At 60.2% G+C, this 111,148-nt stretch carries 111 protein-coding genes, 1 tRNA gene and 4 pseudogenes (2 of these 116 only partly in view); 48 read left to right on the top strand and 68 right to left on the bottom strand.

The genetic code is table 11. The annotated features are described in order from the left end of the window. The 7 genes in view from A7J50_RS17345 to A7J50_RS17315 are tightly spaced (at most 16 nt apart) and all read left to right on the top strand, a layout consistent with a single transcriptional unit that may run on beyond the window. Nucleotides 1-956: the 3' portion of a FliI/YscN family ATPase gene (locus A7J50_RS17345; RefSeq protein WP_064452918.1), read on the top strand. The gene continues 367 nt to the left of window position 1, outside the view; the window shows 956 of its 1,323 coding nt (coding positions 368-1,323); the start codon falls outside the window, past its left edge; it ends in the stop codon at nt 954-956. Nucleotides 957-972: 16 nt separating this feature from the next. After that, entirely contained in the window at nt 973-1,419 is a 447-nt protein-coding gene (locus tag A7J50_RS17340) for a hypothetical protein (protein ID WP_064452917.1), read from the top strand. Further along, the gene (sctQ, locus tag A7J50_RS17335; RefSeq protein WP_064452916.1) at nt 1,416-2,417 is read left to right on the top strand and encodes a type III secretion system cytoplasmic ring protein SctQ; all 1,002 of its coding nucleotides are present in this window, start codon (nt 1,416-1,418) and stop codon (nt 2,415-2,417) included. The genes A7J50_RS17340 and sctQ overlap by 4 nt, the downstream gene beginning before the upstream one ends. Continuing rightward, complete coding sequence (gene sctR / locus A7J50_RS17330) at nt 2,414-3,067, top strand: type III secretion system export apparatus subunit SctR (RefSeq protein WP_017137580.1); 654 nt, start codon at nt 2,414-2,416, stop codon at nt 3,065-3,067. Before sctQ ends, sctR begins: the two co-directional genes overlap by 4 nt. A 10-nt stretch (nt 3,068-3,077) precedes the next feature. After that, nucleotides 3,078-3,347 carry a type III secretion system export apparatus subunit SctS gene (sctS, locus tag A7J50_RS17325; RefSeq protein ID WP_003208314.1) on the top strand — a complete coding sequence of 90 codons (270 nt, stop codon included), beginning with the start codon at nt 3,078-3,080 and terminating at the stop codon, nt 3,345-3,347. 6 nt (nt 3,348-3,353) lie between these two features. Beyond that, the gene (gene sctT / locus A7J50_RS17320) at nt 3,354-4,166 is read left to right on the top strand and encodes a type III secretion system export apparatus subunit SctT (protein ID WP_064452915.1); all 813 of its coding nucleotides are present in this window, start codon (nt 3,354-3,356) and stop codon (nt 4,164-4,166) included. 3 nt (nt 4,167-4,169) lie between these two features. Next, nucleotides 4,170-5,216 (top strand): EscU/YscU/HrcU family type III secretion system export apparatus switch protein, encoded by a 1,047-nt coding sequence (locus A7J50_RS17315; protein ID WP_064452914.1) that lies wholly within the window; start codon nt 4,170-4,172, stop codon nt 5,214-5,216. A gap of 82 nt (nt 5,217-5,298) precedes the next feature. On the opposite strand, the gene A7J50_RS17310 is transcribed toward A7J50_RS17315, so the two are convergent. Continuing rightward, nucleotides 5,299-8,115: an ATP-binding protein gene (locus A7J50_RS17310; RefSeq protein WP_064454960.1), complete on the bottom strand. Its 2,817-nt coding sequence runs from the start codon at nt 8,113-8,115 to the stop codon at nt 5,299-5,301. Between the two features lie 535 nt (nt 8,116-8,650). Here A7J50_RS17310 and A7J50_RS17305 point away from each other — a divergent pair. Beyond that, nucleotides 8,651-10,015 (top strand): MFS transporter, encoded by a 1,365-nt coding sequence (locus A7J50_RS17305; protein ID WP_064452913.1) that lies wholly within the window; start codon nt 8,651-8,653, stop codon nt 10,013-10,015. A gap of 70 nt (nt 10,016-10,085) precedes the next feature. Then, on the top strand, nt 10,086-11,213 hold the full coding sequence (locus A7J50_RS17300; RefSeq protein WP_064452912.1) for an MFS transporter: 1,128 nt from the start codon (nt 10,086-10,088) through the stop codon (nt 11,211-11,213). A 15-nt stretch (nt 11,214-11,228) separates the two neighbouring features. On the opposite strand, the gene A7J50_RS17295 is transcribed toward A7J50_RS17300, so the two are convergent. Further along, on the bottom strand, nt 11,229-11,750 hold the full coding sequence (locus tag A7J50_RS17295; protein ID WP_064452911.1) for a DUF3087 domain-containing protein: 522 nt from the start codon (nt 11,748-11,750) through the stop codon (nt 11,229-11,231). 126 nt (nt 11,751-11,876) lie between these two features. Here A7J50_RS17295 and A7J50_RS31670 point away from each other — a divergent pair, with 126 nt between their 5' ends. Together A7J50_RS31670 and A7J50_RS17290 are read left to right on the top strand one after the other, a co-directional pair. Next, complete coding sequence (locus A7J50_RS31670) at nt 11,877-12,053, top strand: hypothetical protein (RefSeq protein WP_167353705.1); 177 nt, start codon at nt 11,877-11,879, stop codon at nt 12,051-12,053. A gap of 14 nt (nt 12,054-12,067) precedes the next feature. Beyond that, nucleotides 12,068-12,268, top strand: a complete 201-nt coding sequence (locus tag A7J50_RS17290) for a DUF6021 family protein (RefSeq protein WP_064452910.1) — start codon at nt 12,068-12,070, stop codon at nt 12,266-12,268. 43 nt (nt 12,269-12,311) lie between these two features. Here A7J50_RS17290 and A7J50_RS17285 read toward each other — a convergent pair whose 3' ends face one another. Continuing rightward, nucleotides 12,312-12,548: a DUF6555 family protein gene (locus A7J50_RS17285; protein ID WP_064452909.1), complete on the bottom strand. Its 237-nt coding sequence runs from the start codon at nt 12,546-12,548 to the stop codon at nt 12,312-12,314. 120 nt (nt 12,549-12,668) lie between these two features. On the opposite strand from A7J50_RS17285, the gene A7J50_RS17280 reads away from it, so the two are divergent. Next, nucleotides 12,669-13,502 (top strand): arylamine N-acetyltransferase family protein, encoded by an 834-nt coding sequence (locus A7J50_RS17280; protein WP_064452908.1) that lies wholly within the window; start codon nt 12,669-12,671, stop codon nt 13,500-13,502. Between the two features lie 106 nt (nt 13,503-13,608). Here the strand turns inward: A7J50_RS17280 and A7J50_RS17275 are convergent, their stop codons facing one another. The 23 genes from A7J50_RS17275 to A7J50_RS17165 all read right to left on the bottom strand — a co-directional run bounded on the left by A7J50_RS17275 (nt 13,609) and on the right by A7J50_RS17165 (nt 41,694). After that, nucleotides 13,609-15,204, bottom strand: a complete 1,596-nt coding sequence (locus A7J50_RS17275) for a gamma-glutamyltransferase family protein (protein ID WP_064452907.1) — start codon at nt 15,202-15,204, stop codon at nt 13,609-13,611. A gap of 245 nt (nt 15,205-15,449) precedes the next feature. Continuing rightward, the gene (gene nuoN / locus A7J50_RS17270; protein ID WP_053256846.1) at nt 15,450-16,913 is read right to left on the bottom strand and encodes an NADH-quinone oxidoreductase subunit NuoN; all 1,464 of its coding nucleotides are present in this window, start codon (nt 16,911-16,913) and stop codon (nt 15,450-15,452) included. A 7-nt stretch (nt 16,914-16,920) separates the two neighbouring features. After that, complete coding sequence (nuoM, locus tag A7J50_RS17265; protein WP_064452906.1) at nt 16,921-18,453, bottom strand: NADH-quinone oxidoreductase subunit M; 1,533 nt, start codon at nt 18,451-18,453, stop codon at nt 16,921-16,923. A gap of 40 nt (nt 18,454-18,493) precedes the next feature. After that, the gene (gene nuoL, locus A7J50_RS17260) at nt 18,494-20,347 is read right to left on the bottom strand and encodes an NADH-quinone oxidoreductase subunit L (RefSeq protein ID WP_064452905.1); all 1,854 of its coding nucleotides are present in this window, start codon (nt 20,345-20,347) and stop codon (nt 18,494-18,496) included. Beyond that, nucleotides 20,344-20,652: an NADH-quinone oxidoreductase subunit NuoK gene (gene nuoK, locus A7J50_RS17255; protein ID WP_003174727.1), complete on the bottom strand. Its 309-nt coding sequence runs from the start codon at nt 20,650-20,652 to the stop codon at nt 20,344-20,346. Before nuoK ends, nuoL begins: the two co-directional genes overlap by 4 nt. 2 nt (nt 20,653-20,654) lie before the next feature. Beyond that, nucleotides 20,655-21,158, bottom strand: a complete 504-nt coding sequence (gene nuoJ, locus A7J50_RS17250) for an NADH-quinone oxidoreductase subunit J (RefSeq protein ID WP_003174726.1) — start codon at nt 21,156-21,158, stop codon at nt 20,655-20,657. A 9-nt stretch (nt 21,159-21,167) separates the two neighbouring features. Continuing rightward, entirely contained in the window at nt 21,168-21,716 is a 549-nt protein-coding gene (gene nuoI / locus A7J50_RS17245) for an NADH-quinone oxidoreductase subunit NuoI (protein WP_003174725.1), read from the bottom strand. A gap of 11 nt (nt 21,717-21,727) precedes the next feature. Beyond that, nucleotides 21,728-22,735: an NADH-quinone oxidoreductase subunit NuoH gene (gene nuoH / locus A7J50_RS17240; RefSeq protein WP_053256843.1), complete on the bottom strand. Its 1,008-nt coding sequence runs from the start codon at nt 22,733-22,735 to the stop codon at nt 21,728-21,730. Beyond that, nucleotides 22,732-25,446, bottom strand: a complete 2,715-nt coding sequence (gene nuoG / locus A7J50_RS17235; RefSeq protein ID WP_064452904.1) for an NADH-quinone oxidoreductase subunit NuoG — start codon at nt 25,444-25,446, stop codon at nt 22,732-22,734. Before nuoG ends, nuoH begins: the two co-directional genes overlap by 4 nt. Before the next feature lie 135 nt (nt 25,447-25,581). Continuing rightward, nucleotides 25,582-26,937, bottom strand: a complete 1,356-nt coding sequence (gene nuoF / locus A7J50_RS17230) for an NADH-quinone oxidoreductase subunit NuoF (protein WP_064452903.1) — start codon at nt 26,935-26,937, stop codon at nt 25,582-25,584. After that, nucleotides 26,934-27,431, bottom strand: coding sequence for an NADH-quinone oxidoreductase subunit NuoE (gene nuoE, locus A7J50_RS17225; protein WP_003174721.1), 498 nt, complete (start codon nt 27,429-27,431; stop codon nt 26,934-26,936). Before nuoE ends, nuoF begins: the two co-directional genes overlap by 4 nt. A 2-nt stretch (nt 27,432-27,433) precedes the next feature. Beyond that, nucleotides 27,434-29,218 (bottom strand): NADH-quinone oxidoreductase subunit C/D, encoded by a 1,785-nt coding sequence (gene nuoC, locus A7J50_RS17220; RefSeq protein ID WP_064452902.1) that lies wholly within the window; start codon nt 29,216-29,218, stop codon nt 27,434-27,436. A 72-nt stretch (nt 29,219-29,290) separates the two neighbouring features. Then, complete coding sequence (locus A7J50_RS17215) at nt 29,291-29,965, bottom strand: NuoB/complex I 20 kDa subunit family protein (RefSeq protein WP_012724951.1); 675 nt, start codon at nt 29,963-29,965, stop codon at nt 29,291-29,293. Nucleotides 29,966-29,975: 10 nt separating this feature from the next. Continuing rightward, nucleotides 29,976-30,389, bottom strand: coding sequence for an NADH-quinone oxidoreductase subunit A (locus A7J50_RS17210; RefSeq protein ID WP_003219575.1), 414 nt, complete (start codon nt 30,387-30,389; stop codon nt 29,976-29,978). A gap of 656 nt (nt 30,390-31,045) precedes the next feature. Continuing rightward, complete coding sequence (gene aceA, locus A7J50_RS17205; RefSeq protein WP_064452901.1) at nt 31,046-32,371, bottom strand: isocitrate lyase; 1,326 nt, start codon at nt 32,369-32,371, stop codon at nt 31,046-31,048. Between the two features lie 502 nt (nt 32,372-32,873). After that, nucleotides 32,874-33,611, bottom strand: coding sequence for a secretin N-terminal domain-containing protein (locus A7J50_RS17200; protein ID WP_064452900.1), 738 nt, complete (start codon nt 33,609-33,611; stop codon nt 32,874-32,876). A 214-nt stretch (nt 33,612-33,825) separates the two neighbouring features. After that, nucleotides 33,826-34,248 (bottom strand): GNAT family N-acetyltransferase, encoded by a 423-nt coding sequence (locus A7J50_RS17195; protein WP_053256837.1) that lies wholly within the window; start codon nt 34,246-34,248, stop codon nt 33,826-33,828. Further along, nucleotides 34,241-35,407, bottom strand: coding sequence for a cupin domain-containing protein (locus A7J50_RS17190; protein ID WP_064452899.1), 1,167 nt, complete (start codon nt 35,405-35,407; stop codon nt 34,241-34,243). Before A7J50_RS17190 ends, A7J50_RS17195 begins: the two co-directional genes overlap by 8 nt. 85 nt (nt 35,408-35,492) lie before the next feature. After that, nucleotides 35,493-36,863, bottom strand: a complete 1,371-nt coding sequence (gene purB / locus A7J50_RS17185) for an adenylosuccinate lyase (protein WP_064452898.1) — start codon at nt 36,861-36,863, stop codon at nt 35,493-35,495. A gap of 125 nt (nt 36,864-36,988) precedes the next feature. After that, nucleotides 36,989-37,612, bottom strand: a complete 624-nt coding sequence (hflD, locus tag A7J50_RS17180) for a high frequency lysogenization protein HflD (protein WP_016969254.1) — start codon at nt 37,610-37,612, stop codon at nt 36,989-36,991. Continuing rightward, entirely contained in the window at nt 37,609-38,733 is a 1,125-nt protein-coding gene (gene mnmA, locus A7J50_RS17175) for a tRNA 2-thiouridine(34) synthase MnmA (RefSeq protein ID WP_064452897.1), read from the bottom strand. The genes hflD and mnmA overlap by 4 nt, the downstream gene beginning before the upstream one ends. Before the next feature lie 59 nt (nt 38,734-38,792). After that, a complete protein-coding gene (locus A7J50_RS17170) occupies nt 38,793-39,239 on the bottom strand; it encodes an NUDIX hydrolase (protein ID WP_053256833.1) in 447 nt (148 codons plus the stop codon). Between the two features lie 229 nt (nt 39,240-39,468). Further along, nucleotides 39,469-41,694, bottom strand: coding sequence for an NADP-dependent isocitrate dehydrogenase (locus A7J50_RS17165; protein ID WP_064452896.1), 2,226 nt, complete (start codon nt 41,692-41,694; stop codon nt 39,469-39,471). Nucleotides 41,695-42,187: 493 nt separating this feature from the next. On the opposite strand from A7J50_RS17165, the gene icd reads away from it, so the two are divergent. Beyond that, the gene (gene icd / locus A7J50_RS17155) at nt 42,188-43,444 is read left to right on the top strand and encodes an NADP-dependent isocitrate dehydrogenase (protein WP_064452894.1); all 1,257 of its coding nucleotides are present in this window, start codon (nt 42,188-42,190) and stop codon (nt 43,442-43,444) included. 83 nt (nt 43,445-43,527) lie between these two features. On the opposite strand, the gene cspD is transcribed toward icd, so the two are convergent. Beyond that, entirely contained in the window at nt 43,528-43,809 is a 282-nt protein-coding gene (gene cspD, locus A7J50_RS17150) for a cold shock domain-containing protein CspD (RefSeq protein ID WP_064452893.1), read from the bottom strand. Between the two features lie 223 nt (nt 43,810-44,032). Between cspD and clpS the strand changes: the two genes are divergently transcribed. After that, entirely contained in the window at nt 44,033-44,401 is a 369-nt protein-coding gene (clpS, locus tag A7J50_RS17145; RefSeq protein ID WP_053256829.1) for an ATP-dependent Clp protease adapter ClpS, read from the top strand. 29 nt (nt 44,402-44,430) lie between these two features. Continuing rightward, nucleotides 44,431-46,701 carry an ATP-dependent Clp protease ATP-binding subunit ClpA gene (clpA, locus tag A7J50_RS17140; RefSeq protein WP_064452892.1) on the top strand — a complete coding sequence of 757 codons (2,271 nt, stop codon included), beginning with the start codon at nt 44,431-44,433 and terminating at the stop codon, nt 46,699-46,701. 238 nt (nt 46,702-46,939) lie between these two features. Here the strand turns inward: clpA and infA are convergent, their stop codons facing one another. The 3 genes from infA to aat all read right to left on the bottom strand — a co-directional run bounded on the left by infA (nt 46,940) and on the right by aat (nt 48,703). Beyond that, a complete protein-coding gene (gene infA / locus A7J50_RS17135; RefSeq protein ID WP_002553999.1) occupies nt 46,940-47,158 on the bottom strand; it encodes a translation initiation factor IF-1 in 219 nt (72 codons plus the stop codon). Between the two features lie 100 nt (nt 47,159-47,258). After that, nucleotides 47,259-47,966: an arginyltransferase gene (locus A7J50_RS17130; RefSeq protein ID WP_053256827.1), complete on the bottom strand. Its 708-nt coding sequence runs from the start codon at nt 47,964-47,966 to the stop codon at nt 47,259-47,261. A 56-nt stretch (nt 47,967-48,022) separates the two neighbouring features. Then, the gene (gene aat, locus A7J50_RS17125) at nt 48,023-48,703 is read right to left on the bottom strand and encodes a leucyl/phenylalanyl-tRNA--protein transferase (RefSeq protein ID WP_064452891.1); all 681 of its coding nucleotides are present in this window, start codon (nt 48,701-48,703) and stop codon (nt 48,023-48,025) included. A 498-nt stretch (nt 48,704-49,201) separates the two neighbouring features. Here aat and A7J50_RS17120 point away from each other — a divergent pair, with 498 nt between their 5' ends. The 6 genes from A7J50_RS17120 to cysG are packed head-to-tail and all read left to right on the top strand — an operon-like array spanning nt 49,202 to nt 56,701. After that, nucleotides 49,202-51,607, top strand: a complete 2,406-nt coding sequence (locus A7J50_RS17120) for a DNA translocase FtsK (RefSeq protein WP_064452890.1) — start codon at nt 49,202-49,204, stop codon at nt 51,605-51,607. Between the two features lie 54 nt (nt 51,608-51,661). After that, entirely contained in the window at nt 51,662-52,285 is a 624-nt protein-coding gene (gene lolA / locus A7J50_RS17115; protein WP_064452889.1) for an outer membrane lipoprotein chaperone LolA, read from the top strand. 27 nt (nt 52,286-52,312) lie between these two features. Beyond that, nucleotides 52,313-53,635, top strand: coding sequence for a replication-associated recombination protein A (locus A7J50_RS17110; RefSeq protein ID WP_064452888.1), 1,323 nt, complete (start codon nt 52,313-52,315; stop codon nt 53,633-53,635). Beyond that, complete coding sequence (gene crcB, locus A7J50_RS17105; protein WP_024076158.1) at nt 53,635-54,009, top strand: fluoride efflux transporter CrcB; 375 nt, start codon at nt 53,635-53,637, stop codon at nt 54,007-54,009. The genes A7J50_RS17110 and crcB overlap by 1 nt, the downstream gene beginning before the upstream one ends. Nucleotides 54,010-54,025: 16 nt before the next feature. Beyond that, nucleotides 54,026-55,306, top strand: a complete 1,281-nt coding sequence (gene serS / locus A7J50_RS17100; RefSeq protein ID WP_064452887.1) for a serine--tRNA ligase — start codon at nt 54,026-54,028, stop codon at nt 55,304-55,306. Continuing rightward, nucleotides 55,307-56,701: a siroheme synthase CysG gene (gene cysG / locus A7J50_RS17095; RefSeq protein ID WP_064452886.1), complete on the top strand. Its 1,395-nt coding sequence runs from the start codon at nt 55,307-55,309 to the stop codon at nt 56,699-56,701. Between the two features lie 113 nt (nt 56,702-56,814). Here cysG and A7J50_RS17090 read toward each other — a convergent pair whose 3' ends face one another. The 6 genes from A7J50_RS17090 to tusD form a co-directional block, all read right to left on the bottom strand. Next, on the bottom strand, nt 56,815-57,810 hold the full coding sequence (locus tag A7J50_RS17090; RefSeq protein ID WP_064452885.1) for a glutathione S-transferase family protein: 996 nt from the start codon (nt 57,808-57,810) through the stop codon (nt 56,815-56,817). Nucleotides 57,811-57,898: 88 nt separating this feature from the next. After that, nucleotides 57,899-58,900 (bottom strand): glycosyl transferase family protein, encoded by a 1,002-nt coding sequence (locus tag A7J50_RS17085; RefSeq protein WP_064452884.1) that lies wholly within the window; start codon nt 58,898-58,900, stop codon nt 57,899-57,901. Further along, on the bottom strand, nt 58,897-59,232 hold the full coding sequence (locus A7J50_RS17080; protein ID WP_064452883.1) for a TusE/DsrC/DsvC family sulfur relay protein: 336 nt from the start codon (nt 59,230-59,232) through the stop codon (nt 58,897-58,899). Before A7J50_RS17080 ends, A7J50_RS17085 begins: the two co-directional genes overlap by 4 nt. Then, nucleotides 59,229-59,507 (bottom strand): sulfurtransferase complex subunit TusB, encoded by a 279-nt coding sequence (gene tusB / locus A7J50_RS17075; protein ID WP_064452882.1) that lies wholly within the window; start codon nt 59,505-59,507, stop codon nt 59,229-59,231. Before tusB ends, A7J50_RS17080 begins: the two co-directional genes overlap by 4 nt. After that, on the bottom strand, nt 59,507-59,857 hold the full coding sequence (gene tusC, locus A7J50_RS17070) for a sulfurtransferase complex subunit TusC (protein ID WP_064452881.1): 351 nt from the start codon (nt 59,855-59,857) through the stop codon (nt 59,507-59,509). Before tusC ends, tusB begins: the two co-directional genes overlap by 1 nt. A 1-nt stretch (nt 59,858) precedes the next feature. After that, entirely contained in the window at nt 59,859-60,251 is a 393-nt protein-coding gene (gene tusD, locus A7J50_RS17065; RefSeq protein WP_053256815.1) for a sulfurtransferase complex subunit TusD, read from the bottom strand. Between the two features lie 158 nt (nt 60,252-60,409). Here tusD and A7J50_RS17060 point away from each other — a divergent pair, with 158 nt between their 5' ends. Then, nucleotides 60,410-61,591 carry a CaiB/BaiF CoA transferase family protein gene (locus A7J50_RS17060; protein ID WP_064452880.1) on the top strand — a complete coding sequence of 394 codons (1,182 nt, stop codon included), beginning with the start codon at nt 60,410-60,412 and terminating at the stop codon, nt 61,589-61,591. 110 nt (nt 61,592-61,701) lie between these two features. Here the strand turns inward: A7J50_RS17060 and A7J50_RS17055 are convergent, their stop codons facing one another. Further along, nucleotides 61,702-62,196, bottom strand: coding sequence for a SprT family zinc-dependent metalloprotease (locus tag A7J50_RS17055; RefSeq protein ID WP_064454959.1), 495 nt, complete (start codon nt 62,194-62,196; stop codon nt 61,702-61,704). Between the two features lie 128 nt (nt 62,197-62,324). Next, a complete protein-coding gene (locus tag A7J50_RS17050; protein ID WP_064452879.1) occupies nt 62,325-62,927 on the bottom strand; it encodes a Yip1 family protein in 603 nt (200 codons plus the stop codon). Between the two features lie 274 nt (nt 62,928-63,201). On the opposite strand from A7J50_RS17050, the gene ttcA reads away from it, so the two are divergent. Beyond that, nucleotides 63,202-64,026 carry a tRNA 2-thiocytidine(32) synthetase TtcA gene (gene ttcA / locus A7J50_RS17045; protein WP_064452878.1) on the top strand — a complete coding sequence of 275 codons (825 nt, stop codon included), beginning with the start codon at nt 63,202-63,204 and terminating at the stop codon, nt 64,024-64,026. 67 nt (nt 64,027-64,093) lie between these two features. Further along, complete coding sequence (locus tag A7J50_RS17040) at nt 64,094-64,765, top strand: DNA-3-methyladenine glycosylase I (RefSeq protein WP_064452877.1); 672 nt, start codon at nt 64,094-64,096, stop codon at nt 64,763-64,765. Between the two features lie 89 nt (nt 64,766-64,854). Here the strand turns inward: A7J50_RS17040 and A7J50_RS17035 are convergent, their stop codons facing one another. The 3 genes from A7J50_RS17035 to arsC are packed head-to-tail and all read right to left on the bottom strand — an operon-like array spanning nt 64,855 to nt 66,219. Then, complete coding sequence (locus A7J50_RS17035) at nt 64,855-65,271, bottom strand: DUF2069 domain-containing protein (protein WP_064452876.1); 417 nt, start codon at nt 65,269-65,271, stop codon at nt 64,855-64,857. Further along, nucleotides 65,255-65,869 carry an NAD(P)H:quinone oxidoreductase gene (wrbA, locus tag A7J50_RS17030; protein WP_064452875.1) on the bottom strand — a complete coding sequence of 205 codons (615 nt, stop codon included), beginning with the start codon at nt 65,867-65,869 and terminating at the stop codon, nt 65,255-65,257. The genes A7J50_RS17035 and wrbA overlap by 17 nt, the downstream gene beginning before the upstream one ends. Continuing rightward, nucleotides 65,866-66,219: an arsenate reductase (glutaredoxin) gene (gene arsC / locus A7J50_RS17025; protein ID WP_064452874.1), complete on the bottom strand. Its 354-nt coding sequence runs from the start codon at nt 66,217-66,219 to the stop codon at nt 65,866-65,868. Before arsC ends, wrbA begins: the two co-directional genes overlap by 4 nt. A gap of 115 nt (nt 66,220-66,334) precedes the next feature. Here arsC and A7J50_RS17020 point away from each other — a divergent pair, with 115 nt between their 5' ends. Beyond that, nucleotides 66,335-66,796: a TlpA disulfide reductase family protein gene (locus A7J50_RS17020; RefSeq protein WP_053256807.1), complete on the top strand. Its 462-nt coding sequence runs from the start codon at nt 66,335-66,337 to the stop codon at nt 66,794-66,796. Nucleotides 66,797-66,936: 140 nt separating this feature from the next. Here the strand turns inward: A7J50_RS17020 and A7J50_RS17015 are convergent, their stop codons facing one another. The 4 genes from A7J50_RS17015 to A7J50_RS17000 form a co-directional block, all read right to left on the bottom strand. Further along, on the bottom strand, nt 66,937-67,341 hold the full coding sequence (locus A7J50_RS17015; RefSeq protein ID WP_064452873.1) for an META domain-containing protein: 405 nt from the start codon (nt 67,339-67,341) through the stop codon (nt 66,937-66,939). After that, nucleotides 67,338-67,778: a hypothetical protein gene (locus tag A7J50_RS17010; RefSeq protein ID WP_064452872.1), complete on the bottom strand. Its 441-nt coding sequence runs from the start codon at nt 67,776-67,778 to the stop codon at nt 67,338-67,340. The genes A7J50_RS17015 and A7J50_RS17010 overlap by 4 nt, the downstream gene beginning before the upstream one ends. A 71-nt stretch (nt 67,779-67,849) precedes the next feature. Further along, the gene (locus A7J50_RS17005; protein ID WP_064452871.1) at nt 67,850-68,839 is read right to left on the bottom strand and encodes a 2-hydroxyacid dehydrogenase; all 990 of its coding nucleotides are present in this window, start codon (nt 68,837-68,839) and stop codon (nt 67,850-67,852) included. Between the two features lie 51 nt (nt 68,840-68,890). Beyond that, nucleotides 68,891-71,644: a response regulator gene (locus A7J50_RS17000; RefSeq protein WP_064454958.1), complete on the bottom strand. Its 2,754-nt coding sequence runs from the start codon at nt 71,642-71,644 to the stop codon at nt 68,891-68,893. A gap of 205 nt (nt 71,645-71,849) precedes the next feature. Here A7J50_RS17000 and A7J50_RS16995 point away from each other — a divergent pair, with 205 nt between their 5' ends. Beyond that, nucleotides 71,850-72,578 carry a response regulator transcription factor gene (locus A7J50_RS16995; protein ID WP_064452870.1) on the top strand — a complete coding sequence of 243 codons (729 nt, stop codon included), beginning with the start codon at nt 71,850-71,852 and terminating at the stop codon, nt 72,576-72,578. Next, the gene (locus A7J50_RS16990; protein WP_064452869.1) at nt 72,565-73,923 is read left to right on the top strand and encodes a sensor histidine kinase; all 1,359 of its coding nucleotides are present in this window, start codon (nt 72,565-72,567) and stop codon (nt 73,921-73,923) included. The genes A7J50_RS16995 and A7J50_RS16990 overlap by 14 nt, the downstream gene beginning before the upstream one ends. Here the strand turns inward: A7J50_RS16990 and A7J50_RS16985 are convergent. Beyond that, nucleotides 73,920-74,441 carry a DUF2062 domain-containing protein gene (locus tag A7J50_RS16985; protein ID WP_053256801.1) on the bottom strand — a complete coding sequence of 174 codons (522 nt, stop codon included), beginning with the start codon at nt 74,439-74,441 and terminating at the stop codon, nt 73,920-73,922. The genes A7J50_RS16990 and A7J50_RS16985 overlap by 4 nt on opposite strands. Nucleotides 74,442-74,576: 135 nt before the next feature. Here A7J50_RS16985 and A7J50_RS16980 point away from each other — a divergent pair, with 135 nt between their 5' ends. The 8 genes from A7J50_RS16980 (at nt 74,577) to murB (ending at nt 81,432) form a co-directional block, all read left to right on the top strand. Then, complete coding sequence (locus A7J50_RS16980) at nt 74,577-76,802, top strand: DNA internalization-related competence protein ComEC/Rec2 (RefSeq protein ID WP_064452868.1); 2,226 nt, start codon at nt 74,577-74,579, stop codon at nt 76,800-76,802. A 109-nt stretch (nt 76,803-76,911) separates the two neighbouring features. Next, on the top strand, nt 76,912-77,547 hold the full coding sequence (locus tag A7J50_RS16975; protein WP_064452867.1) for a MotA/TolQ/ExbB proton channel family protein: 636 nt from the start codon (nt 76,912-76,914) through the stop codon (nt 77,545-77,547). Continuing rightward, nucleotides 77,544-77,972: an ExbD/TolR family protein gene (locus A7J50_RS16970; protein ID WP_064452866.1), complete on the top strand. Its 429-nt coding sequence runs from the start codon at nt 77,544-77,546 to the stop codon at nt 77,970-77,972. The genes A7J50_RS16975 and A7J50_RS16970 overlap by 4 nt, the downstream gene beginning before the upstream one ends. Beyond that, nucleotides 77,972-78,982, top strand: a complete 1,011-nt coding sequence (lpxK, locus tag A7J50_RS16965; protein WP_064452865.1) for a tetraacyldisaccharide 4'-kinase — start codon at nt 77,972-77,974, stop codon at nt 78,980-78,982. Before A7J50_RS16970 ends, lpxK begins: the two co-directional genes overlap by 1 nt. Nucleotides 78,983-79,005: 23 nt before the next feature. Next, nucleotides 79,006-79,191: a Trm112 family protein gene (locus tag A7J50_RS16960; protein ID WP_003174668.1), complete on the top strand. Its 186-nt coding sequence runs from the start codon at nt 79,006-79,008 to the stop codon at nt 79,189-79,191. After that, nucleotides 79,188-79,952, top strand: a complete 765-nt coding sequence (gene kdsB / locus A7J50_RS16955) for a 3-deoxy-manno-octulosonate cytidylyltransferase (RefSeq protein ID WP_064452864.1) — start codon at nt 79,188-79,190, stop codon at nt 79,950-79,952. Before A7J50_RS16960 ends, kdsB begins: the two co-directional genes overlap by 4 nt. Next, nucleotides 79,952-80,416 carry a low molecular weight protein-tyrosine-phosphatase gene (locus tag A7J50_RS16950; protein WP_064452863.1) on the top strand — a complete coding sequence of 155 codons (465 nt, stop codon included), beginning with the start codon at nt 79,952-79,954 and terminating at the stop codon, nt 80,414-80,416. The genes kdsB and A7J50_RS16950 overlap by 1 nt, the downstream gene beginning before the upstream one ends. Next, nucleotides 80,413-81,432, top strand: coding sequence for a UDP-N-acetylmuramate dehydrogenase (murB, locus tag A7J50_RS16945; protein WP_064452862.1), 1,020 nt, complete (start codon nt 80,413-80,415; stop codon nt 81,430-81,432). Before A7J50_RS16950 ends, murB begins: the two co-directional genes overlap by 4 nt. Nucleotides 81,433-81,494: 62 nt before the next feature. Here murB and A7J50_RS16940 read toward each other — a convergent pair whose 3' ends face one another. Beyond that, nucleotides 81,495-82,166 (bottom strand): Bax inhibitor-1/YccA family protein, encoded by a 672-nt coding sequence (locus A7J50_RS16940; RefSeq protein WP_064452861.1) that lies wholly within the window; start codon nt 82,164-82,166, stop codon nt 81,495-81,497. A 152-nt stretch (nt 82,167-82,318) separates the two neighbouring features. On the opposite strand from A7J50_RS16940, the gene A7J50_RS16935 reads away from it, so the two are divergent. Then, a tRNA-Ser gene (locus A7J50_RS16935) sits at nt 82,319-82,409 on the top strand. Nucleotides 82,410-82,525: 116 nt separating this feature from the next. Here A7J50_RS16935 and A7J50_RS16930 read toward each other — a convergent pair. Continuing rightward, a pseudogene (locus A7J50_RS16930) lies at nt 82,526-83,380 on the bottom strand (tyrosine-type recombinase/integrase); the annotation flags it as partial. Further along, on the bottom strand, nt 83,286-83,579 hold the full coding sequence (locus A7J50_RS31405) for a hypothetical protein (protein ID WP_156526287.1): 294 nt from the start codon (nt 83,577-83,579) through the stop codon (nt 83,286-83,288). The pseudogene A7J50_RS16930 and the gene A7J50_RS31405, both read right to left, overlap by 95 nt. 188 nt (nt 83,580-83,767) lie before the next feature. On the opposite strand from A7J50_RS31405, the gene A7J50_RS16925 reads away from it, so the two are divergent. Continuing rightward, nucleotides 83,768-84,295 carry a hypothetical protein gene (locus A7J50_RS16925; protein ID WP_420492098.1) on the top strand — a complete coding sequence of 176 codons (528 nt, stop codon included), beginning with the start codon at nt 83,768-83,770 and terminating at the stop codon, nt 84,293-84,295. A 91-nt stretch (nt 84,296-84,386) separates the two neighbouring features. On the opposite strand, the pseudogene A7J50_RS16920 reads toward A7J50_RS16925, so the two are convergent. The 3 genes and pseudogenes from A7J50_RS16920 to A7J50_RS31970 form a co-directional block, all read right to left on the bottom strand. Beyond that, nucleotides 84,387-84,614, bottom strand: a pseudogene (locus A7J50_RS16920) (helix-turn-helix transcriptional regulator); the annotation flags it as partial. Nucleotides 84,615-85,061: 447 nt separating this feature from the next. After that, nucleotides 85,062-85,538: a hemerythrin domain-containing protein gene (locus tag A7J50_RS16910; protein ID WP_064452857.1), complete on the bottom strand. Its 477-nt coding sequence runs from the start codon at nt 85,536-85,538 to the stop codon at nt 85,062-85,064. Nucleotides 85,539-85,892: 354 nt separating this feature from the next. After that, nucleotides 85,893-86,324: a hypothetical protein gene (locus tag A7J50_RS31970; RefSeq protein ID WP_082895912.1), complete on the bottom strand. Its 432-nt coding sequence runs from the start codon at nt 86,322-86,324 to the stop codon at nt 85,893-85,895. A gap of 492 nt (nt 86,325-86,816) precedes the next feature. On the opposite strand from A7J50_RS31970, the gene A7J50_RS16900 reads away from it, so the two are divergent. Continuing rightward, on the top strand, nt 86,817-87,836 hold the full coding sequence (locus tag A7J50_RS16900; protein WP_064452855.1) for an alpha/beta hydrolase: 1,020 nt from the start codon (nt 86,817-86,819) through the stop codon (nt 87,834-87,836). Between the two features lie 131 nt (nt 87,837-87,967). On the opposite strand, the gene A7J50_RS16895 is transcribed toward A7J50_RS16900, so the two are convergent. Both A7J50_RS16895 and A7J50_RS16890 read right to left on the bottom strand, forming a co-directional pair. Continuing rightward, entirely contained in the window at nt 87,968-88,309 is a 342-nt protein-coding gene (locus tag A7J50_RS16895; protein WP_064452854.1) for a hypothetical protein, read from the bottom strand. A gap of 64 nt (nt 88,310-88,373) precedes the next feature. Continuing rightward, nucleotides 88,374-89,033: pseudogene (locus A7J50_RS16890) on the bottom strand (LexA family protein). An 87-nt stretch (nt 89,034-89,120) separates the two neighbouring features. On the opposite strand from A7J50_RS16890, the gene A7J50_RS16885 reads away from it, so the two are divergent. The 9 genes and pseudogenes from A7J50_RS16885 (at nt 89,121) to A7J50_RS16855 (ending at nt 92,992) form a co-directional block, all read left to right on the top strand. Then, the gene (locus A7J50_RS16885) at nt 89,121-89,333 is read left to right on the top strand and encodes a transcriptional regulator (protein ID WP_064452853.1); all 213 of its coding nucleotides are present in this window, start codon (nt 89,121-89,123) and stop codon (nt 89,331-89,333) included. A gap of 226 nt (nt 89,334-89,559) precedes the next feature. Next, nucleotides 89,560-90,117, top strand: coding sequence for a hypothetical protein (locus A7J50_RS16880; protein WP_064454957.1), 558 nt, complete (start codon nt 89,560-89,562; stop codon nt 90,115-90,117). 162 nt (nt 90,118-90,279) lie between these two features. After that, entirely contained in the window at nt 90,280-90,513 is a 234-nt protein-coding gene (locus A7J50_RS16875) for a hypothetical protein (RefSeq protein WP_064452852.1), read from the top strand. 132 nt (nt 90,514-90,645) lie between these two features. Further along, complete coding sequence (locus A7J50_RS16870; protein WP_064452851.1) at nt 90,646-90,843, top strand: hypothetical protein; 198 nt, start codon at nt 90,646-90,648, stop codon at nt 90,841-90,843. Between the two features lie 84 nt (nt 90,844-90,927). Further along, on the top strand, nt 90,928-91,074 hold the full coding sequence (locus A7J50_RS30800) for a Com family DNA-binding transcriptional regulator (RefSeq protein WP_082895911.1): 147 nt from the start codon (nt 90,928-90,930) through the stop codon (nt 91,072-91,074). Then, complete coding sequence (locus A7J50_RS16865; RefSeq protein ID WP_064452850.1) at nt 91,071-91,430, top strand: hypothetical protein; 360 nt, start codon at nt 91,071-91,073, stop codon at nt 91,428-91,430. Before A7J50_RS30800 ends, A7J50_RS16865 begins: the two co-directional genes overlap by 4 nt. Nucleotides 91,431-91,489: 59 nt before the next feature. Then, a complete protein-coding gene (locus A7J50_RS16860) occupies nt 91,490-91,837 on the top strand; it encodes a hypothetical protein (RefSeq protein ID WP_064452849.1) in 348 nt (115 codons plus the stop codon). A gap of 359 nt (nt 91,838-92,196) precedes the next feature. After that, a pseudogene (locus tag A7J50_RS31960) lies at nt 92,197-92,412 on the top strand (hypothetical protein); the annotation flags it as partial. A 121-nt stretch (nt 92,413-92,533) separates the two neighbouring features. Further along, nucleotides 92,534-92,992 (top strand): Hsp20 family protein, encoded by a 459-nt coding sequence (locus A7J50_RS16855; protein WP_064452848.1) that lies wholly within the window; start codon nt 92,534-92,536, stop codon nt 92,990-92,992. A gap of 158 nt (nt 92,993-93,150) precedes the next feature. Here A7J50_RS16855 and A7J50_RS16850 read toward each other — a convergent pair whose 3' ends face one another. Then, entirely contained in the window at nt 93,151-93,711 is a 561-nt protein-coding gene (locus A7J50_RS16850; protein ID WP_064452847.1) for a fasciclin domain-containing protein, read from the bottom strand. Between the two features lie 191 nt (nt 93,712-93,902). Next, the gene (locus tag A7J50_RS16845) at nt 93,903-94,427 is read right to left on the bottom strand and encodes a GNAT family N-acetyltransferase (protein ID WP_064452846.1); all 525 of its coding nucleotides are present in this window, start codon (nt 94,425-94,427) and stop codon (nt 93,903-93,905) included. Between the two features lie 991 nt (nt 94,428-95,418). Between A7J50_RS16845 and A7J50_RS30795 the strand changes: the two genes are divergently transcribed. Then, nucleotides 95,419-95,724, top strand: a complete 306-nt coding sequence (locus A7J50_RS30795; RefSeq protein ID WP_082895910.1) for a putative quinol monooxygenase — start codon at nt 95,419-95,421, stop codon at nt 95,722-95,724. An 8-nt stretch (nt 95,725-95,732) separates the two neighbouring features. On the opposite strand, the gene A7J50_RS16835 is transcribed toward A7J50_RS30795, so the two are convergent. The 12 genes in view from A7J50_RS16835 to A7J50_RS16780 are tightly spaced (at most 59 nt apart) and all read right to left on the bottom strand, a layout consistent with a single transcriptional unit that may run on beyond the window. Then, on the bottom strand, nt 95,733-96,782 hold the full coding sequence (locus A7J50_RS16835; RefSeq protein ID WP_064452844.1) for a hypothetical protein: 1,050 nt from the start codon (nt 96,780-96,782) through the stop codon (nt 95,733-95,735). A gap of 11 nt (nt 96,783-96,793) precedes the next feature. Further along, nucleotides 96,794-98,602, bottom strand: a complete 1,809-nt coding sequence (locus A7J50_RS16830) for a hypothetical protein (RefSeq protein WP_064452843.1) — start codon at nt 98,600-98,602, stop codon at nt 96,794-96,796. Nucleotides 98,603-98,605: 3 nt separating this feature from the next. Beyond that, nucleotides 98,606-99,892: a hypothetical protein gene (locus tag A7J50_RS16825; protein ID WP_064452842.1), complete on the bottom strand. Its 1,287-nt coding sequence runs from the start codon at nt 99,890-99,892 to the stop codon at nt 98,606-98,608. 19 nt (nt 99,893-99,911) lie between these two features. Beyond that, a complete protein-coding gene (locus A7J50_RS16820) occupies nt 99,912-100,835 on the bottom strand; it encodes a hypothetical protein (RefSeq protein WP_064452841.1) in 924 nt (307 codons plus the stop codon). A gap of 59 nt (nt 100,836-100,894) precedes the next feature. Next, nucleotides 100,895-103,258: a hypothetical protein gene (locus tag A7J50_RS16815; protein ID WP_064452840.1), complete on the bottom strand. Its 2,364-nt coding sequence runs from the start codon at nt 103,256-103,258 to the stop codon at nt 100,895-100,897. Nucleotides 103,259-103,268: 10 nt separating this feature from the next. Beyond that, a complete protein-coding gene (locus tag A7J50_RS16810) occupies nt 103,269-104,408 on the bottom strand; it encodes a hypothetical protein (RefSeq protein ID WP_064452839.1) in 1,140 nt (379 codons plus the stop codon). After that, nucleotides 104,387-105,823 carry an alkaline phosphatase family protein gene (locus tag A7J50_RS16805; RefSeq protein WP_064452838.1) on the bottom strand — a complete coding sequence of 479 codons (1,437 nt, stop codon included), beginning with the start codon at nt 105,821-105,823 and terminating at the stop codon, nt 104,387-104,389. Before A7J50_RS16805 ends, A7J50_RS16810 begins: the two co-directional genes overlap by 22 nt. After that, nucleotides 105,813-107,033, bottom strand: a complete 1,221-nt coding sequence (gene eboE, locus A7J50_RS16800; RefSeq protein WP_064452837.1) for a metabolite traffic protein EboE — start codon at nt 107,031-107,033, stop codon at nt 105,813-105,815. Before eboE ends, A7J50_RS16805 begins: the two co-directional genes overlap by 11 nt. Next, the gene (locus A7J50_RS16795; protein WP_064452836.1) at nt 107,030-107,914 is read right to left on the bottom strand and encodes a TatD family hydrolase; all 885 of its coding nucleotides are present in this window, start codon (nt 107,912-107,914) and stop codon (nt 107,030-107,032) included. Before A7J50_RS16795 ends, eboE begins: the two co-directional genes overlap by 4 nt. Before the next feature lie 32 nt (nt 107,915-107,946). Next, nucleotides 107,947-108,630, bottom strand: coding sequence for an EboA domain-containing protein (locus tag A7J50_RS16790; protein ID WP_064452835.1), 684 nt, complete (start codon nt 108,628-108,630; stop codon nt 107,947-107,949). Beyond that, nucleotides 108,627-109,496, bottom strand: coding sequence for a UbiA family prenyltransferase (locus A7J50_RS16785; protein WP_064452834.1), 870 nt, complete (start codon nt 109,494-109,496; stop codon nt 108,627-108,629). Before A7J50_RS16785 ends, A7J50_RS16790 begins: the two co-directional genes overlap by 4 nt. Nucleotides 109,497-109,501: 5 nt before the next feature. After that, on the bottom strand, nt 109,502-111,148 hold the 3' portion of the coding sequence (locus A7J50_RS16780) for a 3-dehydroquinate synthase (protein WP_064452833.1). Its footprint extends 219 nt past the window's final position; 1,647 of the gene's 1,866 nt are visible here — the last part of the coding sequence; its start codon lies off the right edge, out of view; its stop codon occupies nt 109,502-109,504.

The raw sequence follows: 111,148 nt of genomic DNA, 5'->3' as shown, positions 1-111,148 counted from the left end.
TGGCCTTGCAACATTACCCGTTGCACGCTGAACCACCGGCACCGTTTTCCCGGCAATTGATCGTGCGCTCCATGGCCCTGGGCATTCGTTCCATCGACGGCTTGCTGACCCTGGCCCAGGGCCAGCGCATGGGCATCTTCGGTGAGCCAGGCGTGGGCAAGTCGTCGTTGCTCGCCAGCATCATCCGCAACAGCGAAGCCGATGTGATCGTGATTGGCTTGATCGGCGAACGGGGCAGGGAAGTGCGCGAACTGCTCGACGTGCAACTGGATGCCCCGGCGCGTGCGCGCACGGTAGCGGTGGTTGCCACCTCTGATCGCCCGGCGGCCGAGCGCGTGCGGGCTGCGTTTGTCGCTACCGCCCTGGCTGAATATCACCGCGACCAGGGCCGCAACGTGTTGCTGTTGATGGACAGCCTGACGCGTTTTGCCCGCGCCCAGCGCGAAATTGGCTTGGCCGTGGGCGAACCACCGACCCGTCGCGGGTACCCGCCGTCGTTTTTCTCGATCTTGCCGCGTCTGCTGGAACGCGCCGGCCCCGGCCCCACCGGCAGCATCACCGCGTTGTACACCGTGCTCACCGAAGGTGACGCCGCGAGTGATCCGGTGGCCGAGGAAGCCCGCTCGATCCTCGACGGGCACATCGCCCTCAGTGCCGAACTGGCCCAGCGTAACTACTTCCCGGCAGTCGACGTATTGCGCAGCCGTAGTCGCTTGATGGAGCAAGTCGCCGGTGAGGAACACAAGCGCCTGGCCCTGCGCATTCGTGAGCTGATGGCGCGCTACGGCGAGATCGAAATGCTGATCCGCGTGGGCGAGTACGCCGCCGGCAGCGATCCGTTGGCCGACGAAGCCATCGCTCGCCACGCCGCTATCGAAGCCTTCTTGCGCCAGAACGCGGATGAACCCAGCAACCTGGAACACACCTTGATCCGCATGCGCCAGGTATTGGCATGACACAGGAGCGAACCCCATGAAAACCGACCAACTGCGCACCCTGCAAACCTTGCGGGTACTGCGTGAACAACGGGCCGCCAGCCAGTTGGCTGCCCAGCAGCAGCGCTGCGAGCACACCCATGGCGTATTGACCGACGCCAAGGAGCAATTGCGCCGGCACCGTGAAGCCATCGCCGAGGAAGCCCGCCAGGTGTATGCGTCCCTCACCGAAGGCTTGTCGGTGGCCAGTTGGCAGGCGGCCCAGGATCGTTTGCGCGGTCTGTCGGATGACCAGCAGCAGCTGGAAAACGACGTGACCCACGTGTCCACTACCTTGCAAAGCCAGGAGCGCGAGCGTGACCTGTTTCGCCAGGAACGCCTGAGCCGCCAGCGCCAATCCGATGCCTGGCAAAGCCTGCTCGACGGCCGTGAAAGCGATGAACGCCGTATCGGCGAGCTGCGTGACGAAGGCGTTGGCACATGATTGCAGCCCTTGCCGTTCCATTGACGCCGTGGCTGACGCACTACGACCCGGCCTTGCTCGCACTGCATAACCAACTGCACCGGCGCCGTCGGGCCTGGCAGGGCCGATGCGCCGGGCAAGACCTGCGGGTGAGCTGGGCCGCAGCCGCAGCCACTTTCAATAGCCCGTGCGAGGTGCCGCTCTTGCTCGGCCGCGCCCCGGTGCGCCTGCGCCTCTCGGCCGCTGCATTGGAGCAGGTGCTGGTGCCGCTGGCGCTGCAGTTCGATGTGCAGTTGCTGCCCTCGTTGCCGCGCGCGTTGTTACTGGAATTGGCGGTACTCGACTTGATCGAGCGCCTCGAGCCGCTGTTGGGTCATTCGGTGCAGCTGCTGGAGGCCACCGACGTGCCGCGAGATTACGCCGTGCACCTTTCGCTTGAGCTGACCTTTGGCAATCAGCCGGCCATGAGCGCGCACCTCGATCTGAGCGAAGGCGCCGCCGTGCTCATCGCACAGTTGCTCGACCACTATGGCCAGCTTGAACCGGACCCGTTGCCCGCCCTGCGCCAGACCCTGGCGCTGGTCGCCGGGCGGCAGTCGCTGACCCTGGGTGAACTGCGCAGTTTGCGCCCCGGCGATGTGTTGATGCTTGAACAAGGCTCGGGCTTGTTGCTCGACCTGGACGGGCGCCTGCAGGCCCGCTGCCAATACCAGGGTGAAGCCTTGCGTGTGCAGGAAGAATTGAAAGCCCCCTTTTTGGACATGGAGAACACGATGACTGAGGTTGATGCTGCTGTGGCCCTGGATGACCTTCCGCTCAAGCTGGTGTGCCAGGTCGGCAGCCTGGAACTGACCCTGGCGCAATTGCGTGAGCTGGGGGCGGGCAGCCTGTTGCAGCTCAATACGCCCGACGTCGACAGCGTCGACCTGATGGTTAACGGGCGCCGCGTCGGCCAGGGGCAACTGGTGAAAATCGGTGACGGCCTGGGTGTGCGGCTGCTGAGTTTTGCCACTCCATGACCGGTTATCAGCCGAATCTGATCGAGATTATCCTGGTCGTTGCGACGATCGGGTTGATCCCGTTGGCGGTGGTGACGCTCACCGGTTTCATGAAGATCTCGGTGGTGTTGTTCCTGATCCGCAACGCCCTCGGGGTACAGCAGACCCCGCCAAACCTGGTGTTGTACGGCATCGCGCTGATTCTGTCGGTGTACGTGACCACGCCCTTGATCGGCGATATGTACCGGCAGGTGGAGGGGCGCGATCTCAACATCGAACATGTGGAGCAACTCAAGGACTTGGGCGATGCGCTGCGCCCGCCGTTGCAGGCGCACCTGAAGCGCTTCGCGAATGAGTCCGAGCGTGGCTTTTTTGTGCAGGCCACGGAAACCATCTGGTCGCCCGAGGCCCGTGCCGACCTGCGCGATGACGACCTGGTGGTGCTGATCCCGGCGTTTGTCAGTTCGGAACTCACGCGCGCCTTCGAGATCGGTTTTTTGCTGTACATCCCGTTTTTGGTGGTCGACTTGCTGGTGTCCAACGTGCTGATGGCCATGGGCATGTCGATGGTCTCGCCGAATTTGATTTCGATCCCGTTGAAGATTTTTTTATTCGTGTCGCTGAGTGGCTGGTCGCGCTTGATGCACGGTTTGATTTTGAGCTACGGCTGAGGCACGACCCATGGGCCAGGATGTTTTCCTGTCATTGATGAAACAGGCGCTGATGACCGTGCTGATGCTCTCGGCACCGGCGCTGGGGGTGGCGATTATCGTGGGGTTGAGCGTGGGGCTGTTCCAGGCGCTGACGCAGATCCAGGACCAGACACTGCCGCAGGTGGTGAAGCTGGTGGCGGTCCTTTTGACCATCGTGTTCCTCGGCCCGGTCCTGGCCGGGCAAGTCGCGGAGTTGGGGAGCCAGGTGCTCGACAACTTCCCGCTGTGGACGCGCTGACCGCTCATGGATGCCAGCCTTACCGCGCAGTTCCTGGAAGTCGCCTACCCGGTGATCAGCGCCGCCTCGCTCGCCGCCTGCCGGGCCATGGGCGTGGTGGTGATCACCCCGGCATTCAATCGCCTGGGCCTCACCGGGATGATTCGTGGCTGTGTGGCCGTGGCCATTTCCATCCCGATGTTCTTCCCGGTGTTCGAAGCACTGACCGCCATGCCCGAACATGGCAGCGTGTTCATCGCCGGGTTGCTGATCAAGGAGTTTTTGATCGGCATTCTGATCGGCCTGTTGTTCGGCATTCCGTTCTGGGCGGCAGAGGTGGCGGGGGAGTTGATCGACCTGCAGCGCGGCTCGACCATGGCGCAATTGGTGGACCCGCTTTCAACCGGGGAATCGAGTGTGATGTCGACCTTGTTGACGGTGATGCTGATCACGCTGTTTTTCATGTCCGGCGGTTTTATCCTGATGGTCGACGGTTATTACCACAGCTATCAGTTGTGGCCGGTGACGGCGTTTACCCCGGTATTTGCCAGCTCGGCGCTGCTGGCGGTGCTGTCGATCCTCGACCAGATCATGCGCGTCGGCGTGCTGATGGTTTCCCCGTTGCTGATCTCGCTGCTGATTACCGACTTGATGCTCGCCTACCTGTCGCGGATGGCGCCGAACCTGCACATTTTCGATTTGTCGCTGCCGGTGAAGAACCTGTTTTTCTCGATCCTGATGGTGATCTATATCGGCTTCCTGATCCCCTTGATGCTCGACCAGTTGGCGGAGTTTCGCGGCACCGTTGAACTGCTCAAAACCCTGGCAGGCATGGAGTAGCCCATGGCCGATACCAGCGAAGAGAAATCCCAGCCGGCCACGGACAAAAAGCTCAACGACGCCCGCAAGAAAGGCCAGGTCGCCAAGAGCCAGGACCTGGTGTCGGGCATGGTCATTCTGTTCTGCACCTTGTGCATCTCCATCCTCGCGCCCCGGGCCATGGCGCAGGTCACGGCGCTGATTGACCTGACCGCGCGCATTTATATCGAACCGTTCGCCACCGTGTGGCCCCGGGTGCTCGACCATGCCGAACAATTGATCATCGGGATCACGCTGCCGGTGATGGCGGTGACCACCGGCGTAGTGATCCTGACCAACCTCATCACCATGCGCGGCTTTGTGTTCTCGGTGGACCCGATCAAGCCCGAGTTCAAGCGCATCAACCCGGCGGAGGGCATGAAGAAGATCTTCGCCCTGCGCAACCTGGTGGAGTTCATCAAGGGGCTGGTCAAGGTGCATGTATTGGCGATCGCGTTTTACGTGGTCGGCAAGCACGCGTTGCAGGCGCTGATGGAGTCGTCACGCTGTGGTGCCGAGTGCATGGAATCGACGTTTTTCCTGGTGCTCAAACCGCTGGTGTTCACGGTGCTGTGCGCGTTTCTCACGGTGGGCGCCGTGGACGTGCTGATGCAGCGCTGGTTGTTCGGGCGCGACATGAAGATGACCCGCAGCGAAACCAAGCGCGAGCGTAAAGACATCGACGGCGACCCGCTGATCAAGAGCGAACGGCGCCGCCAGCGCAATGAGATGCAGGCGCTGGCCACCAAGCTGGGCCTGGGCCGGGCGTCGATGATGATTGGCACCACCGATGGTTGGGTGATTGGCGTGCGCTATGTACGCGGGGAAACGCCGGTGCCGGTGATTGTGTGTCGCGCATCACCGGAAGAGGCCTTGTTGATGTTGCAGGAAGCGTACGATCTGGGGATTCCCCATGCGCCGGACAAATCCCTGGCGGCGGCTATCGCCAAAAAAACCGTGCCCGGCGACCCCGTGCCGGATGCGTCGTTCCAGGCCGTGGCCGATTGGCTTGTGGCTGCGCGCCTGATCTGACCCAACCTAAATCAACCTGTGGAAGGGCTGTTGTGGTGAGCGGGCTTGCCCCGCTCACCACAGTTAGTCCAAGTTCAGATACCTAGCGGTGCTGGAAGCGGGGCAGCGAGGCCACGCGCAATTTGGGCTCCTGCAGGCGTGCCAGGTCGGTTGCAATCTGCGCGCGCCAGAAGTGCGCGCCCGCCAACTGTGCATCCACCCAGGCCTGGCGCAGCATGACCTTGGCCTTGTCCTCTGAACCGTAGTCGCCCTGGCGGAGGATCAGTTGCGCCTTGATCCGCAGCATCTGCGGCACAAACCAACGCTCATGGCGGCCGACAGCCAATTGCAGGGTGTCTTCCAGCACTTCCAGGGCGAGTTTCTCCAGGCCCAGCCGCGCCAGGCCCAGGGCGTATTCACATCGCAGCAGGCTGTAGAGCTGGGTGTCGCCCTGGCCTTGCAAATGGTGCAGTGCCTCGCCCAGTTGCGGCACGCCTTCTTCCGGCGAGCCTTGGCGGATCAGCAGGATGCTTTCGAAGCACCGTCGAAATTGCCGCCAGATATGCAGGTCCTGGCGGGTGGTGCTGTCTTGCAGCAGGCCAAGGTAGTAGTGCATTTTTGGCAGGTTGGAGGTGAGCAGTGCCAGTGGAATTGCGCCCAGGCACAGGGTGTACCAAAGGGTTGCCGGGTGGTCGAGTGAGACCGCTTCGTCGACGCAGGCGCCGATCAGGCGCAGTGCCGGGTCGACATCGCCTTCCAGCAATTGCACCTTGGCCTTGAGGCAACGGGCGGCGATGCGCTGGTCAAAATGCACGTCGATGATGTGCGAGCGCGGCGCCGACGGTGAGCCGAGCGCTTCGTCGATATTCTGTCGCGCGCCCTGCAGATCGCCCATATGAAACAGCGCCACGGCGCGCATGCGTTTGCCGAGCAATTGCTGGTTGCCGCTGCTGTTCAAGGCAATATAACGCTCGGCCAGTTCCAGGGCTTCGGCATATTGGTTGCAACCACAGCGGTCGGTCCACAGGCCCCACAAGGCGCGCATTTTGTGTTCGGCATCGCCGAGGTCGCGGGCGTCTTCACAAACTTGGCGCCAGGCTTCGCGCATCTCCCCACCGGTGCCGTAAGTCAGCATCAGCACACTGGCCAGGGCAGTGTGCAGCAGCATGCGCTGGCGCAGCGGCAAGGGGGAGATGGCGTTGCTCGCCAGGCCTTTGGCGACCCAGGTGCGGCATTCGCTGACCAGCGACAGGCGCAGCCACAGCGGCACGCTGACCAGGGTCAGTTCGATCGCGAGGGGCAGGTCGCCGTTGGGTGAATAGGCCCAGTCCAGTGCCGAGCGGATGGTGCTGTTCTCGGGGCCGTAGAGGGCAACCCAGGTTTCCGGCGACAGGCCATCCAGGGTCTGCCCGGCTTCCTGCAACATGCCGAGGGCATACCGTGCGTGACGCAAGCTGGTGGCATTGACTTCGCCATGTTCGGCCAGTTTTTCCAGGGCATAGGCGCGGGTGGTTTCCAGCAGGCGATAGCGCTTGAGCAACTGCGCTTCACCGGTGATCAGCAATGACTTGTCCATCAGGCTTTCGAGCAACGGCAGGGCGTTGCGTGGGTCCAGGCTGCTGCTGGCCGTCATGGCCTTGACCGCATCCAGCGTGAAGGAGCCTGTAAATACGGCCAGTTGGCGCAACATCGCCTGCTCGTCGCCAGTGAGCATCGAGTAGGTCCAGTCCAGTGTGGCGCTGAGGGACCGGTGACGGGCGAGGGCGGTGCGCCGGCCGGTCATTTGCAGCCGAAAGCTGCCGTCGAGCAGGCCGACCAGATCCTGAATACCAAAGGTGCGTACCCGTGCGGCGGCGATCTCGATCGCCAGCGCATTGCTGTCGAGTTTGCGACAGATGGCGCTGACCGCCGACACATCGGCGTCGTTGAACTCAAAGTCGGGGTCGAGGGCGCGCACGCGTTCTACAAACAGGCGCACGCCGGACCAGGCCAAGGCTTCGCTGGCGGACAGGTTGGCCTGTTCGTCGGGCACTTGCAGCGGCGCCAGGTCGTGCACCCGTTCGCCCTCGGCGCGCAACGGTTCGCGGCTGGTGGTCAGCACGTAGCATTGCGGGGCACTGCGCAGCAAGGTTTCCACGGCGTCGGCGGTGGCCGGCAACACGTGTTCGCAGTTATCCAACACCAGCAGCAAGCGGCGTTCGGCCAGGGTTGCGGTGATGCTGTGCAGCGGGTCATCGCTGATCGTCTGGATGCCCAGGGCGCTGGCGAGCATGCCGGCCACCCATTGCCCGCTGGTGGCGGGCGCCAGGTCGACGAAGCAGGTGTCCAGCTTGAACGCACTGGCCAACTGGTGGGCCACCGCCATGGCGACGGTGGTCTTGCCGATGCCGCCGGGGCCGGTGAGGGTGACGAAACGCTGGCTGAGCACCTGGTCGGCAAGGCTGGCGATCAACGTGTCGCGGCCTATCACTTCGCAGGGCGGCCGCGGCAGCGTGGATTCCTCTGCCCGGGCATAGGGTACCGGCAGGGTTTCTTCACTGCAGGTTTGCACGGTAACTGGCGCCACAAAGCGATAGCCTCGGCCCGGCACGGTGACGATATAGCTGAAGTTGCCGTCGTCGCCCAGTGCCCGGCGCAGGGCGACGATCTGCGCGCGCAGGTTGCATTCCTCTACGACCACCTTGGGCCACGCGAAGGCGATCAGTTCGGCTTTTTCCAGTAATTCGCCGGCGCGGGTCACCAGCGCAATCAACAGGTACAGCGCGCGGCTACCCAGCGTCACGGGTTCGCCGTTGCGCAGCAACACGTGCTGCCTTGCCAGTAACAGAAAGGGGCCAAAGCCGAGGACACTCTCGGCGGGTGCCAGGGTCGGGTGGTCTGCGTCCGTACAGGACACTGCGTGGTTCTTGCTCGAGCTCATCAATTCGTCCTTTTTATAGTCGGGCTTGTGATTGGCGATCAGGCCATTCGCCCTCTTTGGGGTACAGATGTGCAGCAGCAGTCTTGGAAAGTTGATGTCGATCAAAAAGTCGGAAAGGCCGCCCTCCTTTGGGGCGTGGTCGTTGTTATGTGGGTGTCACGCGTCCTGTTTCAGAGGATGAGACTGTCTCAAACCTGAAACATTTTATTACCGGAAATAGGCATAAAGCAGAATGTATGCCAGTTGGCATGTAACAAAGATGACAACAACCGCATGAAATTTATGGTGATTTTTAGGGTCGTCGGCAACGTTGCGATGGCTTCGTTCGGAAACACGAATATTTCTAATTGTGTCGTTCGGGATGCCGACTAAAACGGTGTTGGTTTGGCGGTAATTGACCGGCATTGATTGTTGAGTTGAGGGTCAGTGAACACTCTCGTTGAACATGAAAATTCCGACAGCCAGGCAATTGGCCACTGAAAAAAATCCCCGCTGCCCGTAATCTAGGGGCCTTTGTCACCTGTGCGGATTGTTCATGTCCTCTGTTGCCGATGGGTTGCCCCTCAACAAACGCCTGCCCGCCGTGATCGCCATCTCCCTGGGGATCGGCATGGCGACCCTCGATACGGCCATCGTCAACACGGCGTTGCCGACCTTGGCCGAAGGTATCGGCACCGACTCGGCCTCAGTGATCTGGGTGGTCAACGCCTATCAGTTGGCGATTATTGCCACGGTGCTCCCGTTCGCGTCGTTGAGTGATGTGCTGGGACACCGCCGCGTGTATCTCGGCGGGTTGCTGCTGTTTATTGTCTCGTCGCTGTTTTGCGGGCTGGCCGGGTCGCTGTTGACCCTGACGGCCGCGCGGGTCGCGCAAGGGCTTGGCGCGGCGGCGGTCATGAGCGTGAACACGGCGTTGCTGCGGCATATCTACCCCTCAAAAATGCTCGGGCGCGGCTTGGGCTATAACTCGTTGGTCGTGGGGTTGGCGTTCACCCTCGGGCCCACTGCCGCGTCGGCGATTCTGTCGGTGGCGACCTGGCACTGGTTGTACCTGATCAACGTGCCATTGGGTTTGTTGGCGTTGGGCCTGGGTCTGCGTTCATTGCCGACGCTGCCCATGACCGGGCATGCATTCGACCGCCTCGCCGCGTTGCTGTGTGCCGGGTTGTTTGCCCTGTTGGTGCTCGGGCTGGGTACGGCAGTGCACGGTGCCCAAGGCGCGTTGACCCTCGGCCTGATCGCCGTGGCGCTGGTATGCGGCGCCTGGTTGTTGCGTCGGCAGGCTGGACACCCGGCGCCGATGCTGGCCCTGGACCTGTTCAAGCGGCCGGTGTTTGCGCTGTCTTCCCTCACGGCCATCTGTGCGTTCAGCGCCCAGGGCCTGGCGTTTGTGTCGTTACCGTTCCTGTTGCAGGCAGTCCTTGGCCATAGCCAGGTGGAAACCGGTTTTCTGATGACGCCCTGGCCCGCCGTGGTTGCGGTCATGGCATTGGTGGCGGGGCGGCTGGCGGATCGGGTGTCTTTGGGCGTGTTGTGCGGTATTGGCCTGTTGATGCTCAGCGTGGGCATGGCGGCGCTGGCGACTTTGGGTAATGAGGCGTCAGCCTTTGACATCGGCTGGCGCATGGCCCTGTGCGGCGCCGGTTTCGGCTTCTTCCAATCGCCCAACCTCAAGGCGTTGATGACCAGCGCACCGCTCGCGCGCAGCGGCGGGGCCAGTGGCATCGTGGCGATTTCACGCCTGTTGGGGCAAACGCTGGGTGCGTCGTTAGTGGCGTTTTGTTTCCATCTGTCACTGACCAGCGGCCCGAAATATGCGTTATGGCTGGGTTGCGTGTTTGCGCTGGTGGGCAGTGTGGCCAGCGGTCTGCGTTTGCTGCCCTATGGGAAAAAAGCGTAACAGGTCGTTGTAAAAGCAGCGTCGGCAACGCTAACGTGGCGGCCTGAATGTTTCGGGATATTTCAGATTTATGTCCAGCCTGGCCCAACGCACTGCTGATAGCACGTCCCGACGCGCCGCACTGACCCTTGCGTTATGCCTGCCCAGTGACGTGTTGCTGTACCTGCTGCTGCCCATGGAGTCCCAGGCCTTTGGCATCACGTTGGCCCAGGCCGGGGTGTTGCTGGCGGCCAACCGCCTGGTGCGGATTTTCGGCTACCGACATGTCTTGAATTTCTATGCGCGTAACGGCGATCGCCTGACCTGCATGATCGCCGCCGGCGCGGCGACGGTGTGCGCCTTGGGCAACTCGATGTTGTCGGGTTTTGCCGCATTGTTGGGGTTGCGGCTGATCTGGGGCCTGTGTTTCGCCGCGTTGAACCTGTCGACGCAAGTGTTGGCGACTTCGGAGCCTGCGGGCGCAGCGCGCAGGGCAGGTCGCTCACGGGCGGTGATTGCCCTGGGGCCGATGCTGGCGCTGCCGCTGGGCGGCTGGTTGACCTTATGGGCCGGGCCGCGTCCGATCTTCCTGATTCTCGCAGGCTGTTGCCTGGTGGGCGTGTGGGCGGCGCGCGGTTTGCCCACCAGCGGGCATGATTTGCACAGCACGGGGCGCCGCTTCAAGTGGCCGGACAGCGTAGCGACCTGGTCATTTATCGAAGGCGTGGCGCTGGACGGGCTGTTTATCTTTGGCCTGTCGATCCAGGCCCAGAAGATGCTCGGCGGCGACGCGGTGCTGATCGCCGGTGGCTTGATGGCCCTGCGCTATGCCTCGGAAATGCTCCTGAGCCCACTGGGTGGCCGGGCGGCGCAACGCTTTGGCGCCACCTCGATGCTGCTGCTGTTCTCGTTTTTGAGTGCCTTGGCCCTGACCGCGTTCGGCAGTTATTGGGTGATCGTCGGCGCGGCGGCAGTGCTGGTGTTACGCGCGTTGCAACTGCCGCTGGTCACCACCTTGGTGGCCGAGCGCAACCCGGGCTCGATGCGCGTTTCGGCCCTGGCGTCCAACGCGGTGTGGCGCGATGTCGGCGCTGGCCTCGGGCCGCTGATGGCGGGCCTGTTGCTGCCGGTGACGTCGGCGCCCTGGGTGTTTGGCCTGGCGGGTGCAGCGATTGCGGTGAGCGCGGTGTTCTGCTGGCGGGCAAAGGTCAGCGCTTGACTGAGGCGTGTGCGCTCAAGCGCTTTTAAAACGGTCCATCCATGCCGGGTCGAAGCGGGTTTGCTCGGTGTCGATCCCCAGCGCCTGCATCTTTGCCTTGTGTGCGTCGATTTCACCGACCAGTTGCGCCTGGGCGCTGGAATTGGCATCCAGCTCATGCATCTGTGTTAGCCCCAAGTGGTAGAACCGCAGCACCTTGATCGCCGTCGGATCGTTGGCTTGCACGCGTTCAGTGACCTTGTGCATCACATTGGTCACGCTCATCAGGCTGCGTTTGAGCCGCCAGCCATATACCGCGGGTGCGAGCCATGGCTGGGTCCAGAACGGGCCGCGGACCAGCGCGAGCGTGATCAATACCCCGGCAAACACGCCGCCGACATTGAAGCGAAAGTTATCACCGCCGGGTTCGCCGAACAGCATCACTGCCAGGCTCGACAACAGCATCGCCAGGGCGATGAACAGCACGGCCACGATAATCGTGCTGCGTCGCGTTTGTTGGCGGTAGGTAACAGGGTCGCAGGGTTTGAGCTCGAACATCCGGGTCAGGTCTCAAGAAGAAGCGGGGTGGCATCTTCGCATGCTTTGGGCAAACAAGTTGAACGATGGCGCCTGGCGCTTTCTCTAATTCCAGGTAGGCCACCAACCCCCGTGAGGTGAACCACCATGCCCGACTACAAACAACCACCACCTGGCACGCCCAACCCTGACCGCACACCCGGCGAGGAGGAGCGCGACAACGATGCGTTGCGCCCCAACGACCCGGCGGAGCGTCAGGACGATGATGAGGAGCAGGTTGAGCAAGACCTGGAAAACCTGCATGACAAAGCGCGCCCGCTTTAACTAAGGAGGTTGTCGTGACTAATCCCCCAAAAGGCCCGCGATCCGGCGAGCACGCCAGCGGCAAGGATGAACTGGGCTTCGACCCGGATTCCCCCGACGTGGCCGACCCTCAGGTTGACCCGATTGGCCCGGCTATCGCGCCCTTGGACAAGGGCAAGAAAGAACCGGCCGAAAAAAAGCCGCCCTACGATCCGTTGGGCGACTTGAAGAAGTAAAGCCAGCCCCGCTGTTGCGGGGCGGGTGCTTGCGTGGACGTATTTACTTGGGTGCAACCCAGATGACGTCGGTAATGCCGAACTTCTCCGCCCAGGGGCGGGTGGTTTTTTTCACCTGTTCGTGACCCACGCGCCCAATGCGGCTGACATGCGCGATGTCGGCGTCGACCGCCGCCCAATGCCAGGCCTCGGCGTTATTCATTACCTCGGCGCGCACTACAAAGGACTTCGGTTGACCGTGCAGCTGATACTGGATGGTGTAGATTTTTGCGGTACTCATGTTGCCTCCCTGTCTTGTTATAGATGGATAGGCAAGCGTTCAAAAAGGTTCACTCAAAATGACAAGTCGCACACTGTCGCGGCATAGTGACGGCTTCGCCCTGCGCTAAAGGATCGCGCCATGCCCCGTCTGACTCACAGCCAGCTCTATCTGCAACGCCTGGGCTATGACTCGCCGCCACCGCCCACACTGCAAACCTTGCAGGCGCTGCAATTGCGCCATGTGTGTACCTTCGCGTTCGAGAGCCTGTCGACGTTGCTGCGCTCCCCGGTGCCGATTGATTTGCCCAGCATCGAGCAAAAAGTGCTGCTGGAGGGGCGCGGCGGGTATTGCTTCGAGCTGAACCACCTGTTTCTGGCGCTGCTGCAGGACTTGGGCTTTGACGCGCGAGGCCTGACCGGCTGGGTCGTGATGGGCGGGCCGCCTGAGGCGCGCACCGGGCGTACCCATCGCCTGAGCCTGGTGACACTGGATGGCGTGCGTTACGTGACCGATGTGGGCTTTGGCGGCATGGTGCCGAGCAGCCCGTTGCAGTTGGACACTGAAGCGGTCCAGGCCACTGCTCATGAACCTTATCGCCTGACGTTCAACGGCGCCGACTACACCCTGTGGACCCAAGTGGGCGAGGAGTGGCGTGGTTTGTATGTGTTCGACCTGCAAGTGCAGGCGGACATGGACTACCTCATCGGCAACTGGTACGTGTCGACGCACCCGGCGTCAGTCTTTGTCGGGCAGTTGAAGGCCGCGCGCCTGGCACCGGGCAAACGGCATACGTTGAACAATTCCAACTATGCGCTTCACAGTCTCGACCAGCCGAGCGAGAAGCGCGCCATCGAGAGTGCCGAGGAGCTGATGACATTGCTGCATGAAACCTTCGGCATTCGCCTGCCGGCCCATCCGCAGCTGCGCGAGACGCTTGATGGCTTGGTGCTCGCAAACTCACAGGCGTCTTGAGATAGAACCTTCGCTGAACCGTTTTACCTCCAGGTCGATGCACACAACCCAGTGACCTGAGCGCTGTTTTTTGACAGCGCTCAGGTATGCACAGCAGTGAAGCGATCTAATACGCCGCAATCAATCCATCTTTGCGCGGATCGGTGCCCCCCACATAGCCATGCCGGGTGCGCTGGATGATCTGAGCGCCGCCAAATGCGAACACGCCGCTGGGGTCTTCGAAGTCGATGAGGTGGCCTTTGGCACGCAGGGCCTGCGCCAGCAGTTGATCGAACTCACGCTCCACGGATACCTGCAGGCCGGCTTCGATCCTCCAGCGGGGTGCATTGGCGGCGGCTTGCGGGTTCTGTTTGTAGCGCAGGATGCGCAGCATCATTTGCAAGTGCCCTTGTGCCTGCATCGGCCCACCCATCAAGCCAAACGCCATCAGCGGCGTGCCATCGGCATTCATGACGAAGCCAGGGATGATTGTGTGAAACGGCCGCTTGCCCGGTGCAACGGCATTCACATGGCCCGGCTCAAGGGTGAAGGCTGCGCCGCGGTTTTGCAGGCTGATACCGGTGCCTGGCACCACAACGCCCGAGCCGAACCCCATGTAGTTGGACTGTATGAACGACACCATCATGCCGTTTTCGTCTGCCGTCGATAAACACACCGTACCGCCCGCTTTGGGTGAGCCGTGGCCGGGGTTGGCGGCGTGTTCGCTGACTCGCGATGCACGTTCCGCCAAATAGGTCGGGTCGAGTAATTGCGCAGGCTTGACCTGCATATGCTCGCTGTCGGTGACGTAATGCTGGAGGTCGGCCAACGCCAATTTCATTGCCTCCAATACCGGGTGCAGCGTCTCGACGCTGTCCACCGGATGCTTGCCGACACCCAGCGCGTCGAGCAGGGTCAGCCCCGCCAAGGTGGCGATGCCTTGTCCGTTGGGCGGCAATTCATGCACCACTGCGCCGGCGTAAGGCACCGACAGGGTTTCAACCCATTCGACGCGGTGAGTCGCCAGATCCTCCAGGCTCATGACACTGCCATTGGCGCGGGCATGGGCAATGATGGCGTGGGCCAGTTCGCCACGGTAAAACGATTCGCCCTGGGTGTCGGCGATGCTCTTCAGGGTGTTTGCATGATCCTTGAGCCGGACTTTCTCACCAGCTGCAGGTACTTTGCCGCCGGGTAAAAAGCACTCGGCAAAACCCGGCTGGTCCTTCAGTTGCTCGGCACCCAGGCGCCACAATTCGCTGATGATGGGTGTGACCTGATAACCGTCCTGCGCATAGGCAATCGCCGGTTCGGCCAGGGTGGCAAAGGGCAATTTACCGTAGCGTTCGGACAACGCGACCCAGGCTGACACCGCACCCGGTACGGTCACCGAGCCCCAGCCGCGCTGCGGCATTGCGGCGTGGCCAGCGAAATGCTCGGGCGTCCAGCCTGCCGGCGAGCGGCCGGAGGCGTTCAGGCCCTGCAGCTGTTGCCCGTCCCAGACGATGGCGAACGCGTCGCTGCCAATGCCGCAACCGGTGGGTTCAACCACGGTCAGCACCATGGCGGCGGCGATGGCTGCGTCGATGGCATTGCCGCCTTTGCGCAGCATCTCCAGGCCCGCCTGAGCGGCCAGGGGCTGTGAACAAGCGACCATGTTGTTGCCCATCACAGGCGAGCGCGCGGACCCGTAGGGTTGGCTGTAATCCAGATCATCAAACATGCATGGCCCTCTTTCGGCAGTGGTCAGTTGTTGCGGTCCGGGGTGTCACGTCAACCGTCCCCCAGCAGGTTGAAACACAGGATAGTTGCTCACCGCTGGCCCGGCTGGCAGCAACGCAATCGGAGCGCTCTGCGAGCTGATTTGCGCTCGATCAGTGCCACCGGCTCGCTGACTCAATACGGTGTTGCAGAATGCAAAACGGCGCCCGAAGGCGCCGTTTTGTTGACTAACGTCCCGCTAGGCGATCAAACGCCCAGCACCGCGTGCTGCACCAGGGTGAGCAACGGTTGTGGGTACACACCCAGGAAGAACGCGAGCAGGGCGATTGCCAGCAGCATCACGCCACCGGCTTTCTGTTCCCAGTGCAGCTCGGCGTCCACACGGCGCAGGTTTGGCTCGATCAGGTACAGGGTGACCATCACGCGCAGGTAGTAGAACACGCCGATGGCGCTGCCCAGTACCAGGGAGGCAACCAACCACCACTCGTGCGCTTCAACGCCGGTAGCGACGATGTAGAACTTGCCGATAAAGCCCGCGGTCAGCGGGATGCCGGCCAGGGACAGCATCATCACGGTGAGTACGGCGGTCAGGTACGGACGGCGCCAGAACAGGCCGCGGTATTCGTACAGGGCGTCGGCGTCACGGCCTTTGTACGGCGAGGACATCAGCGTGATGACGCCGAATGCGCCGAGGCTGGTGATGACGTAGGTGACCAGGTACACGCCAATCGCTTCCACGGCCAGGCCTTTGCTCGCCACCAGGGCGATCAGCAGGTAGCCGAAGTGGGCGATGGAGGAGTAACCGAGCAGACGCTTGAGGTTGTTCTGGGTCAGGGCCAGCAGGTTACCGAACAGGATCGAGGCAATCGCGATCACGGTCAGCACGTTGCTCAGCACACCGGTGTTGGCGGCAGGGGAGATCTGGAACAGACGCACCATCACCGCAAACACTGCAACCTTCGACGCCGTGGCCAGGAACGCAGCCACTGGCGCCGGGGCGCCTTCGTACACGTCCGGGGTCCACAGGTGGAATGGCACCAGGGACAGCTTGAACGCCAGGCCGATCAACATCATGGCCAGGCCCAACTGGGCGATTGGCGCAGGCATGCTGGTAGTCGCCAGGGCGTGGCCGATACCGGTGAAGCTCAGGCTGCCGGCTTCTGCGTAGAGCAGGGCCATACCGAACAACAGGAACGCGGAACCGGCGGCCGACAGCACCATGTACTTGATGCCGGCTTCCAGGGAGCGCTTGTTGAAGAAGGCGTAGGCCACCAGGCCGTAAGTCGGGATCGACAGCAGTTCCAGGCCGATGAACAAGCCCGCCAGGTGCTGCGCGCTGACCAGCACGATGCCACCGGCCGCAGCCAGCAGGATCAGCAGGTACAGCTCTTCCTTGTTGCCCGGGTAGCCGGTGCCGCCTTCGCCGAGGTAGGCATGCGCGAGGGTCACGCAGGCCAGGGTAGCGACGAGGATCAACGCGATATACAGCAGCGCGAAGTCATCGATCATCATCAGCGGGGTCACGGCCAGTGGCGCGACTTTAAGGGCCGGGATGATCGACAGCAGGGCCAGGTTCAAACCGGCGCAGGACAGCAGGAACGTTTGCGAGTGATTGCGGCGCCAGGCGATCGCCAGCATCACCACCACAATGGTGAGGCTGGTGATCAGCAGCGGCGCAAGCGCGATAAAGTGTTGGATCGTGAATTCCATAGCGCTCTTACCGTGCCGAAGCGAGTTGAGTGAAGGCGGTGCTGAACCACTGCTGCACGCCATGCATCGTCGCGGCAGAAGTGTCCAGGAACGGTTGCGGGTATACGCCGATGTAGATCAGCAGCACCGCAAGGCCGAGCACCATGATCAGTTCGCGAGCATCCATCCCTTGCAGGACGGTGTCGGACTTGGCCGGGCCGAAATAGGCGCGGTGGATCATGATCAGCGAGTAAACCGAACCGAACACCAGGCCGGAAGTAGCAATGGCGCTGATCCACGGTGTGTGCACGAACGAACCCATCAGGATCAGGAACTCGCCGATGAAGTTGCCGGTGCCCGGCAAGCCCAGCGATGCGGCGGCGAAGAACAGGCTGATCGCCGGCAGGTAAGCGATACGCGACCACACGCCACCCATTTCACGCATGTCGCGGGTGTGCAGACGCTCGTACAACTGGCCACTGAGGATAAACAGCGCGGCGGCCGAAACACCGTGGGCCAACATCTGGATCACTGCGCCTTGCAACGCCAGCTGGCTGCCGGAGTAGATGCCGATCAGTACGAAACCCATGTGGGAAACGGACGAGAAGGCGATCAGACGCTTGATGTCGGTTTGGGCGAAGGCCAGGAACGCGCCGTAGAAGATCCCGATCAGACCCAGGGTCATGGCGATCGGCGCAAACTCGGCCGAGGCATTCGGGAACAGCGGCAGGGCGAAACGCAGCAGGCCGTAGGCCGCAGTTTTCAGCAGGATACCGGCCAGGTCCACAGAACCTGCGGTCGGCGCCTGGGCGTGAGCATCAGGCAGCCAGGAGTGGAACGGCACCACCGGCAGCTTCACCGCGAACGCGATGAAGAAGCCCAGCATCAGGATGTACTCGGTGGTCAGGGACATCTTGGTTTTCAACAGGTCGGCGTAGTTGAACGTGATCACGCCCGTGCTGTTGAAGTTGACCAGTACCAGACCCAGGATCGCCACCAACATGATCAGGCCGGAAGCCTGGGTGAAGATGAAGAACTTGGTCGCCGCGTAGATCCGGGTTTTCTTGCCATCCGAAGAACTGTGACCCCAGAGCGCGATGAGGAAGTACATCGGCACCAGCATCATTTCCCAGAAGAAGAAGAACATGAACAGGTCGAGGGCGAGGAACACGCCGACAACGCCGCCCAGGATCCACATCAGGTTCAGGTGGAAGAAGCCCACGTGACGCTGAATTTCTTTCCAGGAGCAGAGTACCGAGAGGATACCCAGCAGGCCGGTCAGCAGGATCATCAACAGCGACAGGCCGTCGAGGGCCAGGTGCACGTTGATGCCGAAGCGCTGGATCCACACGTGCTTGAACTCAAGCGCGAAGGTGGGATCGGCACCCGGTGCCGGAGCAAATGAATAGTCGCCATGGGCCCACAGCCAGAGGCCGAGCGCGAGTTCCAGGGACATGGTCAGCAACGCAATCCAGCGGGGGAGGGTGGCGCCGAAGCGTTCACCCATCCAGCAGAGCAGGCCGCCGATAAAGGGGATCAGGATTAGCCAGGGCAGAATCATGACGGGCTCGTTTCCTTTCGCAAGTTCGCAAAGTTCATAGTCATACCGCCACCACCACGATGGCGCCGATCACCAGCACGGCACCCACGGCCATGGAAGCTGCATACCAACGCAATTGGCCAGTCTCGCTGCGGCTCAGGGCGGTGTGACCGGCCTTGGCGGCACGCGGGATCAAACCGATGGTCTGGTCGAGCGGGTCTCTGCGCAGTACATGGCTGATCGCAAGGTAAGGCTTGACGAACAGTTTGTCGTAGATCCAGTCGAAGCCCCAGGCGGCGAACCACCAGGCCGAAAGGAAGCGGCCGATGCCACTGTTGGCGACGGCGGTGACGAAGCGACGCTTGCCGAGGAACAGCAGGGCCGCCAGCAGGATACCGGCGATGGCGATGGCGCCGGAGGCGATCTCCAGGCTGTGCTTGGCAGCGCCGCCGGCATGGCCAGCGCTTTCAGGCAATACACCGGCCAGTGGCGGGGTGATCATGGCGCCGATGAAGGTCGACAGGATGATCAGCACCGACAGTGGCAGCCAGTGGGAGATGCCGTGGCCTGCGTGTGCTTCGGTCTTGGCTTCACCGTGGAAGGTGATGAAGATCAGGCGGAAGGTGTACAGCGAGGTCATGAACGCACCCACCAGGCCTGCGTACAGCAGGTTCTGGTTACCGCTGGCAAAGGCTTCCCAGAGGATTTCGTCTTTGGAGTAGAAACCGGCGGTCACCAACGGCAGGGCGGCCAGCGCGGCACCCCCGACGATGAAGCTGGCGTAGGCCAACGGCAGTTTCTTCCACAGGCCGCCCATCTTGAAGATGTTCTGCTCGTGGTGGCAGGCAACGATGACTGCACCCGAAGCAAGGAACAGCAGGGCCTTGAAGAAGGCGTGGGTCATCAGGTGGAAGATCGCCGCGTCCCAGGCGCCGACGCCCAGGGCCAGGAACATGTAGCCGATCTGGCTCATGGTCGAGTAGGCGAGGATACGCTTGATGTCGGTCTGCACCAGCGCGGCGAAGCCGGCCAGTACCAGGGTCACGCCGCCAACCAGGCCCACCAAGTGCAGGATTTCCGGTGCCAGGGTGAACAGGCCGTGGGTACGGGCGATCAGGTAGACACCGGCGGTCACCATGGTGGCGGCGTGGATCAGTGCCGAAACCGGAGTCGGACCGGCCATCGCATCCGCCAGCCAGGTTTGCAGCGGCAACTGTGCGGATTTACCGACAGCGCCACCCAGCAGCATCAGGGTCGCCAGGGTGATCCAAAAGTCACCGACCTGGAACTTCTGCGGTGCCAGCACCAGCAGTTCCTGGATGTTCAACGTGCCCACCTGTTGGAACAGGATGAACAGGCCGATAGCCATGAACACGTCGCCGATGCGGGTGACGATAAAGGCCTTGAGTGCCGCGTTACCGTTGTTGCGGTTGCTGTAGTAGAAACCGATCAACAGGTACGAGCACAGGCCCACGCCTTCCCAGCCGAAGTACAGGAACAACAGGTTATCGCCCAGCACCAGGAACAGCATGCTGGCGATAAACAGGTTGGTGTAGGCGAAGAAGCGCGAGTAACCGGCTTCACCGCGCATGTACCAGGACGCGAACAGGTGGATCAGGAAGCCTACACCCACGACCACGCCAAGCATGGTGATCGACAGGCCGTCGACGTAGAGGGCGAAGTTGGGCTTGAAGCCCTCCACCGACATCCACTGCCACAGCACCAGGGTGTAGTGGCCGCCTTCCGGCGGCGCCACGTTGAACTGCCAGATGACGTAGGCGGCGACAATCGCCGACAGGCCGATGGAACCCACACCCACCAGGGCAGAAAGGTTTTCCGACCAGCGTCCACGGGAGAACGACAGCAGCAGGAAACCGATCAGGGGAAATACGAAAGTCAGAAAGATCATGTTCATCCGCGCATCTCACTGGCAGCGTCGATATCAAGCGTGTGGAAGCGACGATACAGTTGCAGCAGGATCGCCAGGCCAATACTGGCCTCGGCGGCTGCCAGGCTGATCACCAGGATGAACATGACTTGTCCATCCGGCTGGCCCCAACGTGCACCCGCAACGATGAACGCCAGTGCTGCGGCGTTCATCATGATTTCCAGGCTCATCAACACGAACAGAATGTTACGGCGGACCATCAGGCCGACCAGGCCAAGGCAGAACAGGATGCCGGCGACCGCCAGACCATGCTCCAAAGGGATAGCAGGCATCGTCATTGCTCCTTGGCTTCGTTGCGGCCCAAGTGGAAGGCGGTGATGGCTGCCGCGAGCAGCAGCATCGAAGCCAGTTCAACCACCAGCAGGTACGGGCCGAACAGGCTGATGCCCACGGCCTTCGCGTCTACGGTGGTGTGGCCGATGGCCTGGCCGCTCTGGTGAGCGAACAGCACATACAGCAGTTCACCCAGCAGCAGGGCTGCCAGGACAACCGGGCCAAGCCAGATGCCGGGTTTGAGCCAGACACGTTCCTGGGCGACCGAAGCCGGCCCCAGGTTGAGCATCATCACCACAAACACGAACAGCACCATGATGGCGCCAGCGTAGGCAATCACTTCCAGGACACCGGCGAACGGTGCGCCGAGGCTGAAGAAGGTCATGGCCACGGCGATCAGCGAAATGATCAGGTAGAGCAGGGCGTGCACGGGGTTGGTGTTGGTGATCACGCGAAGCGTGGACACCACTGCAATACCCGACGCGAAATAGAAAGCGAATTCCATCTTTCTTCCTTAAGGCAGCAAGCTCTTCACGTTGATCGGCTCGGCTTCGTTTTGTGCGGCGCCTTTCGGCTTACCGGCAACGGCCATACCTGCAACACGATAGAAGTTGTAATCAGGGTTTTTACCGGGACCAGAGATCAACAGATCTTCTTTCTCGTACACCAGGTCCTGACGTTTGAACTCGGCCATCTCGAAATCCGGTGTCAGCTGGATCGCGGTGGTCGGGCAAGCTTCCTCGCAGAGGCCGCAGAAAATGCAGCGCGAGAAGTTGATGCGGAAGAAGTCCGGGTACCAGCGACCGTCTTCGGTTTCAGCTTTCTGCAGGGAGATGCAACCCACCGGGCACGCCACGGCGCACAGGTTGCAGGCTACACAACGCTCTTCGCCATCGGGGTCGCGGGTCAGCACGATACGGCCGCGATAGCGCGGCGGCAGGTACACCGCTTCTTCCGGGTATTGCAGGGTGTCGCGTTTGCGGAAGCCGTGACCGAACACCATCACCAGGCTTCGCAACTGGGTACCAGTACCCTTAACGATGTCGCCAATATATTTGAACATGGGTCAAATCCTCACTGAACCGCGCCGGCTGGCGTGTTCAACAACACAACAGCAGCCGTCACCAGCAAATTGATCAGGGTCAGCGGCAGGCAGAATCTCCAGCTGAAATCCATCACCTGGTCATAGCGTGGGCGCGGGATAGAAGCGCGCAGCAGGATGAACAGCATGATGAAGAACGCCGTCTTCAAGAAAAACCAGAAGAACGCCAGTTGCGGCAGGATGTTGAACGGACCGTGCCAGCCGCCGAAGAACAGCGTGACCAGCAGGGCCGAGATCAAGATGATGCCGATGTATTCGCCAACGAAGAACATGCCCCATTTCATGCCGGCGTATTCAATATGGTAACCGTCGGCCAGTTCCTGTTCCGCTTCCGGCTGGTCGAACGGGTGACGGTGAGTCACGGCGACGCCAGCGATGAAGAAGGTGCAGAAGCCGAAGAACTGCGGAATGATGAACCACAGGTTCTGCGCCTGGTACTCGACGATGTCGCGCATGTTGAACGAGCCGACCTGCACCACGATGCCCATCAGCGCGAGGCCCATGAACACTTCGTAGGACACGGTCTGGGCCGAAGCCCGCAAGCTGCCCAGCAGGGCGAACTTGTTGTTACTCGACCAACCCGCGAACAGCACCGCGTAGACCGACAGACCGGCCATGGCGAAGAAGAACAGCAAGCCGATGTTCAGGTCCGCCACGCCCCAGGTCGGGGTGATCGGGATGACGGCGAAGGCAATCAGCAAGGCGCTCATGGCCACGACCGGTGCCAGGGTGAAGATCACCTTGTCGGCAAACGGCGGGGTCCAGTCTTCCTTGAAGAACATTTTCAGCATGTCGGCAGCGATTTGGAACATACCGAACGGGCCAACGCGGTTCGGACCGTAACGGTCCTGCCACCAGCCCAGCAGGCGACGTTCGACGAAGCTGAGCAGGGCGCCCGCGACGACCACGGCCAACAGGATCACGATGGCCTTGACGACCGAGATGATCACGTCGATCACTTCAGGGGTGAACCAGGTCATTGCGCTGCCTCCTGCAGACCGTCAACGGTTTGGCCAAAGATCGCAGGCGGGATACCGGCGAGGCCTTTCGGCAGTGCAACCAGGCCGGCACCCAACTCGTCGTTGATGCGCAGCGGCAGACGCAGGGTCTTGCCACCGACGTTCAAGTTGAGCAGGGCACCGTCGTTGACGCCCAGGCGGTCGGCTTCGGACTTGGCTACGGACACGTAGGCGGCCGGAATGCGCTCTTGTACCGGCGCGGCTTTGGAAGAGGTTTCTTCGCTGCCGAACAGGTGGAAGAACGGCACAACCTGCCAGGTGCCCTGGGCCGGGTTGAACGGGCGCGGTACGGCGGCGAACCAGTTCAGCGAATCACCGGTGCTTTCGATCAGGCGGGTGCCCGGGTCGCCAGCGCGGATATGACCACCGACTTCGTCCTGGAACTTGTTCCAGGCCTGCGGCGAGTTCCAGCCCGGCGACCAGGCAAATGGCACCTGTTGACGCGGCTCGACCGAACCCGAGTAACCTTCCATGGAGAAGGCGAACGCGGTGTCGTTGTCCTGCGGCGTACGCGGTTCGTGCACGCTGATATCAGCACGCATGGCGGTACGGCCGGAGTAACGCAGCGGTTCACGGGCCAGTTTCATGCCCTTGATGCGGAACGCGGCGGACGGTGCAGCGTCGACGATGCGCGCCAGTTGCGGGGCGCTTGCGGCAGCGGCTGCGGTAACGTGGTCGAGCTGGGTCCAGTCGAGCGGCTGGTTCAGCAGGGTCGAGCGCAGGGCATGCAGCCAGCGCCAGCCTTCGTGAACCAGGATGCTGGCGTCCATGTACTTCGGATCGAACACCTGGAAGAAGCGCTGGGCGCGGCCTTCCTGGCTGACCAGGGTACCGTCGCCTTCGGCGAAGGTGGCGGCTGGCAGCACCAGGTCGGCACGCTCGCTGGTCGCGGTCTTCTGGTGGTCGGCAACGATCAGCACTTTGGCGGCGTCCAGCGCGGCGTCGACCTTGGCCGAATCCGTGCGGGTGTACAGGTCGTTTTCCAGTACCACGATGGCGTCGGCTTTGCCGTCAGTGACGGCTTGCAGCGCGGCGTCCAGTGACTCGCCACCGAGCATGGCCAGGCCAAGGCTGTTGGCTTCCGGCACGACCAGGCTGATGGAACCGTTCTTGTCGCGCAGCTTCAGGGCTTTAGCGATGTTGGCAGCAGCTTCGATCAGCGCTTTGGAACCCAACGAGGTGCCAGCAATGATCAGCGGGCGCTTGGCCGCCAGCAGGGCGTCGGCGATGCGCTGGGCCAGTTCAACAGCTTCAGTGTCCAGGCCTTCGACGGCAGGTGCGCTGGCGTCCAGGGCGTGGGCCACGGCGAAACCGATGCGCGCCAGGTCGTCAGGCGCTGCGTGGACGCACTCTTCGGCGATGTCGTCGAGCTTGGTCTCAGCCAGGCTTGCGATAAACAGCGGGTTCAGCGCGTGCTGGCCGATGTTTTTCACCGCGGCGTCGAGCCAGGGCTGTACGCGCATAGCCTCGGCCATGTCTTCGGCTTTGCCTTTGACCGACTGGCGCAGGGACAATGCGATACGCGCGGCGGTCTGGGTCAGGTCTTCACCGAGGACAAAGATCGCGTCGTGGTCTTCGATGTCGCGCATGTTCGGCACCGGCAGCGGGCTGTCGTTCAGCACCTGCAGGACCAGGCGAATGCGCTCCAGCTCAGCGGCTTCGATACCGGAGTAGAAGTGCTCGGCGCCGACCAGTTCGCGCAACGCGAAGTTGCTTTCGAGGCTGGCGCGTGGCGAACCGATACCAACGATATTGCGGCCGCGCAACAGATCGGCGGCTTTATCCAGTGCTTCGTCGGTGCTCAGCTTGGCGCCATCGGCCAACAGCGGCTGGCGTGGGCGGTCTTCGCGGTTGACGTAGCCATAGCCGAAACGGCCACGGTCGCACAGGAAGTACTGGTTGACCGAACCGTTGAAGCGGTTTTCGATCCGACGCAATTCGCCGTAGCGCTCGCCCGGGGAAATATTGCAACCGCTGGAGCAGCCATGGCAGATGCTCGGCGCGAACTGCATGTCCCACTTACGGTTGTAGCGCTCGGAGTGCGTCTTGTCGGTGAACACACCGGTCGGGCAGACCTCGGTGAGGTTGCCGGAGAACTCGCTTTCGAGCACGCCGTCTTCAACGCGACCGAAGTACACGTTGTCGTGGGCGCCGAATACGCCCAGGTCGGTGCCGCCGGCGTAGTCTTTATAGAAACGCACGCAACGGTAGCAGGCGATGCAGCGGTTCATTTCGTGGGAAATGAACGGGCCGAGGTCCTGGTTCTGGTGGGTACGCTTGGTGAAGCGATAACGGCGCTCGTTGTGGCCGGTCATCACCGTCATGTCTTGCAGGTGGCAGTGACCGCCTTCCTCACAGACCGGGCAGTCGTGGGGGTGGTTGGTCATCAGCCATTCGACAACGCTGGCGCGGAACGCCTTGGATTCTTCATCTTCGATGGAGATCCAGGTGTTGTCGGTGGCGGGTGTCATGCAGGACATGACGATACGACCACGGGTGTCGTTCTCGTCGGTGTACTGCTTGACCGCACACTGGCGACAGGCACCGACGCTACCAAGGGCTGGGTGCCAGCAGAAATAAGGGATGTCGAGGCCTAGTGAGAGACATGCCTGTAACAGGTTGTCTGCCCCATCGACTTCGAGCGCTTTGCCGTCTACGTGGATAGTGGCCATGGTTCAAAGTTCTTCGTTGGCCCGTTGTCAGCGGGCGTGGCTAATGGAATCTTGTTATTCATGTGCATCTACACAGCCATAAAGGCGTCAGCACATGAGCAGTTGAAGGGCACGGACCCTTCGCCTGGTTAAGCGTTACGCGCCGACTACGATCGGCCTCGCCAGAGGCGGAACGGCGGCGCTGGTAGGCGCGATGCCGGCTTCGAACTCCGAGCGGAAGTATTTGATTGCGCTGCCCAATGGCTCCACGGCGCCCGGTGCGTGAGCACAGAAGGTCTTGCCTGGGCCGAGGAAACCGACCAGACCCAGCAGCGTCTCGATGTCGCCTGGCTGGCCTTCGCCTTTCTCGATGGCCATCAAGAGCTTCACGCTCCAAGGCAAACCGTCACGGCACGGGGTGCAGAAACCGCAGGATTCGCGGGAGAAGAACTGCTCCATGTTGCGCAGCAACGACACCATGTTCACGGTGTTGTCCACGGCCATCGCCAAGCCAGTACCCATACGGGTGCCGACCTTGCCGATGCCGCCGGCATACATTTGCGCGTCGAGGTGCTCGGGCAGCAGGAAGCCGGTGCCGGCGCCGCCTGGCTGCCAGGCCTTGAGGGTGTAGCCATCGCGCATGCCGCCGGCGTAGTCCTCGAACAGCTCGCGTGCAGTTACGCCAAATGGCAGTTCCCACAGGCCAGGGTTCTTGACCTTGCCGGAGAAGCCCATGAGCTTGGTGCCCATGTCTTCGCTGCCTTCGCGGGCCAACGATTTGTACCACTCCACGCCGTCGCCGATGATTGCCGGCACGTTGCACAGGGTCTCGACGTTGTTCACGCATGTCGGCTTGCCCCACACGCCCACGGCGGCAGGGAAGGGCGGTTTGGAGCGCGGGTTGGCGCGGCGGCCTTCGAGGGAGTTGATCAGTGCGGTTTCTTCACCGCAGATGTAACGCCCGGCGCCGGTGTGCACGAACAGTTCGAAGTCAAAGCCCGAACCGAGGATGTTCTTGCCCAGCAGGCCGGCTGCCTTGGCTTCTTCCACTGCACGGGTGAGGTGCTTGGCGGCGGTGGTGTATTCGCCACGCAGGAAGATGTAGCCACGGTAGGTTTTCAGCGCGCGGGCACTGATCAGCATGCCTTCGATCAGCAGATGGGGCAGTTGCTCCATCAACATGCGGTCTTTCCAGGTGTTCGGCTCCATTTCATCCGCGTTGCACAGCAGGTAGCGGATGTTGATGGATTCGTCTTTGGGCATCAGGCCCCACTTAACACCCGTGGGGAAGCCTGCACCGCCGCGACCTTTAAGGCCGGCGTCTTTCACGGTCTGGACGATATCGTCCTGGGCCATGTCGGCGAAGGCTTTGCGCGCAGCCGCGTAACCGTTCTTGGCCTGGTACTCGTCGAGCCATACCGCCTCGCCGTCGTCACGCAGGCGCCAGGTCAGCGGGTGAGTCTCGGCCGAACGCTTGATCAGGTTGGCCGGGCCGAAAGAAGTCAGGGTCATGGGTAGCCCTCGAGCAATTGGGTGACGCCAGCAGGCTGCACGTCACCGAATGTGTCGTCGTCGATCATCAACGCCGGCGCCTTGTCGCAGTTACCCAGGCAGCACACCGGCAGCAGCGTAAAGCGGCCGTCCGGCGTGGTCTGACCCAGGCCGATGCCCAGCTTGTTCTGAATCTCACTGACCACGGACTCGTGGCCACCGATGTAGCAGACCATGCTGTCGCACACGCGAATGATGTGGCGACCTACCGGCTGGCGGAAGATCTGGCTGTAGAACGTGGCCACGCCTTCAACGTCGCTGGCAGGGATGCCGAGGATTTCGCCGATGGCGTAGAGGGCGCCGTCCGGCACCCAGCCACGTTCCTTCTGGACGATCTTCAAGGCTTCGATAGACGCCGCACGCGGGTCTTCGTAGTGATGCAGCTCGTGCTCGATGGCCGAGCGCTCGGTTTCACTCAAGGTGAAACGGTCTGTCTGGATAAGCGTGCTATTCATGCTTAGCGGTCCACGTCGGCCATAACGAAATCGATACTACCCAGGTACGCAATCAAGTCCGCGACCATTTCACCTTTGATCACCGAAGGGATCTGCTGCAGGTGCGGGAAGCTTGGAGTACGAATCCGGGTGCGGTAGCTCATGGTGCCGCCATCGCTCGTCAGGTAATAACTGTTGATACCCTTGGTCGCTTCGATCATCTGGAAGGATTCGTTGGCCGGCATGACCGGGCCCCACGAAACCTGCAGGAAGTGCGTGATCAGGGTTTCGATGTGTTGCAGCGTGCGCTCTTTCGGCGGCGGCGTGGTCAGCGGGTGATCCGCCTTGTACGGGCCGGCCGGCATGTTGCGCATGCACTGCTCGATGATCTTCAGGCTCTGGCGCATTTCTTCGACGCGCACGATGCAACGGTCGTAGGCATCGCCATTGGCCGCCAACGGCACTTCGAATTCGAAGTTCTCGTAGCCGGAGTACGGGCGCGCTTTACGCAGGTCGAAATCGCAACCGGTGGAACGCAGGCCAGCACCGGTGACGCCCCATTCCAGGGCTTCTTTGGTGTTGTACGCCGCGACGCCGATGGTCCGGCCCTTGAGGATGCTGTTGTCCAGGGCGGCTTTCTGGTATTCGTCCAGACGCTTGGGCATCCAGTCGATGAACTCTTTTACCAGGCGTTCCCAGCCATTTGGCAGGTCGTGCGCGACACCGCCGATGCGGTACCAGGCCGGGTGCAGACGGAAACCGGTGATGGCTTCGATGACCTTGTAGGCGCGCTGACGGTCGGTGAACGTGAAGAACACCGGGGTCATGGCACCGACGTCCTGGATGTAAGTCCCCAGGAACAGCAGGTGGCTGGTGATCCGGAAGAACTCGGCCATCATGATGCGGATGGTGTCGACGCGGTCCGGTACCTTGATACCGGCCAGCTTCTCGACCGAGAGCACGTACGGCAGGTTGTTCATCACGCCGCCGAGGTAGTCGATACGGTCGGTGTACGGGATGAAACTGTGCCAGGACTGGCGCTCGGCCATCTTCTCGGCACCACGGTGGTGGTAGCCGACGTCAGGCACGCAGTCGACGATTTCTTCGCCGTCCAGTTGCAGGATGATGCGGAAGGCACCGTGAGCCGAAGGGTGGTTCGGGCCCAGGTTGAGGAACATGTAGTCCTCGTTGGTGCCGGAGCGCTTCATGCCCCAGTCTTCCGGACGGAAGCGTGCAGCCTCTTCTTCAAGCTGTTGCTTGGCGAGCGTCAGGCTGAACGGATCGAATTCGGTGGCGCGCGCAGGGTAGTCCTTGCGCAGCGGGTGACCTTCCCAGGTTGGCGGCATCATGATGCGCGTCAGGTGCGGGTGGCCGGGGAAGTCGATACCGAACATGTCCCAGACTTCACGCTCGTACCAGCTGGCGTTCGGCCAGATACCGGTCACGGTCGGCACGCTCAGGTCGCTTTCGGAGAGGGCGACCTTGATCATCACGTCGCTGTTACGTTCGATCGACAACAGGTGATAGAACACGGTGAAATCGGCGCCGCTCGGCAGCCCCTGGCGCTTGGTGCGCAGCCGCTCGTCCACGCCATGCAGGTCATAAAGCATGACGTACGGCTTGGGCAGGTTGCGCAGGAACGTCAGGACTTCGACGAGCTTGGCACGCGCCACCCACAGCACCGGCATACCGGTACGTGTGGCCTGGGCGGTGAAGGCGTCAGGGCCAAAACGGTTATTGAGTTCGACGACCACATCCTGGTCGTCTGCCTTATAAGGCGGGATGTACAGAGCACTGCCTGTAGTCATGGTTTTTTATCGCTTTCGGTCAACGTAAAGAATGAAGCCAGGTTTTCGTTCTATAAAAGAAGCGGTGCTGGATCAGACTTCGTCGGGGCTGCGCAGGTTGGTGACTGCGATTCGCTGTTCGCGGCGCTGTTCCTTTTGCGAAGGCATCTCGGCGCGGTAAACGCCTTGATCGCCGACAACCCAGGAAAGTGGACGACGCTCCTTGCCAATCGATTCCTGCAACAGCATCAAGCCTTGCAGAAATGCTTCAGGGCGGGGCGGGCAGCCAGGCACGTAGACGTCCACGGGCAGGAACTTGTCCACCCCTTGAACGACGGAGTAGATGTCGTACATGCCACCGGAGTTGGCGCACGAACCCATGGAGATAACCCACTTTGGCTCGAGCATTTGCTCGTAGAGACGCTGAATGATCGGCGCCATCTTGATAAAGCAGGTTCCGGCGATAACCATGAAATCCGCCTGACGCGGTGATGCCCGGATAACTTCGGCGCCAAAGCGCGCGATGTCGTGGGGCGCCGTGAAGGCGGTGGTCATTTCCACGTAGCAGCAGGACAGACCGAAGTTGTACGGCCACAGGGAGTTCTTACGTCCCCAGTTGACCGCGCCACTCAGCACGTCTTCCAGCTTGCCCATGTAGATGTTTTTGTGGACTTGATCTTCTAACGGATCGGAAACGGTTTCCCGTTCGCCGATTGGGTACTGATCGTTAGGAGCATCCGGGTCGATCCTGGTGAGATTGTATTGCATCGCCAAAGCCTCATTGTTTCAGCTTCGCTTGCCGCTTACGACGAGCTTCCGGAGCCCAGTCAAGGGCGCCCACTCGAAATAGGTAGACAAGGCCTGCCAACAGAATTGCTATGAAAACGAGGGCTTCGACGAATCCGGTCCAGCCGCTTTCGCGGACGGACACAGACCAGGCAAAGAGAAAGAGGGCTTCGATATCGAAGATCACGAACAGCATCGCGACCAGATAGAATTTGGCTGAGAGCCGCAAGCGGGCGCCACCTGTAGGTAGCATGCCGGACTCGAACGGTTCGTTTTTGCTGCGGCCCCAGGCTTTTGACCCGAGGAGGCTGGAGACACCAAGCATGAAGGCACAAAGGCCGACAACACCGAGGAGGAAAATGGCAAAGCCCCAGTTGTGGGCCATGAGTCCTGTCGCTTCGGTCATGCTGGAAATCCTTAACAGAGAGCAAAGGTCTCTGAGCTCGAAAAAGTAACGATGCAGTGACGATATGTCGCACTGCAATCAATCGCGGTGATTTTATGGCTAAACACCGGGCAAGTAAAATTCCGATAGCGAAATTATTCGATGGAATAAGCACATAGTGCACCTTTGTGGGGCTGCAGCCCTTGCGGGGCGGGCATTAGCGGGCTTTTTATCAAATATGTTTTGTTTAAGCTGTAAAGAAGTTTTCATGCGCTAAATGATAATGACTATTGTTTGGGTGGGTTTTAAGTGGGTGCGTGTGGTGCAGCGGGGGAAGTTGCTGTTACTTGCTAGATTGCCGCTAGTTGCTGGCGTGGATTTTTTAACCGATTTTATCCAGGCAAATACCGCTCTGGATCAATGTTTTGCGCAAAACCTACAGGTTCAGCCCATTTCCTGTGGGAGCCGGGCTTGCCCGCGATAGCGGTGTGTCAACCATTGAAAGGGTGCTGACTGACCGCTATCGCAGGCAAGCCAGCTCCCACATTTGATACGTGTGCTGCCAGAGGGCTTTTCCCTGGACCAAAAAAAACGCCCCGAACCAGTCGGGGCGTGATTGTTGTGCGGCATTGCGGTTAGGTCTTCCGTGATGCCGCAATGGCCGTGTACTCAGTTGATCAGTGGAACTGTTCTTCTTCGGTCGAACCGGTCAGCGCGGTCACGGACGAACTGCCGCCCTGGATCACGGTGGTCATGTCGTCGAAGTAGCCGGTGCCCACTTCCTGCTGGTGCGCCACAAAGGTGTAGCCTTTGGAGGCGTCAGCGAACTCCTGCTCTTGCAGCTTCACGTAGGCCGTCATGTCGTTGCGGGCGTAGTCGTGCGCCAGGTTGAACATGCTGTGCCACATGTTGTGAATGCCGGCCAGGGTGATGAACTGGTGCTTGTAGCCCATAGCGGACAGTTCGCGCTGGAATTTGGCGATGGTCGCGTCGTCCAGGTTCTTCTTCCAGTTGAAAGAAGGCGAGCAGTTGTAGGACAGCAGTTGGTCCGGGTATTCCTTCTTGATCGCTTCGGCGAAGCGACGCGCTTCGTCCAGGTCCGGCTTGGCGGTTTCGCACCAGATCAGGTCGGCGTACGGCGCGTAGGCCAGGCCGCGAGCGATGGCCTGGTCGAGGCCGGCGCGTACTTTATAGAAGCCTTCCTGAGTACGCTCGCCGGTTACGAATGGCTTGTCGTACGGGTCGCAATCGGAAGTCAGCAGGTCAGCAGCGTTGGCGTCGGTACGTGCCAGGATGATGGTCGGAGTGCCAGCCACGTCAGCGGCCAAGCGCGCAGCGGTCAGCTTCTGTACGGCTTCCTGGGTAGGCACCAGTACCTTGCCGCCCATGTGCCCGCACTTCTTCACCGAAGCCAGTTGGTCTTCGAAGTGAACGCCCGCGGCGCCAGCCTCGATCATGCTTTTCATCAGCTCGTAGGCGTTCAGCACGCCGCCGAAACCGGCTTCAGCATCCGCCACGATCGGTGCGAAGTAGTCGATGTAGCCTTCGTCGCCCGGGCCTTTACCGGCTTTCCACTGGATCTGGTCGGCACGACGGAACGAGTTGTTGATGCGCTTGACCACGGTTGGCACCGAGTCCACCGGGTACAGCGACTGGTCGGGGTACATGGATTCAGCGGAGTTGTTGTCCGCTGCCACTTGCCAGCCGGACAGGTAGATCGCCTGGATACCGGCTTTCACCTGCTGGACTGCCTGGCCGCCGGTCAGGGCGCCCATGCAGTTGACGAAATCTTTGTCAGGACGGAAGGAAGGCTTGGCACCTTGGGTTACCAGGTTCCACAGCTTCTCGGCGCCGAGTTTTGCAAAGGTGTGCTCAGGTTGAACCGAGCCACGCAGGCGGACGACGTCAGCAGCGGAATAAGCGCGGGTCACGCCTTTCCAGCGTGGGTTTTCAGCCCAGTCTTTTTCAAGGGCTGCAATTTGCTGTTCGCGTGTCAGTGCCATGGGAAAAACCTCGTCGCGTCTTCGTGTGGAAAAACAGTGTGGAAAAATCCGTTTTACAGCCCTGCATTCAATGCACAGGCGTGGCGCTCGCTGACCAGAAGCTTAGGCGGTCAAGTCAGGTTCGGCGGGGAAGGCGACGGGATGAACGAGTAGCGAGAGGGGAGTTGAGCAGGTAAGGGCGAACTGCGAACGGTCTTCGGGCGTCGTGGGCCTTGGTACGATCCATCAGTGTGTAGCCGGGTTACCTGGTTAGCTTCCGTCCCTCGGGACAACTTCGTTCCAGTCGCAACCTCGTCAAACACACCTTGTGGGCGGTACAGACACGAATCGGCTCAGATGGGTAGCTTAGAGCGACGATCCGAAGGCCCTTGCCAGGGCCCCTGATTAGCGGGAGCGAGGCCATCATGCCCATGCTTTTTTGGATCGTCAAACGTTTTGTAGTGCTTTTTTTATAGCACTACATCTTTAGTCTAATACGACTTGCCAGTCAGTTTTTGGTGCTTCAGTTCAGGGTGTCGACCTTGACCCGCAAAGTCAGGTCATCACGCCCCTGAGTAGAGTAGCTGCGGGTTGTAGAAGATTTGTCGGCCTGAGTCTCACGATTGATGCCTGCCAGCGAGATCCATTCACCCAGGCGCCCGCTGACACTTGTGTCGGTACTCTGTACGTTCACTACATCGGGACGTTCCTGGCTCATGCGGTCACGGTTGGTACTGATTGCCAGGTGTACGGTCTCGCCGGTTACGCTGGCAGTGACGTAAAAGCCTTGGGTGACGTTGCGATACTGGGTCTGGTTTTGCGGGCGCCCATAGGCGTCTGGCTGGGTGGTCGTCAGTGGCACGCTTTGGCCCACCTGGATCAGTGCGGGCACCCCTTCGCTGGCCTGGATCTGCTGGATGCCACCGTCGCGGCTGGCGGTGCCGTAGCTGATGATGCGCGTCTGGCTGTCGCCTGTGTTCTGCTGATTGTTTTCGTTGGTGTCGACGGTGATCAGCAGGCGCTTGGCGGGTGTGTCCAGTTGGGCGAGCAATGCACGCAAGTCCTGGATCTTGCCAGGGTCGGCTTTGACAATCAGCTGGTTGCCGTAGGCGCTGACGGTGCCGTCCTTGCCGATGAAATTCTGCGCCACCGGCAGTAAATCGGCGCTGGTGCGATTGCTCAGGTTGACGACTTCGGTGTCAGCCATTGCTGAGACGCTGGCGGTCAGGAGGAGGGCGGTGAGCAGGGTGCGTAGGGACATGTCCGTTATCTCTGCGAGTCATTTAGGCTTGATAGTGCCAGTTTGTCGGCCTGGTGGGTCGCAAGTTGAATCGTAGACGGCAAAATGCCCTGGCATGGCAGGGCATTTTTGGGTGTTGCTGATGGCGCTATCGCAGGCAAGCCAGCTCCCACAGGGGAATGCATTCCAAATGTGGGAGCTGGCTTGCCTGCGATAAGGGCGACTCGGTCTCGAATTAGCCCTCGCGCACCATATCGACATGCGGAATTCCGACTTCTAGGAATTCATCGCTGACAATCTTGAAGCCCAGTCGCTCATAAAACGGCGCCGCATACACCTGCGCGCTGAGGAACTGCTTGGTCTGGCCACGTTGCTCGGCCATGCCAATCACGGCTTCCATCAGCTTGTCGCCGACTTTCAGCCCGCGCCAGTCCTTAAGCACCGATACGCGGCCGATTTCGCCGCTGGGCAGCAGGCGCGCGGTGCCAATCGGAAAGTCACCTTCAAACGCGAGAAAATGCACGGCGTCAGCGTCGTCTGCGTCCCACTCGAGCTCGGGTGGAACCGATTGTTCAGCGATAAATACCGCTTCACGAATGCGCCGAATCTCAGCGATATCCTTTTGCCAGTCCGCGACACTTACGTGAATCTTATTCATCGGCAAATCCCAGGCTTCCTTGCTTGACCAATTCGCACAGCAGGTCGCGACCGTCTTCGTCTGCGAGCCATGTGCCGAGATTTTCGCTGTGCAGGGCGTCGGCCGAGCAAATCAGTTTCAACAGCTCGCGCAGTTTGCCGGGCAGGTAACGGCTCTGGCCGCTGGCGAACAGCAACACGTCGTCGTCCACTTCCGACCACGCCATGCGGGCGCTTGGGTTGCGGACCAAAATCGCGCCGTCTTCCAGGCTGCTGATAAAGTCTTCTTCGACCAACTCTTCGCCTGCCACCATTTCCGGGTAGCGCGGCTCGGTCATGAACTGGCCGAACCAGGTCAGCAGCATGCGCTCGTCACTCATGTGCTCGGCCAGCAGGCCTTTCAGGCGGTCAAGTGCATCGCCTTGAATCTGGTGCGGGTCGCTGACCGGTTGGGCGTCGGCGTCGGTGTAACGCTCTTCGTCCGTCAGGTATTGGCTGAGGAAGTCGGTGAAGTGGGTCAATACTTCAGCGGCGCTCGGTGCGCGGAAGCCGACCGAGTAGGTCATGCAGTCATCTTCAGCGATGCCGAAGTGCGCGAGGCGCGGCGGCAGGTAGAGCATGTCGCCGGGTTCCAGCACCCATTCTTCACTTTGCTCGAATTCGGCGAGGATGCGCAGGTCGGCGTGCTGCAGCAACGGGCTCTCGGAGTTGCACATCTGGCCGATTTTCCAGTTGCGCTTGCCTTGGGCCTGCAACAGGAACACGTCGTAGTTATCGAAGTGCGGGCCGACGCTGCCGCCAGGTGCGGCAAAGCTGATCATCACGTCGTCGATGCGCCAGCTTGGCAGGAAGCGGAAGTGCTCCAGCAGCTCGGCCACTTCCGGCACGAACTGGTCGACAGCCTGCACCAGCAGCGTCCACTCACGCTCAGGCAGGGTGCTGAAGGCGTCTTCGGCGAAGGGGCCGCGACGCAGTTCCCATGGGCGCTCGCCGTGCTCGATCACCAGGCGCGATTCGACTTCTTCTTCCAGGGCCAAGCCGGCCAGTTCGTCGGCATCGATCGGGCTTTCGAAATCAGGGATGGCCTGACGAATCAGCAACGGTTTTTTCTGCCAGTAGTCGCGCAGGAATTCGCGTGCCGTGATGCCGCCCAGAAGTTGAAGAGGAATATCAGGATTCATGTGTAACCTATTGAAAAAAAGCACTTTTAAGACAGGAATAAAAACGCCCGGCGCGGCCGGGCGTCTCAAGAGGGCTTGCGCTAAATCAGATGCGCTTGGCTTGCGCCACCGCGTTGCCGATGTAGTTGGCCGGGGTGAGCAATTTCAGCTCGGCCTTGGCGGCGGCAGGCATATCCAGGCCGTCGATGAAAGTTTGCAGCGCGTCGGAGGTGATGCCCTTGCCGCGCGTCAATTCTTTCAGCTTTTCGTAAGGGTTTTCGATGTTGTAGCGGCGCATCACGGTCTGGATCGGTTCGGCCAATACTTCCCAGCACGCATCCAGGTCGGCGGCGATTTTCTGCGCGTTGAGTTCCAGTTTGCTGATGCCTTTGAGGCTGGCTTCGTACGCGATCACGCTGTGGGCGAAGCCTACGCCGAGGTTGCGCAGTACGGTGGAGTCGGTCAGGTCGCGCTGCCAGCGGGAAATCGGCAACTTGCTGGCCAAGTGCTGGAACAGTGCGTTGGCGATACCGAGGTTGCCTTCGGAGTTTTCGAAGTCGATCGGGTTGACCTTGTGCGGCATGGTCGAGGAACCGATTTCACCGGCAATGGTGCGCTGCTTGAAATAGCCCAGGGAAATGTAGCCCCAGATATCGCGATCGAAGTCGATCAGGATGGTGTTGAAGCGCGCAATGGCGTCGAACAGCTCGGCGATGTAGTCGTGCGGTTCGATCTGAGTGGTGTACGGGTTGAAACCCAGGCCCAGTTCGTCTTCGATGAAGGCGCGGGCGTTTTCTTCCCAGTCGATTTCGGGGTAGGCCGACAGGTGCGCGTTGTAGTTACCTACGGCACCGTTGATCTTGCCCAGCAGCGGCACGGCGGCGACTTGGGCGATCTGGCGCTCCAGGCGGTACACCACGTTCGCCAGCTCTTTACCCAGGGTGGTCGGCGACGCCGGCTGACCGTGGGTGCGCGACAGCATTGGCACGTCGGCGAAACGGATGGCCAGTTCGCGGATAGCGTTGGCGGTCTGGCGCATCAGCGGCAGCATTACGTCATCACGGCCTTCGCGCAGCATCAGGGCGTGGGACAGGTTGTTGATGTCCTCGCTGGTGCAGGCAAAGTGGATGAACTCGCTGACCTGGGCCAGTTCCGGCAGCTTGGCCGCTTGCTCTTTGAGCAGGTACTCAATGGCTTTGACGTCGTGGTTGGTGGTGCGCTCGATCTCTTTCACACGCTCGGCGTGCTCCAGGGAGAAGTTTTCCGCCAGGGTGTTCAGTACAGCGTTGGCTTCGGCGGAAAACGCCGGCACTTCGCTGATGGCGGGGTGAGCGGCCAGGCGCTGGAGCCAGCGCACTTCAACCAGGACACGAGCACGGATCAAACCGTATTCGCTGAAAATAGGGCGCAGGGCCTGGGTTTTGCCGGCGTAGCGGCCGTCAACAGGGGAAACCGCAGTGAGCGAAGAGAGCTGCATGGGGTGTTCTCGGACAGTCGGGCAACGAAATGGGGCGCGTATCATACATGAAAAAATCCGCCGGTCCGTTGCCAACTGACCGGCGTATTACGCGTAACGGCTTGAAAATGGCCTGTCGGTGCGACTTATTCGTTGCGCATCAACGGGTAAAGCTCTTTGAGCAATTTGCGACGACTGATCACCAGTTGCCAACGATGGCCGCCCAATTGCCGCCACAACCGTGCCGAGCGAATACCGGCCAGGAGCAGGGCGCGGATTTTCGACGCGTTATTGGGTTGCTGCAGGTTGCGCATGTCACCGTGGACCTGGATTCGCTGGCGCAAGGTGCTCAAGGTGTCCTGGTACAGCGCGCCGCAGGCGGCGATCACGTTTTCGTGGGCCGGGCCGAAGTGTTCCACCTGGGACTGAATCTGCGGCAGGCGTTTGCCGATGGTTTCGAGCATGTCCTCGCGTTTGGCCAGTTGGCGCTCAAGGCCGAGCATGGACAGCGCATAGCGCAATGGCTCGCGCTGCAAGGTGCTCGGGTCACGCTCCAGGGCGCCGATCAGCGCGCGATAACCTTCGCGCAGCGCCAAATCGTCACCGCCATAGACTTCCAGGGTGTCCTTGGGGTCGCGGATCAGCAAGCTGCCGAGCATGCAGGTCAGGCCGGCTTCGGTGACCTGGCCGGTCTTGGCGATCTTGTCGACCAGTACGGCAGCGAGGAAAACCCCGCCGAGTGCCGTCAATTGCTCCTGGGTCGGGCTCATGCCGGGTTGCTCCAGGGCTCGGCGACTTCAATCACGCCACCGCCCAGGCAAATTTCGCCGTCATAGAACACCACGGACTGGCCAGGAGTGACCGCGCGTTGCGGGTCATCAAAGGTGGCGCGATAGCCGGTGGCGGTTTTTTCCAGGGTGCAGGGCTGATCACTCTGGCGATAGCGCACTTTGGCGGTCAGGCGGCGCGGAGTGCTCAAGTCGACAGGGTTGACCCAGTAGATCTCCGAAGCGAGCAGGGCGCCGGAGAACAGCAGTGGGTGTTCATTGCCCTGGCCGACGATCAGTACGTTGTGCTCCAGATCCTTGATCAGCACGTACCACGGCTCTTCGCCGGCGTCTTTCAAACCGCCGATACCCAGGCCCTGGCGCTGGCCGATGGTGTGGTACATCAGGCCATGGTGAAGGCCGATGACTTCACCTTCGGTGGTTTTGATCTCGCCCGGTTGCGCCGGCAGGTACTGCTTGAGAAAGTCGCTGAAACGGCGCTCACCGATAAAGCAGATCCCGGTGGAATCCTTTTTCTTGGCGGTGGCCAGGCCGTGTTTCTCGGCAATCTTGCGCACCTCGGGCTTTTCCAGCTCGCCTACCGGGAACAGGGTCTTGGCGATCTGTTCGCCGCCGACGGCATGCAGGAAGTAGCTCTGGTCCTTGTTCGGGTCCAGGCCTTTAAGCAGTTCGGTGTGACCCTCGATGTCGCGACGGCGCACATAGTGGCCAGTGGCGATCAGGTCGGCGCCGAGGATCATGGCGTAGTCGAGGAACGCCTTGAACTTGATTTCGCGGTTACACAGGATGTCCGGGTTCGGCGTGCGGCCTGCCTTGTATTCGGCCAGGAAGTGCTCGAACACGTTGTCCCAGTACTCCGCGGCGAAGTTGGCGGTGTGCAGCTTGATGCCGATCTTGTCGCACACGGCCTGGGCGTCCGCCAGGTCGTCCATGGCGGTGCAGTATTCCGTTCCATCGTCTTCTTCCCAGTTCTTCATGAACAGGCCTTCCACCTCATAACCCTGCTCCATGAGCAGAACGGCGGAAACGGAAGAATCCACGCCGCCGGACATGCCGACGATGACGCGCTTCTTTTGTGTGTCAGAAGGGGCTGGATCACGCATAGGGTTTCAACGGGTGTCTTGAAAAAGGACGCGATTCTATCAGGCCCAAGCCCTCAAGGCTAAAGAGAAGGGCGGATCAATTCGAGACTGTGGCGCTGGCCGGCCAAATAATCATCGATACAGCGGATGATCAGTTCGCTGCGCCAGTCGTCGCGCACGGCCATCAGCTCGTCACGGGTGAGCCAGCGGGCGCGGATGATGCCGTCGTCCAGTTGATACTCCGGATGGTGTTTGAGGGCCTTGGCGGTGAAGCACACGCGCTGGTAGGTCACGCCGTTGCTGGGGGCGGTGTACAGGTAAATCCCGACAATGCCGGTGGCTTCGACGTCCCAGCCGGTTTCTTCGAGGGTCTCGCGCACGGCGGCTTCGGTCAGGGTTTCGTTCGGGTCCAGGTGGCCGGCGGGCTGGTTGAGCACGGCGCGGCCGCCCTTGAGTTCTTCGACCATCAGGAAGCGGCCGTTGTCTTCGACGAGGGTGGCGACGGTGATGTGGGGTTGCCAGGTCATTCAAAACCTCGATTCATGGTGCGGTGCGGTCTTTGGGCAGGATTGCAGTCAGTGTGGGAGCGGGCTTGCTCGCGAATGCAATGGGTCAGATATGCATCGGGCGACTGGCACACCGCATTCGCGAGCAAGCCCGCTCCCACATTTTGATCCGGTTTCTTCAGCAAAAAGCGCAGTGGGCACAAACAGAAACCCCGGCACGGGGCCGGGGCTTCTTTGCATCCTTACAACCTTACTTCAACTTGGCAATGGCCGCGTTGAGGGTGTTGCTTGGGCGCATGGCGTTGCTGGTCAGCTCCGGGTTCGGTGCGTAGTAGCCACCGATGTCCACTGGCTTGCCCTGTACGGCGTTCAGCTCGGCAACGATGGTCGCCTCGTGTTCGCTCAGGGTTTTAGCCAGCTCGCCGAACTGCGCTTGCAGTGCCGTGTCTTCGGTCTGGGCGGCCAGGGCTTGAGCCCAGTACAGCGCCAGGTAGAAGTGGCTGCCGCGGTTGTCGATGTTGCCGACTTTGCGCGATGGCGACTTGTTGTTGTCGAGGAACTGGCCGGTGGCCTGGTCCAGGGTCTTGGACAGCACCAGGGCTTTCGGGTTGTTGTAAGTCACACCCAAATGCTCAAGGGAAGCGGCCAGGGCCAGGAACTCGCCCAGGGAATCCCAGCGCAGGAAGTTCTCTTCAACCAGCTGTTGCACGTGCTTGGGAGCCGAACCGCCGGCGCCGGTTTCGAACAGGCCACCGCCGTTCATCAGCGGTACGATCGACAGCATCTTGGCGCTGGTGCCCAGTTCCATGATCGGGAACAGGTCGGTCAGGTAGTCGCGCAGTACGTTGCCGGTCACCGAGATGGTGTCCTGGCCCTTGCGGGTACGCTCCAGGGTGAACTTCATCGCGTCGACCGGCGACATGATGCGGATGTCCAGGCCTTCGGTGTTGTGGTCTTTCAGGTAAGCCTGAACTTTCTCAACCACGACGCCGTCGTGAGCGCGCTGTGGGTCCAGCCAGAAAATCGCTGGGGTGTTGCTGGCGCGGGCACGGTTGACGGCCAGTTTGACCCAGTCCTGGATCGGTGCGTCTTTGGTCTGGCACATGCGGAAGATGTCGCCGGCTTCAACAGCCTGTTCCATCAGCAGGGTGCCCTTGCTGTCGGTGACGCGCACGACGCCGTCAGCCTTGATCTGGAAGGTCTTGTCGTGGGAGCCGTACTCTTCGGCTTTCTTCGCCATCAGGCCAACGTTTGGCACGCTGCCCATGGTGGTTGGGTCGAAAGCGCCATGCGCCTTGCAGTCTTCAATGACGGCTTGGTAGATGGTGGCGTAGCAGCGATCCGGGATCACCGCCTTGGTGTCGTGCAACTGGCCGTCGGTGCCCCACATTTTGCCGGAGTCACGGATCATTGCCGGCATCGAGGCGTCGACGATCACGTCGCTCGGCACGTGCAGGTTGGTGATGCCTTTGTCGGAGTTGACCATCGCCAGGGAAGGACGAGCGGCGTAGACCGCCTGAATGTCAGCTTCGATCTGTGCTTGCTGGTCGGCAGGCAGTGCCTTGATGCGAGCGTAAAGGTCGCCGATGCCGTTGTTCAGGTTGAAGCCGATCTGCTCCAGCACGACAGCGTGCTTGGCCAGGGCATCTTTATAGAACTCGGCAACGATCTGGCCGAACATGATCGGGTCGGAGACCTTCATCATGGTGGCTTTCAGGTGGACCGACAGCAGCACGCCTTGTTTCTTGGCGTCTTCGATTTCAGCGGCGATGAAGCTGCGCAGGGCTTTCTTGCTCAGCACGGCCGTGTCGATGATCTCGCCGGCTTGTACCGAGGTCTTTTCTTTCAGTACGGTCGCGGTGCCGTCTTTGGCGATCAGCTCGATCTTCACAGCGTCAGCGGCTTCGATCTGTACGGCTTTTTCGCTGCCGTAGAAGTCGCCGTTGCTCATGTGAGCGATGTGCGATTTGGAGTCCGCAGCCCAGGCGCCCATTTTGTGCGGGTGCTTGCGGGCGTAGTTCTTGACCGACAGCGGTGCGCGGCGGTCGGAGTTGCCTTCGCGCAGGACCGGGTTCACGGCGCTGCCCTTGACCTTGTCGTAACGTGCACGGGTTTCTTTTTCCGCGTCGGTGGTTACGGTTTCCGGGTAGTCCGGCAGGGCGTAGCCCTGGGCCTGCAGTTCCTTGATCGCAGCTTGCAGCTGCGGGGTCGAGGCGCTGATGTTAGGCAGCTTGATGATGTTGGCTTCAGGTGTAACGGCCAGGTCGCCCAGTTCGGCGAGGTGGTCCGGGACAGCCTGGGTACCCAGTTGCTCGGGGAAGCTTGCGAGGATGCGCGCGGCCAGGGAGATGTCGCGGGTTTCCACGGCAATATCAGCGGAAGCGGTGAAGGCCTCTACGATAGGCAGCAGTGAATAGGTGGCGAGGGCTGGTGCTTCGTCGGTGAAGGTGTAGATGATCTTCGAGCGGGTGGGCATATTCGGATTAACTCTCTTCTTTGCTGAAAGCGTGCGCAGAAACTCGAGATGCGCCGGGTGGAGCGCGTTCGTTCAAAGTCATCCATGAGCGAAATGTCGAGGTTTCTTCGCGGTGATGTTGGGTTGCATCAGTCGAGCGTCAAGCGGGTGGACTATTGTAATAGTCCTGCTTTCTGGCTGAGGGCTACTGTCTAGAGCGGTCAGCTGTCGTGACTCTTGGGTCAGCGGCGGCATTATACATAGGTCGCTATGCTTACGCCGAGCCTTCATACAAAAGGTGAGTCGTCCATTGGTCTAAAGGTCGCAGGGCTCGGACTGCGACCAAAGTCGCACGATGTGCTCAAGATTGGCGATTTTGCCTTTGCTTTCAAGCTTGTAGACGACCAAATATGCTGTTTTCGATGCAAATGAGCCTGGCGCGAGGTTTCGGTCGCCATTTATCTGGAGTAGGCTCGAACGCAGCCAGATGTTCAATCCATAGATGGAGTTCAGCATGGGATACAAGAAGATTCAGGTTCCGGCAGTCGGCGACAAAATCACCGTCAATGCAGACCATTCTCTCAATGTTCCTGACCAACCGATCATCCCTTATATAGAAGGCGACGGTATTGGCGTCGACATCAGCCCTGTGATGATCAAGGTGGTCGATGCAGCTGTTGAAAAGGCTTACGGCGGCAAGCGCAAAATCTCGTGGATGGAGGTTTATGCGGGCGAGAAGGCGACTCAAGTTTACGACCAGGACACCTGGCTCCCCCAGGAAACCCTGGATGCGGTCAAGGATTACGTGGTTTCCATCAAGGGCCCGCTGACCACACCGGTTGGCGGCGGCATTCGTTCGTTGAACGTGGCCCTGCGTCAACAGCTCGACCTGTATGTGTGTCTGCGCCCGGTGCGTTGGTTCGAAGGCGTGCCCAGCCCGGTCAAGAAGCCTGGCGATGTCGATATGACCATCTTTCGCGAGAACTCCGAGGATATTTACGCCGGTATCGAGTGGAAGGCCGGTTCGCCGGAAGCGATCAAGGTGATCAAGTTCCTGAAAGAAGAGATGGGCGTCACCAAGATTCGCTTCGATCAGGACTGCGGCATCGGCATCAAGCCAGTGTCCCTGGAAGGTACCAAGCGCCTGGTGCGCAAAGCCCTGCAGTATGTCGTGGATAACGACCGCGACTCGCTGACGATCGTGCACAAAGGCAACATCATGAAGTTCACCGAAGGTGCCTTCAAGGAGTGGGCCTACGAAGTGGCGGCTGAAGAGTTCGGTGCGACACTGCTCGACGGTGGCCCGTGGATGCAGTTCAAAAATCCGAAAACCGGCAAGAATGTGGTGGTCAAGGACGCTATTGCCGATGCGATGCTCCAGCAGATCCTGTTGCGTCCGGCCGAATACGATGTGATCGCGACCCTCAACCTGAACGGTGACTACCTCTCCGATGCCTTGGCGGCGGAAGTGGGCGGTATCGGTATTGCCCCGGGGGCCAACCTGTCGGATACCGTGGCAATGTTCGAAGCCACCCATGGCACCGCACCGAAATACGCAGGCAAAGACCAGGTAAACCCCGGTTCATTGATTCTGTCGGCAGAAATGATGCTGCGGCACATGGGGTGGACGGAGGCGGCTGACTTGATCATCAAGGGCACCAATGGTGCTATTTCGGCCAAGACCGTGACCTATGACTTCGAGCGCCTGATGGAGGGCGCCAAGCTGGTGTCGTCTTCGGGCTTTGGTGATGCGCTGATTTCGCACATGTAAACAGCAGGCAAGAAAAAACCGGCCGTCTCAAGTGGATTGAGGTGGCCGGTTTTTTTATTGCAACCTGCAGGCTCAGTGGCGGATCAGGCCATTACTGTCTTTTCTTTGTGAGCCGCTGGGATTGCGGGGTTTTCGTGTACTTCGGTTTTTACTGCCTCGATCTTCACTGCGTGCAGTCCTTTCGGTCCCTGAATGGTTTCAAAGCTCACCGCTTGACCTGCTTTCAGTGTCTTGTAGCCGTCCATGGTAATTGCCGAGTAATGCGCAAAAAGATCTTCTTCGGGTTTTCCTTCCGCGTTAACGAACCCGAACCCTTTGGCATTATTGAACCATTTGACCTTGCCATTGATCTTGACGCCAGACATACCATATCCCTCTGCACCAGACTCCATCACTGGAGTATCATCCAGTTTATCCGTCCTAACCCGAATAAATAAGGTTGACTGCGCGGACCTTTTTTACCCACTGTGGGTTCTATTGGTTGTAACACCGATTCGCCGATAGTCAAGGCGACCGTATAGTCAGAGTTGAAATTCCGGCAGGTCGCCCCCATCACCGTATTTGAACCACTGACGAACCTTTCTTTCCATGCATGCAATCAGCCAGATTCGACTAACATTCAATCAGGATCGCCCGGATCAGGAACACGATGACGACGGTTCTGCAGGCATTGCTGTTCAGGAGGCTAAGCCTGCTCTACAGGCGCCGCCGATGTACAAGGTGGTTTTGTTCAATGATGACTACACACCGATGGATTTCGTGGTCGAAGTGCTCGAGGTGTTTTTTAACCTGAACCGCGAGTTGGCGACCAAGGTAATGCTGGCCGTTCACACAGAAGGACGGGCAGTATGTGGAGTGTTTACCCGCGACATCGCCGAGACAAAGGCCATGCAGGTCAACCAGTACGCCAGGGAAAGCCAGCATCCGCTACTCTGTGAAATCGAGAAGGACGGTTAACGCCGACCACTTGGGTATGAGGTGAAGCTATGTTAAACCGCGAGCTCGAAGTCACTCTCAATCTTGCCTTCAAGGAGGCTCGTTCGAAGCGTCATGAATTCATGACCGTCGAACACCTGCTGCTGGCACTTTTGGATAACGAAGCTGCCGCCACCGTTCTGCGTGCGTGCGGCGCCAACCTCGACAAACTCAAGCATGACCTGCAGGAGTTTATCGACTCCACCACGCCACTGATCCCCGTGCATGACGAGGACCGTGAGACCCAGCCGACGCTGGGCTTTCAGCGGGTATTGCAGCGTGCTGTGTTCCACGTACAGAGCTCCGGTAAGCGTGAAGTCACGGGTGCCAACGTGCTTGTGGCGATTTTCAGCGAACAGGAAAGCCAGGCAGTGTTCCTGCTGAAACAGCAGAGCGTTGCCCGTATTGATGTCGTCAACTACATCGCCCACGGTATCTCCAAGGTGCCTGGGCACGGCGATCATTCCGAGGGTGAGCAGGATATGCAGGACGACGAGGGCGGTGAGTCTTCTTCTTCGGGCAATCCACTGGATGCCTATGCCAGTAACCTCAATGAACTGGCGCGCCAGGGGCGGATCGATCCGCTGGTGGGGCGTGAGCTTGAGGTTGAGCGTGTAGCGCAGATCCTCGCGCGTCGTCGCAAGAACAATCCGTTGCTGGTGGGTGAGGCTGGCGTGGGTAAAACCGCGATCGCCGAAGGCCTGGCCAAGCGCATTGTTGATAACCAGGTGCCTGACTTGCTGGCCAACAGCGTCGTCTACTCCCTTGATCTCGGCGCGTTGCTCGCCGGGACCAAGTACCGTGGCGATTTCGAGAAGCGCTTCAAGGCGCTGCTCGGCGAGCTGAAAAAACGCCCGCAAGCGATCCTGTTTATCGATGAGATCCACACCATCATTGGTGCCGGTGCGGCATCCGGTGGGGTGATGGACGCCTCCAACCTGCTCAAGCCATTGTTGTCGTCGGGTGATATCCGCTGCATTGGTTCGACCACGTTCCAGGAGTTTCGCGGGATCTTCGAAAAAGACCGCGCCCTGGCGCGTCGCTTCCAGAAAGTCGACGTGTCCGAGCCTTCGGTTGAAGACACCATCAGCATCCTGCGCGGGCTCAAGGGGCGTTTTGAAGCGCACCATGGCATCGAGTACACCGATGAGGCGTTGCGAGCGGCTGCTGAGCTGGCGTCGCGCTACATCAATGATCGCCACATGCCGGACAAGGCGATCGACGTGATCGACGAAGCAGGGGCCTACCAGCGCCTGCAGCCGGTCGAGAAACGCGTGAAACGCATCGACGTGCCTCAAGTCGAGGATATCGTGGCGAAGATCGCGCGGATTCCGCCAAAACACGTCAACAGTTCCGACAAAGAGCTGCTGCGTAATCTAGAGCGCGACCTCAAGCTGACCGTGTTCGGTCAGGATGCGGCCATCGACGCGCTGTCCACAGCGATCAAGTTGTCGCGTGCGGGCCTCAAGTCGCCGGACAAGCCGGTCGGTTCGTTCCTGTTTGCAGGCCCTACCGGCGTCGGCAAGACCGAAGCGGCGCGGCAGTTGGCCAAGGCCATGGGTATCGAGCTGGTGCGCTTCGACATGTCCGAATACATGGAGCGCCACACCGTGTCGCGCCTGATCGGTGCGCCTCCAGGTTATGTGGGTTTCGATCAGGGCGGTCTGTTGACCGAGGCGATCACCAAGCAGCCGCATTGTGTATTGCTGCTCGATGAAATCGAGAAGGCCCACCCGGAAGTCTTCAACCTGCTGCTGCAGGTCATGGACCACGGGACCCTGACCGACAACAACGGGCGCAAGGCGGACTTCCGCAATGTCATCGTGATCATGACCACCAACGCGGGTGCTGAAACCGCTGCGCGAGCCTCTATCGGCTTTACGCATCAGGATCACTCCTCTGATGCGATGGAAGTGATCAAGAAGAGCTTCACGCCGGAGTTCCGCAACCGTCTGGACACCATTATCCAGTTTGGTCGCCTCAGCCATGAGGTCATCAAAAGCGTGGTGGACAAGTTCCTTACCGAGCTTCAAGCGCAGTTGGAAGACAAGCGCGTGCAGCTGGACGTGACAGACGCGGCGCGCAATTGGCTGGCACAGGGTGGCTACGATTCGGCAATGGGCGCTCGCCCAATGGCGCGTCTGATCCAGGACAAGATCAAGCGGCCACTGGCCGAAGAGATCCTGTTTGGCGAGCTTTCCGATCATGGCGGTGTGGTACACATCGACTTGAAGGATGGCGAGTTGACCTTCGAGTTCGAAACCACGGCCGAAATGGCCTGATAGCTGACTGCAACACAGCAAAAAGGCGCCGAAAGGCGCCTTTTTGCTGTCTGTTCCAACCACTGAAAATCAAATGTGGGAGGGGCTTGCTCCCGATGACGGTGGGTCAGTCGCTGAATATATTGACTGGCCTGCCGCTATCGGGAGCAAGTCTCCCCTCCCACAGGGTTTGCAGTGTCAGGCAAATAGCTCGCACACAAAAACGCCCGGCATAACCGGGCGTCTTGTATTGACTTGATTAACGGGCGCGGTAAGTGATGCGCCCTTTGCTCAAGTCATAGGGCGTCAGCTCGACGCGCACTTTGTCACCGGTAAGAATACGAATGTAATTCTTGCGCATCTTGCCGGAGATATGCGCGGTTACGACGTGCCCATTTTCCAACTCCACACGAAACATGGTGTTGGGCAGGGTGTCGACGACAGTGCCTTCCATTTCGAAGCTGTCTTCTTTCGACATGCAGTAAAGCCCTCGGTATCCAGTGAATGGCCCGGTGCAACTGCGCCAGGCAAAAGCGGCGTGCATTGTGCCCGAAAAAGGGTGTTCAAGCCAAGGGGTTCTAGTTAAGCGTTACCCATCTTTGATTAATCAGTAGCTCAATGGGCCGATATTGGGTCTTGTAGTTCATCTTTTTGCAGTTCTTGATCCAGTATCCGAGGTACACCGCTTCCAGTTCCAGGCGCAGGGCTTCACCGATTTGCCAGAGAATGGCGAAGCGCCCGAGACTGCGACGTTCTTCCATGGGTTCATAGAAGGTGTACACCGCCGACAGGCCGTTGGGCAGCAGGTCGGTTACGGCGACCGCCAGCAGGCGCCCGTCCAGGCGGAACTCGTAGAAGCGGCAGAAGGGCAAGTCGCGCACCAGAAATGTCGAAAACTGATCGCGGCTGGGCGGAAACATGTCGCCGTCGGCATGACGCTGCTCGATGTAGCGTTGGTAAAGATCGAAATATTCTTCGCTGAAGTGCGGTTTGGTGGCGGTGACTGTCAGGTCGGCATTGCGCTTGAGGATGCGTTTCTGGTTGCGGTCCGGCAAAAACTGCGCGACCGGGATGCGTGCCGGTACGCAGGCATTGCAGTTCTGGCAATGCGGACGGTACAGGTGATCACCGCTGCGCCGAAAACCCATCTCTGAAAGGTCGGCATACACATGCACATCCATGGGCTGGCTGGGGTCGAGGAACAGCGTGGTGGCCTGCTCGTCGGGCAGATAGCTGCAGGAGTGGGCTTGAGTGGCATAAAACTTCAAGCGCGCCAGCTCGGTCATGATCAACCCTCGGGATAAGCTTTGAAATAAGTGTAAGCCAGGTGCAAGGAAGTCGCCTAGGAAACCCACGGTCCAGAGCTGCTTTGGTCCAAATGGTTGCGCAGGAACTCAGCGAAATCACTGCGCGGTATGGCGCGGGCGCCAAGACTGTGCAAGTGATCATTGGGCATTTGGCAGTCGATCAGCACAAAGCCCCAGGCCTGTAGCTGACGGGTCAGTGTGGCAAAGCCGAACTTGGAGGCATTGTCGGCGCGGCTGAACATGGATTCGCCAAAAAATAATTGGCCCATCGCCAGGCCGTAAAGGCCGCCGACCAACTGCCCTTCATCCCAAACTTCCACCGAGTGCGCGTAGCCGCGCTGGTGCAGCTCCAGGTAGGCGTTCTGGATGCCCTCGGTGATCCACGTGCCGTCCGCATAGCTGCGCGGCGCGGCGCACGCCTGGATGACGGCGGCGAAGTCCTGGTCGAATGTCACGGTATACCGCTGCTGGCGCAATAATTTGCCGAGGCTGCGCGAAACATGCAATTCGTCGGGGAATATCACCGTGCGCGGGTCTGGAGACCACCAGAGAATGGGCTGGCCTTCAGAGAACCACGGAAAGCAGCCATGGCGATAGGCCTGGACCAGTCGTTCGGCCGACAGGTCGCCACCGGCGGCCAGTAAGCCATTGGGTTCGCGCATGGCCTTGGCCAGTGGCGGAAAAGTCAGGGAATCGCGTTGCAACCAGGTCAGCATGGCATCCAGGCTTACGGAAGGGGAGGGGAGTGGCAGGTGAGTCGCCTGCCGCAAGAGTGCTGATTATTGTCGACACAGCGCTGTGGGGCCAGCCCGAATAGGGCATTGAACGGGATTAGCGTGAGCGGGTGTTTCTGCAACTCTACGCCTGAGGCGCGGTCGTAATCGGGTCTGTGCCGTGGAGGCCAATGGCCAAGCTTGCCTGGTTTGCTAAATACAGCTCATAAGCCTTTGTCAGCAAAGGCAATGCATGCTCAAATTGAACAGGCTGTGACGCTTCAATTGTCTAGGCTGCCGGGTGAAGGGCAAGTACGTGGCATCGCCGACGCAAACCCGTACAATGTGGCCATTATGGCGTGATCGTCATTTCATCGATCCATCATCCGGTGTTAAAAAGTAGATTCAACGACGCTCGTTCATTTTTCAGCTGCTCGGATTGGGCAGTATTTGCAGTCATTCAACAGATGGACGCGCTAAAGGCGCAGGAAAAGACCCGTTTTGAAGAAATCCACCGCAACACCTAAAGCAGCAGTCGTGCCGGCCTGGCGTCAGCACCTGCACTACCGACTCAAGGAAGGTGCGCTGATCGCCATTGGCGCCCTGTGCCTGTTCCTGATGATGGCCTTGCTCACCTATGGCAAGGACGATCCGGGCTGGAGCCACAACAGCAAGATCGAAGACGTGCAGAACTTCGGCGGCCCCGCCGGTTCCTACAGCGCCGATATTCTGTTTATGGTGCTGGGCTACTTTGCCTACATCTTCCCGCTGCTGCTGGCGATCAAGACCTGGCAGATCTTCCGCCAGCGTCACGAGCCGTGGCAGTGGAGCGGCTGGCTGTTCTCCTGGCGCCTGATCGGCCTGGTGTTCCTGGTGCTCTCCGGCGCGGCGCTGGCGCATATTCATTTCCACGCACCCACCGGCCTGCCGGCGGGCGCGGGCGGGGCGCTGGGCGAAAGCCTTGGCGACCTGGCGCGCAAGACCCTGAATATCCAGGGCAGCACCTTGATGTTTATCGCGCTGTTCCTGTTTGGTCTTACCGTGTTCACCGACTTGTCGTGGTTCAAGGTGATGGACGTGACCGGCAAGATCACGCTCGACCTGCTCGAGCTGTTTCAGGGCGCCGCCAACCGCTGGTGGTCGGCCCGGGTTGATCGCAAACGCATGGTTGCGCAACTGCGCGAGGTCGATACCCGTGTCAACGAAGTGGTGGCCCCGAGCACACCGGACCGGCGTGAGCAAGCCAAGGTCAAGGAGCGCCTGATCGAACGCGAACAGGCCCTGAGCAAGCACATGTCGGATCGCGAGAAGCAGGTACCGCCAGTGATTACGCCAGCGCCGGCCAAGGCGCCCGAGCCCAGTGCACGCGTGCAGAAAGAGAAGCAGGCGCCGTTGTTTGTCGACAGCGCCGTCGAAGGCACCTTGCCGCCGATCTCGATTCTCGACCCGGCCGAAAAGAAACAGCTCAACTATTCCCCGGAGTCGCTGGCGGCCGTAGGCCATCTGCTGGAAATCAAACTCAAGGAATTCGGCGTCGAAGTCACCGTGGATTCGATCCACCCAGGCCCGGTCATTACCCGTTACGAGATCCAGCCGGCCGCTGGCGTCAAGGTCAGCCGTATTTCCAACCTGGCGAAAGACCTGGCACGTTCCCTGGCCGTAACCAGTGTGCGGGTGGTGGAAGTGATTCCCGGCAAGACCACCGTCGGTATCGAGATTCCCAACGAAGACCGCCAGATCGTGCGCTTCTCCGAGGTGCTGTCGACCCCGGAATACGACAACTTCAAATCGCCGGTCACCTTGGCCCTGGGCCATGACATCGGCGGCAAGCCGGTGATTACTGACCTGGCGAAAATGCCGCACTTGCTGGTTGCCGGTACGACGGGTTCCGGTAAGTCGGTGGGTGTGAACGCGATGATCCTGTCGATCCTGTTCAAGTCCGGCCCCGATGACGCCAAGCTGATCATGATCGACCCGAAGATGTTGGAGTTGTCGATCTACGAAGGCATTCCGCACCTGTTGTGCCCGGTCGTGACCGACATGAAGGACGCCGCCAACGCGCTGCGCTGGAGCGTCGCCGAGATGGAGCGCCGCTACAAGCTCATGGCGAAGATGGGCGTGCGTAACCTGTCGGGCTTCAACGCCAAGGTCAAGGAAGCCCAGGACGCCGGCACACCGCTGACTGACCCTTTGTACAAGCGCGAAAGCATTCACGACGAAGCGCCGCTGCTGACCAAGCTGCCGACCATCGTGGTGGTGGTCGATGAGTTTGCCGACATGATGATGATCGTCGGCAAGAAGGTTGAAGAACTGATTGCACGTATCGCCCAGAAGGCGCGGGCCGCCGGTATTCACTTGATTCTCGCTACCCAGCGACCGTCGGTGGATGTCATCACGGGTCTGATCAAGGCCAACATCCCGACGCGGATGGCGTTCCAGGTCTCCAGCAAGATCGACTCGCGTACCATCATCGACCAGGGCGGCGCCGAGCAATTGCTCGGTCACGGTGACATGCTTTACATGCCGCCGGGCACCAGCCTGCCGATTCGTGTCCATGGCGCCTTTGTGTCCGATGACGAAGTGCACCGCGTGGTGGAAGCCTGGAAGCTGCGCGGCGCACCGGAATACAACGACGAGATCCTCGCGGGCGTTGAAGAAGCCGGCAGCGGCTTCGACGGCGGCAGCGGTGGCGACGATGATGCCGAAACCGACGCGCTGTACGACGAAGCCGTGGCGTTCGTGCTCGAAAGTCGTCGTGCTTCTATCTCCGCAGTGCAGCGCAAACTGAAAATCGGCTACAACCGCGCCGCCCGCATGATCGAATCCATGGAAAATGCCGGCGTCGTGACTGCTATGAACACCAACGGCTCGCGTGAAGTCATCGCCCCAGGGCAGATGCGCGACTGATCACATGCCGCGTGGCAGCACGCGGCTCGCCCTAACGACTCAATGAGGACTCCCATGCGTCTTATCCGCATGCTGTTGTTGCCGGCACTGGCCCTGACTGCTGTTTCGGCCCACGCCGATCCGGCCTCCGTGGCCAGCCTGAAGAACCTGTTGGACAAATCCCAAACCCTCACCGCGCGCTTCTCTCAGTTGACCCTGGATGCCGGTGGCACCCAGCTGCAGCAAACCGAAGGTGAAATGGCCGTGCAGCGCCCAGGGCTGTTCTATTGGCATACCGAAGGGAAGTCCGAGCAGACCATCGTTTCCGACGGCCAGAAAGTCACGCTGTGGGACCCGGACCTGGAGCAGGCGACCATCAAGAAGCTGGACCCGCGCCTGAACCAGACCCCGGCGCTACTGCTCTCGGGCGACGTGTCGAAAATCAACGACAGCTTCGAGATCACCTCCAAGCAAACCAGCAACGTTATCGAGTTCACCCTCAAGCCGAAATCCAAGGACACGCTGTTTGACAGCCTGAACCTGTCGTTCGGCAACGGCGTGATCAACAACATGCGCCTGATCGACAGTGTCGGCCAACGCACCGATATCCTGTTCTCCGGGGTCAAGGCCAACCAGCCGGTGCCGGCATCCAAGTTCAAGTTCGACATCCCCAAGGGTGCCGATGTGATCCAGGAATAACCTGCCCAGAGGTTTCAAACGCTGCCCATGGACCTGTTTCGAAGTGACCCGATTGCTCAGCCCCTGGCCGCACGCTTGCGTTCGACCAACCTGGATGAGTACGTCGGGCAAGAACACCTGCTCGCTCGCGGCAAGCCTTTGCGCGAAGCCCTGGAGCAGGGGGCGCTGCACTCGATGATTTTCTGGGGGCCGCCGGGTGTGGGTAAAACCACCCTGGCACGGCTGCTGGCGAAAGTCTCGGACGCACACTTCGAAACGGTTTCCGCGGTACTGGCCGGGGTCAAGGAGATCCGCCAGGCGGTGGAAGTCGCCAAGCAGCAGGCCGGTCAATATGGCAAGCGCACCATCCTGTTCGTTGATGAAGTGCACCGCTTCAACAAGTCCCAGCAGGATGCGTTTTTGCCGTATGTCGAAGACGGCACGCTGATCTTTATTGGCGCGACCACCGAAAACCCTTCGTTTGAACTCAATAACGCCTTGCTCTCACGGGCGCGCGTCTATGTGCTCAAGAGCCTGGACGAAGCGGCGATGCAAAAGCTGTTGCACCGCGCCTTGGCCGAAGACAAGGGCTTGGGCAAGCGCCAGCTCAGTCTCAGTGACGAAGGCTTCAAGATTCTGCTGAGCGCCGCCGATGGCGACGGCCGCCGTTTTCTGAACCTGTTGGAGAATGCCTCCGACCTGGCCGAGGACGGCAGCGAGATCGGCGTCGATCTTCTGCAAAGTTTGCTCGGCGACACCCGCCGCCGTTTCGACAAGGGCGGCGAAGCCTTTTACGATCAGATCTCGGCGCTGCACAAGTCTGTGCGCGGTTCCAACCCCGACGGCGCGCTGTACTGGTTTGCGCGGATGATCGACGGTGGCTGCGACCCGCTTTACCTGGCGCGCCGCGTGGTGCGCATGGCCAGCGAAGACATTGGCAACGCCGACCCGCGCGCGCTGAGCCTGTGCCTGGCGGCCTGGGAGGTGCAGGAGCGCCTTGGCAGCCCGGAAGGCGAGTTGGCCGTTGCACAGGCCATTACGTATCTGGCCTGCGCGCCAAAAAGCAACGCGGTGTACATGGGCTTCAAATCAGCCCTGCGCGCTGCCGCCGAACACGGCTCGCTCGAAGTACCGCTGCACCTGCGTAACGCCCCGACCAAACTGATGAAACAGCTGGGCTACGGCGACGAATACCGTTATGCCCATGATGAGCCGGACGCCTATGCCGCCGGCGAAGATTACTTCCCCGATGAGCTTGAGCCGCAGCCGTTCTACCAGCCGGTGCCTCGTGGCCTGGAGCTGAAGATCGGTGAAAAGCTCAATCACCTCGCCCAACTCGATCGCCTCAGCCCCAAACAGCGGAGAAAGTAGTGCTCAAGACGATTCTTGCCGTGTCCGTAGCCGGCATCGCTGGTACATTATTGCGTTTCGCCACCGGTACTTGGGTCAACGCCAACTGGCCGAAGCATTTTTATGCGGCGACCCTGGCGGTCAACCTGGTGGGCTGCTTGATCATCGGGCTGTTGTACGGGTGGTTCCTGTTGCGCCCGGAAGTGCCGATTGAAATTCGGGCCGGCTTGATTGTCGGCTTTGTAGGCGGTCTGACGACCTTTTCATCCTTTTCACTGGATACGCTGCGCCTGCTGGAAAGCGGGCAGGCCCTGGTAGCCTTCGGTTACCTGGGCATCAGCGTGTTCGGCGGGCTGCTCGCCACCTGGGCTGGCCTGTCCTTGACCAAACTTTGATAAACGAGAGACCGACATGCTCGATTCCAAACTGTTACGTAGCAACCTTCAGGACGTAGCGGACCGCCTGGCATCCCGTGGCTTTGCCTTGGATGTTGCGCGCATCGAAGCGCTGGAAGAACAGCGCAAGACCGTCCAGACCCGCACCGAAGCACTGCAGGCTGAGCGTAATGCGCGTTCCAAATCCATCGGTCAGGCCAAGCAGCGCGGCGAAGACATTGCGCCGTTGATGGCGGACGTCGAGCGCATGGGCACCGAGCTGTCCGACGGCAAAGTCGAGCTGGAAGGCATTCAGAGCGAGCTGGACTCGATCCTGCTGGGCATTCCCAACCTGCCGCACGAGTCGGTACCGGTTGGCGAAGACGAAGACGGTAACGTCGAAGTGCGCCGCTGGGGCACGCCAAAAACGTTTGATTTCGAGATCAAGGATCACGTCGCCCTGGGCGAATTGACCGGTGGCCTGGATTTCGAAACCGCCGCCAAGATGTCCGGCGCGCGCTTTGCCTTGCTGCGCGGTCCGATTGCACGCATGCACCGTGCCCTGGCGCAGTTCATGATCAACCTGCACACCGGCGAACACGGCTACGAAGAAGCCTACACCCCGTACCTGGTGCAGGCGCCGGCGTTGATGGGCACCAGCCAGTTGCCGAAATTCGAAGAAGACCTGTTCAAGATCAGCCGTGATGGCGAAGCCGATCTGTACCTGATCCCGACGGCCGAAGTGTCGCTGACCAACATCGTGGCCGGCGAGATCCTCGACGCCAAGCAGCTGCCGATCAAGTTCGTCGCCCACAGCCCATGCTTCCGCAGTGAAGCCGGCGCGTCGGGGCGCGACACCCGCGGCATGATCCGCCAGCACCAGTTCGACAAGGTCGAGATGGTGCAAGTGGTTGAGCCATCGACCTCCATGGAAGCCCTGGAAGGCCTGACCGCCAACGCCGAGCGCGTCCTGCAACTGCTTGAGCTGCCTTACCGCGTGTTGGCGCTGTGCACCGGCGACATGGGCTTCAGCGCCGTGAAGACCTACGACCTTGAAGTGTGGGTGCCGAGCCAGGACAAATACCGCGAAATTTCGTCGTGCTCCAACTGCGGTGATTTCCAGGCCCGTCGCATGCAAGCGCGTTTCCGTAACCCGGAAACCGGCAAGCCGGAACTGGTGCACACCCTCAACGGTTCGGGCCTGGCGGTAGGCCGCACGCTGGTAGCCGTGCTGGAAAACTACCAGCAGGCTGACGGTTCGATCCGTGTACCTGAGGTGCTCAAGCCTTACATGGCGGGCGTTGAGGTCATCGGCTAAATGGAATTTCTGCCGCTGTTTCATAACCTGCGCGGCAGTCGTGTGTTGGTCGTCGGTGGCGGGGAGATTGCGTTGCGCAAATCCCGGCTGCTGGCCGACGCCGGTGCGTTGCTGCGGGTGGTTGCTCCCCAGATCGAAGACCAGTTGCGTGAACTGGTACTGGGCAGTGGCGGGGAACTGATTTTACGCGGTTATCAGGAGCCCGACCTTGAGGGTTGCACCCTGATTATCGCCGCGACCGACGACGAGCCGCTGAACGCGCAAGTGTCCAGTGATGCCAAGCGTCGCTGCGTGCCGGTCAATGTGGTGGACGCGCCAGCCTTGTGCAGCGTGATCTTCCCGGCAATTGTCGACCGTTCGCCCTTGGTGATTGCCGTGTCCAGCGGCGGCGATGCGCCGGTGCTGGCGCGCTTGATCCGGGCCAAGCTGGAAACCTGGATTCCTTCCACTTACGGCCAGTTGGCCGGGTTGGCGGCGCGTTTTCGTGCCCAGGTCAAAGGTTTGTACCCGGACGTTCAGCAGCGTCGTGCGTTTTGGGAAGAGGTTTTCCAAGGCCCGATCGCCGACCGTCAGTTGGCCGGGCAGGGCGCTGAAGCTGAGCGCTTGTTGATCGAGAAGGTTAACGGCGCGCCACCGTACGCGCCCGGCGAAGTCTATTTGGTGGGCGCAGGCCCGGGTGATCCGGACCTGCTGACCTTCCGCGCCCTGCGCCTGATGCAGCAAGCCGACGTGGTGCTGTATGACCGTTTGGTTGCTCCGGCGATTCTTGAACTGTGCCGCCGGGATGCCGAGCGTATTTACGTCGGCAAGCGTCGCGCCGACCATGCCGTGCCGCAAGACCAGATCAACCAGCAATTGGTGGATCTGGCCAAGCAAGGCAAGCGTGTGCTGCGTCTAAAAGGTGGCGATCCGTTCATCTTTGGCCGTGGTGGCGAAGAGATCGAGGAATTGGCGGCCCATGGCATTCCGTTCCAGGTAGTGCCGGGAATCACTGCCGCCAGTGGTTGCGCGGCCTATGCCGGGATTCCGCTGACGCACCGTGACTATGCCCAGTCGGTACGTTTTATCACCGGGCATTTGAAGAACGGGACGTCAGACCTGCCTTGGCGGGATCTGGTGGGGCCGTCGCAGACCTTGGTGTTCTACATGGGTTTGATTGGCTTGCCGATCATCTGCGAACAACTGATCAAGCACGGTCGCGCAGCGGATACCCCGGCGGCGTTGATCCAGCAGGGCACCACGTCCAATCAGCGCGTGTTTACCGGCACCCTGGCGGACTTGCCGCGCATGGTGGCGGAGCATGAAGTGCATGCGCCGACCTTGGTCATCGTCGGTGAAGTGGTGGTGTTGCGCGAGAAACTGAAGTGGTTTGAAGGGGCGCAATCCCAGGTTTGAGCCTTAACCGCATTGCGGGCAAGCCCCCTCCCACATTGGCCTGTGTGCACAGATCCAAATGTGGGAGGGGGCTTGCCCCCGATGAGGCCTTCAAACATAGCCAATGATTCGGATCAGCCCTGGACGCCTTTGCCACTTAGCCGCTTCCTGTCATGCCCGGCATCAAAGGTTTGTAACGGCCCCTTCGGCACAATCCCCGTCGGATTGATCGTCGGGTGGCTCGCATAGTAATGCCCCTTGATGTGCGAAAAATCCACCGTCTCGGCCACGCCTGGCCACTGATAAATCTCCCTCAGCCAATTCGACAAGTTCGGATAATCGGCAATCCGCCGCAGGTTGCATTTGAAGTGGCTGTAATACACCGCATCAAAACGAATCAGCGTGGTGAACAGCCGCACATCGGCTTCGGTCAGGTATTCACCGGCCAGGTAACGGTGCGCGTCCAAGTGCCGCTCCAGGTGATCCAGCTCGGCAAACACATCATCAAACGCGCTTTCATAGGCCTTTTGCGAGGTGGCGAAGCCTGCGCGGTATACGCCATTGTTCACGGCGGCGTAGATGCGTTCGTTCAGCGCGTCGATGCTCGGGCGTAGCGCCTCGGGGTAGAAGTCCAGCGTGTTGCCGGTCAGTTCGTTGAAGGCGCTGTTAAACATGCGGATGATCTCCGCGGATTCATTGCTCACGATGCGCTTGAGCTTTTTGTCCCACAGCACCGGTACGGTGACGCGGCCGGTGTAGTTGGCGGTGTCAGCGGTGTAGCGCTGGTGCATGAATTGGAAGTCGTCGAGTTTGTCGCCGCTGGAGCCATGGGCCTTGTCGAAGGTCCAGCCGTTTTCCAGCATCAGCCAACTGACGACGGAAACGTCGATCAAGCTTTCCAGGCCCTTGAGCTTGCGCAGGATCAAGGTGCGGTGGGCCCACGGGCAGGCGAGGGAAACATACAGATGATAGCGACCGGCCTGCGCCTGGAAGCCGCCCTCGCCACTGGGGCCAGGCTCGCCGTCGGCTGTCACCCAGTTACGCCGTTGCGCCTGCTCGCGCTGGAAAGCGCCGTCTGCACTACTTTCGTACCACTGGTCTTTCCAATGTCCTTCGATCAGCAAACCCATGACTGGCTCCTTGGCTAATAAGCGTTGGAGCCCAGTCTAAAGGGATGAGTTCGAACTAAAAGCACAAAGACTGCGGGCAAATGATCGATTAAATCGATTTGTCCCGCGCGTCCCAGTATTGCTGGGCCAGTTCGAAGGCTTGCACCCGTGGGTGGCCGAGGCCGCGCAAGGCCAGGGCCATGGTGGCGATCAGGGCCAGTTGCGGATAGCTGTCCTCGACATCGCCGCGCCACAGCGCTTTCAACTGCTCGGGTTCCAGGGTCGCGGGTTTGACGTGGCGCTGAGCGGAGAGGGCGGGCCACTCTTCGTCCCAGCTTTCGCCGCCGGTGGTGCCGTACAGGTGGCTCAGGGTGTCGGGGTTGATCTCGACCTCGCCGCCGTCACCCTTGACCACAATCACGTTGTCGCCGAGCAGGCCGCTGGCGTCACGGTGCACGCCCTGGTAACCGGGGTGGAAAATACTTTGCAGGCCGCAGCGTGCATTCAGCGGGTTGAGCAGGCGCGCCAGGGAATGGATCGGCGAGCGCAGGCCCAGGGTGTTACGCAGATCAATCATGCGTTGCAGTTGCGGCGCCCAGTCACCCAGCGGGATAAACGCCAGGTTGCCGTGTTCGAACGCGCTTTCAACCTGCTGCCAATTGCGGCACAACGGGATGTGTAGGCCTTCCAGCAATTGCTCGGTGTACAACCGGCCAGCGGTGTGAGCGCCGCCGCCGTGCATCAGGATGCGCACGCCGTTCTGCGCCAGGCATTTGGCCGCCAGCAAATACCACGGCAGGTGGCGTTTTTTCCCGGCGTAGGTGGGCCAATCGATATCCACGTTCAGCGCCGGCGCATTCAGGCGTTCGCGTACCGCTTCGGTGAATCCGGCGAGTTCTTCCGGGCTTTCTTCCTTGTGCCGTAGCAACATCAGGAAGGCGCCGAGCTGGGTGTCTTCGACTTCTTCGTCGAGCAGCATGCCCATGGCCTCACGGGCTTCTTCGCGGGTGAGGTTGCGCGCGCCGCGCTTGCCTTTGCCCAGGATGCGCACGAACTGCGCAAACGGGTGTTCGGCAGGGGTTTCAAGGGTCAGCGGGGCAAAGTCGGTCATAAGCAATTCGTCGGCCTGGGCAGGCCCGCCAGCTTGGCGGCGAGTTTGGCGGGAGTGCCGTTGAACAGTTTGTTGAGGTGCAGGCTGTTGCCCTTTTCCGGGCCCAGCTTCAAGGCGGTGTACTTGATCAGCGGGCGCGTGGCGGGGGACAACTGGAATTCGGCGTAGAAGCCACGCAGCAGTTCGAGGATTTCCCAATGGTCCGCGGTCAACTCCAGGGGTTCGGCGGCGGCAAGGGCGTTGGCCACGTCGGTGGACCATTGACTCAGGTCGACGAGATAGCCGTCCTTGTCCAGTTCGAGGGTGCGCGAACCTACGGTCAGGGTGTTCATAGCCAGGTGTTGACCTTGTCGTAGTCGATCGACAACTGCACGAAACCTGGATAGTCCACGCTGTCGGCCCAGTCTGGCAGGGGCAGGTTGCGCGCCTGCATGTCTTCGGCCAGCACAAAGACCTTCACACCCTTGGTCTGCAGGGCCGGATTGTGCAGCCCGTAGGCGCCATCGCCGCACAGCAGGATCGCGTCCTCGGGGCCGCAAACGCGCAGGCAACTGGCGAGGCGGCTATCGGTAAACGGGGAGTGGGACACCACATGTAAAGTCGACATCAGAGGGTAATCACCTGGTCGTAACGGTCAATCAGTTGGGAAATCTGTTCGCTGCCCAGCGCTTGAGCACTGGCGGGGGGCGCGAGCCCGCGCTCGGCCAGGCTGTGGCTGCAGGCGAATACGTCATCGATACCGAACAGGCCCAACGCCTGCAAGTTGGCGCCGAGGTCTTTTTGCTGCACGGCCTTGGCGTCCTGGTGTGGCGCCAGCTGAAACACCCCGTCATCCATAAACAGCAGGCCGATCGGCAGATCAAATGCACCGCCGGCCAGCACGATATCCAGGGCTTCGCGCGCGCTCGGCCCCGACCACGGTGCCTGGCGGCTGATCACCAATAAGGATTTGGACATGTCATGGCCCTCCAAAGCAGATCAGGCGGTCAGCGGCCTGGGCGGCGTCATGCAGCTGCCCAAGGCCCGACAGCGCCCACGGCGCGTCGAGGTTCACTGCGCTGCGTTGATAGCGCGTGGCTTCTTCCTTATTCAACACGCCACGGCGCAAGGCAGCGGCGATGCACACCACGCCGTCGAGCTGGTGCGCGCTGACGAACTCGCGCCATTGCCGGGCGATATCTTGCTCATCCTGGGGCGCAACGATGTTAGTGGAGGCGCTGTACACCCCGTCCTGATAAAAAAACAGCCGCACAATTTCGTGCCCGCCGGCAAGCGCTGCCTGTGCGAACAGCAAGGCGCGGCGCGAGGAGGGCGCATGGGCGGCGGAAAACAAAGCAATCGCAAACTTCATGGAACACTCTGCAAGCAAACGTAAGCCAATCATAAAGCCGCCGCCGCGAAAAAGCCCGCCGTGATCAAAACGGTCACTCGCGGTGATTGTTCTGACGATTGCCGCCAGGCTCAAGGCTGCCTACGCTGTGGGCATTCGAAACCCCAAATGGAGTCTCCATGTCAGGTCCCTTGGCATCGCTCAAAGTGCTGGATTTTTCCACCTTGCTGCCGGGCCCGTTCGCGTCCTTGATGCTGGCGGACATGGGCGCTGAGGTATTGCGCATCGAATCGCCCACGCGCATGGACCTGTTGCGGGTCTTGCCACCCCATGACCACGGCACCTCGGCGAGCCATGCCTACCTCAATCGCAATAAGCGCAGTCTGGCGCTGGATCTCAAGCAGGTCGAGGCGCTGGAGATCGTGCGCGAACTGGTCAAAGACTACGACATCGTCCTTGAGCAATTCCGGCCTGGGGTGATGGAGCGTCTGGGCTTGGGTTATGAGGCGTTGAAGGCGATCAACCCCAAGCTGATTTATGTTTCGATCACCGGCTATGGCCAGACCGGCCCTTACAAAGACCGTGCCGGGCACGATATCAACTACCTGGCGCTGGCCGGCGTGGCCAGTTACACCGGCCGCCAAGACAGCGGGCCGTTGCCGCTTGGCGTGCAATTGGCGGATGTGGGCGGTGGTTCGCTGCATGCGGTGGTCGGTTTGCTCGCAGCGGTGATTGCCCGGCAACAGAGCGGTGTCGGCCAATACCTGGATGTGAGCATGACCGATTGCTCGTTCAGCTTGAACGCGATGGCCGGCGCTGGGTATCTGGCCTGTGGCGTGGAGCCGGGTTGGGAGACGCATGTGCTGAACGGCGGCAGTTTCTACGATTATTACCGGTCCCGCGATGGGCGCTGGATGTCGGTCGGCAGCCTGGAGCCTGCGTTTATGCAGGCATTGTGCGCGGCATTGGGGCGGCCGGAGTTGGCGGCACAAGGCTTGTCTCCCCAGCCGGAACAGCAAAAAGCACTGAAGCGGGCATTGCAGGTCGAGTTTGAGAAACGCAGCTTTGACGAGTTGTGCGAGCTGTTTGCCGGGGTGGATGCGTGTGTGGAACCGGTACTGACGTTGAGTGAGGCTGTGGAGCATCCGCAGTTGAAGGCGCGGCAATTGGTCAGCCAGGTGCCACGCGGTGATGGCTCGACCCAGGCGCAAATCGCCTGTCCGTTGAAGTTTTCCGAGGGGTTGCCGCAGCCTCGGCATATTGGGGCGGCTGTGGGGGCGCACAGTGATGAAGTGCTCGCCGAGTTAGGCTTCAGTGCTCAGAGGATAGACGCCTTGCGGCGGGCCAAGGTGGTTGGGTAGTGCCTGCACGGATGCTATCGCAGGCAAGCCAGCTCCCACATTTGATAGGCGGCGCGGTCAAAGTGTGGGCGCTGGCTTGCCTGCGATGGGGCAATCACTGACACCACCCCTCACTCCACCCGAGTTTCCCCGGTGTACACCAAGGTATGCCGGCACCGCCGGCACAAATAACGCCGCCCCTGATTCACCAACCCATGCCGCTGGGCCGAGAACGGGAAGTCGCTGTCGGCACACGGGCAGCGGTATATATAGCGGGTCACTTGTCGACGCTTGATTGCATAGGTGTGGCAGCGATCCGGCGGCAGCTCGTAAACCCCGCGCATGATCAATTGCCATTCCTCGCCATGGGGCTGGATGCGCTCGCCAAACAATTGATGGGCAATCAGGTGCGCCACTTCATGGGCCACGGTCTGTTTAAGGAAGTGCTGGCTGTTTTCGCGGTACAACTGTGGGTTGAAGCGCAGCAGGTTCTCGTGCAAATGCGCGACACCGGCTTTCTGGCCCCGCAGCTTGAGGCTGACCTGGGGGCGTTTGAAGCTTCGTTTGAAAAAGGATTCGGCTTGCAGGAAACAATCTTCGACGCGGGTATTGAGTTGCTCGGGCATGCTGTACATATCTCCAGAGACGTCCAGTATGCCGCAAAACCAGGTGTTTCCGAATCTGTCAGGCGCCGAATGGTCATGCATAACGCACAAAGCCACCTTGCGGTGGCCTTGCCCAGGTTTTTATCAGCCTAATTGGTATAGATCGGGCCCACGCCCAAGCCCCAGACGATCACGGTAAACGCCATGATCGCCACCAGCACCACCAGGCCCACGGCCAGCACCGAGCTGGAAAACAGGAAGCCCTCGTCCGGGTCGATGCTCATAAAGGTCGGCAGCCCGACATACAGCAGGTACACCGTGTAGCAAATCGCCGCCGTACCCACGACCATTCCCAGCCACATGTGCGGGTAAAGCGCCGCCAGCCCGCCGATAAACAGCGGTGTCGCAGTGTACGTGGCAAACGCTACACACCGCGCCATGCTGGGGCTGGCGTCATAGGTACGGGCCATCCAGTGAATGAACGCGCCCATCACCGCCACGCCGCCGAGCATGGCCGCATACGACATGATGGTCATCCACAGCGCGCTTTCCTGAGTCAGCATGACCGGGGACCGGCTGCCAATCACCCAGCCGACGCGGGTGGTGCCGATGAAGGCGGAGACGGCGGGGATCGCCGCGAGAATCAAGGTGTGAGTGAGGTACATGTGGCCGATACTTTCTTCCTTATCGCCACGAATTTCCCGCCATTCCTGGTCGGGATGGGTAAACAGCCCCACGACGTGATGGATCATGCCAGTCACTCCTGTCGTTGTTACCATCGCCCCCCATCGGAGCGCCCACGGGCCAAATGGCCTCAAAGGTCCTGGATAGTTGTGCGACCTCAAGTCGCAGTATAGGAAGTCATGACCGGAAAAACTGTAGGGCTTTAGAGTAAATTGCGCTGTAAACACTAGCCCTAATCGCGGCGAGGTCTGTCAAACCCCCTCGATCAGAAATGGATCTTGGGCGTCCTTACCGCTAAAATACCGCGCTTTTCGTCACACACCTCTCGCGGATCCAAGCGCCATGGGCACTCTTACGGTCAACCAGAACAAACTGCAAAAACGCCTGCGTCGCCTGGCCGGTGAAGCGGTTGCCGATTTCAACATGATCGAGGAGGGCGACAAGGTCATGGTCTGCCTCTCCGGCGGCAAAGACAGCTACACCCTGCTTGACGTGCTGCTGCACCTGCAGAAGGTCGCACCGATCAAGTTCGAGATCGTCGCCGTCAACATGGACCAGAAACAGCCGGGCTTCCCCGAACACGTATTGCCGGCCTACTTGAAAGCGCTGGGCGTCGAGTACCACATCGTCGAGAAAGACACCTATTCGGTGGTCAAGGAACTGATCCCGGAAGGCAAAACCACCTGTTCGCTGTGCTCGCGCCTGCGCCGTGGCACGCTCTACACCTTTGCCGATGAAATCGGCGCGACCAAGATGGCCCTCGGTCATCACCGCGATGACATCGTCGAGACATTCTTCCTCAATATGTTCTTCAACGGCTCCCTCAAGGCCATGCCGCCCAAGCTGCGCGCCGATGATGGGCGCAACGTGGTGATCCGCCCGCTGGCGTATTGCAACGAGAAGGACATCCAGGCTTACTCCGACTTCAAGCAATTCCCGATCATCCCGTGCAACCTGTGTGGCTCCCAGGAAAACCTGCAACGCCAGGTGGTCAAGGAAATGCTCATGGACTGGGAGCGCAAGACTCCCGGGCGCACCGAAAGCATCTTCCGCAGCCTGCAGAATGTGCAGCCGTCGCAATTGGCCGACCGCAACCTGTTCGACTTCACCAGCCTGAAAATTGATGAGACCGCCGCTTCGCGCTTCGTCAATGTTGTGAACCTCTGACACGTTTCAACGCTCTGAAAGACGGCGCTTGCGGGCGCCGTTTTCAATTCAATTGCCAGGAGAGGGCATGCGCGATTACAAGTGGCTGCACGAATATTGTCTGAACCGCTTCGGTTCGGCGGCCGAGTTGGAAGCCCATCTGCCTGTACCCAAGACCCCGGCGCAATTGCGCAAGATCAGTGATGACCGTTACCTGTCGACCCTGGCGTTGCGGGTGTTTCGCGCCGGGCTCAAGCACAGTGTGGTGGACGGTAAATGGCCGGCGTTCGAGCAAGTGTTCTTCGGTTTCGACCCGGAAAAAGTCGTGCTGATGGGCGCTGAGCACCTGGAGCGCTTGATGCAGGACACCCGCATCATCCGTCACCTGGGCAAGCTCAAAAGTGTGCCACGCAATGCGCAGATGATTCTGGATATCGAGCAGGAAAAGGGCAGTTTCGGCGCGTTTATCGCCGACTGGCCGGTGACCGATATCGTCGGTTTATGGAAGTACCTGAGCAAGCACGGCCATCAGTTGGGCGGGCTGTCGGCGCCGCGCTTCCTGCGCATGGTAGGCAAGGACACATTTGTGCCAAGCGATGACGTGGTGGCAGCCTTGAACGCGCAGAAGATCGTCGACAAGGCCCCGACCAGCCTGCGTGATCTAGCGACGGTGCAGGGCGCGTTCAACCAATGGCATGCCGAGAGTGGTCGGCCAATGTGCCAGTTGTCGATGATGCTGGCTTACACAGTGAATCATTGAGACCGACGTGTGGCTATCGCAGGCAAGCCAGCTCCCACAGGGAAATGCATTCCAAATGTGGGAGCTGGCTTGCCTGCGATGACTGACTGTCAGGCACCCTGGGCTAGCGCCAACCGCCGATTCAGTTGATGCCGCCAGCGCACATACAACAGCGCCGTACAAAACACCGCCAGGCTCGCCAGCATCTCCAGCACCCCGAACCACTGCCGATTCGGGTCATACGCCGCCAGCGCGCCCTTGATGAAATACAGGTTCACCACAAAGCACATCCACGAATGCCCGCGCGCGCTGCCGAGCAGCATCCCCGGGGCCAATAACACCAATGGCACCAACTCGATCAGCAGGATTACCCAAGGACGTGCGCCGTGCAGGTCGGCGACGAACAGGTAATACCCGCACAGCAAACCCACCAGGCCAAAAAACGCCAGCAGGCTCAGCGCCCGTGCGACCTTGACCCGTGGTTCCAGCCAGGCCTGGGGCGGGAGGACCTTAGGCTTTCTGGCCACGGCCGTTCTCCAGCAGCATCGCGGTGTTGGCCAGGCGTAAGCCCAAGGCGCGGCACAGGGTGGTTTCGTGTTGATCGAGCATGCGCTTGCCGTCGGGCCCGGCGTGATGGCTGGCGCCATACGGCGTGCCGCCGCCCTGGGTATCGAGCAGCGCCTGTTCGCTATAAGGCAGGCCGGTGATCAGCATGCCGTGGTGCAACAGCGGCAACAGCATCGACATCAGCGTGGTTTCCTGGCCACCGTGAAGGCTGGCGGTGGAAGTGAACACACCCGCAGGCTTGCCGACGAGCGCGCCGGTGAGCCACAGGTTGCTGGTGCCATCAAGGAAGTATTTGAGCGGTGCGGCCATGTTGCCGAAGCGCGTCGGGCTGCCGAGGGCCAGGGCCGAGCAGTTTTTCAAATCATCGAGGCTTGCATACAGCGCGCCTTCGTCCGGGATACTCGGCGCCACGGCTTCGCATTCGGCGGAGATCGCCGGCACGGTGCGTAATCGCGCTTCCAGGCCACCTTGCTCGATGCCCCGGGCAATCTGACGGGCCATTTCGCTCACCGAGCCATTGCGGCTGTAATACAACACCAGCACATACGGCGCAGTCACGGCAGGATCTCCAGCACGTTTTCCGGCGGACGGCCAATGACGGCTTTATCGCGGGTTTCCAGAATCGGGCGCTCCATCAGCTTCGGGTGCTCGGCGATGGCTGCGATCAACTGGGTTTCGCTGAGGCTGGCGTCGGCCAGGTTGAGGGTTTTGTATTCCTCTTCGCCGGTGCGCAGCAGTTGGCGCGCGCTGATCCCCAGCTTACCGAGCAAGGCCTTTAATTGCGCAGCGTTCAGCGGGGTTTCAAGGTAGCGAACCACGCTCGGATTCAGGCCGCGAGCTTCCAGCAGTTCGAGCGCTCCGCGGGATTTCGAGCAGCGCGGGTTGTGATAAAGCGTCAGATCGGTCATGTGCGGGTCGCATCTTGCGTAAGGTGGCGGGTATTCTACCTGCGCTGCGGCCCGTCCTTAAACCGTAAGAGGCGATAGGTCGCAGCCAACGTTCATTTTTGCGAAGGATTACCCCATGACTAGGCGACTGATCGGTGCATTGGCGATCATCACAACCCTGCTGCTCAGCGGCTGCGGTAACGATTACGGCGTTGACCAATACGGCAAGAAAGTGGCGGCCGAACGCCTGGACAAGCAATGGGTGGTGGTCAATTACTGGGCCGAATGGTGTGGCCCGTGTCGCACGGAAATCCCGGAACTCAATGCCTTGGCCGAGCAATTGAAAGGGCAGAACGTGGGCGTGTTCGGGGTCAATTTCGACAACGTACAGGGTGAAGAACTCAAGGCCGCCAGCGAGAAGCTGGGGATTAAGTTCACCGTCCTGGCGCAGAACCCGGAGGAGATTTTTGATATTCCGCGCAGTGAGGCGTTGCCAGTGACCTACATCATTGATGACAAGGGCAAGGTGCGTGAGCAGTTGATGGGTGAGCAGACGGCGCAAGGGGTGCTGGCCAAACTTAAAGCCTTACGCGGCTAAAGCAACAACAGAAAACCAATGTGGGAGGGGGCTTGCTCCCGATGGCAGTCTGTCAGCGACTTATTAGTTGACTGACCCACTGCTATCGGGAGCAAGCCCCCTCCCACATTTAGACCTCACCCGTATCTGGATGGGGGCTATCAGCCTTCTTCAAGCCACAGGCGAATGGGCTTGCCTTCGACAGGCCAGAAGCGCGTCTGCTCGATCGGCGAGATGTCCCAGCGCTCAACGCCTTGCAGGGCCTGGAAGAAGCGGTGTTCCTGCTCCATCAAGGCCTCGGCGCACAGTTTGCGGGTGCTGCCGATCTTGCCGAAGCTGAGCTTGTCGCCCTCGACGGTGTACGGCGCAAACCAGTGGTTGCAGCCGCCATTGCCATAGGCGCGGCCATCGGCACCGAGGGTGACGGTCAGGTTCGCGTAGTCCATCAGCGGGCGCTCACCAATCCATTCCACTACGTAGCTGTGATCCTGCTCAAGCTTCACTGCATCCCCGGCGCAGCCCGTCAGGCCAACCCCGATGGCGGCGAGCACAAGCGCGCCTTTCATTGCGCGGCCTGCTGGCATTTCGGGCAGCGGTGCTTGTCGCCTTCGCTGGCCCAGCCCAACTCCTTGATGCGCGCGTTGGCGGCCGGTTGCAGCGGCTCTTTGGTCAGCTTGGTTTCCACCGCGAATTCAAACTCCAGCACGCTGTCGCAGCTGTCGCAATTGACCTTCCAGGTGTGAATCTCCAGCTCGCCGAATTTCGGCCCCTGGGCCATGGCGACCCATTGGCCCGCCGGGCGGATGGAATAGCGCGCGTCACCTTCGACGTTCAGGCGCATCGACAGGGTTTTACTGCCGCGCAGGGTGACAATCAGAATGTCGCCATGCTTGATCGAACCACCGTTGCCAGTGACTTGGTAACGGCCCGGCACTAGGGCGCGGCATTCGATCAGGGTGTGTTGCGGGCTCAGCAAGCTGAAGCGGAAATCGTGTTCGGCCATGGATCCTCCAAATAGGCGCGGCATCCTATCACGGGTGCCGGCCTATCATGAGCCTGGTATGTGACCGCTGATCAACCTTCGACGAGGTTCTGCGGCTGGCCATTGGCCCAGGCGGCAATGTTGGCCAACGTGGTGCCGGCGATTGCCGCCAGGGCTTCACGGGTAAGAAATGCCTGGTGTGCGGTGATGATCACGTTGGGAAAGGTCAGCAGGCGCGCGAGCACATCGTCTTGCAGGGGCAGGTCGGAGCGGTCCTCAAAAAACAGTTGGGCCTCTTCTTCGTACACGTCCAGCCCCAGGTAGCCGAGTTGGCCGTTCTTGAGTGCTTCGATCAGCGCTGGCGTGTCTACCAAACCACCGCGACCGGTATTGATCAGCATCGCGCCAGGTTGCATCTGCGCCAAGGAGCGGGCGTTGATCAGGTGTTTGCTGTCGGCGGTCAGCGGGCAGTGCAGGCTGATGATCTGCGCTTGGGCCAGCAATTCAGGCAGGCTTACGTAATGGGCGCCGAGGGCCTGGACCTGCGGGTTGGGGAAGGGGTCGTAGGCGAGTAATTGGCAGCCGAACCCGGCCATGATCCTGGCGAACGTGGCACCGATCTGCCCGGTGCCAACCACGCCGACGGTCTTGCCTACCAGGTCGAAGCCGGTGAGCCCATGCAAGCTGAAATCACCGTCGCGGGTGCGGTTGTAGGCGCGGTGCAGGCGGCGGTTCAGCGCGAGGATCAGGGCCACGGCGTGCTCGGCCACCGCGTGAGGCGAGTAGGCGGGGACGCGCACGATGCTCAGGCCCAGGCGCTTGGCGGCGGGCAAGTCGACATGGTTGTAACCGGCGGAGCGCAGGGCAATCAGGCGCGTACCGCCTGCGGCCAACTGCTCCAGCACCGGGGCGCTGAGGTCGTCGTTGATAAAGGCGCAGACCACTTCGTGGTGTTCGGCCAGGGCCACGGTGTCGAGGTTGAGCCGGGCAGGTTGAAATTGCAGTTCAAGGTCTGTTGGCAGTGGCTCGCCGAGAAAACTGTCGCGGTCGTAGGTCTGGCTGCTGAAAAGAATCACGCGCATTAAAAAGCTCCCTGCACTCGCTGAAAAAATACATAACCCCACAGAGAAGTCTCAAGCGCTGACGCGTGCCTCGCTGGCCAGCCGTGCAATGGCCATGTCCAGTTCGTCCAGTGCGGTAATGGCTTTGGCGTCGTCTTGCTTGAGCAGGGTTTCCGCGCGTTGGCAGGCGGCGCGCAATTGCGGCACGCCGCAGTAGCGGGTGGCGCCATGCAAGCGGTGGACGCGCTCGATCAGGGCATTGTTGTCTTTGGCTTCGCGGGCAGCGGTAATGGCCAGGCGATCAGCTTCCAGGGAGGCCAGCAACATGGCGAGCATATCGGCCGCGAGGTCGGCTTTGTTGGCCGCCAGGCGCAGGCCTTCGTCATGATCCAGTACCAGCAGTTGTACGCCTGGGCCAAAGCTGTCAGTCGTACGTTCCGGCCCTTGATTGCGCAGCGCCAGGCCGGTCCATTTCAACACCACTTGGGCCAATTGCCGTTCGCTGATGGGTTTGGTCAGGTAGTCGTCCATGCCGCTTTGCAGCAGGGCGCGTTTTTCGTTAGCCATCGCGTGGGCGGTGAGGGCGACCACCGGCAAAGGCGTGCCGTGGCGCTCGCTTTCCCATTGGCGGATTGCCTCGGTGCTTTGGCGGCCATCCATGCCGGGCATTTGCACGTCCATCAGCACCAGGTCGAAGGTTTCCTGCTTCACGGCGTCGATGGCGGCGTAACCACTTTCCACGGCCTGGACCTTGGCCCCCATGTCTTCGAGCAGGGTTTGCACCAACAGCAGGTTTGCCGGGTTGTCGTCCACGCAAAGCACACGGGGTGCGCGGCTGGACAATGGCTCGCCGGGCTCATTGCGCAACGGGCGCGGGCTGATCAGGTCGGCAAGGGCGCGGCGCAGCTTGCGTGTACAGGCCGGCTTGGCCTGCAACTGGCTGTTGGGGTTGGGCACCGACTGGTTGAACAGCATCTGTTCGGTGGTCGGGCACAGCACCAGCACCTTGCAACCGAGGTGTTCAAGGTCCCATAGATGCTGGTTGAGGCGTTCTGGCGGAATGTCATTGGCGGTGACGCCGAGCACGGCCAGGTCAATCGCCTGTTCGGTCTGATGGGCGCTGGTGATGCCGTTGGTCAGGCTTTCCAGGGTATTGAACGGCGTGACTTCCAGGCCGCAGTCTTCCAGTTGATGTTGCAGGGCCTGGCGCGCCAACTCGTGGTTTTCCAGCACCGCCACACGGCGGCCGAGCAACGGCGGGGAGGGCAGGTCTTCGGCGTCGTCGCGGGTCTTGGGCAGGTTGAGGCTGATCCAGAACTCCGAGCCTTCGCCCGGCGTGCTGTCGACACCGATTTCACCACCCATCTGCTCGATCAGTCGCTTGGAGATCACCAGGCCCAGGCCGGTGCCGCCCGGTTGACGCGACAGCGAGTTGTCGGCCTGGCTGAAGGCTTGGAACAGCGCGCGTACATCCTGGTTGGACAGGCCGATGCCAGTGTCTTGCACGCTGATGCGCAGTTGGACGCTGTCTTCCTGTTCGTCCTCGACCATCGCCCTGGCGACGATGGTGCCCTCGCGGGTGAACTTGATCGCATTACTGATCAGGTTGGTGAGGATCTGCTTGAGGCGCAGCGGGTCGCCCACCAGCGCCAGCGGGGTATCGCGGTACACCAGGCTGACCAGCTCCAGCTGTTTGGCATGGGCGGCGGGGGCGAGGATGGTCAACGTGTCTTGCAGCAAGTCGCGCAGGTTGAAAGGCACGCTGTCGAGCACCAGCTTGCCCGCTTCAATTTTCGAGAAATCGAGGATTTCGTTGATGATGCCCAACAGATTGTCGGCAGATTTCTCGATGGTGCCCAGGTAATCCAACTGGCGCGGCGACAGCTCGCTTTTCTGAAGCAGGTGGGTAAAGCCGAGGATGCCGTTGAGTGGCGTGCGGATTTCATGGCTCATGTTGGCCAGGAACTCCGACTTGATACGGCTGGCTTCCAGGGCCTCCTTGCGTGCCAGGTCCAGCTCGATGTTCTGGATCTCGATGGTTTCCAGGTTCTGGCGCACGTCTTCGGTGGCCTGGTCAATGCTGTGTTGCAGTTCTTCCTGGGCATTTTGCAGGGTTTCGGCCATGCGGTTGATGCCCGAGGCCAACTGGTCCAATTCCTGGCTGCCCAAGGGCGGCAAGCGGGTTTCCAGGTTGCCGTCCTTGAGTTGGGCCACGGCTTGCTTGATCTGGCCGATCGGTGAGTTGATCGTGCGGCTGATCCGCAGGGCCAGGGCGGCGGTGCAAATCAGGCCAATGGCGATCAGCAGCAGGCTGGCAAACAGGCTGCGATAGCCGCGCAGCAACATGCCATTGTGCGACAACTCCACTTCGACCCAGCCGAGCAGGCGGTCGGCTTCGTCGGGGATCAACTCGCCGGCGAGGTTGCGATGGCGGCCGAATACCGGCTGCAGGTAGCGCGTGGCGTCATTGCCGGTGCGCTGCAGCAGGTGGGAGCTGTTGCCGACGGGCGGCTGGTTCAGCATGGTCGGGCCAGCATGGGCCAGGGGCGAACGGTCCGGCGCAAGGAACGACACGGCGCGTACGTCCGGTTGCTCCAGGGACTGGGTGGCGATGCGCTCCAGCAGGTCGGTGTTCTTGGCGCTCAACGCCGGGGCCACCAGCGGTGCCAATTGCTCAGCGATCATTTCGCCGCGTTGCAGTAATTGGGACTGCAACTCCGACAGCTGCATCCAGGTGAAATAGCCCCCCAACAACAGGGCCATCAGGCTGGTCGGTAATAAGGTCAGCAACAGTACGCGGCCTTTTATTCCCATTTTTGTAAGCACGCCACTCTCCTGTTGCCACATTGTTTTCAATTATCCACGCGGGCATCCGGCCCACGCGACTTGCGCAGTGTAGCCATTTGCGCGGTTCGGAATCTCGCAAATTAATGACAGAGCGCAATCTTCGGGCCGTTGGGCACTGGCTGGCGATTGCCTGCGACAGCTTAATCTTGAATAATCAGTGATTGAGAATGACTTGCAGACGCTAATGAATCCCGAAGTGGTTGGCCTACCCAGTATCCTGACAATCGAAGATGACCCTGTGCTGGGCGCCTATGTCCATGAACACCTGGGCCGCTGCGGTTTCCAGGTCACCTTGTGCCGTAACGGCGAACGGGGCCTGCAAATGGCGCGTGACCAGGTGTTCGACGTGGTGTTGATGGATATCCTGCTGCCCGGCATGGACGGCTTGTCGATCCTCACGCATCTGCGCCAGAGCCATACAACCCCCGTGATCCTCATGTCGGCGCTGGGCGCCGAAGCGGATCGCGTCAGCGGCTTTCGTCTCGGTGCGGACGACTACCTGCCCAAGCCGTTCAGCATGATCGAATTGCGGGTACGCATTGAGGCCATCCTGCGTCGCGTGGCCCTGGACCGTCGCCCGTCGCCCACGCTTTTACCGGCGCGCGACGATATTTTCCCCCTGCGCTTTGACGATGAACGGAATGACGTCTGCTACCAGACACTCTGGGCAGGGCTGACCCGCAGTGAATTTCGCCTGCTGGAAACCCTGCACCGCAATGCCGATGAAGTGCTCAGCAAAGCGTTCCTTTATCAGCATGTGTTGCAGCGCGGTTATGCGCCCCACGACCGTAGCCTGGACATGCATATCAGCCAGATTCGCCGCAAGCTCAAGGCAATCGGCTACAACGAGCGCGAAGTGCGCACGGTGTGGGGCAAGGGCTATGTGCTGAGCGTTCATGATGAAGGGCTTTGAGCAACTGCCCGGCAAGCACTCGTTATTCTGGAAGCTCGCGTGCCTGCTGATCGCCTTCTGTTTGCTGATGATTTGGCTCAGTTGGTCCTGGGGCCGGTACATGGAACAGCGCAGTGCCTATGTGGCCGAGGAGTCGCGCGAAATTCTGCGGGGGTATGCGGCGGGGGCGGAACTGGCATGGAGTACACAGGGCAGCGCAGGCGTGGACGCCTGGTTGCAGTTGATGGCCAAGCGCGAATCCACGTGGATGGGGGTAATCGGCCACGACTTGCAGTCGCTGAGCAGTACACCCCTGAGTGACAAAGAGAGCCAGCGCCTGACCTTTCTGCGCGGGCTGGAGTGGCCGGTCAGTCGGCATGTCAAAGGCCTGCCGTGGGTGAAAATCCCATTCCCTGTGGACGCTGGGGTTGGCTCGCTGGTGATTGAGTTACCCCAGCGCTTTAAGCCGGGGCGTTACCAATTGTTCTGGCGCGTGGTGACCAATGGCGTGATTCCCGGCCTGTTTACCTTGCTGCTGTGCGTGGGCCTCTATCGGCTGCTGATCATGCCCCTCAACCAATTACGCGAGCAGGCCAATGCGTGGCGTGCCGATCAATTGAATACGCGTCTGTCCAGCGAGGCCACCAGCCGCCAGGATGAATTGGGTGAGTTGGGCCGTGCCTTCGACCACATGTCCGAGCGTTTGCAGGGCACCGTGCTGTTGCAGCAACAAATGCTGCGGGATATGTCCCACGAACTGCGCACCCCTTTAAGTCGTTTGCGGGTGGCCTGTGACAGTGAGCAGGATCTGGCGCAGTTGCGTGAGCGATTGAGCCGGGAAATCGACGCCATGCAATGCCTGGTGGAAGACAGTCTGCAACTGGCGTGGCTGGATAGCGAAACAGCGCCGCTGCCCAACGAAGATATCCAGCTTCAGGCCTTGTGGGACATGCTGCGGGAAAACGCCTGTTATGAAAGTCACTGGCCGGCGTCGCGTTTGCCCTGCCTGTTGCCAGCGGATTGCTGGGTGCGTGGCAACCTGAATGCGCTGGCCCAGGCCCTGGAAAACATCCTGCGCAATGCCATCAGGCATTCTCCCGCCCACGGGGTGGTGACGCTGGACGGGTGTCGCGAAGATGATGAATGGCATATCTGGCTGGAAGATCAGGGCGGCGGCATTGCTGAGCAGGACTTGGAACGTATTTTTGCGCCGTTTACCCGATTAGAGGGCTCACGGCCCGGTGATGGCGGTTTCGGCCTTGGCTTGAGCATCGCCCGCAACGCCGTACGGCGCCAGGGCGGGTGTTTGTGGGCGGAAAATACCGAGCAAGGCTTGCGCGTGCATCTGCGACTGCGGGCAGGTTAGCTTTCAGCGCGACGCTGCTTGCGCTTCTTCCACTGGTGCGCGACCCACCAACGCCAGTACCCCATCGTCAGGCAGTACGCCAGCGCGGCCAGCACCAGGCCGCACACCACGGAACCCAACAGGAACGGTTGCCACAGGGTGCTCAGCTGACTGCTGATCCATTCCCAGGTCAAGTCATCGGGCAAGCTGCGTGGTGGCGTGTTCATCAGCCACGCGCCGGTCAGGTACGTACAGAAGAACACCACCGGCATGGTGATCGGGTTGGTCAGCCACACCAGGCTGACAGCAATCGGCATATTGCCGCGCACGGCGATCGCCAGGATCGCCGCCAATAACATCTGCAGCGGAATCGGGATAAACGCCGCGAACAGGCCCACCGCCATGGCGCGCGCGACGGAGTGCCGGTTCAGGTGCCAGAGGTTGGGGTCATGCAGCAACGTGCCGAGAAATCGTAAGGACTTGTGTTCCCGGATACTCGTGGGGTCGGGCATGTACCGTTTGAATAAGCGCCGGGGCATAAGGGGTCCAGGTCAGTGCGAGGGGCAAGTATGCCCGCATTCTATAAACAGAAAATTCAGACTTTGTGACAAAACATCATAGGCCATGCTGGGCGCCCGACTAAGACTGAGTGGATCACTTGAAAAGGATGATTCATGAGAACAGGCATGTTCGCACTCGGGCTTGGATTACTTGCGCTGCGATTTCTACCGGCACTGCCGCCGACTGCATGGCTGCTGGCCATTTTGGTGCTTGCGTTGATGCTGTTGCCGTTTCGCACCTACCCACTGGCGTTCTTCCTGCTGGGCCTGAGCTGGGCCTGCATCAGCGCGCAATGGGCGTTGAATGATCGCCTCAAGCCGGCGCTGGACGGGCAGGCGCGCTGGGTAGAGGGCCGTGTGATTGGGTTGCCACAGCAAACGAGCAGCGGCGTACGCTTCGAATTGGCCGACGGCCGGTCGCGTAGCGCTCGGTTACCCAAGCGCATCCGGGTGTCCTGGCAGGGTGGCCCGCCGGTAAACAGCGGCGAGCGCTGGCGGCTGGCGCTCACGTTGAAGCGGCCTTCGGGGCTGCTTAATTTTCATGGCTTTGACTATGAGGCCTGGTTGCTGGCCCAGCGTATTGGTGCCACCGGCTCGGTGAAAGATGGCCAGCGCCTGGCGCCGGCTCGCAATGCCTGGCGCGACAGCGTCCGGCAGCGCTTGAAAACAGTCGATGCTCAAGGTCGCGAGGCGGGCTTGGCGGCGTTGGTACTGGGCGATGGCTCGGGGCTGGCGACCGAGGATTGGCGGGTGTTGCAAGACACCGGAACCGTGCATCTGCTGGTGATTTCCGGTCAGCACATCGGCTTGCTGGCGGGTTTGATCTACGGCCTGGTGGCCGGTCTGGCACGCTACGGTTGCTGGCCCCGAGCCTTGCCGTGGCTGCCGTGGGCGTGCGGCCTGGGGTTTGCCGCCGCGCTCGGTTATGGCCTGCTGGCGGGGTTCGGTGTACCGGTGCAGCGGGCCTGCGTGATGGTCGGGCTGGTATTGCTGTGGCGTCTGCGTTTTCGGCATTTAGGCGTCTGGTGGCCGTTATTGCTCGCCCTCGATGGCGTGCTGGTGCTCGAGCCGTTGGCCAGTTTGCAGCCGGGGTTCTGGTTGTCGTTTGCAGCCGTGGCGGTGCTGGTTCTGGCGTTCAGCGGGCGCTTGGGCCCGTGGAGTATCTGGCAGGCCTGGACTCGCCCCCAATGGTTGATAGCCATCGGTTTGTTTCCGGTATTGCTGGTGCTGGGTTTGCCCATCAGCCTCAGCGCGCCGGTTGCCAATCTCTTTGCCGTGCCGTGGATCAGCCTGGTGGTGTTGCCATTGGCACTGCTGGGGACCTTGCTTCTGGCGGTGCCGTTAGTGGGAGAGGGCTTATTGTGGTTGGCCGGTGGAGCGCTTGATGGCCTTTTCAGGGGTTTGACGCTTTTAGCGGGGCTGCGCTCGGCCTGGGTGCCTGCCGAGGTGCCTGTGGGGTATTGGTTATTAAGCGCTGTGGGCGCGGTGTTATTGCTCTTGCCCAAAGGCGTACCGTTTCGGCTGCTGGGCTGGCCGTTGCTGATGCTGGCAATCTTTCCGCCCCGGGCGCTGGTGCCACATGGGCAGGTGGAGGTGCTGCAACTGGATGTCGGCCAGGGGCAAGCGGTGATCCTGCGCACGCGCAATCACGCAATGCTCTACGACGCAGGGCCGCGCTCGGGGGCGGCGGATCTCGGTGCGCGGGTGGTCTTGCCTTCGCTGCAAAAGCTCGGGGTAGGGGCGCTGGACCTGATGGTGATCAGTCACGCCCACGCTGACCATGCCGGCGGTGCAACCGCTGTCGCCCGTGCGCTTGCGGTCGGGCGGGTCGTCGGCGGAGAGTCCGCAGGGCTGCCGGCATTTCTCGATACGCAGCCTTGCCTCAGTGGTGAGCAATGGGAGTGGGATGGCGTGTCGTTTGAACTGTGGCAATGGCCTGGCGCCACGAGCAGCAATCCGAAATCCTGCGTATTGCGTGTACACGCCCAGGGCGAAGGCCTGTTGCTGACGGGGGATATCGATCAAGCGGCTGAAAAGGCCTTCCTCACTTCGCCATTGGCGGTGCAGACGGATTGGCTGCAAGCGCCGCACCATGGCAGTCGCAGCTCCTCATCCTGGCGGTTTCTGCAACGGCTTGCGCCCAGGTCAGTGCTGATTTCACGCGGGCGTGGCAACGCATTTGGTCATCCCCACCCACAGGTAATGGAGCGTTATCAAGCGTTGGGCAGCCGAGTCTACGACAGCGCGGAACAAGGAGCCGTACGTCTGCAACTGGGTACCTTCCAACCACCGGATGTTGCTCGTAGTCAACGCCGATTCTGGCGCGAGGCATTACCGTAATCCAGGCTTACCAAATACCGCGGACCGCGAAAGGCGGGCCTTTGGCTGGCGAACCACGCTGGCGAACCTATATGGTAAAGTGGCGCACTTTTTCGAGGGGACATTCACTGTGTGGGAATTGGTCAAATCCGGCGGCTGGATGATGTTGCCGATTATCATGAGCTCCATCGCCGCACTTGGCATCGTTGCCGAACGCCTGTGGACCCTGCGCGCCAGCCGAATAACGCCTGAGCATCTGCTGGGGCAAGTCTGGGGCTGGATCAAGAACAAGCAGTTGGATAAAGAAAAGCTCAAGGAGTTACGGGCCAACTCGCCTTTAGGTGAAATCCTTGCTGCCGGCCTCGCCAACTCCAAGCATGGTCGAGAGATCATGAAAGAGTGCATCGAGGAGGCCGCTGCCCGGGTCATCCATGAAATGGAGCGCTATATCAATGCGCTTGGCACCATTGCGGCCATGGCACCGTTGCTCGGCCTGTTGGGTACGGTGCTGGGCATGATCGATATTTTCAGCTCGTTCATGGGGTCGGGCATGACCACTAACGCCGCCGTGCTGGCGGGCGGTATCTCCAAGGCGTTGATTACCACGGCTGCGGGCCTGATGGTCGGCATCCCTTCGGTATTTTTCCACCGTTTCCTGCAACGTCGCATCGATGAGCTGGTGGTCGGTATGGAGCAGGAAGCCATTAAGCTGGTCGAAGTGGTGCAGGGCGATCGTGATGTCGATTTCGTCGAGGGCCGAGCGTGAAATTTCGCCGCAAGCAACGGGAGAATGTTGATATCAACCTGGCGTCGCTGATTGACGTCGTTTTTATCCTGCTGCTGTTTTTTGTTGTCACCACCACGTTCACCCGGGAAACCCAGCTGCGTGTCGACTTGCCGGAAGCCGTGAGCGGCTCCCCGGCCGAAGACCAGGAAACCAAGCAACTGGACATCGCCATCAGTGCCGACGGCGTGTTTTCGGTGAATAACCAATTGCTCGAGAAAAACGACCTCGCCAGCCTGATGGACGCCCTGCAGAAAGAGTCCGGGGGCGACACTAAAATGCCGCTCTCGATCAGTGCGGACGGTAAAACCCAGCACCAAGCCGTGATCACGGCGATGGACGCTGCGGGCAAGCTGGGTTTCAGCCATCTGCGCATGACCACCGTCGAGGCGGCGACCCAACCCTGATGGCCATTTCCGATCGTTTGCTCAAGGCCTGGTACGAAGGGCATCCGGCACTCACGCTGCTGCGGCCGCTGGAGTCGTTGTATCGCCGCGTGGTGCAGCGCAAGCGCGCGCGCTTCCTGGCGGGTGAGGGTGAGATCTATCAATCACCGGTGCCCGTGGTGGTGGTGGGTAATATCACCGTAGGTGGCACGGGCAAGACGCCGTTGATCCTGTGGCTGATCGAGCACTGTCAGCGCAGTGGCTTGCGTGTCGGCGTGGTCAGTCGCGGTTACGGTGCAAAGCCGCCACAGTTGCCCTGGCGGGTCGAGGCCAGCCACAGCGCAGCGGTGGCCGGCGATGAACCGCTGCTGATCGTGCAGCGCTGCGGTGTACCGCTGATGATCGATCCTGACCGAAGTCGCGCGGTGAAAGCGCTGCTGGCCAGCGAGCACCTTGACCTGATTCTCTCCGACGACGGCCTGCAGCACTACCGCCTGGCTCGCGACCTGGAGTTGGTGCTGATCGACGCCGTCCGTGGCCTGGGTAACCGCCGTTGCCTGCCTGCCGGGCCGTTGCGTGAACCAGTGGAGCGTCTGCACAGCGTCGATGCGCTGCTGTACAACGGTGCAGGCTCCGACCGTCAGGATGGTTTTGCCTTTCGTCTGTTACCGACGGCGTTGATCAACTTGAACACCGGCGAGCGCCGCCCGGTCGATCATTTTCCGGTTGGCCAGCAGGTTCATGCGGTTGCCGGTATTGGTAACCCGCAACGTTTCTTCAATACCCTCGAAACGCTACACTGGCAGCCGATACCCCATGCGTTTGCCGACCATGCGCCCTACAGCGCAGAGGTCCTGAATTTTACGCCGTCGTTACCGCTGGTCATGACCGAAAAAGACGCGGTGAAGTGCCGCGCCTTCGCCCAGCCCGACTGGTGGTACCTTGCGGTGGATGCGGTGCCGTCACCTGCGTTTGTGGCCTGGTTCGACACGCAATTGATGCGCCTGCTGCCCGCCCGACTCTTGCCTTAAATCGCTTCTTCCAGGAAATACTCATGGACACCAAACTGCTCGACATCCTCGCTTGCCCGATCTGCAAAGGCCCGCTCAAGCTCAGCGCCGACAAAACCGAGCTGATCAGCAAGGGTGCTGGCCTGGCTTACCCGATCCGTGATGGCATCCCGGTAATGCTCGAAAGCGAAGCCCGCACCCTGACCACCGATGAGCGCCTGGATAAATGACCACAGCCTTTACCGTCGTCATTCCTTCACGCTACGCATCGACGCGCCTGCCGGGCAAACCCCTGCAATTGATCGGCAACAAGCCGATGATCCAGCTGGTATGGGAACAGGCCTGTAAAAGCAGCGCCGAACGGGTAGTGGTCGCCACCGATGACCCGCGCATCATTGAGGCCTGCAAAGGTTTCGGCGCCGAAGCGGTATTAACCCGCGAAGACCATAACTCCGGCACTGACCGTCTGGCCGAAGTCGCCACGCAACTCGGTCTGGCCGCCGATGCGATCGTGGTCAATGTGCAAGGTGACGAGCCCTTGATCCCGCCGAGCGTGATCGATCAGGTCGCCGCGAACCTGGCTGCCCATGGCGAGGCGCGCATGGCGACCCTGGCCGAGCCCATCGAAGACATCGACACCCTGTTCAACCCGAACGTGGTGAAGGTGGTCAGCGACATCAACGGCCTTGCGCTGACATTCAGCCGCTCGATACTGCCTTGGGCGCGAGACGCCTTCGCCAGGAACCCTGACGTATTGCCGGAAGGCGTGCCGTATCGCCGCCATATCGGCATCTATGCCTATCGCGCCGGTTTCCTGCATGACTTCGTCAGCTGGGGCCCGTGCTGGCTGGAAAACACCGAGTCCCTGGAACAACTGCGTGCCCTGTGGCATGGCGTGCGCATTCATGTGGGAGACGCCCTCGAAGCGCCACCTGCCGGTGTCGACACCCCGGAAGACCTTGAGCGCGTTCGTCGCCTGCTGGGGGCCTGATGGAGGTCTTGTTCGTCTGCCTGGGCAATATCTGCCGTTCGCCCACCGCTGAGGGCGTCCTGCGCCACAAATTGCGCGAGGCGGGGTTGGCAGACCAGGTTGAGGTGGCGTCGGCCGGAACGGGTGAATGGCATGTCGGTAACCCGCCGGACAAGCGTAGCCAGCGCGCGGCACTGGAGCGGGGCTACGACTTGTCCGCTCAGCGTGCCCAGCAGGTTTCCCGCGCTGACTTTGCGCGCTATGACCTGATCCTGGCCATGGACCACAGCAACCTGCGCAATCTCAAGGCGCTGCACCCCGGGCCAGGCAAGGCGGAGCTGGATTTGTTCCTGCGCCGGTATGACGCCGAGGTGGACGAAGTGCCAGACCCTTACTACGAAGGCGAACAAGGCTTTGAGCGGGTTCTGGACCTGATCGAGCGAGCCTGTGATTTATTGGTGATCGAATTGAAGGGGCGGTTATGACCTTGCAAGTGCTTGCGCAGGTATCGCTCAAGCCATTCAACAGTTTCGGCATTGACGTGCGCGCCCAGTTGTTTGCCGAGGCCCACAGCGACGCCGATGTGCGTGACGCGTTGGCCTATGCTGCCGCACAGGCGTTGCCGCTGTTGGTGATTGGTGGTGGCAGCAACTTGTTGTTGACCCAGGATATCCCGGCGTTGGTGCTGCGCATGGCAAGCCAGGGCATTCGCGTGCTGCAAGATGATGGTGTGCACGTGGTGGTCGAGGCCGAAGCGGGCGAAGCCTGGCATCCGTTTGTTCTCTGGACCCTGGAACACGGTTTCTGCGGCCTGGAAAACCTCAGCCTGATCCCGGGCACCGTCGGTGCTGCGCCGATGCAGAACATCGGCGCCTACGGTGTGGAGATCAAGGACGTCTTTGCCGGCCTGACCGCTTTGGATCGCCAAACCGGCGAGTTGCGGGATTTCAGCCTGCAAGAGTGCAACTTTGCCTACCGCGACAGTCTGTTCAAGCACGAGTCAGGGCGCTGGCTGATCCTGCGTGTGCGCTTTGCCTTGAGCCGTACCAGTCACTTGAAACTCGACTACGGCCCGGTGCAGCAGCGCCTGGCCGGGCAGGGCATCACCGAGGCAACGCCCAGTGACGTGAGCCGCGCTATCTGCAGCATCCGCCGCGAAAAACTGCCGGACCCGGCAGAGCTGGGCAATGCGGGCAGCTTCTTCAAGAACCCGTTGGTATCCCAAACGTTGGCCACAGAGTTGCAGGCGCTGTATCCGGACCTGGTGGCGTACCCGCAGGCCGATGGGCAGATGAAGCTCGCTGCCGGCTGGCTGATCGACAAGGCTGGCTGGAAGGGCTTTCGTGACGGCGATGCGGGCGTGCATAAGATGCAGGCGCTGGTGTTGGTCAACTATGGTGCCGCCACAGGGCACGACATTGCCAACCTGGCGCTGCGTATCCAGCAGGACATTGCTGAACGCTTCAAGGTTGACCTGGAAATGGAACCTAACCGGTACTGAAGCGTTAAAAACAAAAAGGCCCCGCATCTTTCGATGCGGGGCCTTTTTTATGCCGCTAGCAATCAGTCATCACGGCTCATGATGCCGAAGATCTGCAACAGGCTGATGAACAGGTTGTAGATCGACACATACAGGCTGACGGTCGCCATGATGTAGTTACGCTCACCGCCGTGGATGATGGCGCTGGTCTGGAACAGGATGCACACGGAGGAGAACAGCACGAAACCGGCGCTGATCGCCAACTGCAGACCGCTGATCTGGAAGAACATCCCGGCGACCACTGCTGCCAGCAACACGAAGAAGCCTGCAGTAATGAAGCCACCCAGGAAGCTCATGTCCTTGCGGCTGATCAGCACGTAGGCCGACAGGCCACCAAACACCAGGGCTGTCATGGCAAACGCCGAGCTGACCACTTCCGCACCGCCGGCCATGCCGAGGTAACGGTTAAGGATCGGGCCGAGGATAAAGCCCATGAAACCGGTCAAGGCAAACGCCGACACCAGGCCCCAGGCCGAATCGCGCAGCTTGTTGGTCAGGAAGAACAGGCCGTAGAAGCCGATCAACACGACAAAGATATTCGGGTAGCCAACGTGCATTTGCTGCGCTACATACGCCATTAAGCCGCTGAATGCGAGGGTAAGGGCGAGCAAGCCGTAGGTGTTGCGCAACACGCGGCTGACTTCAAGCTGCTCAGCCTGCGCGTTACCATTCACTGCGTAATTCTGTTCGCGCATGGCGACACTCCTTCAGTTTTGAAACATTCAGTCGCAAGGATCATAACAGACGCTCTGTAACAAGCCATGGCAAGAGTTTGACAGTGTGTTTCATTCGGGTATTATGGCGCCCGCTGACACGGGATGGGCTACTATAATCCTGTGATGCAAAAGGGAAATTGGCAGAGTGGTTGAATGCACCGGTCTTGAAAACCGGCGGACGTTAATAGCGTCTCCAGGGTTCGAATCCCTGGTTTCCCGCCAAGATTTACACGAAAGCCTCGCGAAAGCGGGGCTTTTGCGTTTCTGGGGTTTGGTCGGCGAAGTTGGGCTAACACTAGGAGTTCCGAAACTTTCGGGTAGGGGGTCCGAAACTTTGCCTATTTGGAGGGCTTGGCGGTCGCGCCAATCCTCCGGTAAGGCCGCTTTGTGATCTCCTGTTTACTATGGCCGAGCAGCAAGCTCGCATCGCCAATGTCGACGATTTCCGACGCCGCTTTAGGGCGGATATCACGGAATTGAAACCCGCCAATCTTCGCAGCCAGCAATGGGTCACCCTGTTCGATTGCTTTCTGCTGCGCCTTCTCCCTTGCCTTGTCCCAGCGCAAGCGCAACACGCCCTTCGTCATTCTCTTTCCATGCTTGTTGATCAATAGGTACTTGGAAGAGTGATGTGCATTCCTTTCTGAAATCTCCCTTATAAGTCGACCCAGGCTGTTTTCCCGGGCGTCAGTGCGCATTAAGATTCTGAGCGTCAGCCCAGTCTTGCCCTGCGTCACCAGGAAGTAGTCGCCCTCGGTATCGTCGCTCCGCATGATTATCACGTCAGCGGGCCGCTGCCCGGTCAAATAGCCAAGATCCATCGCTTCCTTGAGCTCAGGCTCTGCCATTCCATAGACCGCATCCCACACCACCGCGTTTGCGTAGAAGTCGCGTGGCGTTTCTTTGTTCTTCCTGATGCCTTGGCAAGGGTTCTCCCGCTCGGTAAGCCCCCATTCCCGCGCCATGTTGAAAACGTGAGAAAGCAGGGCGATTTCCCTAGTCGCCCTGACTTTTGCTGAGCGTGCATCGCGATAGCCTGCAATGTTGGCCGGGGCTATCGAGTCGATGGGAGCCCCGTCGAATGTGGGCCGAAGCTGTTTAAGTTCGGCCAGGTTGTCCTTCTGGGGCCGCGCTCCCTTTTTTGGGACAACGTCGCGTTCGTACCTGTCGAAGATCCCTTTCATCGTGCTCGACCTCGGTGGCGAAGGTTTTGAATGTCACTCCCTGCGGTGCCTGTAGACGGCGCTTGAACTGCACGTTGCTGCGCCGATCAACCAGCGTTTCCACCGCGTTATAGATCCACTCCTGGCGCGCAATCTCCAGGGCCGACTCGCTCACCGGAGGCGGCAGGCGGTTATCGAATTCAGTTTGTGCAAGCGCTTGTACGTTCATGGTCTCCTCCAAGGTGGCGGACTGTTAACCTGTACTCGTCAACACTCGTGCCTCCCGCTGGTTGCCGATGGGTGCGGGGTGAGTGCTGAGGGGTAGAGGTTAGGGATGGTTTTTGGATGCAATGAACTACCGACGTCTATAGGCCTCTAAATTAATTCAGCCATATTTGGTGAGCGACTGTGTCTAAGATCATTACCGATAAGACCAGTACGCATGAGTCTCTTCCAGCCGAGTCGTTAGTATTCGGCGCTCCTAAAGATCGTCTCGACTTCTATCGCCGAGAAATTCAGTACGAAATCACTCTGCTATCGAATCGAACAAATGCGAATCTAGCGGCGCAATCGTTTTTGGTGATTGCGTTTGCATCCTCCATGGCCAACCTCAACCCGGAATGGGGCAAGATCTTCACGTTGGTTGTGCCATTACTGTTGGCGTTACTCGGGGTTGTGAGCTCGCTGAATGCATGGCCAGGGATTCGAGCTGCTTACGCAATCATTGATCACTGGCATTTCAAGCAAAGCAATCTCTTGCGTAGTGAGCCTGCAATGGGGCTTAACTATGATGATTCGCCCCTTTTCAGCGAAGCGGAGTCCAGTCAAAAGGGGTATATAAAGTCCCTTCAGTTTTCTATGAGAACCCCGTGGCTTTTTGTGATTTTCTGGGTGGTTCTTGCAAGCTTTAGTACGTATATCCAGTTCTCGAATCCCGGTTTTTAAGCTGGGCTTGTGGCCAGGTTGATTATGGACTTGGTGCTCTGGAGTGCCAGTTGACTGGGCAGCCTGGGACATGCAATCGCGACAACTTCAGTCAAGCCGCCAGCTCAGAATATTCCGTCCTGCGCACCATCCGCACCTGAGCCATTCGCCTTTCCGGCGCCCGGCGATCACGACGCAACGTGTCGTCGCTAAGCATCGAGTGCATGGCGATCAGCGCCGCCAGCACGAAGCACACCGGCGTAATGATCTGGCGCTTCATAGCCTCAGCCACCAAGGCAGTGCGCTTCGTCACGCCCAGCTTGAACATCGCGTTGGTCAGCCATGAGCCCCAGGTTATTCACTCTACCGCCGGCACCAGTTGGCACTGATACGTCCATGCTAAGCGCGAAGACCAGCCACCATTGGTCTAAAGTCCGCCTTGATGCTCGTCAGCGAGCCTATGCTGAAGTCACCCCATTACTGTGATAGAGGCTCCCATGAAAGAGGCGCAGCGAAGACTGAACCTGACAGCGTGGCGTGAGCTTTCTGCACTGGCTGGAGGTCGAATGGACGCAGAGTTGAAGTATTTCGAATTGCTGAGACGGGCTGACGCCATGGAGCGATCCGACATGATCACAAGTGATGAGTGGAGAAGGCTTGTGAAGCATGCCGGAGCATTGCTTTGCAGTACTGCGCAATGTATGGGCGGGCCAGGGTAGGGCAGATACAAGAAGCCCGGCGCTGGGCCGGGCAATTTCATGCAAAAGGTATCTGCGCTGGCGGACCGTTAGGCGGCGAGTTTTGAAGCCCCTAAGGTCTTTTTCAAAGTCGCCTTCAGCTCCAACATCTGCTCGCCGAGTTGATCTAGCTTAGCCTTGCCAAGAAGCTTTTTGGCCTTTGGGAACATTTCTGTTTCTTCTTCCTCAATGTGATGTTCGAGCAACTCTTTGACCACCTTTACTCGGCCAGCAAATTCCGGCGTTGTAGGATCTGTAGCTTTGAGGTCGGGCAAGACGAGTGAGTCGACGGTGCGATGCTCTTCCTTTGCCTCGTAGTACATCTCTGCTTCATCTTTCCCACCGGCTGCTTTGAAGGCGGGATAGAGGATCTGCTCCTCCAACTGAGTGTGGATCGAGATTTCCATTTCCAATTTGTTCAATAGGTCGGTGCGTTTCTTCACTGCCCGATCCGTGGACTCACTTAGTTGGGTCAGAATGGATTTAACTTTTTCGTGGTCGGCTTTAAGAAGGTCTATAGCGTTCATTTTTTGTAGCCTCAGTAACACGGAGTGGAGATGCCGATCTTTGTCGGCGTTGTCCCAATAGATTTGGCATTAACCGTGCCACTGCTGAGTTTCTATAATTTTTCTTAAATTTCATTCTGTTAGTGTGGGTGCTGGCTATTAGCGCTCGTGCAGCCTGCCCGAACGTAGCATTTGAGTGATGCATATAGCCCTGTCAAATCACAGGTAAAGCAAAGCCCTCAATGATGAGAGACGGGCGTAAAAGTATTAGCTAGGCGCTGGGGTATCCCAGGGGGGCGACTGTGAAAGAGCTGTGAAAGGGCATGAAGAAGAAGCCCGACTCTAGGCCGGGCTTCGATGTAACAGCGTCAGAAACTAATGATGCTTGTTCTTGTGTTTATGCTTGTTGTTGCCTTTGTGCGTCCTACCATCCGACCGATGATTGCTCTCATCATCCGCCAGGTTGTTTCCTAGTGCGCCACCCGCAGCGCCGCCAAGACCTGCACCGATAGTCGAGCCAGTTGCGCCGCCGAGGCGATTACCAATAAGTGACCCGCCAGCTGAGCCGATACCGCCACCTAATGCAGCTTCAGCTCTGTTGCCCCTTTGAGCGCCGACAGCACCGCCGGCGGCACCACCTACGCCTGCGCCTACCGCAGCGCCAGTCGAGCCCCCGAGCTGTTGGCCTACGATGTTGCCAAGTGCACCACCAACGCCGCCTCCAAGAGCGGCTGTGCCATCTCCGGCTGCCATCGCTCCTTGCGAAATGAGGACACCCAAAGCTAGGGCGGGTAGTGTCATTTTCATTTTGTGAACCTCTATGGGGTGTCAGCAGGCGCTCACGGTTTAAAGCACGCCTACCATTAAGACTAGAGTAAAAGTTTGAAGTTCTCTACGGACGGTGGCTATGGGCGAATGGTTGTAAAAAGGCATGCCGCGGTGGGTTTGGTAGCGGAGCGCTTCGATTTGTTTTATGTGCGCGGGTCAACAAAACAGCCCGCGATGGGAAGTAGCGGGTTAAAAGGGGTGTTCACTAGGAGTTGAGGTAAGCATAGGCGCTCCATTGTAGAAGGGATGTGAAGGGCGGAGAAGTCGCCTTCTCAACCTCAGCATAAGGGCGATGGTGTCCATTTAAAGCACGTGTGCGGCGATGCAAAAGCACCTTAGGCGACCTTCAGTTCAGCGCCGCGCCCGTGTGGCGTGAAGGCATCAACTAGATGGGAACAAAACACGAAGTGAACCGCTCAGTATAGTGTTGCCGCTTCGCGTTTTTCAGTCGGCGCGGCGTAAGGAGATCCTGTGTCCACTTCCACGCTGGCTTCACGCTTTTTAAGCACGTCCCGTCATACGACGTATTATTTAGAGTCGGGACCTGCCGATGGGCCATTGATGATGCTCCTACACGGCTGGCCGGAGCTCGGTCTGATTTGGCGTGCTCAGATGGAAGCGTTCGCTGCCCAAGGCTGGCACTGTGTCGCACCAGACATGCGCGGCTATGGAGGTTCTTCTTCGCCAACCGCCATCAATGCATACACGATTGAGAACATCGTGGCAGACATGACAGAACTTCATGATCATCTCGGTGGAATGCCCGCAATCTGGGTGGGCCACGATTGGGGCAGCGTTGTGGCTGGTGAGTTAGTCGCTCATGAGACTCATCGGAGCCGCGGCGTTGTGTTGATTTCGGTGCCGTATTTTCCCTATACGAATGCGCTGCCTACGCTCGTCCCGCTGGTTGACCGAGCGATCTACCCAACGGATCAGTATCCAGACGGTCAATGGGATTATTACCGCTATTACAACACGCACTTTGCGTCCGCAGTTGCTGATCTTGATGCGGACAAAGCAGCATCGCTGGCGTCGATCTACCGGCGAGGCGACCCTGCTAACATCGGCAGGGTTGCATCAAATGCCGAGGTGACCAGGAAAGGTGGGCGGTTTGGCAAAGCGCATCGGGCCCCAGCCACCCTACCAGACACCGCGCTCTGGCCAGAGACGGACTTCGCAGCACTGGTGAGGATTTTCGAGGAGCATGGTTTCCGCGCTCCGTGCGCGTGGTATCTAAACGACGATGCCAACATCGAGTACGCCCGCCGAGCGCCCAATGGCGGCCGCCTTTCATTACCCGTGCTGTTTGTAAATGGGGATTACGACCAGATGAATACCATTAAGGGTAATCAGTTGGGCGATCCAATGCGTGGCGTCTGCGCAGATCTCACCGTGACGAACATATCCGGCGGGCATTGGTTGCCAGTGGAGTGCAAGACAGAACTCGTTGAGGCCATAAGTACATGGTTACAGGGTAAAAAGTTTCGATGAGGATCGCGAAGCCGGGGAGCATCATAAGGAAAGCTAAGCAAGCAACGACCCCTACTTTGCTCCAGAAGTTTTGCTCACGCTATGCAGTCATTCGTTATCCCTGAATTTCTCCGCCAACCCCATTTTGGCGTCTATGGTTCGTGATACAAGAACATTCCCTTCTTGTCACTTTCATCAGCGGCACTCAGCGCTCGAGCCGCCAAGGCCATCGTTTCACGGTAGTGAAAGGTATACCGGGGAGGGAGCACAAGCACGCTTGTCCACGAGGGGTCGCCTTCTATAGCCAGCGGTAGGTTGTGGCAAACCAATTGATTCTCATCAGATCTACTGCCCAGCGCGGCTCTCAATTCCTTCGTCAGATCCGCGGCGCCGGGGCGCGTGTAGCAGTTAGCTAACACAAGGCCATAGGCCTTCAGCGCGCCCAAAATCTCACCTTGGTCCGACTCATCATTCAGCACAGCAACTATTGGCATATCGCACTCCTTGCAATACAGATTTACGAATCTCGACCACCGAATGTAACAACAGGGTTAGCACTCAGTAAAACTTCTGCAGCGTCTGCACAACTACGCCCACGATCCGGCAGTTCTCGTCTACCGCCTCAATTGGGTGGCTAGGGTTCAGCGGTTTTAAGAACAGCCGACCACCATCGCTGACCAGCTTCTTGAAAGTGGCTTCATTGCTGTCTGGCAGCTTGGCCACGACCAGCTTACCGGGTGCGACCTCTGCCTCTGTGTCTACCAGGATCAGCGTGCCTTCGGTGATGCTTTAGCCGGCGGGCGCCGTCATCGAGTCACCTTTGACAGTCAGCCAGAACGCAGGGCCTTTGGAGTCGTACTCGGAGAACTCGTAGCTGTCCGAGAATCCGGCCGGGTAGGGCTCTACGGCTTCCGCCCAGGCGCCGGCGGCAACCCAGCTGATTACTGGGTAGCGGAATGATTTGGTGGGCTGGGCGGCAACTGAGATGTTGGGTTCTGAGGCGCTCACACCAATCATTGGCCCGGTGTTTTCCGAGAGCCAAATAGCGTTCACACCGCACACGTGCGCGATCTTCGGGAGGTGTGCGCTTTGAAGGTTTTTTCCGGTCTCCAGCTGGGAGATTACCGGCTGCTCAACACCCACTTTTAAGGCGAGTGCCTTCTGCGTCAGCTTGGCGTGGGTGCGTGCGGTTTTGATTCGTTGGGCGAGTGTGCTCATGAGCTGAAATTTATAAGTTCACTTATTGTCTTGCAAATAAGTTTTCTTTTACTTTGGATATAAGCAGGCTTATCAGGAGGGGCGCTCATGACCCCTATCGAAAGGCTCGTCGACTTCTTCGGCGGGCAAACCAAAACAGCTTTGGCCCTCGACGTCTCCCAGGCCGCGGTTTCGTACTGGGTTTCCGGGATTCATCCGATGGGTGCCGAAAAAGCATTTAAGGCTGAAGAGCTGACCGGCGGAAAGATTACGGCTCGCGAGCTGTGTATGCGCCAAAGAGACATCCAGTCGGTCGCCTGACATGACAACCGCGCTCCTCGATCCATGTAGCCAGTATCGGCGCAACCGGTCTGCGAAGTAAGAAACCTGAAGTCGCTGGAGTTTTATCCAGTGGGTTTTGAATGGGCTGAAACGTGGAGCAGGGCAGGGAGGTTCACGCCGTTGCGCTGAATTACAGGCAATAAAAAAGCCGACGTACGAGGTCGGCTTCTTCAAAAGCTTTATGCGAGAGAAATCATGCCAAACATTGTTCCGATACACAACCCTCGGGGATTCACCCGTATGGACAGTTCGGGCGCTCGCGGCCGAGACCAATACGTCCGCCGGCGGCTGTGACTTCGAGCCGAAGGTGCAGTGCGCCAAGCAGAAGGGTGAGGTCGTCGGCAAGGAGGCGGCGTTCCTCCAGGACTGCAGGGTGTTCGGTCGCCTGCACAGGGCGCTCACTCCGGCGCACTGGCGAGCACTTGTGGCGAAGTACTCGACACACCAGGAGCGCAAGCACGGCGCCATCCTGGAATTGCTGAACTCGGTGAAGACACCGGCGCCGAAACGTTTCCGGGAATGCGCAGTGCTGACCTGGGCCATTCCGCAGGTTGCAGGCGCCGAGGGCAAGCGCTCCGCCGCGGTGCTGCCGGCCGCCTGGTACGACATCACCAATTGGGACAACGACGGCAAACCGGAGTCGACCCGGTACCGGTGGCGTTCAGGGATCCGCAAGACGCTTGATGACCAGGTGAATGAGGCGCTCACTGCCGCTCAGGAACTGCTTGATGCGGAAGGGTTAATCGAAAGTTGTGTGGCGTAGCAGAAAGCCGTTGCAATGAGTGAGAGAGTGTTTACCCATCCTATCGATCTTGCGCGTTAGGGGTTCACACTGCAAAGCCCGGCTTATATGTCGGGCTTTTTATTGCGCTCAGTTTGTGCAAGGTCGAAAATAGAGCTTCCGACTATAAACTGGGAGAGCGTCATGGTTTTGCGTGGCATGGCACAGATGCATGTCGACGACTTGGCGGAACGGTTCAAGAAGTTGGTTGTAGGGCAGGCTGGTAAAGTGAATATTCATTTTGCGTGGGTTGTTTTTTATCAGGGCCGAATGTTCGGGGCTTATTCAACGGCCGAGCTTGCGCTGGAGAAAATAACGGACATCGAGCACTGCATTAGCATCGACGAGGCCCCAGTCCCTCAAGCCTCAGACGACTAAAGTTTTCATTAAGCCCCGCCTAGGACGGGGCTTTTTGCTTTTCGCCGTTCGTCCAGTGTTCGGCACTCACTGCAACCTGCCGACTACCATGTTTAAGCACGGATATTCCGAGTGTTTGAACGGAGAGGCAGCATGGATATTGATAAGAGTGCCCCAGGCAATATTTCGCAGCAGGAAGTGACACGCGGCACGGACAACGAAGCGGGTCACGACCCTCGCCGGGATGAGCGCGAGATCCGGCCGCCTCAGAATGATGATCCCTCCCTTGAAGAGGATATGTCGGACGTGGACGCTGCCGATTCAGTGGCGAGCGAGCATCCCGATAACTGACGAGTTTCATGTCAACGAGCCCGGCCATCGCGTCGGGTTTTTTATTGCCCAAGGAAAGGGCGATTCAGCAAAAAGAATTTGCAGATGTTGAAAGAATTCAGATGCGGTAACTGCAATAGACTTCTCGCCCGTACGGGTGGGTTTACCCACATTACGAGCCTCGGCATTTGCCCGGGCTTTCTTGATGGCTCCTTGATATATTGCCGCCTTCAACGGCGGAGGGAACCATGAAAAAATCAATACTAAGCATTTTGCTGAGTGCGGTCGCAGTGTCTGGCTGCACCATGCGAGTGGCTGACGTGACGGTAGTCAGTACCAAGAACTACAACATCAACGGTGGCGATTTCGTAAAGGGTAAGCGCGTCGTTGGTGAAGATAGCTATCCGGTGATCATATTTCCGCTGGGCTTCCCGAACGTGAAGACAGCCATGGACCGGGCCATTGAAAAAGACCCGTGTGCGGTTGGGCTGTCGGATGCTGTTGTGTACGACGTGAACCACTCGTTTCTGTTCGGCGTCGTCAAGTCCAGAGTCGAAGGTGACCTGATCATTGATCGGTCAAGAAGTGGCTGTAAAAACAGAGTTTAGATAAATCACAATTCCTGAGGCCCGCCACTGCGCGGGCTTTTTCGTTTCTGGAGTATCGGATGGATCCTACTGACCTCGGCCCAGGCACAGCTACCTGGCTGGGCGGCCTGCTTTGGCTTCGCAGATTCCTTTCAAAGGATGCGACTGACCGCGCGATGGACAGCGCCGATATTGGCACGCTGAAGCGCCTAAACGAGCTGCTGAACCAAAAGTGGGCCGCCCGCAAAGAGGCTGAGGCCCACGCCGATCAATTCGCGAAAGAGCGGAACGACCTGGCCGCCGCTGTCGGCCGCATGGAAGGCAAGATCGAAGTGCTGACCAGCCAGGTCGCTCAACTCACTGACCGCGTGACGCAGCAGAGCGACGAGATCACTCGCCTGCGCACCAAGCTGGGAGGAATCGCCTGATGGACAGATGCGCATTGGAATTTATCGCTCGCCGCTGGTGGCGCCGGGCCGAGGTCTGGGCAATCGCGGTCAACGACTGCGGCCCAGGCTGCCGACAAAGCGGATGAAGCCCTCAACCGGGTATCGCAGTAATGCGCGCCACGTTTTCGAACGTGCCAAGGTGTGGCGCCGCTATTGAGCTAGCCGTTTGTATTGAGGGATCCCTGAATACTGTGAAGCGCGTACTAAAGTTCATGCTCTACTTCGTGCCATCCCGTATACGCCATCCCACACAGTGGCGTTGGCATAGTAGTCGCGGGGTGTCTCTTTATTCTTACTGAGGCCCAGGCAGGGGTTCTCGCGCTCAGTGAGTCCCCATTCCGGTATTGCCCGGGAAAGCGCCAGGCGCCTTTCTGCTGCACCACCTGCACGGCAGGCCGTCCGAGATCATCGTCTAGGGTGGCCCCTGGCACGACCGCACGCGTCTGATCCTCAGGTACGCGGATGCGAAATGGACCAGTTTTGTCAATGGAAAGCTTCAGAGGCCATCAGCGGGGCCACCTGCCGAGAACCTCGTTAACCACGGCTTTGCCTAGGCATTGTAAAATTTTTTATCTGCCCTCTTGAAATTTTTTCCGTCGCACATAAATTTTTATCACGCGACGCCGAATGCGGGTCGCGCACTTAATCACTTGGATTTAATCAGGAGATTTAGAGATGGCTACTACCCTTTCGTTGGCCCCGCTGTTCCGTCAATCTGTGGGCTTCGATCGTTTCAATGACCTGTTTGAGTCGGCGCTTCGCAGCGAGGCTCCGAATACCTATCCGCCTCATAATGTGGAAAAGCATGGTGATGACGAATACCGTATTGTCATCGCAGTAGCTGGGCTCACTGAAGCGGATCTGGATATCCAGGTCGAGAAGGGGGTTTTGACAGTCGTTGGCGACAAGCGTGAAACCGGGAAAGAAGTAACTTATCTGCACCAGGGCATCGCGCAACGAGCATTCCGGTTGTCATTCCGTCTGGCGGATCACATTGAGGTTCGCGGTGCTTCGATGAACAACGGACTGTTGAGCATTGACTTGCTGCGCGTGATTCCTGAAGAAGCCAAACCGAAAAAAATCGCTATCGGTGGCGAAGCTACGCCCGAGCTGCGTCAGGTTGGCTTGCAGTAAGTTGGCGGTAAAAAAGGCGCTCTTAGTAGCGCCTTTTTTTGTGGCCTGGAGTGAAGGCTTAGCCCTATGTACAGAGCCTGCGAACCTCTGGAGCCGTTTCCTTGACATACACGTCCCAACATCCGGCAAGCGCTGCGCCTGCCGGGTGTGAAGAGCGTTTAAGGCATCAAGACCGAGTCGACAACGTGGATCACGCCGTTGGACTGCATCACGTCTGCGATGCTGATACCGGCTTTGCCGCCCTTGGCATCGACTACCCACAGTTTGCCGTCGTGCAGTTTGATATTCAGCGACTCGCCTTGAACGGTTTTCAGCACAACGGTGCCTCCGTTCTTTTTGGCGTCGGCCATCAGCTGTGCCGATGTGTGAGTGCCAGGCACAACATGGTAGGTGAGGATTTTAGTCAGGTCGGCTTTGTGTTCAGGCTTGACCAGCGTGTCGACGGTACCTGCCGGCAGCTTGGCAAAGGCTTCGTTTGTTGGTGCGAATACGGTGAAAGGCCCTTTACTGTTGAGCGTATCAACCAGTCCGGCGGCCTTGACTGCCGCAACGAGTGTTGTGTGGTCCTTTGAGTTGACCGCGTTTTCTACGATGGTTTTGCTGGGGTACATCGCTGCGCCTCCGACCATCACGGTGTCGGCGGCAAAGCTGAGCGTTGCGGTGACGGAGAGAATCGAGAAGCAGGCGGCTGCAGCAAGTTTTTTGTAAAAAGCGTGCATGATGTATCTCCTTGGCTCTTATGCCCTCCGAGTGAGGGTATTGAATCTACGAGCCAACGATCAAAGTGGATGCACCGGTTCATAAAATAATTTTTCAAGGACTGCGCGGGCCTGTTCAGGCCTGTGGGTTGCTGCCAATGATGTGCCACCCACACCAGGGCGCGCATAACAAAAAACGCACCCCTTCTTGCCTAGCTCAACCGGGTAAAGGGCAACCCATACCTCACCTCTACCAGTGCTGCACCGCCGCGCTGAAGATTACGCTCACTGCCTGTTTCCTCCACGCATCCGGCCCTGCGATAAAATCGGATAGCCCTTTCATTACCGGTCAACACCCAAAGCGTTAAACGCTGATATCCCTGCTCAATCAAGCACTGCAAACCTGCTTTCCACAAGGCCAGCCCGACGCCGGTTTGCCAATGGCTGGCTAACACATAGATGGCCATGACCTCACCTGCGTTCCCCTCGGCGGTATCTTCGTCACGGCTGGCGCCGACTGATATCCAGCCAACGACCTGCTGGTTCAGCTCCGCGACAAATACGTTCGACTCGGCCGATTCAATCGAGCGAATCCAGGATGATTCACGCTGAGCCAGCGTTGCGTCCAACGCGTTCAAGTATTCGGCAGGCATCAGGTCGCGATACGCTTGCTGCCAACTGCTGATGTGCACCTGGGCGATGGCCTTTGCGTCGCTGGGTAATGCTTGACGAATCATTGATGAACTCCTTGTTCGGGCACTGAACGCCCTGTAGTCAATCCAGTAAGCACGGCGATAAACAAACAGGTTATGACGCCCCTACGCAGCTGCGTTGGAAACCGCGATATCGCGGTTTTTTATTGCCTGGAGGAAAGCAGGGGCGAAGCGCGTGGTATTGGCTTCGTCCAACCCAAAAGCACCCAGCGTAGTCCAGCACAGTTTTCTGTCAGTTCGGTTACCGCAGGCGCGCTTTGACGGGCCTTGCAACTCAATCGTTACGATAAACAACCCGTCTAGATCAATGGTTGCAACGCAATTCAGGGTTGCCACAGGTGGTTTTGGCCGTTAACCTGAAAATGTATGAATTGTTACGAATAGTTTCGTGCATGACCTGTTTCGGGTCACGCGACTTCAGGATGAGGAACGAAAAATGTTTTCACACGAAGGTCCCGCAATAGAGCTGTTGCTGTTCATTTTTGGCTTGGCAGGCCTGCTTTTGGTCGTTTGGTTTTTTCACCACCGATACGAGCGAAAGAACGGGAAAGGCGTAAAAAAACAACAAAATCGTAACGAAAGGCGCTCAGCGTAAGCGGTTGCTTACGATCAGGTCGGGCCGGGTTGGAGCAGTGGCGGCTTCCATCATGAGAAGTGGCCAGGCTCCGAGCGGGGTGCGGACTGGCAGCAAGCGATGCTTGAATACGCCGTGTACCGTGTTCCAGCGAGCAAAATTTGCTCAGGCCTGACGGCTACGACTACAGCGCCGGTAAACACGTGCAGTGGGCTCATGATGCGAAGGTGATTGCAGCGCATAAAGCCACCGTTTACCGGACAAAGAAAAGCCCACGATGGGGGCGCGGGCTTAAAAGGTGTTCACTTAGGAGCTGGGTTAAGCCTAGGCGCTCAACTGTGAAAACCCTGTGAAATAAAAGTGCCTGTTACGTCTTTTGCCGCCCGCTCTTTGCTCACGTACTGTGCGGGTTCCCTATCCAGCCTATGCAACGGTGTTTTCATGTCAGATGAAGTTCGGCTTGTCGTGATTATCCATACCCAGCCCGGTAAAGGTTCGCAGCAGTTGGCCGCATTCGAAGGGCTGGCGCCCAAGGTCAGGGCCGAGCATGGCTGCCTGCAATATGATTTGCACCCGGTTGCGGGCAACCAAGACAGTTTTGTCCTGATCGAAACGTGGGCTTCCCAGGACGCACTGGATGCCCATCATCTGGCCGCTCATATGGTGGAAGCGGCCAGGCACAATCCCTCTTTTCGTGCCGGGCCCGCTACCGTTTTGATGTTAGACGCTGCGGTCTTGCCTGCATAAGGCGGCGTTCAGAGCTGCACCCGGCGTAACCGGCCACTCAATGGCACCACCGTGTTGTCGGGTGTGGGTATGCGCCGGCCGGCCAGCCCCATGCCTTCGCTCACTAACACCGCGCCTTGCACCACACACAGGTTGGACGGCGTATCCAGCCCGCGCGCCAATACTTCGACCGGCCCGGTGTGCAGGTTGCAACGCAACAATCGCCCACTGAATCGAGTAAAACCGCCATGCAGCGGCTCGCCGCTCCAGTCCGGCGGCAAGGGTTGTTGCAGGTGGTTGCATAGCTCCAGCACCAGCAGGTTGCCCTGCGGGCACAGCGCCAGGCCCGTGGGCAATTGCAGGCCACGTATCACCACCTCAATCTGCCCGCTGGCCGGGTGCACTCGGACCACTTGGCCTGCGAAGTCGGCAAAGTCGATGCCCTTGCGCGCCGGGTCGCCGTGCAGCTCCCCGGAGAACAGGCTGATCAGCACCGCGTCTGTCTGCGGTTCATACACCAGGGTCACGGGGACGGCTTCCTGGCCCATGTCCAGTTCGGGCAATTGCACCAGCACCTGTTCGTCCTGGCCGTCGCGAAACTCCACCAGTTGGTTGGTATCGGGCTTGACCGCCAGCCAACTGTTGCGGGTCGGGTGATAACACAGCGCATTCAAATTGCCACGGCTGTGAAACACCGGCTCGGGCGGGCTGTATTGCAGGTCGAGCAGTTTGGAGCCGCCGACATAATCGGTCTGGCTGGCCAGGCAACGGCCGCCGCCGCAGGCAATGTCCGACAACCCCATGATTTCATCACGCAGCATGCGCGCCTGCATGTTCATGGCGCGAAAGCCTTGTGCGAGGGTCTCGCTGGGCAGATAGGCACCGGGCTGCAACGGGTCGGGTCGTAGCCGACTGACGCGGCCGCTGAACGGCTGGTCCGCCAGGCCTGAGCCGGCCTCGGCCAGTAGCAGGCTGCCATCGGCTTGCACGCACACACCGCGTGGGTTGAGCAGGCTCTCGGCGATCAGTGTGCTGGGGCGCAGGTTTTCTATGGGCTGCGCCGGGATATGCAGGGTCATGGGCGTTGCTCCTATTGCGGCGGCTGCCAAGGGCTGCCGGTGAGATAGGCGCGCAGCAGCGCCCGTTGGGCCGGCGACATCGAACGCACCACCGGCATGAACAGTGTGGTGCCTTTGTAGGCGTCCGAAGTGCGCGCGAGGATGGCGTTCTTCGCGCCCATGATCGCGTCGGGTTGGTTCAGCGGGATGTAGCGGGACATGGCGGGGAAGGCCAGATAGTGAAAGCGCAGCACGTTCGGGTACATCTGCTGCCAGGTGATGATGCTGCCCTTGGGAATGCCGAAGTCGGTCTGGGCATATTTGCGCAAGTTGGTGAAGAAGGCGCCGTCGTCCACGCCATTGGCCGTGCAGGTCAGCGCGACAAAGCCTGCCTGGCTGGCGCTGCCGGGTTTGAGGGTGACCGGAAAACTCACCGTCTGTTGGCCGGCATTGACGGTCAGTGACGTCGGAAAGTTGAGGAAGTCGGTGTATTGCTTTTGATCATAAACCCCAGGTGCGCTGGCCCCCAGGCTGACCTTGGTGGCGTTGGGCACCGGCCCGCCCAGGTAGCTGACCTGTAACGTGATGGTCAGGCCATTGGGGTAATCCTCCAGGTACACATTGCGCTGATCGGCGTATACCCGATAGGTCGATTCGGTCGCGTTGAGTTTTTGACCGTTCACCGGGTTGGGCGCGGTGATGTTCAACGCGGTGGTCTTAACGGCTTGCTGCTGGCTGGCATTGAGCGCCACGTCGACGATGCCGCCGTACACGTAGTAATTGACCAACGGGCTGGTGGTTGGGTTGAGGGTCATCAACGCGGCCGCGCCAGCGGAAATCGTCACCGGCCCGTAGTTCGCATTCGGCCCGATAGGGCTGGTGATGTCGTCCCGCACGGCCCGGAAGGTTTGCTTGGGGATGACGTTGACCATATCGAGGCTCAGCAAGCCATTGTTGCCCAGGGCCGCATAGGCGGCATTGCCCGTGACCTGGTTGACCAGTTGCCGACCTGGCTGGCAGCCCGACGGCTCGCCGGCAAACGCCGGGGCCAGGGTACCGATCACGCGGCCGATGCTTGGGTTGGGCGTGTATTTACCCGCCGCGTAATCCGCGTCCAGTTGCGCGGTGGTCATCTGCGGGCACATCTCGAACATCACGAAACGCAGGACAATGCCGGTCGCCCCCGGGGCCTGGATGATCGCCTTGAGGCCGCTGCTGTTTTGGTTCCAACTGACGATGCTGCTCAGCGGGAAGGTCAGCTGGAACGTGCCGCTGGCATGGAACGAGCCCGGCGCGTCCATCTTCGCCGGGTCGAGCACACGGCCGGTCACGTCGAAACTGCTGCACACCGCATTGCAGCGGATCAGCAACTGGATATTGTCACTGCTGCCGATTTGCAGGCCGCCGACGAATATCTGTGTGGTGGTCGAGGCGCTGGGGTCGAGGTCTACCATCATCGGGCCGGACACCGGGCCTTGTCCGGTGACCGGGTCCACCGAGCCCAGCAGGTACACGGGCTGGCCGACCTGGTCGCCGGTGGTGCTGATGTTGCCCGGCGCACCTTGGGAACTGATCAAGGCGTTCTGCATGTCCACCACATGCTGGCCATAGTGGTTCCAGCCGCCAGCGGTGTAGTAGTTGCCGGCCGGCGCGTTGATCATGTTGTTCAACTGGTCATCGGTATACGGCTGCGCACCTGGCGCGAGGGTCGACGTGGTCAGGTCGAACAGCGGCCAGTTCGGGTTGCCGTTGAAGGGAATGGTCGGTGAGTTGTTCGGCAAACTCACGTCCGTGCGGATGCCGCCCCAGAAATTCAGTCGTGGTCCATTGAGGATGCTCATGGTCTATTCCTTGTCCGTGGCGTGTGGGGTGACAGGCGGATTGGCGAATTTGAACAGGTAGGAAAAGTCGGATTTGAACGCGCTCTTCACCGGTGTCGCCATGGAGTGGCAGTTCATGCAACTGCTGTTGGGCTGGATGTAGCTTTCCATGGTCACGTTGGCCGACAGCGCCGGTGTCGGTTGGCCCAGCGGGTTACTCGGGTTGTTCGGCATCAATGGGCGCTGGGTGGTGATGAGCTGGTAGTACTTCAATACGCTGCGTTGCAGGCCGGGGTTGGCCTGGTAATTGGCGTTCACCCAGCCTGTGGCATCGGCAATCGGTGTCACGCGGTTCAGTGGGTTCGGCGTCTGGAACGTAGTACCGGGTTTGGGCACGCAGACCAGTTGCGTGCCCTGGGTTTGCCAGTTGCACGGTGACTGGTTGAGCGTCGCAGCAGGCGCGAGCGGGTTGTAGTAGGAATAGGCGGTGCCGGCGACAGGCTGGTCGACCCATTGGCCATTGACCTTGGCCTTGGGCGGCACGTTTTCGATTTGCTCGAAGGTCGACCAGATCCACTGCGGGTAGCCATTGACCTTGGTGATGATATGCAGGCCCACCAGCCCGAGGTAAGCCTCGGTCACCCCGGTGCGTTGGCCCTGGTTATTGAAGGTGGCCACGCGCGCGAACTGCGTCAGGTAATGGCTGGCGTTGTCCTTGGGCGTAAGCATGCGCCAGCTCGATTTGATCTCGATGACCCCGTTGGGGAAGCTGATGTTGCTGGCTTTGGACACCACGTTGGCGTTGTAGAAATTGTTGCCCACGATGTAGTTATAGGAAGCCTGGTTGGCCGAGATGTCGTAGTAGGTCGGGTTGCCCGCCTGGTCGATCAACCAGCCGCCGACGGCCTGGTCGATGGAGTTGACCAGTGAGCTGTTCTTCAGCGCAGCGATGTTGATGATGCCCAGGCTGCGAGCGGTCAGCGGGCTGTTCCAGGGCCCTGGGTTGGCGGCTCCCGGCAGGAAGATTTCGCTGACGGTTTTGTAGGTCTGCCACACCGTGTAGCCGGCATCGCCCGGTTGTTTGTTGCAGTTGGGCGTGCCGCGTTGCCCGTCCTGGGCAGGCCAGTTCAAGGCGATAAACATCTGCCAGCTGTATTGATCGAACTGGTCCTGCGGGGCAGTGGCGGCGGGTGCGCTGCTGGGCGGCTGGCAATTGAGCTGCGTGGCCAGCGTCGACGCCTGAGGCGCCTCCCGGGCTTGGGCCGACAGGCTGACCAGCCCGAGTAACATCACACGGAATAACGTTTTCATGGCGATCCGTCCTTGTGGGTCAGGGTTTGCGCTGCATGAGCTGGTTCCACTGCGCCTTGTGGCCGTTGCTTTGGGACGCCGGCGGTTCGAACAGCTGGCAAGGCGGCGGGTTCGACGGGCACATCGCGGCTACTTGGTCCCAGGTCTGTTTCGGGTCGGGTCTGGCGATACGGAAATTCGTGTAGTTCTGGCTCACGATGGGCGCATTCGCGACGCTGGCGTCCCCCGAAAAGAAGAATGACTGGGGCAAACGGTAGGGCGGCGACCCCGACTGTTGTTTGTTGAAGGCATACCCGAACAGGATCGGCCCCGCCGGTGATTGCAGGTCCAGCGCATACGCCTGCACGCTGCCGTTGAGGTTTTTGCTGCGCGCGGCGCTGTACGGCAGGTGTTCGATAAAGCTTTGGCGTGGCGGATGATTCATCGGTGAAAACATGCAGCAGGCCGGCATGTCTTTCGGGCGGTCCTGCGGATACGTCAGGAAGTACGCCTTGTTGCCTAGGGACACGAACGAGCAGGTGTAGTTGTTGTTCTTGATCGGGAAGATCGGGAGGCAGTACTTCTCGTAGTGCTCCATCATCGCGCCGAAGCCGTCGCCGTCCGCTGGGATGTAGGCGGTGTCGTAGTAGCTGGTGCCCTTGGAAACAGTGTAATCCGCAGGCGTGAGGGTGGAAGGTGGATTGCTGTAGGGCGGCGGGTTTTTCTCGTAGTTGTTCATCACCCGGTACATCGTCCAGTCGCTGATCCATTGCGCCGGAAAAAACGGATCGGACGGGTCGCCGGGCGCGCGTTCGGCAATGCAGTTGCCGTTCTGTTGATTACATCCCTCGCTGTTGTGCACCCCGTTGGTGAAGTACACGGCGCCGCTGTCGTCTGCGGCAAACGCGCCAGGGCTGAGCAGCAGTATCAGCAGCAACAGTCGGCTTAAGAGGCTGGTGTTCATAGGACACTCCTGTGGTGTGCCGGGTGATTGTTACGCCACCCGGCGATCCTGTGTGTGGCTTAGTCGTAGTCGCTCATGCTGAGTGGAATGGGCGGGTAATTGCGTTTCACCAGGGCCTGCGCCCACAGTTCCAGCACCGCGCGACGGCTTTGCGGCATGTCCCGTGTGATGGGCATCGCCAGGGTGCTTTCCTCCTGGTATTCCTTACTGATCAACACAATCAACTGGTCGACGGCGCCCTCGATGCGCGTCAAGGAGTTGAGTGGCATGAACTTGCTCATGATCGGGTACAGGTAATAGAACGGCTGCAGGATGAAGGGGTAGATGAAGGTCTCCCAGATCACGGTGCCCGCGTCCTTGTTCATATAAATGCGGTTCCACGCATTGACGAAATCCTGCTGCAGCTGCGGCTCCAGCGGCAGTACGCGCAGCGGTGCGAGGAAGTCGGTGAAGGCCGTCGGGAGCGGGAAGCTGAACGGAATGGTGGGTGTTTGCTGACCTTCCTGCAGGAAAAAACGCAAGGTCGGAAACCCCGGTGCCAAGCCCGTGACGGTCAGGTTGGCGATGCCATTGGCGTCGGTCTGAATCTTGGTCAGGCTGTATTGCACCGTACTGTTGAGCGGGTCCTGCAACGTGCCCTGCATCGCGATCGGGTTGGCGAACTTAAGCGTCGGGCTCAAGGCGACAGCGGCGGGTGTCGGCAAAAATTGCTGATAGGTCACCGGCGTCATTTGATCCGCTGCCACCGCGAGCCGTGTGGCCATGAGCTGGCGGCCCGTGCCCTCGGTCACCTGGCTGAGCAGCGTCGATGCACCCTTGAATTGCGGCAGGTTCGCGCTGTTATTGGCCGGGTTTTGCGGGTCATTGTTGAACAGCGTGAAGTTGCCCGGGTTGCTGAATGCCAGGTAGTAATCGGTGGTGCACAGCATGTAGGCATTGCCGTATTCCGCCACCCACAACGTGGTGCCGGCCGGTGCGGGCAGGCCGTCGTATTGCACCATGACCTGCAGCGTCCGGGTGTCGCCCACGTCGATAAAGCTGGCGCTCTCCACCACTTCGGCAGTCCACATCTGCTGGGTCGCGGCGGTGACGGCGGTGGCGCCCTGCAGTTGCAGTTCCAGGGTGCCGGTTTGCAGTTGCGTCTGTGCTTGTGCCGTCAGCGTCAGGTCGAGGATGCCGGAGCGCTTGTCGAACGCCGCCTGTTGATAGTCGTCATAACCGAAACTGGCCAGCGGGCTGAATTGCCCATTCTGGCGAATGCCAATCTGGTAGTTGCCGGCCTGGTACTTGGCGGCTACCGGTATGGCTGCGTTTCTGTCGATCGGATAGAACGGGAAGGCGTTGCTCAGGTCCAGCGACAAGGTAGCGCCATGGGCCTGGGCCGAGATCACACCCAGTTGCGCCGGTGTCGACTGCGCTGGCGTGGTTTTGTAGATGGGCACGGGGCTGGCGGGTAACAGGCGTCTGCCAGCGGGGGCGGTGGGGAATTCGTCTTCGAACCACAGGCCCAGGGTGCCCACCGTACGGCTATAGGCGGGGTTGAAGAAAATATCGCCGACGTTGTCCAGCCCCTGCTGATACATGGCCTGCACCTTGGCCTGGGCGGCCGCACTGGAGCTGTGGGTGTCGATGGGCGGGTAATTGTTGAGGATGCCGTTCTTGTCGTAGCAGGTCAGGTAGGTGGAAAAGCGGAACATCAGGCCCTTGGCATTTTGTTGCGCCATTTGCGTTTGCAGGTTTTGCAGCAAGGCCGAGTTGCCGATCACCCACTCCAGGTTTTCCTTCGGAAAACAGGTTTGCCAAGTGGTGGTGACATAGGCCAGGCCGCCCAGGTTGGCCCAGTTGAAGTTCAGGAAGCGGTCGAGCATGCGGAACTGGCGATTGAGCGTCAGGCCGCACTGCGCATTGCCCAGCACCAGCTTGTCGAAATACAGCGCGGTGAAGGTGTTCTGCCAAGGGCTCACGTCCACGAAGCGCGCCGGGGAGGAGGGCGCGCCGCCGAAGGGGTTGCCGAGCAACTGGAAGCTCTGGTTGATCAGCGGGTCCTGGCTCACATAGCCACCGTTGGGCAACTCGCCGCCGGTGACCACCGATTGGGTCTGGTTGTAGCTGACGGTGCCGCACGCGTTGTCGCCGAACAGGTTCCATTCGCCGGGAATCATCGGTGTGGTCAACTGCCCGGCATTGCCCGGCACCTGCATGACGTAGGGCGGTACGCTGGCGGGTGACAGCGGCGCGATTGTCCACGGCAGCAAGGTGCTGATGGCGTTTTCCGGGGTGATGTTGAAGGCCTTCAAAAACGGCCAGTTCATCTGCATTTTTACCGCGTCATAGAGCGGGTACATGTCGTTGTTGTTGGCGGTCGGCGGGTTCCAGAACATATGGCCGCCCAGGTAGATACGCGGGAAATTCAATACGCTCATGTGAGGCTCCTTAGCGTTGCCACTGGGCGCGTTTGAGCGACCAGACAAAGTCCAGTTTGTGGTAGCCGACAAAGTCTGCGGGCGGCAGTTCGGCCGTGGGGTACACGATGCCGCCCTGTTGTTTGAGGGCGAAATTGAAGTAGCCTTTTTTCGCTGAATACGCGGCGGTGCTGTGGCAGGCGAAACACGAAGACTCGCTCTGGAACGCCGACTCCAGCTGGGAGTTGGCGAGCAAGGTCGGCAGCGTGTTGGATTGCACGCCGATCAACTCGTACTGCGCCAGGGCCGGGAAGTTGGCCTGAAACGTCGTGTTCACCGGCTGCGCCGCCTTTGTGGGCCCGGTGCTGTTGGTCATCGGCGTTGCAGGCGTCGCGTTGGTCACCGTGTACTTGCTGTTGTTGCGGTTTTCGAAGGTGGTCCACACCCAGTCGGGGTTCAGTTTGTTGATCACATGCAAACCGCTGAGCGCGGCGTAGCCGACCAGGTATTTACCGTCCTGCTGATAGTAGGCCTGGGCAATGTAGTAACCATCCTTGATCAGTTGCTGCTGATAGGTCGGGTTGTTGCCGATCCACAGCCAGGCAGCCTTCAACTCCCAGGCTGTGGAGGGGAACGACAGGTCGCTGGTCAGCGCGGCCTGGCCATTCACGTTGTAGACGTTCTGCTGCACGATGTAGTTGAAGGTGTCCTGGCCCATCAACAGTTGGAAACGTACCGGCTGGCCTTTTTGCGCCGCCGGCACCTGGCCGCCCATCTGCAGGATCAACCCATCCACTTGCTGCGTGGCATTGAGGTTGTGAAAGGTACGGTTGAGGTTCATGCCCAGTTTTTGTGCCTGTGCAATCACCTCGATCGGTACGCGCTCGCGCTCGGCATACGGCAGGGGCTGGGCGCCATTGCTCAGGTAGACCTGATCCGAAGGCTTCATGGTCTCCCAGACCCGATCAGGGCTTTGCGCAGAGACGTTCTGGTTCAGGCAGGCAAACCAGTTCCAGGCGAGCGTGTCGCGGCTTTGCACGAAGGCCGCGCGGGTCTTGTCGAGGTTGCCTCCAAACTGCAGGAACTGGGTGCAGTCGAAGGGGGTGGTGCCTTGGGCATGGGCCAACCCGGCCAATGCACTCAGGACAGTTATAGATAAGGCTCGCCGCATGGAAGCTCCTTGGCTGTGGCCAGTTCGAGGTGTGGGCGCCCCAGGAAGTGTTCCAGGAGCAGTTGCTTCACTGCCGTCGCCGCAAGGTGTTGCGGTAGCGCCAGTGCGCAATTGGTGATCAGCAGCGGGCCGGTCTGTACGCTGCTGGGTAAGCGACCATGGCTGCCGCGTACCAGGGTGGTGTCCAGTGGGATGAGGTCCATGTAGTAGCGAAAGCCGAGCTTCTTTTGCAGCAGGCGGCGCGCCACTTTCAATGTGGGGAAACGAATCGCCGGGTCGATAAACAGCTCGACCGGGTCGTAACCGGGCTTGCGGTGGATGTCCACGGTGCGCGCGAAATCCGGTGCTTTGCGATCATCCAGCCAGTAGTAATAATCGAACCAGAAACCGGCGGCGGCCACGGCCACCAGCTCGCCGCTGCGCGGGTGGTCCAGCTGCCAGGCGCGTTGTTCGGCCTTGTCCAGCACCTGCTCGATGCCGGGCTGGCGTTGCAGCAAGGCTTTGACCCGTGGGATGTCCTGCGCCTGCTTCACGTAGACATGCGCGACCTGATGGTCGGCCACGGCAAACGCCGCGCTGGCGCCGGGGTCGAGCAATTCCCAGCTCAGGGACTGGCGCACCTGCAACAGGCCCTCGGCGCGCAACACGCGGTTGATCGACACTGACTGCTCGACGGCTTCGATGCCATATTCGGACAGCAGCATCACCGCCGCGCCTTGCGCTTGGGCAAAGGTCAGCAGGCGACCTACTTGCGTGTCGATGGCCCGTACTTCAGCGGCAATCGAGGGATGATCGGGCCCCACGCGCTGCAAGCTGTAATCGAGGTGCGGCAGGTAGATCAACTGCAAGTGAGGCCGGTTGATCTGGAACTCGGCCATCGCGCAATCGACGATCCAGCGGCTCGATGCAATCCCTGCCGCCGGGCCCCAGAACCCTGGAAACGGAAACTCGCCAATCTGCCGTTCGATCTGTTCGTGCAGCCCGGGTGGCGACGAATACAGACCGAATTGTTTGCGACCATCCGCCGGGTAGTGCGGGCGCGGGGTGATCGCGGCATCCACGTCGGCGTACATGTTGTACCACCAGAACAACTGGCTGCAGCGAAAGCCCGGAAGCTCGCGCTTGAGCGTGTGCCAGACCTTTTCACCCTCGATCAGCGCATTGGGTTGCAGCCAGAACCGCACTTCGGCCTGGTCGCGAAAGTACCAGCCATTGCCGACGATGCCGTGTTGCGACGGCGGCGCGCCGGTGAGGATCGAGGCTTGTACCGTCGAGGTGACGGCGGGGAACACCGGTTGCAAGTAGGCCATCTGCGCGGTCTTGAGCAGGGCATTGATATGCGGCGTTGCCTCACCCAGCAGCGATGGCGTCAGCCCGACCACATTGATCAGCAGCAGCGGTTGTTCAGAGCGCATGGGCGTACGCCTCGTGCTTGAGGGAAAGCAGCAGGTTGCGCTGGCGCAGTTGGTCCTCAACCCAGCGCAATTCGGCGGCGATCCCTTCCAGTTGCGCGCGCTCGGTGGTGGGCCGCAGTTGCGCGGGCAGCACCCCCCAGCTGTAGGTTTCCACTTCCAGCACCGGGCGGAAGTCACCATGGGCGGCCAGGTAATCGAAGGTCTGTGCCAACGCGGCCTGGCTGCCGCTGAGTTCGGGCAACAGCAAGTGTTCGCTGAACAGCGGGATATGGAAATGAATGCGCAGTTCACGCAAACCGCTGCAGTCGGCGAGCGCGGCCGGCAGGTCCGGCCAGCTGATAATGCGGCCGAGAGGGTCGAGGGCTTTTACCTGATGCAGGTAGGTGGTTTCGGCGAAGGTGCTCAGGGTCTCGAGCACGTGTTTGCGGCGATGCGCGTCCTCAGTTGGCAAGCGGCAGATCATCGCGTTGGACAGCTGGATCTTGCCCACGGGCACCTGGGCTTGACGTAGCCTGGCCAGCGACTGATAACAATCCTCGAACATCACCGCCTGGTGGCACACATCAAAACACAGGGCCAGGTAAGCATGGTTCGGGTCCAGGCGCTGCCGACGCTGGAAGAACGCGATGGCCTGCTCGGTGTTTTCCAGCACGCAATCGGGCTCCATCTCCAGGCAGAACACGATCTGCTTGCCGGTTTCCCGGTGCAGGTTGGCGAGTGCCGCAGTGAGTTGGTTGAGGTGCTCGTCGGCGCGCGCCTGCAATGGCGCGGTCCAGGTGGCGGCATAGCCCAGCGGCACCGTGGAAATCACTCCTTGGTGGCAGTCGACCGGCAAGGCCTGCGCGAGGATGCGCGCCAGGTTCAGGCTGTAGGCCAGCCGCTGGGGGTCGGCCCAGTGGGGTAAATACACCTCGGCTTTCACTGCGCCCTGATGGAATTCGCCATAGGGAAAACCATTCAGCGACGTCAGGCGCAAGCCGGTTTGATCGAGCAACTCGAGGAATTGCGTGCACGCCGATGCCTGTTGTAATTGCGCCGCAGCGTGAGCGCAGATCCACAAGCCGCTGTCCTGTTCGTGCAGCCCGCGCAGGTGTCGCACGCCCTGAAAGTGCTGCTCGATGGAGGTGCGTAACCCGGCCAGGTCACGGGTCGGGTGCACATTGCTGCAATACCCGACCTGGGGCGCCGTCCAGCCGCTACGGGGGCTCATTTAACCACCGGTTCCTGGCCGCGCAGGGCCGAGTTTTCCTGCCATTGCTTGCGTTGGTCGATGGGCAGCGGGGTGCTGACCAAGCCCTTGTCCAGCTGACCGCTCTGGGCAAAAAAGTCCACCGGATTGTGGAACAGCACCTGTTCTACCTGGGCTTCAGTAAAGCCCGCCGCCAACATCGCCTGGCCGGTCTTGGGCACCTTGAGCGGGTCGCTGATGCCCCAGTCGGCGGCGCTGTTGACCACCATTTTTTCGGTGCCGTATTCCTTGAGCAGGGCGACCATGCGCTGCTCCGACATCTTGGTGTTGGGGTAAATGGAATGGCCGCGCCAGCACTCGCTGTCCAGCACCAGCGGCAGGGTCAGTTCGTTGAGGTGGTCAATAATCACCAGGTGCTCGGCGATCCCCACGTCGCGGATCACCGCCAGTGTGCGTTTGGTGCCACCGATCTTGTCGCGGTGTGGCGTATGCACCAGCACCGGCAGATTGAATTGTTTCGCCAGCTCAAGCTGCGCCGCGAGAAAGCGATCCTCTTCGGGGGTGATGTCGTCGTAGCCGATTTCGCCCACCGCCACCACGCCGTCCTTCACCAGATAGCGCGGCAGGAGTTCCAGCACTTCGTTGGCGATCGACAGGTCATTCGCTTCTTTGGGGTTAAGCCCGATGGTGCAGAAGTGATGGATGCCGAACATGCTCGCGCGAAAGCGTTCCCAGCCCAGCAGCGTGTCGAAGTAGTCGACGAAACTGCCGACGCTGGTGCGCGCCTGGCCTTGCCAGAACGCCGGTTCGATCACCCCGGTGATCCCGGCGGCGGCCATGTTCTGGTAGTCGTCGGTGGTGCGGCTGACCATATGAATATGCGGATCGAAGTACTTGAGCATGGTGAATCCTCGTCAAGGGCAGGCGGTGTGCATCAGTTCAAGTAGGCGTGCCATTCCGGCGGCAGGCGCAGGCCGCGCAGGCGCTGGTGTTGCGCCGGGCTGAGCAGGTCAAAGGCGATCACTCGGGGCAGGCCGGGGGACACAGTGCGTTCGGCCGCCAGTTGTTCATCGAGCAGGTCGAGCGCCAGTTGGTTGAGGCTGACGCTGTGGTGTTGCGTCAGGCCAACCAGGCGCCCGACGTCGAGGCCCATGCCGAGTGCCTTCAACACCAACTGGTGAAAGGCGCGCTCTGGGTAATGACGTGACGGGTAGGCCGTGTCGAGGGCGAGGGCGGCGAACACCTGGGGGTTACTGGTGCGCCCGGCCTGCAAGGCCAGCTCCAGGCACACCCCGTCGCTGTCGAGCCAGTCGAGGGCGCCAAGCAGGGCGATTTTTTCCTGATCGTCGCCCCACAGGAACAGCTGGCGCAGCAGCGGCAATTGTTCGTCCACCGGGGTATGTTCCAGCGCATTGGCCAACACCAACGCACGCGCCAGCTCGACGGCATGGCCCGGCAGCTGACGCTTGCACTGGCCGCTCAACAGCGCCGCGGTGGTGGCGTCCGGTTGTTGCGCAAGCTGTGCCTGAGCCTGCTGCCACCACTGCAGTTGGGCAGCCGCCAGTTGTTGGGTCAACACGTGGCGGTGTTCGGTGAGGCAATCCTGGCGCATGTTCATGTCGGCTTGATCCAACGCTGAAAGTGGGGGAGCAGGAAAAACACCAGTACACACAGCAGGCTGCCCAACGGCTGATTGGCCACGGCCAGCACCAGCGCATCAAACAGTGGCAAGGCGGCCAGGCCCGCCCCGATAAACGCGCGCACCTTGCGCTGTTGCGGGTTGGCCAGGTACTTCCAGTAGTGCCAGCCCAACCACCCCAGCCAGAGCAGCAGCACCGGCCAGAACCACAGGTTATTGGAGTAGATCGCCAAGGCCAGCGGGCTCAGCATCAACAGCAACGGCAGGCGGCTGATCAGTTGGTTGCGGTGCTCCTGACGGGCCAGGTAGGTCAAACCGCTGATGTACACCCCGAGCAGGATTGCGCACAGCCAGATCGGCTCCGGCGGCACGGCCAGGCTGGCGGCCGCCGTGAGGTACAGCGCCGAGCGGCAGGCGCCCATCAGCCAGACGCTGTGGGCGTATTTCTTGTGCAGCAGGTTGTAGCCGAAGATGCAGCCCACCAGCAGCACCACACTGCCGAGCAGCCAGTGCGGTTCGTCGATCAGCCGGCTCAGGCCCAGCACCGCCGCCGCAGCGAGTATCAGCAACAGCGCCGTGGCCAGGCCCACGTGCTGACGGCTGGCCAGGCCCAGGGTGATCGGTCGCGGGTTGTGGTGTTGCTGGTCCCAGTCGGCGTCCAGCCAGTCGTTGAGCAGCATGCCGGCCAGGTACAGCAACGACAGCGTGATCAACAGCAGCACCCACACCAGTGACGACGGCGGCGCCATTGCCCCGGCACTGCTGGCGAGCAGGGCGGCGGCCAGGGTGTTGGTCCACACCGTGGGCAGGTTGGACACCCGGCCAAGCGTCATCCAGGTTTTCATCGGGCTCATTGCGCGTAACCCTCGCCCAGAGGCACTACCGCATCGCTGCGGGTCGACAGCCGTAGCAGCGCCGCTTGCATTTTCGCGCCGTCGATTTCATGCAGGTCTACCGACTGGCCGATGCGGTTGAGCATGGGGATCGACAGCTGCCCACCCAAATGCTGGCGAAATTCCTCCAGGCCGAGCAACAGCGGTGAGCGGCCCTGCGCATCCTGCAAGCTCAGCTCCGGTGGGCACAAGTTGAAGCCCAGCTTGCGCAACAGGCTCATGACCCGTTGCGTGTCGGCGTCGCTCAACAGCCCGAGTGCATTGGCATACAGCCCGTCCAGGGCCATGCCCACCGCAACGGCTTCGCCATGGCGCAGCCGGTGATGGCTGAGGTTTTCCAGTTTGTGTGCGGCCCAGTGCCCGTAATCCAGGGGCCGGCCGTTGCCGCGTTCGAATGGGTCGCCGGCGCCGGTGATGTGCCCAAGGTGTAGCTCGGCGCAACGGCGAATCGCATAGCGGCTGGCCGCGTGGTCGAAGTGGGCGAGGGCGTCGGCGTGCTGTTCCATCCACTCGAAGAATGCCTGGTCCTTGATCAACGCTACTTTGACCGCTTCGGCCAGCCCGGCGATCTGGTCGCGGCGGGTCAGGCTGGTCAGCAACTGGAAGTCATTGATCACCGCCGTGGCGGGGTAGAAGGCGCCCAGCAGGTTCTTCTGGCCGAAAGCGTTGATGCCGTTTTTCACGCCGATGCCGGCGTCGTTCTGGGCCAGCACGGTGCTGGGGATACGGATCAGGCGAATGCCCCGGTGGAAGGTGGCGCAGGCGTAGCCCACCGCATCCAGCACCGCGCCGCCGCCCAGGGCCAGCACGTAGCAATGCCGGTCCAGGCCGTGTTGCAGCATGTCGGTGTAAAGCTGCTCCAATACCTGTGAGGTTTTGCTCAGTTCACCGGCCGGTACTGCGAGGGGGGCGGTTTGCAAATGCAGGTCGGCATGGGCGGCGAAATAGGCGTCGATCTGTTCGCGCAACTGGGGCGCGCTGTGCAGCAGTTGCTCATCGGCGAACACCATCACCGTCACGGGGGTGTGCTGCTGCGCGGTAAGCGCGCGGTGCAGGCAAGGGTTGAGCGGGTCGAACAGGTGGTCGGTGAAGATCACCGGGTAGTCGTAACTGACCTCGAACCGCCCGCGCAGAGGCGGCTCCACACGGGGCTTGCGCTTGAGCAGGCTGTAGCCGGCAACAAATGCGACCGGCAATACCATACTGGCGAGGATGGTCACCAACAGCGCGTTCTGCTCGATCAGGAACGTGCCGATGGCCGTGTAGGCCAGCGCGAGACCGGCATTGGCCAATGTGGTAATCAGCAAAAAAGCCCGCAGCGGATAGCGTTGCATCCCGGCGGCCACCACCGAGGTTTCCGCCAACACCGGCACGCCGCGCAGGCAGATCAACGACAGCGTGCCCAGCCGATACCCCAACTGCCCAGGCGAACGTTGATGCAAGCCCAGGCGGCCGGATAACAGCCGAAAATAACCGGCGCCCAACGCATACCCCAACCCGGCGCCCAGGCACAGGCCGATAAAAATCACCAGGTAACCACCGAGGCTGCCGAGCATGGCCACTGCCAGCAAGGCAACCATGCTGGAGGGCACCGGTAGCACCAC

Origin of the sequence: Pseudomonas antarctica (assembly GCF_001647715.1) — a bacterium.
GTDB classification, from domain to species: Bacteria; Pseudomonadota; Gammaproteobacteria; order Pseudomonadales; family Pseudomonadaceae; genus Aquipseudomonas; species Aquipseudomonas antarctica_A.
The sequence above is the reverse complement of the archived record's forward strand: the minus strand, read 5'-3'. Positions and strand labels throughout refer to the sequence as shown.

Bases quoted from the DNA above. Each gene is read 5' to 3' on its own strand.
- A7J50_RS17340 (WP_064452917.1), top strand. From the start codon at position 973: ATGAAAACCGACCAACTGCGCACCCTGCAAACCTTGCGGGTACTGCGT.
- sctQ (WP_064452916.1), top strand. From the start codon at position 1,416: ATGATTGCAGCCCTTGCCGTTCCATTGACGCCGTGGCTGACGCACTAC.
- sctR (WP_017137580.1), top strand. From the start codon at position 2,414: ATGACCGGTTATCAGCCGAATCTGATCGAGATTATCCTGGTCGTTGCG.
- sctS (WP_003208314.1), top strand. From the start codon at position 3,078: ATGGGCCAGGATGTTTTCCTGTCATTGATGAAACAGGCGCTGATGACC.
- sctT (WP_064452915.1), top strand. From the start codon at position 3,354: ATGGATGCCAGCCTTACCGCGCAGTTCCTGGAAGTCGCCTACCCGGTG.
- A7J50_RS17315 (WP_064452914.1), top strand. From the start codon at position 4,170: ATGGCCGATACCAGCGAAGAGAAATCCCAGCCGGCCACGGACAAAAAG.
- A7J50_RS17310 (WP_064454960.1), bottom strand. From the start codon at position 8,115: ATGAGCTCGAGCAAGAACCACGCAGTGTCCTGTACGGACGCAGACCAC.
- A7J50_RS17305 (WP_064452913.1), top strand. From the start codon at position 8,651: ATGTCCTCTGTTGCCGATGGGTTGCCCCTCAACAAACGCCTGCCCGCC.
- A7J50_RS17300 (WP_064452912.1), top strand. From the start codon at position 10,086: ATGTCCAGCCTGGCCCAACGCACTGCTGATAGCACGTCCCGACGCGCC.
- A7J50_RS17295 (WP_064452911.1), bottom strand. From the start codon at position 11,750: ATGTTCGAGCTCAAACCCTGCGACCCTGTTACCTACCGCCAACAAACG.
- A7J50_RS31670 (WP_167353705.1), top strand. From the start codon at position 11,877: ATGCCCGACTACAAACAACCACCACCTGGCACGCCCAACCCTGACCGC.
- A7J50_RS17285 (WP_064452909.1), bottom strand. From the start codon at position 12,548: ATGAGTACCGCAAAAATCTACACCATCCAGTATCAGCTGCACGGTCAA.
- A7J50_RS17280 (WP_064452908.1), top strand. From the start codon at position 12,669: ATGCCCCGTCTGACTCACAGCCAGCTCTATCTGCAACGCCTGGGCTAT.
- A7J50_RS17275 (WP_064452907.1), bottom strand. From the start codon at position 15,204: ATGTTTGATGATCTGGATTACAGCCAACCCTACGGGTCCGCGCGCTCG.
- nuoN (WP_053256846.1), bottom strand. From the start codon at position 16,913: ATGGAATTCACGATCCAACACTTTATCGCGCTTGCGCCGCTGCTGATC.
- nuoM (WP_064452906.1), bottom strand. From the start codon at position 18,453: ATGATTCTGCCCTGGCTAATCCTGATCCCCTTTATCGGCGGCCTGCTC.
- nuoL (WP_064452905.1), bottom strand. From the start codon at position 20,347: ATGAACATGATCTTTCTGACTTTCGTATTTCCCCTGATCGGTTTCCTG.
- nuoK (WP_003174727.1), bottom strand. From the start codon at position 20,652: ATGCCTGCTATCCCTTTGGAGCATGGTCTGGCGGTCGCCGGCATCCTG.
- nuoJ (WP_003174726.1), bottom strand. From the start codon at position 21,158: ATGGAATTCGCTTTCTATTTCGCGTCGGGTATTGCAGTGGTGTCCACG.
- nuoI (WP_003174725.1), bottom strand. From the start codon at position 21,716: ATGTTCAAATATATTGGCGACATCGTTAAGGGTACTGGTACCCAGTTG.
- nuoH (WP_053256843.1), bottom strand. From the start codon at position 22,735: ATGACCTGGTTCACCCCTGAAGTGATCGACGTGATCATCTCGGTCGTC.
- nuoG (WP_064452904.1), bottom strand. From the start codon at position 25,446: ATGGCCACTATCCACGTAGACGGCAAAGCGCTCGAAGTCGATGGGGCA.
- nuoF (WP_064452903.1), bottom strand. From the start codon at position 26,937: ATGACCCTGACTTCTTTCGGCCCGGCCAACCTGATCAAGCGTTCGGCC.
- nuoE (WP_003174721.1), bottom strand. From the start codon at position 27,431: ATGAATAGCACGCTTATCCAGACAGACCGTTTCACCTTGAGTGAAACC.
- nuoC (WP_064452902.1), bottom strand. From the start codon at position 29,218: ATGACTACAGGCAGTGCTCTGTACATCCCGCCTTATAAGGCAGACGAC.
- A7J50_RS17215 (WP_012724951.1), bottom strand. From the start codon at position 29,965: ATGCAATACAATCTCACCAGGATCGACCCGGATGCTCCTAACGATCAG.
- A7J50_RS17210 (WP_003219575.1), bottom strand. From the start codon at position 30,389: ATGACCGAAGCGACAGGACTCATGGCCCACAACTGGGGCTTTGCCATT.
- aceA (WP_064452901.1), bottom strand. From the start codon at position 32,371: ATGGCACTGACACGCGAACAGCAAATTGCAGCCCTTGAAAAAGACTGG.
- A7J50_RS17200 (WP_064452900.1), bottom strand. From the start codon at position 33,611: ATGTCCCTACGCACCCTGCTCACCGCCCTCCTCCTGACCGCCAGCGTC.
- A7J50_RS17195 (WP_053256837.1), bottom strand. From the start codon at position 34,248: ATGAATAAGATTCACGTAAGTGTCGCGGACTGGCAAAAGGATATCGCT.
- A7J50_RS17190 (WP_064452899.1), bottom strand. From the start codon at position 35,407: ATGAATCCTGATATTCCTCTTCAACTTCTGGGCGGCATCACGGCACGC.
- purB (WP_064452898.1), bottom strand. From the start codon at position 36,863: ATGCAGCTCTCTTCGCTCACTGCGGTTTCCCCTGTTGACGGCCGCTAC.
- hflD (WP_016969254.1), bottom strand. From the start codon at position 37,612: ATGAGCCCGACCCAGGAGCAATTGACGGCACTCGGCGGGGTTTTCCTC.
- mnmA (WP_064452897.1), bottom strand. From the start codon at position 38,733: ATGCGTGATCCAGCCCCTTCTGACACACAAAAGAAGCGCGTCATCGTC.
- A7J50_RS17170 (WP_053256833.1), bottom strand. From the start codon at position 39,239: ATGACCTGGCAACCCCACATCACCGTCGCCACCCTCGTCGAAGACAAC.
- A7J50_RS17165 (WP_064452896.1), bottom strand. From the start codon at position 41,694: ATGCCCACCCGCTCGAAGATCATCTACACCTTCACCGACGAAGCACCA.
- icd (WP_064452894.1), top strand. From the start codon at position 42,188: ATGGGATACAAGAAGATTCAGGTTCCGGCAGTCGGCGACAAAATCACC.
- cspD (WP_064452893.1), bottom strand. From the start codon at position 43,809: ATGTCTGGCGTCAAGATCAATGGCAAGGTCAAATGGTTCAATAATGCC.
- clpS (WP_053256829.1), top strand. From the start codon at position 44,033: ATGCATGCAATCAGCCAGATTCGACTAACATTCAATCAGGATCGCCCG.
- clpA (WP_064452892.1), top strand. From the start codon at position 44,431: ATGTTAAACCGCGAGCTCGAAGTCACTCTCAATCTTGCCTTCAAGGAG.
- infA (WP_002553999.1), bottom strand. From the start codon at position 47,158: ATGTCGAAAGAAGACAGCTTCGAAATGGAAGGCACTGTCGTCGACACC.
- A7J50_RS17130 (WP_053256827.1), bottom strand. From the start codon at position 47,966: ATGACCGAGCTGGCGCGCTTGAAGTTTTATGCCACTCAAGCCCACTCC.
- aat (WP_064452891.1), bottom strand. From the start codon at position 48,703: ATGCTGACCTGGTTGCAACGCGATTCCCTGACTTTTCCGCCACTGGCC.
- lolA (WP_064452889.1), top strand. From the start codon at position 51,662: ATGCGTCTTATCCGCATGCTGTTGTTGCCGGCACTGGCCCTGACTGCT.
- A7J50_RS17110 (WP_064452888.1), top strand. From the start codon at position 52,313: ATGGACCTGTTTCGAAGTGACCCGATTGCTCAGCCCCTGGCCGCACGC.
- serS (WP_064452887.1), top strand. From the start codon at position 54,026: ATGCTCGATTCCAAACTGTTACGTAGCAACCTTCAGGACGTAGCGGAC.
- cysG (WP_064452886.1), top strand. From the start codon at position 55,307: ATGGAATTTCTGCCGCTGTTTCATAACCTGCGCGGCAGTCGTGTGTTG.
- A7J50_RS17090 (WP_064452885.1), bottom strand. From the start codon at position 57,810: ATGGGTTTGCTGATCGAAGGACATTGGAAAGACCAGTGGTACGAAAGT.
- A7J50_RS17085 (WP_064452884.1), bottom strand. From the start codon at position 58,900: ATGACCGACTTTGCCCCGCTGACCCTTGAAACCCCTGCCGAACACCCG.
- A7J50_RS17080 (WP_064452883.1), bottom strand. From the start codon at position 59,232: ATGAACACCCTGACCGTAGGTTCGCGCACCCTCGAACTGGACAAGGAC.
- tusB (WP_064452882.1), bottom strand. From the start codon at position 59,507: ATGTCGACTTTACATGTGGTGTCCCACTCCCCGTTTACCGATAGCCGC.
- tusC (WP_064452881.1), bottom strand. From the start codon at position 59,857: ATGTCCAAATCCTTATTGGTGATCAGCCGCCAGGCACCGTGGTCGGGG.
- tusD (WP_053256815.1), bottom strand. From the start codon at position 60,251: ATGAAGTTTGCGATTGCTTTGTTTTCCGCCGCCCATGCGCCCTCCTCG.
- A7J50_RS17060 (WP_064452880.1), top strand. From the start codon at position 60,410: ATGTCAGGTCCCTTGGCATCGCTCAAAGTGCTGGATTTTTCCACCTTG.
- A7J50_RS17055 (WP_064454959.1), bottom strand. From the start codon at position 62,196: ATGCCCGAGCAACTCAATACCCGCGTCGAAGATTGTTTCCTGCAAGCC.
- A7J50_RS17050 (WP_064452879.1), bottom strand. From the start codon at position 62,927: ATGATCCATCACGTCGTGGGGCTGTTTACCCATCCCGACCAGGAATGG.
- ttcA (WP_064452878.1), top strand. From the start codon at position 63,202: ATGGGCACTCTTACGGTCAACCAGAACAAACTGCAAAAACGCCTGCGT.
- A7J50_RS17040 (WP_064452877.1), top strand. From the start codon at position 64,094: ATGCGCGATTACAAGTGGCTGCACGAATATTGTCTGAACCGCTTCGGT.
- arsC (WP_064452874.1), bottom strand. From the start codon at position 66,219: ATGACCGATCTGACGCTTTATCACAACCCGCGCTGCTCGAAATCCCGC.
- A7J50_RS17020 (WP_053256807.1), top strand. From the start codon at position 66,335: ATGACTAGGCGACTGATCGGTGCATTGGCGATCATCACAACCCTGCTG.
- A7J50_RS17015 (WP_064452873.1), bottom strand. From the start codon at position 67,341: ATGAAAGGCGCGCTTGTGCTCGCCGCCATCGGGGTTGGCCTGACGGGC.
- A7J50_RS17010 (WP_064452872.1), bottom strand. From the start codon at position 67,778: ATGGCCGAACACGATTTCCGCTTCAGCTTGCTGAGCCCGCAACACACC.
- A7J50_RS17005 (WP_064452871.1), bottom strand. From the start codon at position 68,839: ATGCGCGTGATTCTTTTCAGCAGCCAGACCTACGACCGCGACAGTTTT.
- A7J50_RS16995 (WP_064452870.1), top strand. From the start codon at position 71,850: ATGAATCCCGAAGTGGTTGGCCTACCCAGTATCCTGACAATCGAAGAT.
- A7J50_RS16990 (WP_064452869.1), top strand. From the start codon at position 72,565: ATGAAGGGCTTTGAGCAACTGCCCGGCAAGCACTCGTTATTCTGGAAG.
- A7J50_RS16985 (WP_053256801.1), bottom strand. From the start codon at position 74,441: ATGCCCCGGCGCTTATTCAAACGGTACATGCCCGACCCCACGAGTATC.
- A7J50_RS16980 (WP_064452868.1), top strand. From the start codon at position 74,577: ATGAGAACAGGCATGTTCGCACTCGGGCTTGGATTACTTGCGCTGCGA.
- lpxK (WP_064452865.1), top strand. From the start codon at position 77,972: ATGGCCATTTCCGATCGTTTGCTCAAGGCCTGGTACGAAGGGCATCCG.
- A7J50_RS16960 (WP_003174668.1), top strand. From the start codon at position 79,006: ATGGACACCAAACTGCTCGACATCCTCGCTTGCCCGATCTGCAAAGGC.
- kdsB (WP_064452864.1), top strand. From the start codon at position 79,188: ATGACCACAGCCTTTACCGTCGTCATTCCTTCACGCTACGCATCGACG.
- A7J50_RS16950 (WP_064452863.1), top strand. From the start codon at position 79,952: ATGGAGGTCTTGTTCGTCTGCCTGGGCAATATCTGCCGTTCGCCCACC.
- murB (WP_064452862.1), top strand. From the start codon at position 80,413: ATGACCTTGCAAGTGCTTGCGCAGGTATCGCTCAAGCCATTCAACAGT.
- A7J50_RS16940 (WP_064452861.1), bottom strand. From the start codon at position 82,166: ATGCGCGAACAGAATTACGCAGTGAATGGTAACGCGCAGGCTGAGCAG.
- A7J50_RS31405 (WP_156526287.1), bottom strand. From the start codon at position 83,579: ATGAACGTACAAGCGCTTGCACAAACTGAATTCGATAACCGCCTGCCG.
- A7J50_RS16910 (WP_064452857.1), bottom strand. From the start codon at position 85,538: ATGAACGCTATAGACCTTCTTAAAGCCGACCACGAAAAAGTTAAATCC.
- A7J50_RS31970 (WP_082895912.1), bottom strand. From the start codon at position 86,324: ATGAAAATGACACTACCCGCCCTAGCTTTGGGTGTCCTCATTTCGCAA.
- A7J50_RS16895 (WP_064452854.1), bottom strand. From the start codon at position 88,309: ATGCCAATAGTTGCTGTGCTGAATGATGAGTCGGACCAAGGTGAGATT.
- A7J50_RS16885 (WP_064452853.1), top strand. From the start codon at position 89,121: ATGACCCCTATCGAAAGGCTCGTCGACTTCTTCGGCGGGCAAACCAAA.
- A7J50_RS16875 (WP_064452852.1), top strand. From the start codon at position 90,280: ATGGTTTTGCGTGGCATGGCACAGATGCATGTCGACGACTTGGCGGAA.
- A7J50_RS16870 (WP_064452851.1), top strand. From the start codon at position 90,646: ATGGATATTGATAAGAGTGCCCCAGGCAATATTTCGCAGCAGGAAGTG.
- A7J50_RS30800 (WP_082895911.1), top strand. From the start codon at position 90,928: ATGTTGAAAGAATTCAGATGCGGTAACTGCAATAGACTTCTCGCCCGT.
- A7J50_RS16865 (WP_064452850.1), top strand. From the start codon at position 91,071: ATGAAAAAATCAATACTAAGCATTTTGCTGAGTGCGGTCGCAGTGTCT.
- A7J50_RS16860 (WP_064452849.1), top strand. From the start codon at position 91,490: ATGGATCCTACTGACCTCGGCCCAGGCACAGCTACCTGGCTGGGCGGC.
- A7J50_RS16855 (WP_064452848.1), top strand. From the start codon at position 92,534: ATGGCTACTACCCTTTCGTTGGCCCCGCTGTTCCGTCAATCTGTGGGC.
- A7J50_RS16850 (WP_064452847.1), bottom strand. From the start codon at position 93,711: ATGCACGCTTTTTACAAAAAACTTGCTGCAGCCGCCTGCTTCTCGATT.
- A7J50_RS16845 (WP_064452846.1), bottom strand. From the start codon at position 94,427: ATGATTCGTCAAGCATTACCCAGCGACGCAAAGGCCATCGCCCAGGTG.
- A7J50_RS30795 (WP_082895910.1), top strand. From the start codon at position 95,419: ATGTCAGATGAAGTTCGGCTTGTCGTGATTATCCATACCCAGCCCGGT.
- A7J50_RS16835 (WP_064452844.1), bottom strand. From the start codon at position 96,782: ATGACCCTGCATATCCCGGCGCAGCCCATAGAAAACCTGCGCCCCAGC.
- A7J50_RS16830 (WP_064452843.1), bottom strand. From the start codon at position 98,602: ATGAGCATCCTCAATGGACCACGACTGAATTTCTGGGGCGGCATCCGC.
- A7J50_RS16825 (WP_064452842.1), bottom strand. From the start codon at position 99,892: ATGAAAACGTTATTCCGTGTGATGTTACTCGGGCTGGTCAGCCTGTCG.
- A7J50_RS16820 (WP_064452841.1), bottom strand. From the start codon at position 100,835: ATGAACACCAGCCTCTTAAGCCGACTGTTGCTGCTGATACTGCTGCTC.
- A7J50_RS16815 (WP_064452840.1), bottom strand. From the start codon at position 103,258: ATGAGCGTATTGAATTTCCCGCGTATCTACCTGGGCGGCCATATGTTC.
- A7J50_RS16810 (WP_064452839.1), bottom strand. From the start codon at position 104,408: ATGCGGCGAGCCTTATCTATAACTGTCCTGAGTGCATTGGCCGGGTTG.
- A7J50_RS16805 (WP_064452838.1), bottom strand. From the start codon at position 105,823: ATGCGCTCTGAACAACCGCTGCTGCTGATCAATGTGGTCGGGCTGACG.
- eboE (WP_064452837.1), bottom strand. From the start codon at position 107,033: ATGAGCCCCCGTAGCGGCTGGACGGCGCCCCAGGTCGGGTATTGCAGC.
- A7J50_RS16795 (WP_064452836.1), bottom strand. From the start codon at position 107,914: ATGCTCAAGTACTTCGATCCGCATATTCATATGGTCAGCCGCACCACC.
- A7J50_RS16790 (WP_064452835.1), bottom strand. From the start codon at position 108,630: ATGAACATGCGCCAGGATTGCCTCACCGAACACCGCCACGTGTTGACC.
- A7J50_RS16785 (WP_064452834.1), bottom strand. From the start codon at position 109,496: ATGAAAACCTGGATGACGCTTGGCCGGGTGTCCAACCTGCCCACGGTG.